Origin of the sequence: Rouxiella sp. Mn2063 (assembly GCF_049319665.1) — a bacterium.
Taxonomy (GTDB): domain Bacteria; phylum Pseudomonadota; class Gammaproteobacteria; order Enterobacterales; family Enterobacteriaceae; genus JBMOUD01.
This window is the reverse complement of the sequence record NZ_JBMOUD010000011.1, coordinates 1-115,343: the sequence shown is the minus strand read 5'-3', so window position 1 is coordinate 115,343 and position 115,343 is coordinate 1. Positions and strand designations below refer to the sequence as shown.

The 115,343-nt window shown below is 48.7% G+C and carries 108 protein-coding genes; 61 read left to right on the top strand and 47 right to left on the bottom strand.

The features are described 5' to 3' along the window. Positions 1 to 159 precede the first annotated feature (159 nt). From priA to rraA, 6 genes are all read left to right on the top strand, one after another. A complete protein-coding gene (gene priA, locus ACL9RG_RS16370) occupies positions 160 to 2,355 on the top strand; it encodes a primosomal protein N' (RefSeq protein ID WP_422793690.1) in 2,196 nt (731 codons plus the stop codon). A gap of 262 nt (positions 2,356 to 2,617) precedes the next feature. Then, on the top strand, positions 2,618 to 3,646 hold the full coding sequence (cytR, locus tag ACL9RG_RS16365; protein ID WP_422793689.1) for a DNA-binding transcriptional regulator CytR: 1,029 nt from the start codon (positions 2,618 to 2,620) through the stop codon (positions 3,644 to 3,646). A 127-nt stretch (positions 3,647 to 3,773) separates the two neighbouring features. After that, entirely contained in the window at positions 3,774 to 4,784 is a 1,011-nt protein-coding gene (ftsN, locus tag ACL9RG_RS16360) for a cell division protein FtsN (RefSeq protein WP_422793688.1), read from the top strand. Between the two features lie 111 nt (positions 4,785 to 4,895). Then, the gene (hslV, locus tag ACL9RG_RS16355; RefSeq protein WP_422793687.1) at positions 4,896 to 5,432 is read left to right on the top strand and encodes an ATP-dependent protease subunit HslV; all 537 of its coding nucleotides are present in this window, start codon (positions 4,896 to 4,898) and stop codon (positions 5,430 to 5,432) included. Positions 5,433 to 5,443: 11 nt separating this feature from the next. Then, on the top strand, positions 5,444 to 6,778 hold the full coding sequence (gene hslU, locus ACL9RG_RS16350) for an HslU--HslV peptidase ATPase subunit (protein ID WP_422793686.1): 1,335 nt from the start codon (positions 5,444 to 5,446) through the stop codon (positions 6,776 to 6,778). 189 nt (positions 6,779 to 6,967) lie between these two features. Continuing rightward, positions 6,968 to 7,453 (top strand): ribonuclease E activity regulator RraA, encoded by a 486-nt coding sequence (gene rraA, locus ACL9RG_RS16345; RefSeq protein ID WP_422793685.1) that lies wholly within the window; start codon positions 6,968 to 6,970, stop codon positions 7,451 to 7,453. A 713-nt stretch (positions 7,454 to 8,166) separates the two neighbouring features. Here the strand turns inward: rraA and zapB are convergent. After that, entirely contained in the window at positions 8,167 to 8,406 is a 240-nt protein-coding gene (zapB, locus tag ACL9RG_RS16340; protein ID WP_422793684.1) for a septal ring assembly protein ZapB, read from the bottom strand. A gap of 501 nt (positions 8,407 to 8,907) precedes the next feature. On the opposite strand from zapB, the gene ACL9RG_RS16335 reads away from it, so the two are divergent. The 6 genes from ACL9RG_RS16335 (at position 8,908) to tpiA (ending at position 15,126) form a co-directional block, all read left to right on the top strand. Next, a complete protein-coding gene (locus ACL9RG_RS16335) occupies positions 8,908 to 9,753 on the top strand; it encodes an MIP/aquaporin family protein (protein ID WP_422793683.1) in 846 nt (281 codons plus the stop codon). Between the two features lie 42 nt (positions 9,754 to 9,795). Then, complete coding sequence (gene glpK, locus ACL9RG_RS16330) at positions 9,796 to 11,319, top strand: glycerol kinase GlpK (protein WP_422793682.1); 1,524 nt, start codon at positions 9,796 to 9,798, stop codon at positions 11,317 to 11,319. A 140-nt stretch (positions 11,320 to 11,459) separates the two neighbouring features. Beyond that, the gene (gene glpX / locus ACL9RG_RS16325) at positions 11,460 to 12,470 is read left to right on the top strand and encodes a class II fructose-bisphosphatase (RefSeq protein ID WP_422793681.1); all 1,011 of its coding nucleotides are present in this window, start codon (positions 11,460 to 11,462) and stop codon (positions 12,468 to 12,470) included. A 273-nt stretch (positions 12,471 to 12,743) separates the two neighbouring features. Beyond that, a complete protein-coding gene (gene fpr, locus ACL9RG_RS16320; RefSeq protein WP_422793680.1) occupies positions 12,744 to 13,490 on the top strand; it encodes a ferredoxin--NADP(+) reductase in 747 nt (248 codons plus the stop codon). 111 nt (positions 13,491 to 13,601) lie between these two features. Beyond that, a complete protein-coding gene (locus tag ACL9RG_RS16315) occupies positions 13,602 to 14,201 on the top strand; it encodes a DUF1454 family protein (RefSeq protein ID WP_422793679.1) in 600 nt (199 codons plus the stop codon). A gap of 157 nt (positions 14,202 to 14,358) precedes the next feature. Continuing rightward, a complete protein-coding gene (gene tpiA / locus ACL9RG_RS16310; RefSeq protein WP_422793678.1) occupies positions 14,359 to 15,126 on the top strand; it encodes a triose-phosphate isomerase in 768 nt (255 codons plus the stop codon). 86 nt (positions 15,127 to 15,212) lie between these two features. Here tpiA and ACL9RG_RS16305 read toward each other — a convergent pair whose 3' ends face one another. Further along, positions 15,213 to 16,202, bottom strand: a complete 990-nt coding sequence (locus ACL9RG_RS16305) for a sulfate ABC transporter substrate-binding protein (RefSeq protein ID WP_422793677.1) — start codon at positions 16,200 to 16,202, stop codon at positions 15,213 to 15,215. Between the two features lie 195 nt (positions 16,203 to 16,397). Beyond that, positions 16,398 to 17,360, bottom strand: a complete 963-nt coding sequence (pfkA, locus tag ACL9RG_RS16300; RefSeq protein WP_422793676.1) for a 6-phosphofructokinase — start codon at positions 17,358 to 17,360, stop codon at positions 16,398 to 16,400. Between the two features lie 635 nt (positions 17,361 to 17,995). Here pfkA and ACL9RG_RS16295 point away from each other — a divergent pair. Further along, a complete protein-coding gene (locus ACL9RG_RS16295) occupies positions 17,996 to 18,907 on the top strand; it encodes an alpha/beta hydrolase (RefSeq protein WP_422793675.1) in 912 nt (303 codons plus the stop codon). A gap of 113 nt (positions 18,908 to 19,020) precedes the next feature. Here the strand turns inward: ACL9RG_RS16295 and cpxP are convergent, their stop codons facing one another. Beyond that, positions 19,021 to 19,518, bottom strand: coding sequence for a cell-envelope stress modulator CpxP (gene cpxP / locus ACL9RG_RS16290; RefSeq protein ID WP_422793714.1), 498 nt, complete (start codon positions 19,516 to 19,518; stop codon positions 19,021 to 19,023). Between the two features lie 152 nt (positions 19,519 to 19,670). Here cpxP and cpxR point away from each other — a divergent pair, with 152 nt between their 5' ends. The 4 genes from cpxR (at position 19,671) to ACL9RG_RS16270 (ending at position 23,040) form a co-directional block, all read left to right on the top strand. Next, positions 19,671 to 20,372 (top strand): envelope stress response regulator transcription factor CpxR, encoded by a 702-nt coding sequence (gene cpxR / locus ACL9RG_RS16285; protein WP_422793674.1) that lies wholly within the window; start codon positions 19,671 to 19,673, stop codon positions 20,370 to 20,372. Continuing rightward, positions 20,369 to 21,739 (top strand): envelope stress sensor histidine kinase CpxA, encoded by a 1,371-nt coding sequence (cpxA, locus tag ACL9RG_RS16280; RefSeq protein WP_422793673.1) that lies wholly within the window; start codon positions 20,369 to 20,371, stop codon positions 21,737 to 21,739. The genes cpxR and cpxA overlap by 4 nt, the downstream gene beginning before the upstream one ends. A gap of 48 nt (positions 21,740 to 21,787) precedes the next feature. Then, positions 21,788 to 22,261 carry a tRNA (uridine(34)/cytosine(34)/5-carboxymethylaminomethyluridine(34)-2'-O)-methyltransferase TrmL gene (gene trmL / locus ACL9RG_RS16275; protein WP_422793672.1) on the top strand — a complete coding sequence of 158 codons (474 nt, stop codon included), beginning with the start codon at positions 21,788 to 21,790 and terminating at the stop codon, positions 22,259 to 22,261. A 173-nt stretch (positions 22,262 to 22,434) separates the two neighbouring features. After that, positions 22,435 to 23,040, top strand: coding sequence for a hypothetical protein (locus ACL9RG_RS16270; RefSeq protein ID WP_422793671.1), 606 nt, complete (start codon positions 22,435 to 22,437; stop codon positions 23,038 to 23,040). A 134-nt stretch (positions 23,041 to 23,174) separates the two neighbouring features. Here ACL9RG_RS16270 and cysE read toward each other — a convergent pair whose 3' ends face one another. The 5 genes from cysE to ACL9RG_RS16245 form a co-directional block, all read right to left on the bottom strand. Beyond that, positions 23,175 to 23,996 carry a serine O-acetyltransferase gene (gene cysE, locus ACL9RG_RS16265; protein ID WP_422793670.1) on the bottom strand — a complete coding sequence of 274 codons (822 nt, stop codon included), beginning with the start codon at positions 23,994 to 23,996 and terminating at the stop codon, positions 23,175 to 23,177. 103 nt (positions 23,997 to 24,099) lie between these two features. Continuing rightward, positions 24,100 to 25,119 carry an NAD(P)H-dependent glycerol-3-phosphate dehydrogenase gene (gene gpsA, locus ACL9RG_RS16260; RefSeq protein ID WP_422793669.1) on the bottom strand — a complete coding sequence of 340 codons (1,020 nt, stop codon included), beginning with the start codon at positions 25,117 to 25,119 and terminating at the stop codon, positions 24,100 to 24,102. Then, the gene (secB, locus tag ACL9RG_RS16255; protein ID WP_422793668.1) at positions 25,119 to 25,589 is read right to left on the bottom strand and encodes a protein-export chaperone SecB; all 471 of its coding nucleotides are present in this window, start codon (positions 25,587 to 25,589) and stop codon (positions 25,119 to 25,121) included. The genes gpsA and secB overlap by 1 nt, the downstream gene beginning before the upstream one ends. Before the next feature lie 70 nt (positions 25,590 to 25,659). After that, positions 25,660 to 25,908: a glutaredoxin 3 gene (grxC, locus tag ACL9RG_RS16250; RefSeq protein ID WP_422793667.1), complete on the bottom strand. Its 249-nt coding sequence runs from the start codon at positions 25,906 to 25,908 to the stop codon at positions 25,660 to 25,662. A 47-nt stretch (positions 25,909 to 25,955) separates the two neighbouring features. Continuing rightward, the gene (locus ACL9RG_RS16245; RefSeq protein ID WP_422793666.1) at positions 25,956 to 26,387 is read right to left on the bottom strand and encodes a rhodanese-like domain-containing protein; all 432 of its coding nucleotides are present in this window, start codon (positions 26,385 to 26,387) and stop codon (positions 25,956 to 25,958) included. Between the two features lie 473 nt (positions 26,388 to 26,860). Here ACL9RG_RS16245 and envC point away from each other — a divergent pair, with 473 nt between their 5' ends. Both envC and ACL9RG_RS16235 read left to right on the top strand, forming a co-directional pair. Continuing rightward, entirely contained in the window at positions 26,861 to 28,096 is a 1,236-nt protein-coding gene (gene envC, locus ACL9RG_RS16240; RefSeq protein WP_422793713.1) for a murein hydrolase activator EnvC, read from the top strand. A 47-nt stretch (positions 28,097 to 28,143) separates the two neighbouring features. Then, the gene (locus tag ACL9RG_RS16235; protein ID WP_422793712.1) at positions 28,144 to 29,127 is read left to right on the top strand and encodes a divergent polysaccharide deacetylase family protein; all 984 of its coding nucleotides are present in this window, start codon (positions 28,144 to 28,146) and stop codon (positions 29,125 to 29,127) included. A 65-nt stretch (positions 29,128 to 29,192) separates the two neighbouring features. On the opposite strand, the gene tdh is transcribed toward ACL9RG_RS16235, so the two are convergent. Then, on the bottom strand, positions 29,193 to 30,218 hold the full coding sequence (gene tdh, locus ACL9RG_RS16230) for an L-threonine 3-dehydrogenase (RefSeq protein WP_422793665.1): 1,026 nt from the start codon (positions 30,216 to 30,218) through the stop codon (positions 29,193 to 29,195). A gap of 82 nt (positions 30,219 to 30,300) precedes the next feature. Continuing rightward, entirely contained in the window at positions 30,301 to 31,497 is a 1,197-nt protein-coding gene (locus tag ACL9RG_RS16225; RefSeq protein ID WP_422793664.1) for a glycine C-acetyltransferase, read from the bottom strand. Positions 31,498 to 31,844: 347 nt separating this feature from the next. Between ACL9RG_RS16225 and rfaD the strand changes: the two genes are divergently transcribed. Genes rfaD through ACL9RG_RS16195 form a run of 6 tightly spaced genes read left to right on the top strand, consistent with a single transcriptional unit; the run spans position 31,845 to position 38,235 of the window. Continuing rightward, complete coding sequence (rfaD, locus tag ACL9RG_RS16220) at positions 31,845 to 32,777, top strand: ADP-glyceromanno-heptose 6-epimerase (protein WP_422793663.1); 933 nt, start codon at positions 31,845 to 31,847, stop codon at positions 32,775 to 32,777. A gap of 30 nt (positions 32,778 to 32,807) precedes the next feature. After that, positions 32,808 to 33,872, top strand: coding sequence for an ADP-heptose--LPS heptosyltransferase RfaF (gene rfaF, locus ACL9RG_RS16215; protein ID WP_422793662.1), 1,065 nt, complete (start codon positions 32,808 to 32,810; stop codon positions 33,870 to 33,872). Next, positions 33,860 to 34,822 carry a lipopolysaccharide heptosyltransferase RfaC gene (gene rfaC / locus ACL9RG_RS16210; RefSeq protein ID WP_422793661.1) on the top strand — a complete coding sequence of 321 codons (963 nt, stop codon included), beginning with the start codon at positions 33,860 to 33,862 and terminating at the stop codon, positions 34,820 to 34,822. The genes rfaF and rfaC overlap by 13 nt, the downstream gene beginning before the upstream one ends. After that, positions 34,822 to 35,991, top strand: a complete 1,170-nt coding sequence (locus ACL9RG_RS16205; RefSeq protein ID WP_422793660.1) for a glycosyltransferase — start codon at positions 34,822 to 34,824, stop codon at positions 35,989 to 35,991. Before rfaC ends, ACL9RG_RS16205 begins: the two co-directional genes overlap by 1 nt. A 22-nt stretch (positions 35,992 to 36,013) precedes the next feature. Then, complete coding sequence (locus ACL9RG_RS16200; protein WP_422793659.1) at positions 36,014 to 37,246, top strand: O-antigen ligase family protein; 1,233 nt, start codon at positions 36,014 to 36,016, stop codon at positions 37,244 to 37,246. A 5-nt stretch (positions 37,247 to 37,251) separates the two neighbouring features. Next, a complete protein-coding gene (locus ACL9RG_RS16195) occupies positions 37,252 to 38,235 on the top strand; it encodes a glycosyltransferase family 2 protein (protein ID WP_422793658.1) in 984 nt (327 codons plus the stop codon). Between the two features lie 18 nt (positions 38,236 to 38,253). On the opposite strand, the gene ACL9RG_RS16190 is transcribed toward ACL9RG_RS16195, so the two are convergent. Both ACL9RG_RS16190 and ACL9RG_RS16185 read right to left on the bottom strand, forming a co-directional pair. Beyond that, positions 38,254 to 39,351, bottom strand: coding sequence for a glycosyltransferase family 9 protein (locus ACL9RG_RS16190; RefSeq protein WP_422793657.1), 1,098 nt, complete (start codon positions 39,349 to 39,351; stop codon positions 38,254 to 38,256). A 1-nt stretch (position 39,352) separates the two neighbouring features. After that, entirely contained in the window at positions 39,353 to 40,309 is a 957-nt protein-coding gene (locus ACL9RG_RS16185) for a polysaccharide deacetylase family protein (protein WP_422793656.1), read from the bottom strand. Positions 40,310 to 40,490: 181 nt separating this feature from the next. On the opposite strand from ACL9RG_RS16185, the gene rfaQ reads away from it, so the two are divergent. The 3 genes from rfaQ to ACL9RG_RS16170 are packed head-to-tail and all read left to right on the top strand — an operon-like array spanning position 40,491 to position 43,785. Then, positions 40,491 to 41,573 carry a putative lipopolysaccharide heptosyltransferase III gene (gene rfaQ / locus ACL9RG_RS16180; protein ID WP_422793655.1) on the top strand — a complete coding sequence of 361 codons (1,083 nt, stop codon included), beginning with the start codon at positions 40,491 to 40,493 and terminating at the stop codon, positions 41,571 to 41,573. Further along, a complete protein-coding gene (locus tag ACL9RG_RS16175; protein ID WP_422793654.1) occupies positions 41,570 to 42,697 on the top strand; it encodes a glycosyltransferase family 4 protein in 1,128 nt (375 codons plus the stop codon). Before rfaQ ends, ACL9RG_RS16175 begins: the two co-directional genes overlap by 4 nt. Further along, positions 42,697 to 43,785 carry a glycosyltransferase gene (locus tag ACL9RG_RS16170; RefSeq protein WP_422793653.1) on the top strand — a complete coding sequence of 363 codons (1,089 nt, stop codon included), beginning with the start codon at positions 42,697 to 42,699 and terminating at the stop codon, positions 43,783 to 43,785. Before ACL9RG_RS16175 ends, ACL9RG_RS16170 begins: the two co-directional genes overlap by 1 nt. A gap of 39 nt (positions 43,786 to 43,824) precedes the next feature. Here ACL9RG_RS16170 and ACL9RG_RS16165 read toward each other — a convergent pair whose 3' ends face one another. Further along, a complete protein-coding gene (locus tag ACL9RG_RS16165) occupies positions 43,825 to 44,838 on the bottom strand; it encodes a glycosyltransferase family 9 protein (protein ID WP_422793711.1) in 1,014 nt (337 codons plus the stop codon). Positions 44,839 to 44,960: 122 nt separating this feature from the next. Between ACL9RG_RS16165 and waaA the strand changes: the two genes are divergently transcribed. Genes waaA through coaD form a run of 3 tightly spaced genes read left to right on the top strand, consistent with a single transcriptional unit; the run spans position 44,961 to position 47,518 of the window. Continuing rightward, positions 44,961 to 46,238: a lipid IV(A) 3-deoxy-D-manno-octulosonic acid transferase gene (waaA, locus tag ACL9RG_RS16160; protein WP_422793652.1), complete on the top strand. Its 1,278-nt coding sequence runs from the start codon at positions 44,961 to 44,963 to the stop codon at positions 46,236 to 46,238. Continuing rightward, positions 46,238 to 47,026 (top strand): glycosyltransferase family 2 protein, encoded by a 789-nt coding sequence (locus ACL9RG_RS16155; RefSeq protein ID WP_422793651.1) that lies wholly within the window; start codon positions 46,238 to 46,240, stop codon positions 47,024 to 47,026. Before waaA ends, ACL9RG_RS16155 begins: the two co-directional genes overlap by 1 nt. Before the next feature lie 6 nt (positions 47,027 to 47,032). Beyond that, positions 47,033 to 47,518 (top strand): pantetheine-phosphate adenylyltransferase, encoded by a 486-nt coding sequence (gene coaD / locus ACL9RG_RS16150; RefSeq protein ID WP_422793650.1) that lies wholly within the window; start codon positions 47,033 to 47,035, stop codon positions 47,516 to 47,518. Positions 47,519 to 47,545: 27 nt separating this feature from the next. Here the strand turns inward: coaD and mutM are convergent, their stop codons facing one another. The 4 genes from mutM to radC all read right to left on the bottom strand — a co-directional run bounded on the left by mutM (position 47,546) and on the right by radC (position 49,852). Continuing rightward, positions 47,546 to 48,355, bottom strand: coding sequence for a bifunctional DNA-formamidopyrimidine glycosylase/DNA-(apurinic or apyrimidinic site) lyase (mutM, locus tag ACL9RG_RS16145; protein WP_422793649.1), 810 nt, complete (start codon positions 48,353 to 48,355; stop codon positions 47,546 to 47,548). A gap of 134 nt (positions 48,356 to 48,489) precedes the next feature. Further along, entirely contained in the window at positions 48,490 to 48,657 is a 168-nt protein-coding gene (gene rpmG, locus ACL9RG_RS16140; RefSeq protein ID WP_004392084.1) for a 50S ribosomal protein L33, read from the bottom strand. 11 nt (positions 48,658 to 48,668) lie between these two features. Next, on the bottom strand, positions 48,669 to 48,905 hold the full coding sequence (gene rpmB / locus ACL9RG_RS16135; protein ID WP_422793648.1) for a 50S ribosomal protein L28: 237 nt from the start codon (positions 48,903 to 48,905) through the stop codon (positions 48,669 to 48,671). A 263-nt stretch (positions 48,906 to 49,168) separates the two neighbouring features. Next, positions 49,169 to 49,852 carry a RadC family protein gene (gene radC / locus ACL9RG_RS16130; RefSeq protein WP_422793647.1) on the bottom strand — a complete coding sequence of 228 codons (684 nt, stop codon included), beginning with the start codon at positions 49,850 to 49,852 and terminating at the stop codon, positions 49,169 to 49,171. Between the two features lie 183 nt (positions 49,853 to 50,035). On the opposite strand from radC, the gene coaBC reads away from it, so the two are divergent. The 3 genes from coaBC (at position 50,036) to slmA (ending at position 52,542) form a co-directional block, all read left to right on the top strand. After that, the gene (gene coaBC / locus ACL9RG_RS16125) at positions 50,036 to 51,241 is read left to right on the top strand and encodes a bifunctional phosphopantothenoylcysteine decarboxylase/phosphopantothenate--cysteine ligase CoaBC (RefSeq protein WP_422793646.1); all 1,206 of its coding nucleotides are present in this window, start codon (positions 50,036 to 50,038) and stop codon (positions 51,239 to 51,241) included. Next, on the top strand, positions 51,228 to 51,683 hold the full coding sequence (dut, locus tag ACL9RG_RS16120) for a dUTP diphosphatase (RefSeq protein WP_422793645.1): 456 nt from the start codon (positions 51,228 to 51,230) through the stop codon (positions 51,681 to 51,683). The genes coaBC and dut overlap by 14 nt, the downstream gene beginning before the upstream one ends. A 262-nt stretch (positions 51,684 to 51,945) precedes the next feature. Continuing rightward, positions 51,946 to 52,542 carry a nucleoid occlusion factor SlmA gene (slmA, locus tag ACL9RG_RS16115; RefSeq protein ID WP_422793644.1) on the top strand — a complete coding sequence of 199 codons (597 nt, stop codon included), beginning with the start codon at positions 51,946 to 51,948 and terminating at the stop codon, positions 52,540 to 52,542. Positions 52,543 to 52,653: 111 nt separating this feature from the next. Here the strand turns inward: slmA and pyrE are convergent, their stop codons facing one another. Together pyrE and rph are read right to left on the bottom strand one after the other, a co-directional pair. Beyond that, entirely contained in the window at positions 52,654 to 53,295 is a 642-nt protein-coding gene (gene pyrE / locus ACL9RG_RS16110; RefSeq protein WP_422793643.1) for an orotate phosphoribosyltransferase, read from the bottom strand. 100 nt (positions 53,296 to 53,395) lie between these two features. Beyond that, positions 53,396 to 54,112, bottom strand: coding sequence for a ribonuclease PH (rph, locus tag ACL9RG_RS16105; protein ID WP_422793642.1), 717 nt, complete (start codon positions 54,110 to 54,112; stop codon positions 53,396 to 53,398). A gap of 127 nt (positions 54,113 to 54,239) precedes the next feature. On the opposite strand from rph, the gene ACL9RG_RS16100 reads away from it, so the two are divergent. From ACL9RG_RS16100 to ACL9RG_RS16085, 4 genes are all read left to right on the top strand, one after another. Next, positions 54,240 to 55,103: a YicC/YloC family endoribonuclease gene (locus ACL9RG_RS16100; RefSeq protein WP_422793641.1), complete on the top strand. Its 864-nt coding sequence runs from the start codon at positions 54,240 to 54,242 to the stop codon at positions 55,101 to 55,103. Positions 55,104 to 55,560: 457 nt separating this feature from the next. Beyond that, positions 55,561 to 56,406, top strand: a complete 846-nt coding sequence (locus tag ACL9RG_RS16095; protein ID WP_422793640.1) for a YPO3983 family protein — start codon at positions 55,561 to 55,563, stop codon at positions 56,404 to 56,406. Continuing rightward, a complete protein-coding gene (locus ACL9RG_RS16090) occupies positions 56,396 to 56,869 on the top strand; it encodes a DUF943 family protein (protein ID WP_422793639.1) in 474 nt (157 codons plus the stop codon). Before ACL9RG_RS16095 ends, ACL9RG_RS16090 begins: the two co-directional genes overlap by 11 nt. Positions 56,870 to 56,947: 78 nt before the next feature. Further along, entirely contained in the window at positions 56,948 to 57,406 is a 459-nt protein-coding gene (locus ACL9RG_RS16085) for a DUF943 family protein (protein ID WP_422793638.1), read from the top strand. Positions 57,407 to 57,621: 215 nt separating this feature from the next. On the opposite strand, the gene ACL9RG_RS16080 is transcribed toward ACL9RG_RS16085, so the two are convergent. Beyond that, on the bottom strand, positions 57,622 to 58,152 hold the full coding sequence (locus ACL9RG_RS16080; protein ID WP_422793710.1) for an NAD(P)H-dependent oxidoreductase: 531 nt from the start codon (positions 58,150 to 58,152) through the stop codon (positions 57,622 to 57,624). 122 nt (positions 58,153 to 58,274) lie between these two features. Between ACL9RG_RS16080 and ACL9RG_RS16075 the strand changes: the two genes are divergently transcribed. Next, positions 58,275 to 58,628, top strand: coding sequence for a winged helix-turn-helix transcriptional regulator (locus tag ACL9RG_RS16075; protein ID WP_422793637.1), 354 nt, complete (start codon positions 58,275 to 58,277; stop codon positions 58,626 to 58,628). Positions 58,629 to 58,861: 233 nt separating this feature from the next. Then, positions 58,862 to 60,922 (top strand): FUSC family protein, encoded by a 2,061-nt coding sequence (locus tag ACL9RG_RS16070; protein WP_422793636.1) that lies wholly within the window; start codon positions 58,862 to 58,864, stop codon positions 60,920 to 60,922. Between the two features lie 65 nt (positions 60,923 to 60,987). Here the strand turns inward: ACL9RG_RS16070 and ACL9RG_RS16065 are convergent, their stop codons facing one another. Continuing rightward, positions 60,988 to 61,869, bottom strand: coding sequence for a LysR family transcriptional regulator (locus ACL9RG_RS16065; RefSeq protein WP_422793635.1), 882 nt, complete (start codon positions 61,867 to 61,869; stop codon positions 60,988 to 60,990). A 100-nt stretch (positions 61,870 to 61,969) separates the two neighbouring features. Between ACL9RG_RS16065 and ACL9RG_RS16060 the strand changes: the two genes are divergently transcribed. Further along, positions 61,970 to 62,596: an NAD(P)H oxidoreductase gene (locus ACL9RG_RS16060; protein WP_422793634.1), complete on the top strand. Its 627-nt coding sequence runs from the start codon at positions 61,970 to 61,972 to the stop codon at positions 62,594 to 62,596. 121 nt (positions 62,597 to 62,717) lie between these two features. On the opposite strand, the gene ACL9RG_RS16055 is transcribed toward ACL9RG_RS16060, so the two are convergent. The 7 genes from ACL9RG_RS16055 to ACL9RG_RS16025 form a co-directional block, all read right to left on the bottom strand. Further along, the gene (locus ACL9RG_RS16055; protein ID WP_422793633.1) at positions 62,718 to 63,215 is read right to left on the bottom strand and encodes a GlcG/HbpS family heme-binding protein; all 498 of its coding nucleotides are present in this window, start codon (positions 63,213 to 63,215) and stop codon (positions 62,718 to 62,720) included. A gap of 19 nt (positions 63,216 to 63,234) precedes the next feature. After that, the gene (locus ACL9RG_RS16050) at positions 63,235 to 63,633 is read right to left on the bottom strand and encodes a DoxX family protein (protein WP_422793632.1); all 399 of its coding nucleotides are present in this window, start codon (positions 63,631 to 63,633) and stop codon (positions 63,235 to 63,237) included. A gap of 119 nt (positions 63,634 to 63,752) precedes the next feature. Continuing rightward, on the bottom strand, positions 63,753 to 64,649 hold the full coding sequence (locus ACL9RG_RS16045) for a LysR substrate-binding domain-containing protein (RefSeq protein ID WP_422793631.1): 897 nt from the start codon (positions 64,647 to 64,649) through the stop codon (positions 63,753 to 63,755). Between the two features lie 67 nt (positions 64,650 to 64,716). Further along, complete coding sequence (locus ACL9RG_RS16040) at positions 64,717 to 65,505, bottom strand: metal ABC transporter permease (RefSeq protein ID WP_422793630.1); 789 nt, start codon at positions 65,503 to 65,505, stop codon at positions 64,717 to 64,719. Positions 65,506 to 65,507: 2 nt separating this feature from the next. Further along, on the bottom strand, positions 65,508 to 66,371 hold the full coding sequence (locus ACL9RG_RS16035) for a metal ABC transporter permease (RefSeq protein ID WP_422793629.1): 864 nt from the start codon (positions 66,369 to 66,371) through the stop codon (positions 65,508 to 65,510). Between the two features lie 6 nt (positions 66,372 to 66,377). Further along, the gene (locus ACL9RG_RS16030; RefSeq protein WP_422793628.1) at positions 66,378 to 67,199 is read right to left on the bottom strand and encodes a metal ABC transporter ATP-binding protein; all 822 of its coding nucleotides are present in this window, start codon (positions 67,197 to 67,199) and stop codon (positions 66,378 to 66,380) included. 1 nt (position 67,200) lies between these two features. Continuing rightward, positions 67,201 to 68,121, bottom strand: a complete 921-nt coding sequence (locus ACL9RG_RS16025) for a metal ABC transporter solute-binding protein, Zn/Mn family (RefSeq protein ID WP_422793627.1) — start codon at positions 68,119 to 68,121, stop codon at positions 67,201 to 67,203. 281 nt (positions 68,122 to 68,402) lie between these two features. Here ACL9RG_RS16025 and ACL9RG_RS16020 point away from each other — a divergent pair, with 281 nt between their 5' ends. Next, the gene (locus ACL9RG_RS16020) at positions 68,403 to 69,299 is read left to right on the top strand and encodes a LysR family transcriptional regulator (RefSeq protein WP_422793626.1); all 897 of its coding nucleotides are present in this window, start codon (positions 68,403 to 68,405) and stop codon (positions 69,297 to 69,299) included. 37 nt (positions 69,300 to 69,336) lie between these two features. On the opposite strand, the gene ACL9RG_RS16015 is transcribed toward ACL9RG_RS16020, so the two are convergent. The 3 genes from ACL9RG_RS16015 to ACL9RG_RS16005 all read right to left on the bottom strand — a co-directional run bounded on the left by ACL9RG_RS16015 (position 69,337) and on the right by ACL9RG_RS16005 (position 73,520). Further along, the gene (locus tag ACL9RG_RS16015) at positions 69,337 to 70,494 is read right to left on the bottom strand and encodes an alpha-hydroxy acid oxidase (protein WP_422793625.1); all 1,158 of its coding nucleotides are present in this window, start codon (positions 70,492 to 70,494) and stop codon (positions 69,337 to 69,339) included. Between the two features lie 24 nt (positions 70,495 to 70,518). After that, entirely contained in the window at positions 70,519 to 72,213 is a 1,695-nt protein-coding gene (locus tag ACL9RG_RS16010; RefSeq protein ID WP_422793624.1) for a thiamine pyrophosphate-binding protein, read from the bottom strand. Positions 72,214 to 72,410: 197 nt separating this feature from the next. Continuing rightward, positions 72,411 to 73,520: an AI-2E family transporter gene (locus ACL9RG_RS16005; RefSeq protein ID WP_422793623.1), complete on the bottom strand. Its 1,110-nt coding sequence runs from the start codon at positions 73,518 to 73,520 to the stop codon at positions 72,411 to 72,413. Positions 73,521 to 73,733: 213 nt separating this feature from the next. Between ACL9RG_RS16005 and ACL9RG_RS16000 the strand changes: the two genes are divergently transcribed. The 3 genes from ACL9RG_RS16000 (at position 73,734) to lhgO (ending at position 76,669) form a co-directional block, all read left to right on the top strand. Continuing rightward, complete coding sequence (locus tag ACL9RG_RS16000; protein WP_422793622.1) at positions 73,734 to 74,207, top strand: GNAT family N-acetyltransferase; 474 nt, start codon at positions 73,734 to 73,736, stop codon at positions 74,205 to 74,207. A gap of 196 nt (positions 74,208 to 74,403) precedes the next feature. Continuing rightward, a complete protein-coding gene (glaH, locus tag ACL9RG_RS15995) occupies positions 74,404 to 75,381 on the top strand; it encodes a glutarate dioxygenase GlaH (protein WP_422793621.1) in 978 nt (325 codons plus the stop codon). Positions 75,382 to 75,451: 70 nt separating this feature from the next. Next, complete coding sequence (gene lhgO, locus ACL9RG_RS15990; protein WP_422793709.1) at positions 75,452 to 76,669, top strand: L-2-hydroxyglutarate oxidase; 1,218 nt, start codon at positions 75,452 to 75,454, stop codon at positions 76,667 to 76,669. On the opposite strand, the gene ACL9RG_RS15985 is transcribed toward lhgO, so the two are convergent. After that, positions 76,666 to 77,556 (bottom strand): LysR family transcriptional regulator, encoded by an 891-nt coding sequence (locus ACL9RG_RS15985; protein ID WP_422793620.1) that lies wholly within the window; start codon positions 77,554 to 77,556, stop codon positions 76,666 to 76,668. The two genes, lhgO and ACL9RG_RS15985, sit on opposite strands and share 4 nt — an antisense overlap. Before the next feature lie 286 nt (positions 77,557 to 77,842). Here ACL9RG_RS15985 and ACL9RG_RS15980 point away from each other — a divergent pair, with 286 nt between their 5' ends. Beyond that, positions 77,843 to 79,531: an acyl-CoA dehydrogenase family protein gene (locus ACL9RG_RS15980; RefSeq protein WP_422793619.1), complete on the top strand. Its 1,689-nt coding sequence runs from the start codon at positions 77,843 to 77,845 to the stop codon at positions 79,529 to 79,531. 26 nt (positions 79,532 to 79,557) lie between these two features. Next, positions 79,558 to 80,670, top strand: a complete 1,113-nt coding sequence (locus tag ACL9RG_RS15975) for a CaiB/BaiF CoA transferase family protein (RefSeq protein WP_422793618.1) — start codon at positions 79,558 to 79,560, stop codon at positions 80,668 to 80,670. A gap of 91 nt (positions 80,671 to 80,761) precedes the next feature. Here the strand turns inward: ACL9RG_RS15975 and fabF are convergent, their stop codons facing one another. Beyond that, on the bottom strand, positions 80,762 to 82,036 hold the full coding sequence (gene fabF / locus ACL9RG_RS15970) for a beta-ketoacyl-ACP synthase II (RefSeq protein WP_422793617.1): 1,275 nt from the start codon (positions 82,034 to 82,036) through the stop codon (positions 80,762 to 80,764). Between the two features lie 153 nt (positions 82,037 to 82,189). Further along, positions 82,190 to 82,810 carry a TetR/AcrR family transcriptional regulator gene (locus tag ACL9RG_RS15965; RefSeq protein WP_422793616.1) on the bottom strand — a complete coding sequence of 207 codons (621 nt, stop codon included), beginning with the start codon at positions 82,808 to 82,810 and terminating at the stop codon, positions 82,190 to 82,192. Between the two features lie 331 nt (positions 82,811 to 83,141). Here ACL9RG_RS15965 and ACL9RG_RS15960 point away from each other — a divergent pair, with 331 nt between their 5' ends. After that, the gene (locus tag ACL9RG_RS15960; RefSeq protein ID WP_422793615.1) at positions 83,142 to 83,759 is read left to right on the top strand and encodes a trimeric intracellular cation channel family protein; all 618 of its coding nucleotides are present in this window, start codon (positions 83,142 to 83,144) and stop codon (positions 83,757 to 83,759) included. 5 nt (positions 83,760 to 83,764) lie between these two features. On the opposite strand, the gene ligB is transcribed toward ACL9RG_RS15960, so the two are convergent. Then, complete coding sequence (gene ligB, locus ACL9RG_RS15955) at positions 83,765 to 85,474, bottom strand: NAD-dependent DNA ligase LigB (protein WP_422793614.1); 1,710 nt, start codon at positions 85,472 to 85,474, stop codon at positions 83,765 to 83,767. Between the two features lie 280 nt (positions 85,475 to 85,754). Here ligB and gmk point away from each other — a divergent pair, with 280 nt between their 5' ends. The 7 genes from gmk (at position 85,755) to ACL9RG_RS15920 (ending at position 95,042) form a co-directional block, all read left to right on the top strand. Further along, positions 85,755 to 86,378 carry a guanylate kinase gene (gene gmk, locus ACL9RG_RS15950; protein WP_422793613.1) on the top strand — a complete coding sequence of 208 codons (624 nt, stop codon included), beginning with the start codon at positions 85,755 to 85,757 and terminating at the stop codon, positions 86,376 to 86,378. A 54-nt stretch (positions 86,379 to 86,432) separates the two neighbouring features. Beyond that, positions 86,433 to 86,708 (top strand): DNA-directed RNA polymerase subunit omega, encoded by a 276-nt coding sequence (gene rpoZ, locus ACL9RG_RS15945; protein ID WP_422793612.1) that lies wholly within the window; start codon positions 86,433 to 86,435, stop codon positions 86,706 to 86,708. A gap of 19 nt (positions 86,709 to 86,727) precedes the next feature. Then, the gene (spoT, locus tag ACL9RG_RS15940) at positions 86,728 to 88,836 is read left to right on the top strand and encodes a bifunctional GTP diphosphokinase/guanosine-3',5'-bis pyrophosphate 3'-pyrophosphohydrolase (RefSeq protein ID WP_422793611.1); all 2,109 of its coding nucleotides are present in this window, start codon (positions 86,728 to 86,730) and stop codon (positions 88,834 to 88,836) included. Positions 88,837 to 88,840: 4 nt separating this feature from the next. Next, positions 88,841 to 89,536, top strand: a complete 696-nt coding sequence (gene trmH, locus ACL9RG_RS15935; protein WP_422793610.1) for a tRNA (guanosine(18)-2'-O)-methyltransferase TrmH — start codon at positions 88,841 to 88,843, stop codon at positions 89,534 to 89,536. Then, on the top strand, positions 89,533 to 91,614 hold the full coding sequence (gene recG / locus ACL9RG_RS15930; RefSeq protein ID WP_422793609.1) for an ATP-dependent DNA helicase RecG: 2,082 nt from the start codon (positions 89,533 to 89,535) through the stop codon (positions 91,612 to 91,614). Before trmH ends, recG begins: the two co-directional genes overlap by 4 nt. Before the next feature lie 125 nt (positions 91,615 to 91,739). Next, a complete protein-coding gene (locus ACL9RG_RS15925; protein WP_422793608.1) occupies positions 91,740 to 93,116 on the top strand; it encodes a nucleobase:cation symporter-2 family protein in 1,377 nt (458 codons plus the stop codon). A gap of 249 nt (positions 93,117 to 93,365) precedes the next feature. Then, positions 93,366 to 95,042, top strand: a complete 1,677-nt coding sequence (locus tag ACL9RG_RS15920) for an AsmA family protein (protein WP_422793607.1) — start codon at positions 93,366 to 93,368, stop codon at positions 95,040 to 95,042. Positions 95,043 to 95,106: 64 nt separating this feature from the next. Here the strand turns inward: ACL9RG_RS15920 and fabY are convergent, their stop codons facing one another. The 5 genes from fabY to typA all read right to left on the bottom strand — a co-directional run bounded on the left by fabY (position 95,107) and on the right by typA (position 100,216). After that, positions 95,107 to 96,039, bottom strand: coding sequence for a fatty acid biosynthesis protein FabY (fabY, locus tag ACL9RG_RS15915; RefSeq protein WP_422793606.1), 933 nt, complete (start codon positions 96,037 to 96,039; stop codon positions 95,107 to 95,109). A gap of 38 nt (positions 96,040 to 96,077) precedes the next feature. Then, a complete protein-coding gene (dtd, locus tag ACL9RG_RS15910) occupies positions 96,078 to 96,515 on the bottom strand; it encodes a D-aminoacyl-tRNA deacylase (protein ID WP_422793605.1) in 438 nt (145 codons plus the stop codon). A 6-nt stretch (positions 96,516 to 96,521) separates the two neighbouring features. Next, the gene (locus ACL9RG_RS15905; RefSeq protein ID WP_422793604.1) at positions 96,522 to 97,391 is read right to left on the bottom strand and encodes a virulence factor BrkB family protein; all 870 of its coding nucleotides are present in this window, start codon (positions 97,389 to 97,391) and stop codon (positions 96,522 to 96,524) included. Positions 97,392 to 97,502: 111 nt separating this feature from the next. Continuing rightward, positions 97,503 to 98,090 (bottom strand): glucose-1-phosphatase, encoded by a 588-nt coding sequence (gene yihX, locus ACL9RG_RS15900; protein ID WP_422793603.1) that lies wholly within the window; start codon positions 98,088 to 98,090, stop codon positions 97,503 to 97,505. A gap of 302 nt (positions 98,091 to 98,392) precedes the next feature. After that, positions 98,393 to 100,216: a ribosome-dependent GTPase TypA gene (typA, locus tag ACL9RG_RS15895; protein ID WP_422793602.1), complete on the bottom strand. Its 1,824-nt coding sequence runs from the start codon at positions 100,214 to 100,216 to the stop codon at positions 98,393 to 98,395. Positions 100,217 to 100,671: 455 nt separating this feature from the next. On the opposite strand from typA, the gene glnA reads away from it, so the two are divergent. The 3 genes from glnA (at position 100,672) to glnG (ending at position 104,812) form a co-directional block, all read left to right on the top strand. Beyond that, positions 100,672 to 102,081, top strand: a complete 1,410-nt coding sequence (gene glnA, locus ACL9RG_RS15890) for a glutamate--ammonia ligase (RefSeq protein WP_422793601.1) — start codon at positions 100,672 to 100,674, stop codon at positions 102,079 to 102,081. Positions 102,082 to 102,342: 261 nt separating this feature from the next. Beyond that, a complete protein-coding gene (gene glnL / locus ACL9RG_RS15885) occupies positions 102,343 to 103,392 on the top strand; it encodes a nitrogen regulation protein NR(II) (protein ID WP_422793600.1) in 1,050 nt (349 codons plus the stop codon). A gap of 7 nt (positions 103,393 to 103,399) precedes the next feature. Beyond that, entirely contained in the window at positions 103,400 to 104,812 is a 1,413-nt protein-coding gene (gene glnG, locus ACL9RG_RS15880; RefSeq protein ID WP_422793599.1) for a nitrogen regulation protein NR(I), read from the top strand. A gap of 75 nt (positions 104,813 to 104,887) precedes the next feature. On the opposite strand, the gene hemN is transcribed toward glnG, so the two are convergent. Together hemN and yihI are read right to left on the bottom strand one after the other, a co-directional pair. Beyond that, complete coding sequence (gene hemN / locus ACL9RG_RS15875) at positions 104,888 to 106,261, bottom strand: oxygen-independent coproporphyrinogen III oxidase (protein ID WP_422793598.1); 1,374 nt, start codon at positions 106,259 to 106,261, stop codon at positions 104,888 to 104,890. A gap of 197 nt (positions 106,262 to 106,458) precedes the next feature. Further along, positions 106,459 to 106,989, bottom strand: a complete 531-nt coding sequence (gene yihI / locus ACL9RG_RS15870; RefSeq protein ID WP_422793597.1) for a Der GTPase-activating protein YihI — start codon at positions 106,987 to 106,989, stop codon at positions 106,459 to 106,461. Positions 106,990 to 107,621: 632 nt separating this feature from the next. Here yihI and yihA point away from each other — a divergent pair. Further along, positions 107,622 to 108,266: a ribosome biogenesis GTP-binding protein YihA/YsxC gene (gene yihA / locus ACL9RG_RS15865; RefSeq protein ID WP_422793596.1), complete on the top strand. Its 645-nt coding sequence runs from the start codon at positions 107,622 to 107,624 to the stop codon at positions 108,264 to 108,266. A gap of 372 nt (positions 108,267 to 108,638) precedes the next feature. Here the strand turns inward: yihA and polA are convergent, their stop codons facing one another. The 4 genes from polA to ACL9RG_RS15845 form a co-directional block, all read right to left on the bottom strand. Continuing rightward, positions 108,639 to 111,437, bottom strand: a complete 2,799-nt coding sequence (gene polA / locus ACL9RG_RS15860) for a DNA polymerase I (protein WP_422793595.1) — start codon at positions 111,435 to 111,437, stop codon at positions 108,639 to 108,641. 444 nt (positions 111,438 to 111,881) lie between these two features. Then, entirely contained in the window at positions 111,882 to 112,535 is a 654-nt protein-coding gene (dsbA, locus tag ACL9RG_RS15855) for a thiol:disulfide interchange protein DsbA (RefSeq protein ID WP_422793594.1), read from the bottom strand. 52 nt (positions 112,536 to 112,587) lie between these two features. After that, positions 112,588 to 113,574 (bottom strand): serine/threonine protein kinase, encoded by a 987-nt coding sequence (locus ACL9RG_RS15850; protein ID WP_422793593.1) that lies wholly within the window; start codon positions 113,572 to 113,574, stop codon positions 112,588 to 112,590. A gap of 93 nt (positions 113,575 to 113,667) precedes the next feature. Then, entirely contained in the window at positions 113,668 to 113,937 is a 270-nt protein-coding gene (locus ACL9RG_RS15845) for a YihD family protein (RefSeq protein ID WP_422793592.1), read from the bottom strand. Between the two features lie 152 nt (positions 113,938 to 114,089). Here ACL9RG_RS15845 and mobA point away from each other — a divergent pair, with 152 nt between their 5' ends. Beyond that, positions 114,090 to 114,674, top strand: coding sequence for a molybdenum cofactor guanylyltransferase MobA (mobA, locus tag ACL9RG_RS15840; protein ID WP_422793591.1), 585 nt, complete (start codon positions 114,090 to 114,092; stop codon positions 114,672 to 114,674). Next, the gene (gene mobB, locus ACL9RG_RS15835; RefSeq protein WP_422793590.1) at positions 114,671 to 115,189 is read left to right on the top strand and encodes a molybdopterin-guanine dinucleotide biosynthesis protein MobB; all 519 of its coding nucleotides are present in this window, start codon (positions 114,671 to 114,673) and stop codon (positions 115,187 to 115,189) included. Before mobA ends, mobB begins: the two co-directional genes overlap by 4 nt. The last annotated feature ends 154 nt before the right edge of the window (positions 115,190 to 115,343 follow it).

The following is a 115,343-nucleotide window of genomic DNA, read 5'->3' as shown; positions in this document are numbered from 1 at the left end:
CCGTCAGACACCACGCGTAATGGAAAATTAAGCTCCGGTGCGAAATGCACCAAAGGCGGCGAATCATACAGAATATAAAATCGCCGTGCAATGATGTTCATACATTTCGACTGCCACAGTGTACACTATCTCGTCATTTTTTTATAGTTTGGACTCTTCATGCCTGTTGCTCACGTTGCGTTGCCCGTTCCTCTGCCCCGGACATTTGACTACCTTTTACCTGCTGGAATGCAGGTAAATAGTGGCTGCCGGGTCAGCGTACCTTTTGGCAAACGCAATGCTATCGGCATTGTGACTGGCATCAGCGACAGCAGTGAGTTTCCACTCGATAAGCTCAAATCCATCAGCGATGTCCTCGATAACGAAAGCCTGTTTAGTCCAGCGCTGTGGCGAATTTTACATTGGGCGGCGGACTATTATCACTTTCCATTAGGCGAGGTGCTATTCCACGCGCTGCCGGTATTATTACGTCAGGGAAAGCCTGCCGAATTAACGCCACTGTGGCAGTGGTTTGCTACCGAGCAAGGCCGCGCCACGCCGCTCGATAGTTTAAAACGTGCTCCCAAGCAGCAACAGGCGATGGCCGCGTTACTTCAGGGAAAAATCTATCGCCATCAGGTCAGTGATCTGGCGTTAGCTGAAACCGCGCTTCAAGCATTGCGTAGCAAAGGCCTGACGGATTTACAGAGCGTAGCGCCTACCGCACAGGATTGGCGCCAGAACTTTAGCGTGATTGGTGAACGGCTGCGGCTCAATACTGAGCAAGCCACCGCTGTAGGTGCGATACGCAGCGAAGACCAGCAATTCTCCGCCTGGCTGCTAGCTGGGGTAACAGGTTCAGGTAAAACAGAAGTCTATCTAAGCGTACTCGAGAATATCCTTGAGCAAGGCCGCCAGGCGCTGGTGATGGTGCCCGAAATCGGATTAACCCCGCAAACCATCGCCCGCTTCCGCGAGCGTTTCAGCGCGCCGGTAGACGTATTACACTCCGGGCTTAACGACAGCGAACGTCTGGCCGTGTGGTTACGTGCACGCAACGGTGAAGCCGGGATTGTCATCGGCACGCGTTCTTCATTGTTTACGCCGTTCGCCCGCCTCGGGGTGATTATCATTGATGAAGAGCACGACGCGTCTTATAAGCAGCAGGAAGGGTGGCGCTATCACGCCCGCGATTTGGCCGTGTTTCGCGCCCATGCGGAAAATATCCCGATTGTTATGGGTTCCGCCACGCCTGCACTAGAAACGCTGCACAATGTCCAACAGGGGAAATATCGCCAGTTAACGCTGACCAAACGTGCCGGCAATGCCAAACCGGCGGCTCAGCATCTCCTGGACCTAAAAGGCCTGCCACTAAAAGTCGGGCTATCGCAAGCGCTGATCCAACGGATGCATCACCATCTAAAAGCCGATAATCAGGTGATGCTGTTCCTCAACCGCCGTGGCTATGCGCCTGCGCTCCTGTGCCACGAATGTGGCTGGATAGCGGAATGCCAGCGCTGTGATCACTATTACACCTTGCACCAAAACCAGCGCCAGTTGCGCTGCCATCACTGTGATAGCCAACGCGCCGTGCCCCACCAGTGTCCACAGTGTGGGTCGACGCAGTTAGTCTCGGTCGGTGTCGGCACTGAACAGTTGGAAAACGAGCTGGCCCCGCTGTTCCCTGATACACCGATTACCCGTATCGACCGTGACACCACCAGCCGTAAAGGTTCGCTCGAGCAACATCTGGCTGAAGTACATCGCGGCGGCGCACGTATTTTGATTGGCACCCAAATGCTGGCTAAAGGCCATCACTTCCCGGATGTTACGCTGGTCTCGCTACTCGATGTCGATGGCGCGCTATTTTCGGCAGATTTCCGTTCTGCCGAGCGCTTTGCCCAACTCTATACTCAGGTTTCCGGACGCGCCGGGCGGGCTGGCAAACAAGGTGAAGTGGTATTACAAACCCATCACCCCGATCACCCTTTACTGCAAGTATTACTGCAGCACGGCTACGATGCGTTCGCCGAACAGACGCTGGCTGAGCGGAAAAGCGTCTTTTTGCCGCCCTTCACCAGCCATATCCTTATCCGCTGCGAAGATCACGATAACCAGCAGGCTCCCCTTTTCTTGCAACAATTGCGAAATTTGCTCGAAGCCAGCCCGCATAAAGATGACGCACTGTGGATACTCGGCCCCGTTCCGGCTTTACACGCCAAACGAGGTGGCCGCTTCCGCTGGCAATTGTTATTGCAACACCCTTCTCGCCGCGCCTTGCAACAGGTGATCAAAACCTCTCAGCCGCTGATCGCCAGTCTGCCACAGGCGAAAAAAGTGAAATGGACGCTAGATGTTGATCCCATCGATAGCTAAGCACTCAGATTACGTATTAGCGAGATAAGGTGTTTTACGTAGCAGATCGAAAAAAGTCACTAAGATCACAATTTTGATGCAAATTAGGTAACAAATCCTAATCACAAACTGTTTAGAATGTGATGTGCTATGCGCTCACCAGCGTAGCGTCCTATTAAGTAAAGAAAAGCTCTTAAAAAAATAAGAGTCTGTATGGACAGGCTACGGGAAAATAACTTTGTCACGCCATGTCGTTGTATCTAAGAGTGCAAGGAGAGATGCGTTGGATCACAAGAGAGAAATGGCCTCTGCAACGATGAAAGATGTTGCCGAAAGCGCGGGGGTATCGACCGCAACGGTATCGCGAGCGTTGATGAGTCCTGAAAAAGTATCGGCGCTTACCAGACAAAAAGTCGAGCAGGCGGTATTGGCCGTAGGTTATTCACCCCATGCACTTTCTCGTAATCTTAAGCGTAACGAGTCACGAACGATTCTGGTCGTTGTTCCTGATATTTGCGATCCCTTCTTTGCCGAAGTGATCCAAGGGATCGAACGTACTGCTGCACAACATGGTTATCTGGTGCTGTTAGGTGACTGCGCGCAACAAAACCAGCAGGAAAAAACCTTTATTAATCTGATTATTACCAAGCAGATTGATGGCATGTTGTTGTTAGGTTCAGATTTGCCTTTCGATGCCAGTAAAGAAGAGCAACACAATTTACCACCAATGGTAATGGCCAATGAGTTTGCACCGGAGCTTGAGCTACCTACCGTACATATTGATAATTTGACCGCCGCCTTCGAAGCCGTGAATTATCTGCTACGTTTAGGGCATAAACATATTGCCTGTATTACCGGCCCGGAAAATATGCCGCTGTGTCAGTACCGTCTGCAAGGCTATATTCAGGCGTTGCGCCGTAGCGGTATTAACGTTGATAGCCACGCCATTATCAGAGGGGATTTCGATTTCGAATCCGGTGCGCAAGCATTAGACCAATTGATGAATTTATCGACACCACCGACCGCCATTTTTTGCCATAACGATATAATGGCGATTGGCGCGATGTACCAAGCAAAGAAAATAGGGCTGCGCATTCCCCAAGATTTGTCTATTGTTGGTTTCGACGATATAAAAATCAGCCAATATTACGATCCGCCGCTGACTACGGTTGCGCAACCAAGATTCCAAATAGGTGAGCAAGCCATGTTATTATTATTAGAACAGCTTAATGGTAATAACGTACAGAGTGGTTCACGTTTGTTAGACAGTGAACTTATTGTGCGCGGCAGTACTGCAGCACCTAAGCGCTAGTCAATGTTTTAGTTTTCCGCTGGCAGGCACGCTATGTGACACGCCAAACTCCGGCCAACGGTCTGTAAAATTTAGGGTTCAGTAAAATGAAGCATTTCTTCCAACATAACGACACAGCGAAACGATAGTGGCACAAAGAGACTATGTGAGCCGTGGACGCTCAGGAGCAAAGCGGAAACCAACCCGCGGTAAGAAAAAAAGTTCTCCGAAAATACCTAAAACCTTGGTGGTCTTGGCCGTCGCGGTATTAGTCGTATTTATTGGTGGTTTGTATTTCATTTCTCACCATAAAGCTGAAGAAGCGCAGATTATGCCGACCCATGCGGTCAGGCCGGGCAATGGCTTACCGCCAAAACCTGAAGAGCGCTGGCGCTACATCAAGGAACTAGAAAATCGCCAATTGAATGTGCAAACGCCGACGGAGCCGACCTCCGGTGGTGATATAACCACTAAGACTCAGTTGACGCCAGAACAACGACAGTTGCTCGATCAGATGCAGGCCGACATGCGCCAGCAGCCGACGCAACTCTCTGAAGTACCTTACAACGACCCAACGCAATCGACTCGAAGTGCCAACACATCGCGTCAGATGAATAATTCATATCAGATGAACAATTCGTCGCAACAGGCGGTGCAGCCACAGGTACATCAGCCGGTCCGTGTTCCACAACAAACGCCACCACGTCAGGTGCAGCCGCGGCAGGAACAAGTTACCCGACAAGAACAGCCCGTGAGACAGGAACAGACGCGAACGGTACAGCCGAAGCCCGTGCAAAAAGCACCGGAAGAACGGCGTCAGCAAATGATCACTCAGGCCAAACCTGAAAGCCGGGTCGAAAAAGAAAAACCGAAACCTCAGGCGTTAGCTGAGAATAGTCCGGAAAAAGAACAACCGAAGCCACAAGAGAAAACGCAGCGTTTCTTAGTGCAATGTGGTTCTTTCCGTGGCGCAGAACAGGCTGAATCGGCTCGTGCCCGATTGGCATTTGAAGGCTTTGAAGGCCGCGTCAGCAGCGGCGGCGGTTGGAATCGCGTCGTTATTGGTCCATTCAATAGCCGTACGAGTGCCAATAATGTACTCGACCGACTAAAACAATCTGGTATTTCTGGCTGCATTCCCCTCGCTACCGGGGGTTGAAAAGTCGTTTTCCTCCCCAATCTATGATCTCAACCTGCCCTAAGCGCTTTGTGCCATAAGATGAGCACCAAGCGCTTAGGGACTTTTTCCGTCTGCAACGAGGAACCGCTCGTGACAACAATTGTAAGTGTACGCCGTAATGGCCAAGTAGTGATCGGGGGCGATGGCCAGGCCACGCTAGGTAATACCGTGATGAAAGGTAACGTCAAAAAAGTACGCCGCCTTTATAACGATAAAGTAATTGCCGGTTTTGCGGGCGGAACAGCTGATGCATTTACCCTTTTTGAGTTATTCGAGCGTAAACTGGAAATGCACCAAGGCCACCTGGTAAAAGCCGCTGTCGAACTGGCAAAAGATTGGCGAACCGATCGCATGCTACGTCGTCTGGAAGCACTGTTAGCGGTTGCAGATGAAAATGCATCCCTGATTATCAGCGGTAATGGTGACGTTATTCAGCCTGAAAATGACCTGATCGCTATTGGCTCTGGTGGCCCTTATGCACAGGCTGCAGCGACTGCCCTGCTGGAAAACAGCGACTTAAGCGCGCGTGAAATTGTAGAAAAATCCCTGAATATCGCTGGCGATATCTGCATTTACACCAACCACAATCAAACATTCCTGGAATTATCCAGCAATCCTAAAGCGTAAGGATCGAGAATATGTCTGAAATGACTCCACGCGAGATTGTCAGCGAATTAGACAGTTACATCATTGGCCAGGATAAAGCGAAACGCGCCGTGGCCATTGCCTTGCGTAACCGCTGGCGCCGGATGCAACTTGATGAAGCATTGCGCCACGAAGTAACGCCAAAGAACATTTTGATGATCGGCCCAACCGGCGTCGGTAAAACCGAGATCGCCCGTCGCCTGGCTAAACTGGCAAATGCGCCGTTTATCAAAGTAGAAGCGACTAAGTTCACCGAAGTCGGTTATGTCGGTAAAGAAGTCGACTCAATTATTCGTGACCTGACTGATTCTGCGGTGCAACTGGTACGCATGCAGTCTATCGAGAAAAACCGTCACCGCGCCGAAGAAATGGCTGAAGACCGTATTCTCGATGTGTTGATCCCACCGGCTAAAAACAACTGGGGACAACCAGAAGAGACGCAGGAACCTTCTTCTGCGCGTCAGGCTTTCCGTAAAAAACTACGTGAAGGTCAGCTCGACGATAAAGAGATTGAAATTAATCTAGCCGCGGCACCAATGGGCGTTGAAATCATGTCCCCTCCGGGCATGGAAGAGATGACCAATCAGTTGCAATCCATGTTCCAAAACATGGCGGGTCAAAAACAGAAAGCGCGTAAGCTGAAAATCAAAGAAGCCTTCAAGCTGTTGATTGAAGAAGAAGCGGCCAAACTGGTTAACCCAGAAGAGTTGAAAGAACAGGCTATCGAAGCTGTTGAGCAACACGGTATCGTGTTTATTGATGAGATCGACAAAATCTGTAAACGTGGCGGCCAAAGCTCAGGACCGGACGTGTCCCGCGAAGGTGTGCAGCGTGACCTGCTGCCATTGGTTGAAGGTTGCACCGTTTCGACCAAGCATGGCATGGTCAAAACCGACCACATTTTGTTTATCGCATCAGGCGCTTTCCAAACTGCTAACCCTTCAGATTTGATCCCAGAACTGCAAGGTCGTCTGCCGATTCGTGTGGAACTGCAAGCACTGTCGACAGAAGATTTCGAACGCATTCTGACTGAACCTAGCGCTTCGCTAACCCATCAGTACAAAGCGTTGATGCAAACCGAAGGTGTCACCATCAACTTTACTACTGACGGTATTCGCCGTATTGCAGAAGCGGCCTGGCAGGTAAACGAAACGACCGAAAACATCGGTGCTCGTCGTTTACACACCGTGTTAGAACGCTTGATGGAAGATATCTCTTATGATGCCAGCGAAAGCCCAGGCACAACCGTTGAGATTGATGCTGATTATGTTCGCGGCCACTTAGATGAACTGGTTGCTGACGAAGATCTAAGCCGCTTTATCCTGTAATTATCGGATGCGGTTCAGTAAATGATCCCATAGGGAGGCGCAAGCCTCCCTATGTCATTGTGAAGGCAGAAAACGTCACTGCGGCGAAAAATGGTTAACTTTCCTACAAATTTAACAATTGATGATTTTGCCAACAGTAGGCAGAAAGGGATATAATGGCCGCCCATGCAGCAACCAGAATAAAATCCTATGAAATACGATACTTCAGAACTATGCGACATCTATCATGAAGAAGTGAATGTCGTTGAACCGCTGTTCTCCAACTTTGGTGGACGTACTTCATTTGGCGGGCAAATCACTACGGTGAAATGCTTTGAAGATAATGGCTTGCTATATGACCTGCTCGAAGAAAATGGTCGTGGCCGCGTGCTGTTAATAGACGGCGGTGGCTCAGTACGCCGTGCGCTACTAGACGCCGGATTAGCACGCCTTGCCCAGCAAAACGAATGGGAAGGTATCGTCATTTACGGCGCAGTGCGTCAGGTTGATGATTTGGTCGAACTGGACCTCGGTATCCAGGCAATGGCCGCCATCCCTGCCGGTGCAGCGAGTGAAGGCATTGGCGAAAGCGACATTCGCGTAAACTTCGGCGGTGTCACCTTCTTCTCTGGCGATCACCTGTATGCGGATAATACCGGGATTGTCTTGTCGGAAGATCCGCTCGACATAGAGTAAGAGGAGCCTGACCGGGCTTGAAGCGGTTTTGTAAAACCGGAGCCGTGTAGTTTTCGGCTCCTTAAGTGCTGTATCTAATTCGGCTCTGCAGCCGAAGCCGACCAAAGAGGAAAATGGGCTTTCCTCTTTGGAATCTCCAGCCCTTTCAATACATTAGCCTCCAATCCACTGGAAGCCATGTTTCAGCGGCTTCCGTTATCGCGCAAATTTCATCCCATCCGGGATGCCCGGCTGCGGGATTCGAGCCAATGATAAAACTATTGTCTCTCACCACTTGGCGGTGAAATTTTGAGTGCGCTTAGCGGCTTTTAAGGTCAAATTCAAAGGCGAAATAAAACAGTTTTCGTTTTTGGCTTTAAAAAAGCCTGCAGGGCGCACTCGAAATGGCGTTGAAGGAGCGGTGAGATATCGCGAAGTGTTTATTGAGCGAGTCCGAATCCCGACGGAAGGGACTGCGGAGCAGCGACATTTGCGCCTGTCGCAGTGGTACCTGAAACATGGCTTAATTGGAATCCGATATAACAGCATGAAAAGGCGCGGGATTCTAAAGGGCCGCGCCTCGGCCCTTTAGGCGGCTTAGGCTGCAATGCCAAATTGGACACTGCATTTGATAAGCCGAAAACTTCACTGTTCTGCTAACAGTGTTCTAAAGTGTGCAGCTCGTTAAACCAAGCCTTTCTGGCTTAAAGAAACCGCACAAAGTCCGGTCAGACTTAAACCTCTTCCATTTTACCGAGCAAAGCGCGCAGACGATCCTGCCACACATGTTGCTCTTCTTTCAGCTGAGTGTTTTCACGCACCAAAGACTCTTGGTTGCCAGCCGCTTGCTGAACTTGCTGGGACAGGCTGTTGTTCTTCTCTTTTAACTCTTCGATTTCCATCTGCAATAAAGTAATGGTATCAATCGCTTGCTGAACTTTAGATTCTAATTTCTCAAAAACTTCAAATGACATGGTGGTTCCCCTTATTTTGTTCGCAAGGCGTATATCTTTCATCGTGTCGCCGCGTCGTCCGGACGTGGCGCAAGAATTCGCTTATTGGCAATGCATCCGTTATAAAACGCGCAAAGGCCAGCTTGTGGAGTGAATCTACGCGAATGTCGCGCCCCACTCTCTATGGATTGTATGTAGCCAGTCTTGCCCTGTCTAGCAACAACCCGGCGTTGCACGCAGTCTGTTGCAATTTTAGCATCAAGACTATCAGTAAAAACTGAAAAAAGTGCCCATTCCTTGCTTTAGAAGCGTTTCTGACTAGTCCAAAACACTCATGATCGCTCATTTTCATGACGCAGCACACAGAATTTAAGTTCGCTATTTCTCGTTTATGTTCGTTAACGCTAAATTCACATGACGGACTCATTTTAGACGAAACGCATCAACTTATTAACATAGCTAGAATGATTGCCGATAACTATAACGTCCCTATTTTTCACTATCCTTATATAGGATCAGACTATGAGCCAAACCAACAGTCCTACATTAAAAGGCCAATGTATCGCGGAATTCCTCGGAACCGGGCTAATCATCTTCTTTGGCGCAGGTTGTGTTGCCGCGTTGAAACTGGCTGGAGCAACCTTCGGTCTTTGGGAAATCTGTATCATTTGGGGCCTGGGCGTTTCCATGGCCATTTATCTCACAGCTGCTATTTCTGGCGCTCACCTCAACCCTGCGGTGACCGTTGCCTTATGTTTGTTTGCCAACTTTGATGGACGCAAAGTTGTTCCCTATATTATCTCGCAAGTCGCCGGGGCGTTTTGTGCCGCTGCGCTGGTTTACGGCCTTTACTACAATCTGTTCTTCGATTACGAACAAGCGCACAACATGGTGCGAGGCAGTGTAGAAAGCCTGGATCTGGCAAGTATCTTCTCCACTTACCCTAATCCGCATATCAGCGTTCCGCAGGCGTTCTTGGTTGAAGTAGTGATTACTGCTGTTCTGATGGCCGTGATCTTGGCTCTGACTGACGATGGCAATGGCATCCCACGTGGCCCATTGGCACCATTCTTAATTGGCCTGTTAGTTGCGGTTATCGGTGGCTCAATGGGTCCACTGACCGGGTTTGCTCTTAACCCTGCTCGTGACTTCGGTCCTAAACTGTTCGCCTTCTTTGCAGGATGGGGCAAAGTTGCCTTCACCGGCGGACGTGATATCCCATATTTCTTGGTTCCAATCTTCGGGCCATTGGTTGGCGCATGTTTAGGGGCATTTGGCTATAAGACTTTGATTAGTCAGTACCTTCCTAAAGAGATTCATATTCAGGAAGAAGAAACGACCAAGCAATCCGCTCGTCGTAAAGCCTAATACGCTACACTATTCATTGCTCAATTTTGCAGGACGGAAATTATGTCAAACGATAAGACTCACGAAAAAAAATACATCGTTGCTCTCGACCAGGGCACAACCAGTTCACGCGCAGTCGTGTTGGACCATGATGCTAATATCGTTAGCATCTCTCAGCGTGAATTTACCCAAATCTATCCTAAATCAGGTTGGGTTGAGCACGACCCAATGGAAATTTGGGCATCACAAAGCTCAGTGCTTGTTGAAGTGCTGGCCAAAGCCGACATTAACTCAGACCAAATTGCCGGTATTGGTATCACCAACCAACGTGAAACCACTATCGTCTGGGAAAAAGACACCGGTAAGCCAATTTATAATGCCATCGTCTGGCAATGCCGCCGTACTGCAGAGATTTGTGAAAAGCTGAAGAAAGACGGATTAGAAGACTATATCCGCGAAAATACCGGCTTAGTTGTCGACCCGTATTTCTCCGGTACTAAAGTAAAATGGATCCTTGACCACGTTGAAGGTTCCCGTGAGCGTGCAAAACGCGGTGAGCTATTATTTGGTACCGTTGATACCTGGCTGGTATGGAAAATGACCCAAGGCCGCGTCCACGTTACTGATTACACCAATGCTTCACGTACCATGCTGTTCAACATTCACACTCTCAAGTGGGATGAACGCATGTTAGAAGCTTTGGATATCCCGAGTGAAATGCTGCCAGAAGTGCGCGCCTCTTCAGAAGTTTACGGCCAAACCAACATCGGTGGTAAAGGCGGTACACGTATTCCAATCGCCGGGATCGCCGGTGACCAACAGGCGGCGCTTTATGGCCAACTGTGCGTACAAAAAGGTATGGCTAAAAATACCTACGGAACAGGCTGCTTCCTGTTGATGAATACCGGAACTGAAGCAGTAGCATCAAAAAATGGTCTGTTGACCACTATTGCTTGTGGACCGAAAGGTGAAGTGAACTACGCACTGGAAGGTGCAGTGTTCGTTGGCGGTGCCTCTATTCAATGGCTACGTGACCAGATGAAGCTCATCAACGATGCCGCCGACTCCGAATATTTCGCCAATAAAGTGAAAGATACTAACGGTGTGTATGTTGTTCCTGCCTTTACCGGCTTGGGTGCACCTTACTGGGACCCATATGCACGCGGCGCTATCTTCGGTTTAAGCCGTGGTGCTAACAGCAACCACATCATCCGCGCTACGCTGGAGTCTATTGCTTATCAGACCCGTGACGTATTGGATGCGATGCAAGCTGACTCAGGCGCACGTCTGCAGGCTCTGCGTGTCGATGGTGGCGCTGTCGCCAACAACTTCCTGATGCAGTTCCAGTCTGACATTTTAGGCACCCGTGTTGAACGTCCAGAGGTGTTGGAAGTCACTGCATTGGGCGCCGCCTATCTGGCGGGTCTGGCTGTAGGCTTCTGGAACGATCTCGACGAAGTTCGTGCTAAAGCGACTATCGAAAGAGAATTCCGCCCAAGCATTGAAACCACTGAGCGTAATGTACGTTACAAAGGTTGGCAGAAAGCGGTATCTCGCGTACGTTCGTGGGAAGATCACGACGAATAATCGCAACATTGAGCCCGTTTAAATCGCTATCCAAAACTCCCCTAAATGGGGAGTTTTTTTATGCCGCCTCATCCCTCCCGACGCTGTGATAGTATTCCGTTTATACAATCTCCCATTACTCCCTCAATATGGACTGAGTCATGAAACGTGAATTAGCTATCGAATTCTCCCGTGTTACTGAAGCTGCTGCCCTTGCTGGTTATAAATGGCTTGGCCGTGGGGACAAAAACCTGGCTGATAATGCTGCCGTGCAAGCGATGCGCATTATGCTTAACAAGGTGGATATCGAGGGCAAAATTGTTATTGGCGAAGGTGAAATCGATGAAGCGCCAATGTTGTATATCGGCGAAGCCGTAGGTACCGGCAAGGGCGATGCGGTAGATATCGCCGTAGACCCGATCGAAGGCACCAGAATGACTGCCATGGGGCAAGCTAACGCGCTGACGGTACTAGCCGTCGGGGATAAAGGATCATTTCTTAATGCACCTGACATGTATATGGAGAAACTGGTAGTTGGCCCAGGAGCGAAAGGCAGTATCAACTTATCGCTACCGCTGGCTGATAATCTGCGTACGATTGCCAAGAGCCTGAACAAACCGCTGAGCGAATTGACAGTATCTATTCTAGCCAAACCACGCCATGACGATATTATTCGCGAGATGCAGCAACTGGGCGTGCGAGTATTTGCCTTCCCAGACGGCGATGTAGCCGCCACCATTCTCACTTGTATGCCAGAGAGCGAAGTAGACGTAATGTACGGCATTGGCGGCGCACCCGAAGGGGTAATTTCTGCTGCGGTTATTCGTGCACTGGATGGTGATATGCAAGGTCGCTTATTAGCACGCCATCATGTTAAAGGTGATAGCGCTGAAAACCGCCGTATTGGTGAAGAAGAGCTAGCACGTTGCCAGCAGATGGGCATTGAAGCGGGCAAAGTTCTTGCTCTGGATGAGATGGCCCGCAACGACAATGTGATTTTTTCTGCCACCGGGATCACAACAGGTGACTTGCTGCAAGGTATCAGCCGCCAGGGCAATATGGCGACAACAGAGACACTGTTGATCCGCGGTAAATCTCGCACCATCCGCCGTATCCGCTCAACCCATTATCTCGACCGTAAAGACGCCGCGCTACACGAACTGATTATCTAGTTCTCACCCGCAGCTTTTGATACTGGCTGCGGGGATTTTCTATTCATACGCCCAATGCGATGACATTTAATCGATAATCCTTTGTACAAAATATGAAATAGAATCGCGGCATTAATCATCAGATATACCCAAAATAATTGGTGTTGTATCAAGGCGGTAAGGAAGCGCATCCCGATGATGCTTACACAAGTAAGTGAGTCGGGTAAGTGACCGTAGCCAACACAGATGCAACATCAAGCATGCAAGGTATACATCAAAGCGGAAGCACACCCTATGGCCGAATGGATGTCTGGAAAAGTGACTAAAGTTGAGCACTGGACCGAAAATTTATTCAGTATCACTGTTAATGCCCCCGTCGATAGTTTCACCGCCGGGCAATATGCCAAGTTATCAATGGACATTGAAGGTACACGCGTTCAACGCGCTTACTCCTACGTCAATGCACCAAGCAATAACAATCTTGAGTTTTATCTGGTTAATGTGCCAGATGGAAAACTCAGCCCAAAGCTTAAGGTGATGCAACCTGGTGACGAGATTTTAGTCACCAAAGAGGCCGCCGGATTCTTTGTGATTGAAGAAGTACCGGAATGTGACACGCTGTGGATGATCGCTACAGGTACCGCTATCGGCCCGTTCTTGTCTATTTTACAAGAAGGGATTGGCCTGGAGCGCTTTAAGAATATTGTCTTAGTTCATGCCGCCCGTTTATCTCAGGATCTAAGCTATTTGCCGCTCATGCAGCAATTGCAACAACGTTATAACGGCAAGCTGCGTATTCAGACCGTAGTCAGCCGTGAAGAAGCAGTAGGTTCGTTAACAGGCCGCGTACCTGCATTAATCGACGATGGCTCATTAGAAGCCGCCGTTGGCTTAAAAATGGATGCCGAAGATAGCCATATTATGGTCTGCGGTAATCCACAAATGGTAAAAGACACTCAGCAATTACTGAAAGATCAACGGGGAATGCGTAAACATTTACGCCGTAAACCGGGGCATATTACTAGCGAGAATTACTGGTAATATTATCACGCAGGTGGGTAATACCACCTGCGTGATAATAACTTCGCCTTTGACAAACAAGGCCTCTCCCCGCTTTAATCAGACTATCGTCGATATAAAAGAACCCGCCATATGCTAACTCTCTTTATTCGCCACGCTCTCCCCGCTTTGTTGCTCGTGAGTAGTACAGCCGTTATGGCAGCGCCTCCAGCAGAACAACATGCCAATGATGACGCGCCAAAAGCCCCTTATTTGATGGCAGGTGCACCAACGTTTGAAATTTCGATTGCGGATTTTCGTCTGAAGTACAACCTTGCGAATCCAACGCAGCAAATCGATGAGTTTCATGCGATACAAGATGCTCCCGGCAATAATGTGCTGACTCGGGCTGCCAGCAAAATTAACGAAGACTTGTTTGCCTCGACCGCACTCGAAAAAGGCACGGGTAAAGTTAAAACTCTGCAAATTACCTATCTGCCCATCCAAGGGCCAGAAGCCAAAGCGGCACGCACCACCGCTATCGCTTATATGGCCAATGTGATGCGCCAGTTTGACCCAACCCTGAACGTGGCACAGAGCGTAACCAAAGTGACGTCATTGCTGGATAAAGGTAAAGGCTCACCATTTTATCAACAACAGGTTGGCGCTATCCGTTATGTCGTTTCCGATAACGGAGAAAAGGGGCTGACCTTTGCCGTCGAACCGGTAAAGCTGGCATTGAGCGAGCCATAATTGCTTGTACAGCGCCTAAATAGGTGGCGAGATGCTGGTGATTAATGACAAAAAGCAAAGCCTTTGCCGCCAATGATCTTTATACTGTTGCGCAGGTAATCTGCTTGTTCGGCAGAAATTTTAATCGAAACTCGCGTCCCCCTTTGGAGGAAGAAACATGCGCCATCCATTAGTTATGGGTAACTGGAAGTTGAATGGTAGTACTCATATGGTTAACGAGCTGATTGCTGCATTGCGCAATGAGCTAAGCACCGTTGAAGGCTGTGGTGTTGCCATCGCGCCACCGGAGCTTTATCTGTCTCAGGCTAAACACGCTTTAGCTGGCAGCCGTATTGTTTTGGGTGCACAAAACGTTGATACCAATCTGTCTGGCGCATTTACCGGTGAAACTTCTGCCGACATGCTTAAAGATATTGGCGCAAAATACATCATTATCGGCCACTCTGAACGTCGTACTTACCACAAAGAAAGCGACGAATTCATTGCCAAGAAATTCGGTGTGTTGAAAGAAGCGGGTTTAACTCCAGTACTGTGTATTGGTGAAACCGAAGCAGAAAACGAAGCGGGTCAAACTGAAGCCGTTTGTGCTAAACAACTGGACGCAGTACTAAACACACTGGGTGCACAGGCTTTCGCTGGCGCAGTTATCGCCTACGAACCCGTTTGGGCAATCGGTACCGGTAAATCAGCCACCCCTGCGCAAGCGCAAGCGGTGCATAAATTCATCCGTGACCACGTTGCTAAGCAAGATGCTGATATCGCTAAACAAGTGATCATCCAGTACGGCGGTTCTGTGAATGCTGCTAACGCCGCTGAGCTCTTTACTCAGCCGGATATCGACGGAGCATTGGTTGGCGGCGCATCGCTGAAAGCCGATGCCTTTGCAGTTATCGTTAAAGCGGCTGCTGAAGCTAAAAAAGCTTAATTGCTGCAATTCTCGTGAATCAATCACGCTAATGCAGACAATAAAAAACCCCGAATTTTCGGGGTTTTTTGTCTCTGACGGTGGGATTAGCGCTTGCTAATCTGGTCGAAAATACCGCCGTTAGAGAAATGATCTTTTTGGGCCTGAGTCCAGCCACCCGCGACCTGATCAACGGTGAACAATTTAATTGGCGGGAACTGCGCAGTAAATTTCTTCGCAACTTCAGGATCACGCGGACGGTAGAAATTCTCTGCCGCAATAGTCTGGCCTTCTGGGGAGTAGAGATACTTCAGATAAGCCGTCGCAACATCACGCGTACCACGTTTATCGACCACTTTATCTACCACAGAAACCGTCGGCTCAGCCAAAATTGACTCGCTTGGGTTAATAATTTCAAACTGACCTTTACCTAAGTCTTTGCTGGCCAGTATTGCGTCGTTTTCCCATGAAATCAGCACATCACCAATGCCACGCTCAACAAAAGTATTGGTCGCACCACGCGCCCCTGAATCCTGGACTTCGACATTTTTGTATAACGCACGCAGGAAATCTTCGGCTTTGGCTTTGTCATTATTGTTGTGATGCAGTGCATAACCCCACGCCGCCAGATAGTTCCAGCGCGCACCACCAGAGGTCTTAGGGTTTGGTGAGATAACGGACACACCAGGTTTAATCAAATCATTCCAGTCATGGATGCCTTTTGGATTACCCTTGCGCACCAAGAAAACGATGGTCGAGGTATAAGGCGCAGAGTTATCCGGCAGGCGAGTTTGCCAATCTTTGTTAATACGGCCACGCTCAGCTATTGCATCAACATCTGACTGCAAAGCCAATGTCACCACATCCGCTTCAATACCGTTAATGACCGACGTTGCCTGTTTGCCAGAACCACCGTGTGACTGACGAATCGTCACATTATCACCGGTTTTCTCCAGCCAGTATTTGCTAAAAGCTTTATTATAATTTTCATAAAGCTCACGAGTTGGGTCGTATGACACATTAAGCAACTGAATATCTTTCGCTAACGCCCCTGCTGTCACCAACATCAGCGCCAAACCTACGCCCAATCTACGCATTATGCTTTCTCCAGAAGTCAGTCTTGATAAAAAGTAATCAAACAAATCAGATAACTTCAGCCTGCCAGAGAAAAAGGAATGTAATAAAGATTAAAAGGTTTTTTTCTATACCTTTTTGGCATATGGGAGAGGTAGGAACTAAAAAGCCTCCGAAAAAGGAGGCTTTAGAAACAGGTAAGTTTATCTACACACGACTTAGTAAAGCTTCTTAGCCGTTTCCCACAGATCGGCTTTGAACGGGCGCTTCATGTTCTCAATTGCGTCGATAATATCGTGATGAACCAGTTTCTCGTTTTGTACGCCGACACAACGGCCGCCGTAACCTTTGAGCAGCAACTCGATGGAGTAAGCGCCCATACGTGATGCCAGAATACGGTCATAAGCGACGGGTGAGCCACCGCGTTGAATATGACCTAACACGGTTGCGCGCGTTTCACGACGAGTTTCAGTTTCGATATGGCGCGCTAAATCACCGATGTCACAGATATGCTCGGTGATAGCGACGATAGCGTGTTTTTTTCCTTTGGCGATACCGGCTTTGATTTCAGCAACCAGGTCGTCACGTTTGAATTCTACTTCAGGGATGACGATAAACTCACAACCACCGGCAATAGCCGCAGCCATGGTCAAATCACCACAGTAGCGCCCCATCACTTCAACAATTGAAATACGTTGGTGAGAAGACGAGGTGTCACGCAGACGGTCAATAGCTTCAACAACGGTACTTAACGCGGTGAAATAACCGATGGTGTAGTCAGTACCGGCAACGTCGTTATCGATAGTGCCAGGAAGGCCGATACAAGGGAAACCCATTTCCGTCAGGCGTTTTGCCCCCATGTAAGAACCGTCACCGCCAATAACGACTAACGCATCGATGCCGCGTCTTTTCATGTTCTCAATAGCTTTGCCACGAATTTCATCATCGCGAAACTCTGGGAAACGCGCCGAACCGAGGAAAGTACCACCGCGATTAATCACATCAGATACGCTGTAGCGATCCAACTTATCCATGCGATCTTCATACAAGCCGAGGTAGCCGTCGTAAATGCCGAAAACTTCAAGGTTTTCGGTCAATGCCGCTCGCACAACGCCACGTATTGCAGCATTCATACCCGGGGCATCGCCGCCGCTTGTCAGTACACCAATTTTTTTGATCATGACTACCTCTGAACTTGTAGATTCAATTTCTTAAATATTCTTGAACACACTGGGTCTCGTCGAACGACCAAGAGCCATTACTGGCTATCAATGCTCATATCATATATCAAAACACCCAATGCTGAATTGATTCAGGTCAGCCCTACTTACTCTTATTTAGTACTCGTTTAACGAGCTGCCCTGCGTCTTTAGTTACTCAAACATCGTCATGGCAATTTACTTGCTGCTACTGAATTTACAAGCAGTTATGCCAGAAATAACACACAACACTGCATGAGGATCACGGTTCAAAACAGTAAGCTGCTCTTATGGTTACTGCCCTGACAGAGTAGACATAAGATTATGACATTAAGAATAGCATTCTTCGACGATACATCTGACTGATAATGCGACAAGTTGGCTCAAAAATATGTTTCTTTTCACGAAAAACGCCCACGAAGAAAGCAACAACCTGTTCTATGATTACTTACCATTGCCAAAAAGCAGTGCTGGCTAAGCTTTCTGTCCGAGTCAAAGTCATGCAGGCGGATCATACAAAATGATGCTTACTTACTAATCATCATAATTTTTTTGTTATATATTCAAATTGTTATGATTTTATTACCTCCTCGTTAACTATCTAAAGCAAGGTAATCATGAATCGTCGTCAATTTATCGTAGGTTCAACCGCAGCAATCGTGGCTCTGCGAGCGGGCACTGCGCTTGCTAAAAGCAAAATGCTAGCGGGGGAAAATACTGAAATAGCGTTATGGAAAGGCGTTCCGCCAGGCGGTGGTGGCCCAACGGGGGATGAAGAGTTATCAGCCAAAGGTGCCTTGAGTAACATCACTCGCCCTTCATTGAAGGTTTATCGCCCAGACAACCCAAATGGACAAGCCGTTCTTGTCGCTGCTGGTGGTGGCTATAAGCGAATGGAGATGGGGCAAGAGGCTTGGCCAGCGGCCGAATGGTTGAAGAACTTAGGTTATACCGCTTACGTGCTAACTTATCGCCTGCCAGATGAAGGCTGGAACGATGGCAATCTAGTGTCATTACAGGATGCACAACGCGCATTACGCATTGTTCGCAGCCGTGAAAAGCATGTCAGCGTGCTAGGCTTCTCCGCTGGCGGGCATTTATTAGGTATGGCTGCTGTTCGTTCTGATTTTCAATCTTATCCAGAGCAGGATGCTTTAGATAGAACTCGAGCTTACGCCGATCGTGCCGCTCTCATTTATCCGGTAATCACTCTCGAAAAACCTTATACCCATACTTCAACACACAAAATTCTCGTCGGCCCTCATGCATCGGATGCTGAGAATGCGCAGTGGTCAGTGCAGAATTTCGTGACGCCAAAAACGCCGTCCATGTTCTTAGTACAAGCCGAGGATGACCCGATTTCCAATCCGCAGAATACCTTGATTATGGCCGCGGCCTGCGAGCGGGAACATGTGCCGGTTGATATGCATCGTTACTCCAGCGGCGGGCACGGTTTTGGTATGGGCAAACCAGGCACACCAACGGTGGAATGGCCTCATCGCTATAAGGAGTGGCTAGGTTCAGTGTAAATCCAACCTTCTGGACGACAGCCAAAAAAACCCCACCTTTCGGTGGGGAAGACAGGGTGGTGTCTATGGCAAGGAAAATAGGGAGACAGGGATTAACATTTAAAACAAAAGATTTACTGGTTAAGGAAACCACCGGTACTCGGCACAGGGGCAGCTTGGTAAGACATCAGTTGCTGCTTTAACGCTTGCATACGCTGTTCATGTCTCTGCTGTAGAACTTCTTTCTGTTCTGGCGTCAGCGTGTTGTACATCATGTTACGAATGCGGGCCATTTCGACCTGGCGATTGACCTGCTCCTGGGCCATTTTTTCCGCTTCGGCTCTGACCTCTGCAGAGTCAAAGTTAGAAGCGGTAACCAGTTTATGCATCGTTTCAATCTGTGCCAGATTAACGCCGGGTAATTCACGACGGGCTTGATGCATAAGATCACGCATTCGTTGACGCTGTTGTTCAGTTAAATTAACACCGTCAAACATTGTGTTACGTTTGTATAACGTATCGGCATCATGAGCTAAAGTATCTGCTGGCATCACATTAGCTGTCTCAGCGAAAGCGACACCAGAGCCGAGTGTCAGCATTGATGCCATCACTATTGCAGCTACCTTAGACATCATGAACTCCTATATTCTTTGTCGCTCAAAAGCGAGTCATTGAGAAGCAGTCTATCGGTGTCGCTGCAAACTAGCGTCAGTGCATGTAAAAGTACGTAAAGTCATGGAATAGCGGCAATTGATGACGTATTTTGCGTCTAGAGGTAAATACAATGAACAAACTTTTGTTGGTTGATGACGATCGCGAGCTAACTTCACTGTTGAAAGAATTGCTCGAGATGGAAGGCTTTAATGTCGTGGTCGCTTATGATGGCGAACAAGCATTAGAGAAACTAGATAACAGCATTGATTTGCTGCTGCTTGATATCATGATGCCGAAGAAAAACGGCATTGAAACACTAAAAGAACTCCGTCAACGCCATCAAACGCCGGTGATCATGCTAACCGCTCGTGGTAGTGATCTAGACCGTGTATTGGGTCTGGAACTGGGTGCAGATGACTATTTACCTAAGCCGTTTAACGACCGCGAACTCGTGGCACGTATACGCGCTATGTTACGCCGCTCGAATTGGAGCGAACAGCAGCAAACCGGTACGGAAAATAGCTCACCAACGTTGGAAGTCGATAAACTGCAGCTTAACCCTGGTCGCCAGGAAGCAAGTTTCGATGGCACCGCGCTGGATTTAACCGGTACAGAATTCACATTGCTGTATCTTTTGGCAAAACATCTCGGCCAAGTTGTGTCGCGTGAACACTTGAGTCAAGAAGTGCTCGGCAAACGACTGACGCCGTTCGACCGCGCCATTGATATGCATATTTCCAACCTTCGTCGGAAATTACCGGATCGTCAGGACGGCCATCCTTGGTTTAAAACCTTGCGAGGTCGCGGATATCTGATGGTTTCTGCCACATGATAAACAGCCTTACCGCTCGAATTTTTGCCATCTTCTGGTTCACCCTGGCATTAGTACTGATGGTTGTGCTGATGCTACCCAAACTCGATTCTCGCCAATTGACCCCGCTGCTCGATAATGAGCAGCGGCAAGGCCTGATGATTGAACAACACGTCGAGGCGGAGCTCGCAGGAGATCCAGCTAACGACCTGATGTGGTGGCGTCGCTTATACCGCGCGATTGATAAATGGGCACCGCCGGGCCAGCGCTTGCTGCTAGTCACCAGTGAAGGCCGCGTTATTGGCGTGCAGCGCAATGAAATGCAAATCGTGCGTAATTTTATCGGCCAGTCGGATAACTCAGACCGCCCGAAAAAGAAAAAATATGGCCGCATTGAAATGGTCGGTCCCTTTGCCGTGCGCGATGGCGAGGATAACTACCAGCTCTACTTAATGCGTCCAGCCAGCAGCCCGCAATCTGATTTCATTAACCTGATGTTCGACCGGCCACTGTTGCTGCTGATCGTCACCATGTTAATCAGTTCACCGTTACTACTTTGGCTATCCTGGAGCCTGGCGAAACCTGCGCGCAAGCTCAAAAACGCTGCGGATGATGTTGCCAGAGGCAACTTGAAGCAGCATCCAGAACTGGAAGCAGGTCCGCAAGAATTCTTAGCCACCGGGGCAAGTTTTAACCAGATGGTCAGCGCGCTTGAACGAATGGTGACTGCTCAACAGCGGTTGATATCTGATATCTCCCACGAGTTACGTACACCATTAACCCGACTGCAGTTGGCAACGGCACTAATGCGCCGCCGTCACGGGGAAGGCAAAGAGTTACAACGCATTGAGACTGAAGCCCAGCGTCTGGACGGTATGATCAACGACCTGCTGGTGTTATCACGCAGTCAGCACAATAACGAACTGGCACGAGAACCATTAAAAGCCAATGAGTTATGGGCCGATGTGATTGATAACGCACAGTTTGAAGCCGAGCAAATGGGCAAAACACTGGAAGTGACTTCACCGCCGGGCCCATGGAAACTGATCGGTAATCCTGCGGCACTAGACAGCGCCTTGGAAAATATTGTGCGTAATGCACTGCGCTACTCACATCATCACATTGCCTTAAACTTTGCTGCCGATAGCGAAGGGATCACTATCTTGGTTGATGATGATGGCCCTGGTGTCAGTGAAGCAGACCGCGAACAGATATTCCGGCCATTCTATCGTACGGATGAAGCCCGTGACCGAGAATCCGGTGGTACTGGATTAGGATTAGCCATTGTTGATACCGCAGTGCAGCAGCATCGCGGCTGGGCAAAAGCTGAAGACAGTCCACTCGGCGGGTTGCGTTTGATTATTTGGCTACCGCTGCAGCAACGCTAAGTTTCTGCTATTCTGCGTCCCTCAGATACCAGGAGGGACGCAGGCCCCATGCTTAACATCGTATTATTTGAACCAGAAATCCCGCCTAATACCGGCAATATCATTCGCCTATGCGCCAATACCGGCTGCCAGTTACATCTTATTGAACCCCTTGGGTTTGCCTGGGACGATAAACGCCTGCGCCGCGCCGGGCTGGATTATCACGAATTCACTAATATCAAACATCACGCCGATTATGCCGCCTTTCTGGCAAGTGAAGTTCCTGAGCGTCTGTTTGCTCTCACCACCAAAGGAACGCCTGCCCATAGCGCGGTAGCTTATCAGGATAATGACTTCTTGCTGTTTGGCCCAGAAACTCGTGGCTTACCCGCATCGATTTTAGATAACTTGCCGCCTGAGCAAAAAATCAGGATCCCGATGCAACCCGACAGCCGCAGTATGAATTTATCTAATGCTGTATCCGTCGTTGTCTACGAAGCCTGGCGTCAACTAGGCTATCCGGGCGCACTGATTAAAAGCTAAAAAGACAACAGGCATATTGCGAGTGCCTGTTATCTTCGGAGAAGACAGATTCTATAAACAGAGAAATAGGGATCATATTCCCACAGCACTCATATTGATAAAGCATCATTTGCACTGTATTAGTGAAATGTAGTTATTACAATGCAAAACTTTCCATTCCAAAATATCAATATATGAAAATATTTTATAAATATATTATTATTGCTGTACTAATGTGCATTCCTTATCTATTAGTGCTGGCTGATCTTCGCCTTTTAGATAATGGCGTCAATAAATTTTCTCTTACCGGCGTATCACACTCTGTTTTTCTATTAATAAATCTCTATTTGATTTTCCGATTAGGGAAATCAAAACCTGAGTTACGCAATGGCATTTATCTTATCTTCGGTCTTTTTCTTTGCATGTTAATCAGAGAGAACCGAGAGATGATTCGCACCATTACAGATAAACAGCTTCACTGGGCATGGCTTGCCTGGCCTGCAGCTATCATCTTCTGTGTCGCTGGTTTTAGAAAACCAGGCAAGGCGTGGAGCGATCTTAAAGCACTCACCTATATTCCTGATTATAATTTCTTTATTGCTGGCGTACTGATTATTCTTGTTTGGTCAAGGCTTATTGGCAACCGTTTCTTATGGATGTTTGCAGCGGGTGATAACTACATGGGGGTATTAAAAAATACAGCGGAAGAACCAACTCAAAGTGCTGGATATTTACTTTGCATCTCCGGGTTAATCTTCATGACATATCGATATTTCCAGCAAGATAAGAAGAGTGAATAAATCTCTTCCATCCTCAAGAAATCATTAACATCAATAAGGAATTATCTTAAATATATTAACTCTTATGTATTACTCATTTATAGTTAATATAAAAGCACTAATCGTTAATATAAAAGCATCAATTGATGACGGAATTAAATTCCGTCGCCAAATTCAAATCCCTGTTTAATACCATTAAAATGTTGATCCATATCCATTGATGGCCTTTCGCTCTCAGGACGGCCAACAATACGGGCAGGAACACCTGCGGCCGTTGTATGGGCGGGGATCGATTGCAGTACTACTGAGCCCGCGCCAATCTTGGCGCCAACACCGACTTCAATATTACCGAGAATCTTCGCTCCGGCACCAATCATCACCCCTTCACGGATTTTAGGGTGGCGATCGCCGCAGGTTTTCCCGGTACCACCAAGCGTCACAGACTGCAAAATAGAGACATCATTCTCTACCACAGCCGTTTCACCAATGACGATGCCGGTAGCATGGTCAAGCATGATGCCGCAGCCGATGCGCGCTGCAGGGTGAATATCAACGCCGAACGATACAGAGATTTGATTCTGGAAATAGATAGCCAGTGCTTTACGATCTTGCCGCCAGAGCCAATTGCCGATGCGATACGCCTGCAAAGCATGAAAGCCTTTCAGATACAGTAAAGGTGTCGAGTATTGATCGACAGCCGCATCACGTTGATGTACGGCCAGAATGTCACGTGCAGCGGATAGCGTCATTTGTTCATCGTGACGATATGCCTCTTCCACCACTTCACGAATAGCGATAGCAGGCATAATTGGGCTGCCCAATTTATTCGCCAGAATATAGCTCAGCGCACTCCCGAGGTTTTCGTGCTTGAGCAATGTCGCATGGAAAAAGCTGGCCAGCATAGGTTCGCTCTCAGCCAGCGCACGCGCCTCTGATTTTATGCTGCTCCAGACAAGTTCTAGTTCTTCTAACGACATTGGTATACCTCATTGCTCGAAAAATTCTACTCAAGGTCAAACAAGGTAAAAGCAAAGCACCTCGAGCGCAATGCTCAAGGTGCTAAGGGAACCTGAAAAAAATTCACAGACTGGTTTTTTCGTCTTTGCTGGCACGTCCCAACAGGCTGACGGCCGCTTCACGCGCTTCTTTTCCGCAGTACAGCACCTGATAGATTTGCTCAGTAATTGGCATTTCGACGTTGTAGCGCTGCGCCAACGCCCGCACCTCTTTGGTATTGCGGTAGCCTTCGACAACCTGACCAATCTTATCCTGCGATGTCTGCACATCCATTCCCTGACCGAGCATAATACCAAAGCGCCGGTTACGAGATTGGTTATCCGTACAGGTCAGGACTAAATCCCCCAAGCCGGCCATGCCCATAAACGTTGAAGGATCGGCACCGAGCGCTAAGCCCAAACGACTCATTTCGGCAAGCCCGCGGGTGATCAAAGCCGTACGCGCATTGGCACCAAAACCAATACCGTCAGAAATACCGGCACCGATGGCGATAACGTTCTTTACCGCACCACCAAGCTGCACACCGATAAAATCAGGATTACTATAAACACGGAAGCTTTTGCCACAATGCAGCAACTGTTGCAGGTCTTCGGTAAATTCTTTATCGGTTGCCGCCAGCGCGATTGCCGTCGGCATACCCGCAGCTAATTCTTTGGCAAACGTCGGTCCAGACACCACGGCAAGTGGGATGGTATCCCCCAAGATTTCGCGCGCGACATCTTGTAATAAGCGTCCGGTTTCGGCTTCAAGCCCTTTAGTTGCCCAAACGATACGCGCATCAGCCCGAAGATAAGGCTTAATTTGCTGCAGCACATCACCAAACACATGGCTAGGCACCACGACCAGAACATCGCGGCTAGCGCCTATGGCAGTAGCTAAATCGGTTTCGAGAATTAACGAGTCTGGGAAGGGGACATCGGGGAGAAAGTTTTGGTTACAGCGGGCTTGCTGTAACGCTTGAATATGCGAGGCGTTATGGCCCCACAGCACCACAGAATGACCATTTCTGGCTAATGTGATGGCTAGAGCGGTGCCGTACGAGCCGGCACCGATCACAGTCATTGAAGCATTGACGTTTTTCATCAGGCATCCTGATGTGGTTCAGCACCTTCGCCTTCAGCCTGCTGTTGCAAATAATTCATGAACAGCGCATCAAAGTTCACTGGTGCCAAGTTCAACTGCGGGAAAGTACCGCGAGAAACCAGGCTAGTAATACACTCACGCGCATACGGGAACAGAATGTTCGGGCAGTAAGCGCCGAGGCAATGTGCCAGTTGATTCCCATCGATACCAGAAATAGTAAAGATACCGCCTTGCTGAACTTCGCAAAGGAATGCCGTTTCTTCGCCTAATGAAGAGGTCACTGTCACACGCAGTACCACTTCATAAACATCATCAGCCAATTTGTTCGAGGCAGTATCAAGATCCAGTTTAACTTCTGGTTGCCAGTCTTGCTGGAAAACCTGTGGCGCATTTGGTGCTTCAAAAGAAATATCTTTGGTGTAAATGCGTTGGATCTGGAAAGACATCTCGGTGTTGTTTTGTTCTGACATGTGAGTAATACCCTTAGTTAATAATCCTTTAAGACACTTGTTGCTGATGACACGTTACCCCGACCCAAGCTTATAGCAATGGATCCAGGCCACCGCGGGCATCAAGTGCGTGTAAATCGTCACAGCCGCCAATGTGCTGTCCGTCGATAAATATTTGTGGCACGGTCGAACGGCCGCTGCGAGCGATCATCCCTTCACGTTTATCCGCATCACCATCAATCGCAATTTCATCAAAGGTCGCGCCTTTGCTGGCTAGCAACGCTTTGGCACGATGGCAATAAGGACAGGTTGCCTTAGTGTAGATCTCAATTTTCGCCATACTCAATTATCTCGTCGTCTTAATGTGATGCGATTAAAGAAAAGGTATTATTTGCCGCGAGCTAAAGGCAGATTCTCTCCGCTCCAGCCGGCAATCCCTTCCTTCAAGGTGAAAACTTGCTCAAAGCCAGCAGCGCTCAGGCCTTCGGCAGAAGCACGGGCAGATTGACCATTGGCACAAACCACAATAACTGGCAGCGCTTTGCTTTTGCTCAACTCACCCAAATTATTCGCTTTAATATCAGCTGGCAACAGGTTCACTGAAGTTGAAATATGGCCCTTACGGAATTCTTCACGTGTACGCACATCAACGACAACCGCATCTTCTTTATTGATCAGACGCGTAGCTTCGCCACGGGTGATCTCTTTAACTTTGGAAAAGCGGGATTTGAAGGTCGTGACAATCACTGCAGCGAGCAGAGCAACCCACGCCAGGCTCAATACAGGGTGTGCGCTCACAAATGGCATAATTTCTTGCATGGGGTGTAACAACTCCCGTCAGTTAGGGGAAAATTCAAGGCTCCAGAGTATACCTTGCAGATTGCGCAATTACAGCCCGTTCACATCGTCTAAAACGACAAACTACGACACATATTAGAAAAACAACCGCCAAATTCATCGAAAAATGGCCTTACAGCTTACGAAGACTTTTATGGTCCTTGAACTGATTCCAATCAATTACGCACCAGAAATGTCCGAAAGAACGCCAGTTTTCATCTAAAATCAATCAATAGAGCCTTACCAGAACTTGTGTGGTTAAGGGCAGAGTTGAGCGCCTTATGCGAAGATAAGTGTAGGAAAATACCTCAACCAAAGCCGCATAAACCGGGATTTTTTGTTTGTGCATCAGGTGGTTGATTAGTGTTACGATAAAGCCAAGGATAGCGAAATTGTCTATCATCCAAGGTCGACAAGCGGAAAAAAGTTTGCGTAAATCCATTTATTTCAGATTGATGAGAGAAGTCTTTCCCTCTACAGCCCTTTTGGTCTGCGGGGCTTTGTGCTTTGTGCCATTTGCCAGCCACGCCGACGATAGCAAAGACCAGTTGAAGAATATTCAGCAAAATATCGCCGCGAAAGAGAAAAGCGTCAAAGCGCAAAAGCAGCAACGTGGCTCTCTGCTGGACCAGTTACAAGCCCAGGAAAAAAGTATTGCCGCAGCCAGCCGCAAACTGCATGACACGCAATCCACCTTATCTAGCTTGAACAACGAAATAAGCAAACTTAACGCCTCGATAGACAAACTGCAAAAACAACAAGCTAGTCAAGAGGATCTGCTATCCAAACAGCTTGATGCTGCTTTTAGATTAGGTAAACAGACCGGCTTACAATTAATTCTTAGTGGCGAAGAAAGTCAGCGTAGTGAACGTATTTTGGCTTACTTTGGCTATTTCAACCAAGAACGCCAACAAACCATTGAGAACCTGAAAGAAACGCGCGCCTCACTCGCCGCACAACGTACCTCGTTGCAGTCCAAAATGGAGCAACAAAAAGCGCTATTAGCCGAGCAACAAATCCAGCAACAAAAGCTCGAACAGGCACAATCTGCACGTAAACAAACGCTATCCTCTTTAGAGTCCTCACTCCAAAAAGACGAGCAAACGCTGGCTGAATTACGGGCCAATGAATCCAAGCTACAAAATAAAATTGCCGCAGCAGAACGTGCTGCGCGGGCGCGAGCAGAAAAAGAAGCGCGTGAGGCCGCTGCCGTTCGCGCCAAAGAACAACAGGCGAAGAAACAAGGTTCGACCTACAAACCAACGCAAAGTGAGCAATCGCTGATCTCGCGCACCGGTGGTCTGGGGCGCGCTGGCGGGCAAAATATCTGGCCGGTTAAAGGCTCGATACTGCATCGCTTCGGCGAAACCTTGCAAGGTGAGCTACGCTGGAAGGGTATGGTCATCTCTGCACGAGAAGGCAGTGATGTCCGTGCGATAGCCGATGGCCGCGTATTACTGGCTGATTGGCTACAAGGCTATGGATTAGTGGTCGTTATCGATCACGGTAAAGGCGATATGAGCCTCTATGGCTATAATCAGAGCGCACTGGTGAACGTTGGCCAACAGGTTAAAGCTGGTCAGCCTATTGCATTAGTGGGCAACAGTGGCGGACAAGGCCAACCCGCTCTCTATTTTGAAATTCGACGTCAAGGTCAGGCCGTTAACCCACAACCGTGGTTGGGAAGATAGCTGTGCGATTTACCAATATTAAGTTCAGTAGTATCGAAGCGACCAAGATTAAGCTTATTACGAAAAGACAACTCGTAGGCATATGCGCCACGCTGCTGCTAGCCTTTAATGTACAGGCTGCCAAACTTGCGATTCTGATCGATGATTTTGGTTATCGCTTACAGAATGAAAACCAAGTCTTGAAAATGCCGCTTGCTGTTTCAGTGGCAATTTTCCCAGCGGCACCAGACTCTCATACCATGATGATGAAAGCTCACCAGCAAGGACGAGAGATCTTAATCCATTTACCAATGGAGCCTATTAGCAAGCAACCACTGGAAAAAAACACCTTAATGCCATCGATGAGCAGCGGTGAAATAAAACGCATCGTCGATCAGGCGATTGCTAATATTCCTTATGCCGTGGGGATCAACAATCACCAAGGCAGCAAAATGACCTCCAGCCTGTCCGGAATGCAAAGCGTTATGCAGGCAATGAGCCCACATAATATGTTTTTCCTCGACAGCATGACGATTGGTAACACCAAATCGGTACAAGCGGCGCAGGGGACTAACGTTAAAGTCATTAAGCGCAATGTCTTTTTAGACGATGTGCAAAACGATGCGGAGATCCGCCACCAGTTTGAGCGAGCGATTGCGTTAGCCAGACGTAATGGATACGCCATTGCAATAGGCCACCCGCATCCAGCGACTATTCGTGTTTTGCAACAGATGCTGCCAAATCTGCCCTCTGATATTGTGTTGGTTCGCCCGAGTGACTTGCTCAATGAACCGACCCGCAGCGTATCGGCAGGGAAAATTCCGCCGCTGCCTACGGTGAAAAAAGTCAGCAAAACCAGCAAAGGTTTGGGTCAGTGCGTCAATAAGCAGCCTATTCAACCCGTCTATGCTGACGCCATGTTTAAAGTTATAGGTGAAAGCATTGCGACTTCACCCGTGGTGACTTTCTTCGAGCGCCAATTCGAGAATTGGGGCAAAGCACCGGCTGCTCCGGCAGAACAGCCTGCGGCTTCCGCCGCCCCAAAAAGCTAAATTATCAGCAAAGAATCACGGTCCTTTACTGCCTTCCCTTATTGAATAAGGGAAGGCGTAATACATCACTCCCAGTTAAGAATCACCTTCCCTGATTGTCCCGAACGCATCGCATCAAAACCTTGTTGGAATTGATCAATCGGGAAGTGATGGGTGATAAGTGGCGTTAAATCTAAACCAGACTGAATCAACGCCGCCATTTTGTACCACGTCTCAAACATTTCTCGGCCATAGATCCCTTTGATAAATAGCCCTTTGAAAATCACCTGATTCCAATCAATTGACATATCGGACGGTGGAATACCCAGCATCGCAATACGTCCTCCGTGATTCATTGCATTGAGCATCGAACGGAATCCGGCCGGCGCACCTGACATTTCCAAACCAACGTCAAAGCCCTCGGTCATACCGAGACTTGCCATCACCTCTTCCAGACGCTCTTCCTTCACGTTCACCGCGCGAGTCACGCCCATTTTACGTGCCAATGCCAAGCGATATTCATTCATATCGGTGATCACGACATGTCGTGCACCGACGTGTTTGCAAATTGCCGCGGCCATAATACCAATAGGCCCAGCACCGCAAATCAGCACATCCTCGCCGACCAGGTCAAAAGACAGCGCGGTATGTACCGCGTTGCCTAATGGGTCAAAAATGGCGGCTAAATCATCAGAAATATTGTCAGGAATTTTGAAAGCATTGAACGCAGGCAATACCAGATACTCGGCAAACGCGCCTGGGCGGTTTACCCCTACGCCTTGGGTATTACGGCAAAGATGCGTGCGGCCACCGCGGCAGTTGCGACAATGCCCGCAGGTAATATGCCCCTCTCCAGAAACACGGTCGCCAATAGCAAAGCCCTTCACCTCTTGGCCTATCCCGACCACTTCACCGACATATTCATGCCCCACAACCATGGGGACAGGAATCGTTTTTTGTGACCAGTCGTCCCAGTTATAAATGTGAACATCGGTACCGCAGATCGCCGTTTTGCGTATTTTAATCAGTAAATCGTTATGGCCCGGCTCAGGCTGTGGTGCATCGGTCATCCAGATGCCCTGCTCACGATGTAATTTGGCTAATGCTTTCATTCTTTGCTCCTCAGACGTTGACACCTTCAGGCACTAATCATCAAACATTGGTCTTCAAACATGGGGCTTCAGAAAGTGAGCTTCAGGCAATCACACCCAGCTCTTTACCTACTGCCACGAACGCAGCGACCGCCTGCTCAATCTGCTCACGACTATGAGCCGCAGAGATTTGGGTGCGGATTCGAGCCTGATCTTTCGGGACAACCGGATAGAAGAACCCAGTGACATAAATGCCTTTTTGCTGCAAACGGCTGGCAAACTGTTGCGCCAATTTAGCGTCACCCAGCATCACTGGAATAATGGCGTGATCGGCCCCCGCCAAGGTAAAACCAGCATCATTCATTAACTGACGGAACAGGCGGGCGTTCTCCCACAGTCGGTCGCGCAAGGCATCGCCCTGCTCCAACAGGTCCAATACCGCTAATGAGGCGGCAACAATCGAAGGGGCCAACGAATTAGAGAATAAATAGGGACGAGAGCGCTGGCGCAACCACTCCACCACTTCTTTACGCGCCGCGGTATAACCGCCAGAAGCGCCGCCAAGCGCTTTACCAAGCGTGCCGGTAATAATGTCTACTCTACCCATCACATCGCAATATTCGTGAGTACCACGTCCTTGCTGGCCAACAAAACCGACAGCGTGAGAATCATCGACCATCACCAACGCATCATACTCGTCGGCCAAATCGCAAACCCCGCGCAGATTGGCAATCACGCCATCCATAGAGAACACGCCATCGGTGGCAATCAATATGTGCCGGGCACCCGCGGCTTTGGCCTGTTGCAGGCAATTTTTAAGTTCCACCATATCGTTATTGGCATAGCGATAGCGCTGCGCTTTACATAGGCGAACACCGTCGATAATCGAAGCGTGGTTTAACGCGTCTGAAATAATGGCATCCTCTGGGCCAAGTAAGGTTTCAAACAATCCACCGTTGGCATCAAAACAAGAGGAATAAAGAATGGCATCATCCATCCCGAGAAAATCGGCCAGCCGCTGTTCAAGCTGCTTATGGCTATCTTGTGTGCCACAAATAAAACGTACCGATGCCATACCAAAGCCGTGAGAATCCAGTCCCGCTTTGGCGGCATTAATTAACTGAGGATGGTTTGCCAACCCGAGATAGTTATTGGCACAAAAGTTGATGACTTTACTGCCATCGGCAACCGCAATCTCCGCTTGTTGAGCAGAAATCAGTACACGTTCTTCTTTAAACAATCCTTCAGTTCGGGCGCGATCCAATTCTTGCTCTAACTGGCGGTAGAATGATGCAGGCATGACGTTATCTCCTGATAGTGGCCTATTCACCAGATAGACTACTAATCAAAAAGAGGAATAACGATAAAGCACGCGGGAAAATCTCATAAATGCAGCATATGTCACGACTTAGAAACTATCCCAGTACACGTTATTATTACAGACATGTTGGGCACGGATTTCGAGCACAACCCAGGTTCAACATGGCAAATTAAATAGCCCTAATGGGATAGGCTCTTAGCGTGGGAAGTTTGCGGATCAACCTAATCGGATAGCTTCCCCATGTTCGTAAAACCATGAAGTGCTATGATATGACCATTCAGTAGGCTGGCATGGTGCCAAGCTCTCCACAATTTAAGGTATTTATCATGATTATCGTTACTGGCGGCGCTGGTTTTATTGGCAGCAACATCATCAAATCACTCAACGATATCGGTTATCGCGATATTTTAGTGGTCGATAATCTGAAAGATGGCACTAAGTTCGCCAATCTGGTCGACCTTGATATCGCTGATTACGCCGATAAAGAAGACTTTATCGCCAGCATTATCGCCGGTGATGATTTGGGTGATATCGACGCCATCTTCCATGAAGGCGCGTGTTCATCAACTACCGAGTGGGATGGCAAGTACATGATGGATAACAACTATCAGTACTCGAAAGACCTGCTGCATTACTGCCTGGATCGCAGCATTCCGTTCCTGTATGCCTCATCTGCCGCCACTTACGGCAGCCAGAACCTGAGTTTTGTTGAAGACCGCAAATACGAACAGCCGCTGAATGTTTACGGTTACTCTAAATTCCTCTTCGACCAGTACGTGCGCGAGATCCTACCGCACGCGGAGTCTCAGATTTGTGGTTTCCGCTACTTCAATGTTTATGGGCCGCGTGAAGCCCATAAGGGCAGCATGGCGAGCGTTGCTTTCCATCTGAATAACCAAATCAATGCCGGTGAGAATCCAAAACTGTTCGCCGGTAGCGAAGCGTTCAAACGCGATTTCATCTATGTAGGTGACGTCGCTGCGGTTAACCTGTGGTTCTGGCAAAACGGTAAATCCGGTATTTTCAACTGCGGTACCGGCCGGGCTGAATCCTTCCAGGCTGTCGCAGACGCTGTCGTGGCCTATCATCAGACCGGCACTATCGAAACCATCCCATTCCCAGAAAAACTCAAAGGCCGTTATCAGGCATTTACTCAGGCGGATACCACTGCACTGCGTAAAGCCGGTTATGACAAGCCGTTTAAAACCGTCGCCGAAGGCGTGACAGAGTACATGAGCTGGCTCAACCGCTCAGCGTAATCTTTAACGCCGCGAGGACGTATTAACGGTATGAAAATGCTGGTCATTGGCCCTTCTTGGGTTGGCGACATGATGATGTCGCAAAGTCTCTACCGCACCATTAAGGCGAATAATCCCGCCGCGGTAATTGATGTGATGGCACCCGCTTGGTGCCGTCCATTGCTCGATAGAATGCCGGAAGTCAGACAAGCGCTGCCGATGCCCCTCGGGCACGGCGCGTTGCAACTTGGAGAGCGCCGTCGCTTAGGTATCGCATTACGTGCTGAGCATTATCAGCACGCTTTTGTGTTACCCAATTCGTTTAAATCAGCGCTGGTGCCTTTTTTTGCCAACGTGCCAACGCGCACTGGCTGGAAAGGCGAAATGCGTTACGGCCTGTTAAACGATATACGTAAGCTGGACAAAAGCGCCTTCCCGTTAATGGTGCAACGTTATGCGGCGCTAGGTTACGATGCGGCTCAAATCCGTTCCGCCGCCGACCTTCCCCAGCCGCTGCTATGGCCTCAGTTGCAAGTTAATGACGCAGAAAAGGTTGATGTTGCTCAGGCATTTTCGCTAACTGCGGAACGTCCGTTGATCGGTTTTTGCCCCGGTGCGGAATTCGGCCCAGCCAAACGTTGGCCACATTACCACTACGCAACATTGGCGGAAAAACTGATTGCTGAAGGCTATCAAGTGGTGCTATTTGGCTCAGCCAAGGACCACGCTGCCGGGGAAGATATCCGCGGTAAACTGACCGCCGATGCGCAACATTTCTGCCTCAATATTGCGGGTAAAACTTCGCTGGATCAGGCTGTGGTATTAATCGCCAGTTGCCAGGCAATCGTGACCAATGATTCAGGTTTGATGCATGTTGCAGCTGCGCTCAACAAGCCGTTAGTGGCGCTGTACGGGCCGAGCAGCCCGGATTTCACCCCACCGCTGAGCCATCATGCCAAAGTTATTCGTCTGATCACCGGCTATCATAAAATCCGTAAAGGTGATGCGGAACAAGGCTACCACCAAAGTCTGATTGATATTCAACCTGAACAGGTTTACCACGAACTGGAACAGCTGCTGCTGGCCGTTAACAAGGAGCAGCAATGCGGGTTCTAATCGTCAAAACATCATCGATGGGTGATGTGCTTCACACCCTCCCCGCGCTCACCGATGCGATGCAGGCTATCCCAGATATCAAATTTGATTGGGTGGTCGAAGAAGGCTTTGCACAGATCCCTAGTTGGCACCCGGCCGTCGATCGCGTGATCCCGGTAGCTATCCGCCGTTGGCGTAAAAATTGGTTTAGTCCCGAGATTCGCCAGCAGCGCTACGATTTCAAAAACGAGTTACAGCGCCATACCTACGATATCGTCATCGATGCCCAAGGGTTGATGAAAAGCGCTCTATTAGTGACTCGCGCGGCCAAAGGTCCCAAACATGGCATGGACTCAAAAAGCGCGCGAGAACCTTTCGCTCGCTGGTTTTATCACCAAAAACATAGTGTAAGCTGGGAGCTACACGCGGTAGAGCGCATACGCCTGCTCTTTGCCAAAAGTCTCGGTTATACAAAGCCAGAGACGCAAGGTGATTATGCTATTGCCTCACGTTTTCTGGCACACCCTCCGGCCGATGCTGGTCGATATCTGGTGTTCTTGCACGCCACAACGCGTGACGATAAACACTGGCCGGAAAGCCACTGGCGAGAATTGATTGGGTTACTGGCAAAAGATAATATTCGCATCAAATTGCCGTGGGGAGCAGAGCACGAACATCAGCGTGCCTTACGTCTTGCTGCAGATTTTGACTACGTGGAGGTGCTACCCAAGCTAAGCTTGCAACAGGTAGCAGAGGTGTTAGTTGGTGCTAAAGCCGTGGTATCAGTAGATACCGGTCTGAGCCATTTAACCGCCGCTCTCGACCGCCCTAACATTACTTTATACGGCCCGACAGACCCAGGGTTGATTGGCGGATATGGGTTAAACCAGCACTCAATCATTGCACCAGACAAGAAAATGGCGTCTATAGATGCCAAATTCGTGTTGTCTACATTTCACAAGGTTATGTGATGAAGAAACTGCATATTATCAATCTGGGAAAAATGGGCGGCGTTGAACGCCTATTTTTGCAGTACATCAACGATACAACCGATGGCAGCAATGAGGTGATTTGTGTTAGCAGTGAAGTTGGCGAAGAAATTAGTAAACAAATATCCCACCAAAAAATCACTTTCGCTAACCGACTCTTTAGTGCCCTGCCTTTACGCTGCCCACAGTTTCTAAGAAAGTATTGGCTAAAAAGAAAAATAGAAAAAGCGAACGCTGATGTGATCATCGTCTGGGACTTAATACCAGGCCTGTCAGCTAAACCTAAGCGTGGGAAATTACTCTATTATGATCATGGCTGTTCCTGGCGCTACGCTAAAAATCATAAAACGTTAGACTTCTTTGCCATGTTAGATGGATGCATTTCTGCATCTTATGCCTCTAAACGCGTCATGGAACTGCGTTTTAACTTACCTATTACTCCGCAGGTAGTGATAAATCGTATCCAAACGCCGGAGGGTATCAACCCTCAGCCCAAATCGTTGGGTCAACCGATAAGAATAGGTAGCGCCTCGCGCTTGGTAACGCTAAAAGGTATTAGCGTCACGCTGCTAATGATGAAAGAGCTACTGCAACGCGGCCATAACGTCACACTAGAGATTGCAGGTAAAGGTCCTGACAAAGAAAAGTTTGAAGAGTTGGCAAATAAACTACAAATTAACGACCGCGTGACCTTTTCTGGTTTTCAGGATAATGTAGCGAACTTCTTTAACCGTATTGACGTTTATATGAGCACGCCCATCACTGAGCCCTTCGGGCTTTCATGTATGGAGTCGCTCTATTATGGCGTCCCGGTTATTTTCCCGCAGGTTGATGGCCAGCCGGAAGCAATTAAAGATGGGCACTGTGGTATTGGGCTCATTCCTAACGTGACAATTGAACAACACGAGCGTTTAAGCGGTATCAAAGTTGATTTCCCGCACGACGTTTATAGCCCAATCACCAATAGCCTGGTCAAACCACAACTGTTATCACACATAGATTGTGCTGATGCATTTGAAAAATTGATTGTGCCTGAAGTTTATAAAAACATGAGTCAAAATGCGCGTCATTACCCGGTTGAAAACTTTAATTACGCTTTGTTTAAGAAAGAATTCGACAATGTATTAAATTCCTACACAACCACCCCTTAATTAGAGCCATAAGCAGAGAATTATGTCGACAGAAAGAACTCCACACCCGGCTTTCAGTTATCTGATCTATCTAGGATGCGCCATCGCGTTTTGTACCATACCCTTTGGCTTATCGGCCGGACGTAACCTTTTTTTTGTTTCCAGTTACATCGCGTTTATTGCGGTTTGTCTAAATTTAAAGTTCTACGTTAAAAATAAGCAGAATTTAGTTCTGCCAATTTTATTCTTTACTGTTGGAATGGCGACGATTCTTTGGCGTACTTACTTCAAGCAGCCCGATGAATACATCGATATCTATCGAGCCTATATGGGGACGGGAAAATTACAGATCGCCACAGCGTTTATCTTATTAATTGCGCTAAATGAGCGCCTGAACATGAAACACTGGTTTATTGCACTAGCGTTGATGATTGGCCTCTCTGTTAATTTCTACGGTTTGTATCAAGGCCTATTTCTACATATCGAACGTGTTGAACTGAACTTTGACCGTGCAACCGGGGCTTCTTATCTGATGACAGCGATTAGCCTGGCTATGATGCACGCCATCTTGTTGCTACGGACAAAATATCGCCTTCCACTTTATATCGTTGGCTTTATCTTCACTTTCTCGACAATTATTATGACAGGAACTCGAGCCGCAATGCTCGTTTATCCGGTTGCTGTCGCACTATCGATATTACTGACAAAAGATCTCATTTCCAAAAAGCATAAAGCTATCTTAGCCATTGCAGCACCTTTTGTACTCGCTGCCTGCGGGTTCTTATTCAAATCAGAAATAGAATACCGTATTGCAGATTTTGAAACGAACCTGAAGATGGCCGATCAGCCTCAAATTGATAACTCAATCATGTCCAGAGTTTCAATGCAAAGAGTGGCTATCCAAGCAGGGAACGCGGCACCTCTCGGGCAATCAGCGGAACAACGAGGCAATGAAATCAAAGCCATCGTCGCTAAAGACCCTAACCTAGTTGGTGTAATGCCTTATATCACGGTGCATATGCACAATGAACTGCTAGAAACCTATTCAATTAAAGGCGTATGGGGAGTAGCGTTTTTACTGGCACTTTATATAGGCCTATTCATCTCTTCACTCAGACCTTATCGTAACCCATTGTTGCTCGGCACCACCGTCAGCTTATTTGCTTATGGGCTTAGCGACGTTGTTTTCTTCAGCATTGAAGCAACCGCTATATTTTGCCTGGTCATTATTTTTAGCGTGCTATCAGTCGCTAATAGAAACAAGCAGCAGGATTAATCAGTATGAGCTCATCCCCCTACTTAATCAGTTTTATTGTGCCTTTCTATAATAATGAAGATTATATAGTTGCGGCCCTGAGCTCATTATTAAATCAAGTTACACCAGATGTTGAAATCGTGATTATCGACGATGGTTCAACGGACAGCTCAGGCACGCTGGTCAAAGAGTATTTAGCAACGCTTAACCTGCCACAAGTCACCTTTATCTCACAGAAAAACGGCGGCGTTGCTCATGCCAGAAACGTAGGGCTAGCGCACGTCACCGGGCGCTACACCGCTTTTCTTGATGGGGATGATTTGCTGAGTCCTGACTTCTTGAACACGCTTCGTCCGATACTTATCGACGAAGCGTACGATATTGTAGAGTTCAACTATCAAAAATTCGACCAACATCCTCCTCTACCAAGCTCTCAAAAGCAGGTGAAACTCGTAGAGTATGACTTTAGTAAATCGGGGCTAGACTGCCTAACGCCCGTGTTTACCAAGTCATTGTGGCACCTGCCAACCCGAGTCTATAAGCACACCCTATTAGCGGGAGAATCCTTCCCAATAGGGCGCCGCTATGAAGATGTTATCTTCACTCCATTTATCTATTTTAAGAGCAGAAAGATTGCTCATCTGGATCAGATTTTTTATTTTTACCGGGATAATAGCCAAAGTATTACACGTAATATCAAACCTAAAGATATTGACGACTTACTTTTTGCTATCGATAAGATGGTGAGCTTTGCAATATCTCATCAAAATGATCAGCAAATACGAAATCTTGCCGCCTTAATGATCATTAACTGTCTCGCAAACGTGAAAAGTATGACCAAAGCGCTTTATGGCTATTATCGTTACGATGGCCATACTTTGAAGACTTTCCGCAGCGCTGCTGCTATTTGCCAAGGAACAAGTATCCCTACAAAGAAAGTTTGGCAATTACGCTACCCACAAGTGGATACCTGGCTATCAAAAATACGCTGGCAGCTCAAGAAACGCTAGCTGCCAGCATTATTGGCATTACTTGTTCAAGCCAAGATGGTCAACCACTTCATCGTAGATGCGCTGTGGCTGAATCACCCCCATCGGGCTTTCTTTTTCTAAGTCCATAGTATAACCCGTACGCGAAACCTGAATGATTCGGTGCAGCTCGTTATCCTGTATTGGCCCGGTTGACCGGGAATCAGCAGTCACGAACAGGCTAATGGTTTTAACTTGCAATGCTACGGCGACATGCAATGGCCCGGTATCTCCAGTGACCAATACATGGAAGCTATCAATCAAGGTAATCAATGCCTGCAGCCCAGTTTTGCCAACCTGATTATCTACACATGCAGCGGTAGACGGGTCAATTTGTTGTAAAAATTGCGCGGCTTTCTCAACTTCAGAAGATCCGCCACCAATCAGCACAATACGCACTTGAGGATATTGCGCTACCAGCATATTGGCTAACTTAGCATAATGAGAAACTGGCCAGCAGCGCGACTCGCTCGAGGCACCAAGCTGGAAGCCAACGCTAATATGCTCAGTGCTTTTAATACCGGGTTGATAAGGAACTGGGACTTCCATTCTTGGGTCATCGCTGCGGCAGCCAAGGATAGAAATTAACTCCAGCTTACGGCGCACGAAGTGGCCGTAATAATGGAAAATATAGTTAGTCAGCCAGGCTTCAAGCCCGCTGATACCAGAACTATAATTATCACGGATAATATATTTTGCCCCCGCCATAACGGCGCTGATAATGTCATAAGGCAAATGCGAATGCAGAATCAACGCTAAATCAGGCTGATGTTGGCGTAGCGATTTGACTAACTCGCCCATAGTTTTGACTTTACTGTTCCAATAAACCACTCGGTCATAATAGCGACCGTTTTCCACCAGCTCTTGATTCTTCTTATGCACAACCAGCGTAATATGAGCATCAGGATAACGTTCACGTACTGCGCGCAACGCTGGGGTGTTAAACATAAAGTCCCCCAATGCCGTAGTGGAATAGATGACAATATTGTCAAAATGCATATTGCCGTCAAACGTTGATTTATCTTGAAGGCGACCGAATCTCGCCGTATAGCGTCTTAAAAACCAATCAGTAAGCTTAATCTTCCACTTTTTCGACATCTTATTTTACTTTCCGTTGATAATATTCGGCCAACGTTAGACCTTGAGTACGCTCACTTAACCAGCTAAACAGACCATCCAAATCGCGATAAAGCTGCTCAATATCCTGTTCCGTTTTAAATGTTGGGCTGCCGCCAGGCATAAACTCGGAAGAGTGCAGCATAAATTCCACATAATCATGCCCTTGCTCCAGACAACGCAAGGCAACTTTTTTCATGTTTTCCAGATTACCGCCAGATGGACGTAGCCACAGCGCAGAAGGCGAGCGTTTTTTGCCGCGCAGCGCATCGTACCCCTGTTTAAACGCATTCATCATTGCCGAATGCTTAAGCTGGATACTCATCGGCACTTCCAGCAACGAAGAGTGGCCAGCACGAGCAATGTTGCTCGGATCGATAAAATAGGCCTGCGCAGGGAAATGGCGATAATCCGTTCCCCCCTGCCCTTGCGGGTCACCCGGCGAGAAAGCCCAGTTGACGTTTGGTGTGACAGAGCAATCCACCTGATAGCCGTATTCCAGCAGTAACTCAGCGTAGTATTCATTAAACGCCCAGCGTCCGGCACGATGGCTTAGCATTTTGGTCTGGAAGGCATCTTCCAGCAATTTAGTCATGTGATCGACTTTGGCGCGCACCAGATCTCGTGGATACTCGATTAAATACGGCTTATGACGCCAATCATCATCGGTCAATGCCTGCAACGGCGGGCTGTTCCATGCATGCAGATGCATCCCGACCTCACCCGTTCCCCGGGCAATAACATCACGGGCAAATTCAACATACTCGGCATCAACGGCCATTTCGTAGTTGGTCAGATAAACAGGCTTGAAGCCATATTTCTCACACAACGCCTGAAAACGCGGCAAATAGCGCGTATTTTCGGTCGAAATACTCTGGTGATTTTGCCAAAGATTATCGCCTTCGGTATCAATCGTGATAAGAAAAGCCGGTTTTGTCATAGAAATGCCTGTAAAGAGAACATCTGTTTAATACGCTAAATCCCGTGATATGACCGCGTGAGACTTAATTAGTTGTCTATTCTTTGACATTTTCCCCTCCAACGCAAGAAAGGCCTCGAAGAGTAGCCACATCCATCGGCGTCAATTAGAATCGGGGTCTGAATTTCTTTGATAGTGATAAATGATGACGACTGTTTCGGCTAAGCAAATGAGTAGACCTGTTCGACGTATTCTTATTATTAAGCTACGCCATCATGGTGATATGTTGCTGACAACCCCGGTCATCAATACGCTATCTCAACATTATCCAGATGCTGAAATCGATATGCTGATGTATCTGGAAACCCGCGATATGCTGGCCAGCCATCCTTCATTGCACCAACTGTTTACCATTGACCGCCAATGGAAAAAACAGGGAGCTCGCGCGCATATGGGCCACGAAATCAAGTTAGTCAGGCAATTGATGCAACGCCAATATGACGTGGTCATCAATCTGGCGGACCAATGGCGCAGCGCTATTGTAACTAAACTCAGTGGAGCACCAATTCGTTTAGGCTTTGATTTCCCTAAACGTCGGGGCAAGATTTGGCCATTTTGTCATACGCAGCTAGTGTCGACTGAAAATCACAATGCTTTGCACACAGTTGAACAAAACCTCTCGATTTTGACGCCGCTAAATCTTACGCCGCTCAACTCACAAGCAACCATGAGTTTTAGTCCAGAAGACAAGCAAGCCGTCGCAAGCCTGCTCACTCAACGTGGCGTGCAAGGCAAATACATCGTGATTCAACCGACTTCACGCTGGTTCTTCAAATGCTGGACTGAAGAAAAAATGGCGCAAACACTCACTGCGTTGCATCAGCAAGGCTATGCGCTGGTTGTCACCTCGGGGCCAGACTCGCGTGAGCTACAAATGGTTGAACGTATTACCGCGCTATGCCCACAAGCTAATGTCACTTCATTGGCAGGACAATTAACATTACGAAAGTTGGCTGCACTGATAGACGGAGCGGCGTTATTTATTGGCGTCGACTCCGTGCCAATGCACATGGCGGCTGCATTAAAGACGCCATTAGTTGCACTTTTCGGACCATCCAAACTGACGTTCTGGCGGCCGTGGCAAGCCAAAGGCGAAGTTATCTGGGCAGGTGATTTTGGCCCGTTACCGGACCCCGATGATATCGATACTCACACTGACGAACGCTATCTTGATGCAATCCCTGCACAAGCGGTTATTGATGCGGCGCTAAGGCAATTATCATGAAACATTTCCGACTGGCTTTAGTCCGTCAAAAATACCGCCCAGATGGCGGTGCTGAACGTTTTGTCTCCCGTGCGCTAGAAGCATTAGAAGACCAAAATCTTGAACTTAACGTTATCACCCGCCAATGGCAGGGTGAAATTAAGCCCGACTGGAAAGTTCATATTTGTGATCCATGGAAGTTAGGCCGTATCAGCCGCGAACGTGGTTTTGCTAACGCCGCCCGGGCTTTATGGCAACGCGAAAACTTCGATTTAGTCCAAAGCCATGAACGAATTCCCGGCTGTGACCTGTTTCGTGCTGGCGATGGTGTCCATCGTCGTTGGCTGGAACAGCGCGCTCGTATTTTACCCAACTGGAAAGCCAAACATCTGTTTAAAGACCGTTATCACCGCTATGTCATGCAAGCAGAACAAGAGATGTATTCCGCCCCTGAATTAAAAGCGGTAATTTGCAATGCCGACATGGTAAAACAAGAAATTATTCAGCAATTTGGCGTACCCGCTGACAAGATTCGAGTTATTTATAACGCCATTGATAATCAGAAATTCTATCCCGTCAGCGAAGAGCAACGAATAGAGTTACGCCACCAACACTCGATTCCCGCACGCGCAACCTGCATGATTTATGTGGGTTCTGGCTTTGAGCGCAAGGGATTGGATGCCGCCATCAAGGCTATCGCACCAACCGTTCGCCATTTATTAGTGGTGGGAAAAGATAAAGATGAGAAACGTTATCGTGACCTGAGCCAAACGTTAGGCTGCCGCGATCGTGTGCATTTTCTCGGTATGCAGCCAAATACCTTACCATTTTATCAAATGGCAGATGGATTGCTGTTACCAACCTTGTATGACCCGTTCCCTAATGTCATTTTGGAGGCGATGGCCTGTGGTCTGCCAGTGATCACCACCCCAACCTGCGGCGGCGCAGAATTTATCACCCAAGGTGTTAACGGTTTTGTTTGCGATGCTCTCGATATCAACGCCTTACAGCAAGCCGTGATGGCCTTACCTGACAACGCAGTGGGTTCAAATGCAGGCCTAAAAGCCCGAGAAAAAATTCTCGATTGCACACCACAACGCTTGTCATCACAACTCATCTCACTTTATCAGGAGTTAGTCGGCTAATGCGCATCTTACTGATTATTGATGGTTTACCCGGTGGTGGAGCAGAGAAAGTCGTCCTAACTCTGGCGGAAGGATTTTTGCGCCAAGGCGCGCAGGTTTCGCTATTTTCACTGCGCGATGTTTGCCATTACGACTTACCTGCGGGTTTGAATTATCAGGTTATTAGCGATAACGATCGCTCTCCTTGGCGAAAAATTACCGAACTATCGCGCCGGGCCAAACAATTAGACCGTGCAGTGCGTGCTGCCGGTGAGTTTGACCTCATTTTATCTAACTTGCATAAGACCGACCGCATTGTCTCCCTGAGCAAAGTATTGCCGAAAGAAAAAGTCTGGTTCTGTCTGCACGGTATGTTTTCCAGTTCTTATCTTGGACACCGCACCGGCTTTAGCCGCTGGCTAAAACAGCGCAAAATCAAAAAGGTCTACAACAAACGCAATATCGTCGCCGTCTCTGAAGCAGTAGCAAAAGATATCACCGAGCAGTTCGCCCTCAAGCCAGCGAATTACCGTGTTATCTACAACCCTTTTGATATCGAAGCGATTCTTGATGCGGCAAACGCGCCCTGCGATCTCGCTGGGCACGCTTACATAGTCCACGTTGGACGACTGCATGAAACCAAACGTCATGACCGCCTGATTGAAGCCTATGCACAGAGCCAAATTAATGCGCCGCTCGTTTTGCTTGGCCAAGGCAAAGAAGCCCTGACTGAAAAGCTAAAAGCGTTGGCCCAAAAATTGGGCGTAGAGGACAAAGTCATATTTAAGGGCTTTCAAGCCAACCCTTATCCCTATATTAAGCATGCATCGCTGTTGGTACTCAGTTCAGATAGCGAGGGCTTCGGCAATGTATTGGTTGAGTCCTTAATTTGCGGCACGCCAATAGTCAGCACCGCGTGTCCTGGCGGACCGGTAGAAATATTGCAAAAAATGGGGATGGAAAACGCGCTGGCAGAGCTCGATAGCCACTCACTTGGCCAGAAGATGGCAGAAGTGTATCAACATCCGCCTATCGTCAATAAAGAGCGGTTAGGCATCTATCAGTTAGATTATATCTGCAAGAAATATATCGCGTTAATCGACGCCTGAAGCAAGCCGGGATAATCCCGGCTTACACCAATTGTGGGTCTACAACATCGTACTGATAGCTTCCCAGGCTTCATCAACACTAATATCCGAACTCTCGCCGGTTGCCGGTTTCAAGATATGAGTATTCCCGGACCAAGGACGCCAGGCGGCAGGATCCGTTTCACCAAAGAACACCACCGTATCTTTTTCCAAGGCAGAAGCCAGATGCATCTGCCCACCATCGCTGCATAGAATCATCCGGCAAAGGCTAAACCCACCGATAAGCTCACGCACTGACGCCGTAGGATAAAGGGCAACCTGGTGACCACCACACAACTCGGATATTTTTTCTGCCAACACCTGATCGCCCACATCATCAGGCGCTAAGGTTCCTTGAGGAGACCAGAAAACAAAAACACCTTTATTGCTGTCTTTGGTGATTCGTTTGATAACTTCAGCATAATATTCAATAGGCCAACGACTTTTTGGACGTCGGTTACTAATATGCACGCCATATATTTCACTGCAGTTGGGTAATAAACGTTCTTTCTGCTGACGAGCAAACAATAACTCTTCTGCATCGGGATAAACTTTAATCCCAGGAATCGGAATCGGCAGTGGTGAAATAGCCTTCAAGTAGCTAAATGTTCTCTCAACTTGATGCTCCCCAGAAAAATCCGAATCCTTAAAGGCATAATTCAGCCCTTTTATATCTAACTCCGCACCAATAATGTTTTTCACTCCCGCCATCTTGGCAAGGCGTAAGCTGTACTTACAAGGAACGGGATTAGCAAGAATCGCAGCATCAAACCTAATTTGTCTGAGCTTGAGGAAAATGCCGATGCGCTCAAGATAAACACTCAATGCAGATTGGTTTTTCGCACGATGTTTCGCTTTTTTATAAACGAATGTCTTTTCTATATGGGGATTGTTCTTAACGACGTCTTTACTGACCGAATTAATCAATAAATAAACCTTGGCGTCAGGAAAGGCATTTTTAACACCTTCAATCAACGGCATGGTACAAACGAGATCGCCTATATTATCCCGCCGAATAATCAGTATATTTTTCATTCTAGCCTTATCAGAGATATCTTCTACCGCTCTCGCCAGCACCCTGACCCCAGCAAGATTAGCGCCTTTCACCTTGAGGTATGATACTATTCGTCCAACCCCATATAAATGAATTCTAAAGCATGTTACTGCGTTTATATCAGGTATTACTTTACCTTATTCAGCCCTTGATCTGGCTCCGTCTGTGGATACGTGGCCGCAAAGCGCCGCTTTACCGCAAACGATGGGCCGAACGTTACGGCTTTTGTAAAGGCAAAGTGGAAGCGGATGGCATTATGCTGCATTCGGTTTCCGTCGGCGAGACCTTGGCCGCGATCCCTTTGGTACGCGCACTGCGCCATCGCTACCCTTCTTTACCCATTACTGTGACCACAATGACCCCGACAGGTTCCGAGCGGGCGGTTTCGGCATTCGGTAAAGATGTGCACCATGTTTATCTGCCTTATGACCTCCCTGGCTCGGTTAATCGTTTCCTCAATGAAGTTCGCCCTAAGCTGGTGATTATTATGGAAACAGAGTTATGGCCAAATCTGATCAATGCCTTACACAAACGTGATATACCGCTGGTGATTGCCAACGCCCGTCTTTCCGCGCGTTCAGCCAAAGGTTATAGCAAGCTCGGCGGTTTTGTTCGCAAAATCATGAGAAAAATTACGCTGATTGCCGCGCAAAATAGCGAAGATGGTGAACGTTTCGTTGAGTTGGGACTAAAACGCTCTCATTTGGCGGTAACAGGAAGCTTGAAATTCGATATCTCAGTGACCCCTAAATTAGCGGCTCGCGCGCTGACGCTACGAAGCCAATGGGCCTCGCGTCGGCAGGTATGGATTGCGACCAGTACTCACGATGGGGAGGAAGCCTTGCTGCTTGCCGCCCACCGCGAATTATTAAAAACGTTCCCGACGCTGCTGCTGATTCTGGTTCCACGCCATCCTGAACGTTTCCCGGTGGCCTGCGAACTGACCCGCAAAGTCGGGCTGAGTTATATCCAGCGTAGCAGCGGTGAAGTACCGTCAGCACAAACTCAAGTAGTGATTGGCGATACGATGGGTGAATTGATGCTGCTATACGGCATTGCTGATTTGGCCTTCGTCGGTGGCAGTTTGGTTGAACGTGGTGGACATAATCCATTAGAAGCCGCTGCACACGCCATTCCTGTCTTGATGGGACCACATACTTTCAATTTCAAAGATATTTGTGCCAAGCTGGCGCAAGCGGATGGATTAATCACTGTTACGGACAGCGCTTCTTTGGTGAAAGAGATCTCAACGCTGCTGACCGATGAAGATTATCGCCTCTACTATGGCCGCCATGCCGTTGAAGTCCTGCGTCAAAACCAAGGCGCATTGCATCGGTTATTGGAACTGATGGAGCCTTATCTGCCGCCACGGAGTCATTGATGTCCGCCAAAAAACGCCTGTCGGTTGTATTGATCGCTAAAAATGAAGCTGCGCTGCTCGAAGAGTGTCTCAAGTCAGTGGGTTTCGCTGATGAGATAATCTTATTAGATTCTGGCAGTAGTGACGGTACACAAGACCTTGCCCGTAAACTCGGTGCCAAAGTGTTTGAAAACACCGATTGGCAAGGCTTCGGTAAGCAGCGCCAACTGGCACAAAGCTATGCCAGCGGCGAGATGATTTTGATGATCGATGCCGACGAACGAGTCTCTCCAGAGCTACGTCAGTCAATAGAAGCCTGTCTGACTCATAGCGATGAAAACGTGGTTTATAGCTGCGGCCGTTTGAATTTATTCCTCGGACGTTTTATGCGTCACAGCGGCTGGTATCCCGATCGCGTTAATCGTCTCTATCATGCCAAAAAATTTCGCTACAACGATGACCTGGTCCACGAATCCCTGAATACTGGTGAAGCCAAAATTGTCCCGCTCAGCGGCGACTTGCTACATCTCACCTGTCGTGATTTCTTCGAATTCCAGCGTAAACAGCTCGGCTATGCTCAAGCGTGGGCAGAACAGCGGCACCGACAAGGGAAAAGCTGTAGTTTCTTCTCTATTCTCAGCCATACCCTTGGCGCATTCTTTAAAACCTGGATATTACGTGCCGGTTTTCTAGATGGTAAACAAGGTTTAGTTTTGGCGGGTGTCAATGCGCAGTATACTTTTAACAAATACGCCGCCTTGTGGGCCTTCAGCCATTCATTGCAGAACCCTGCATTACCGAAAAAGTGAGCAGCCATGAGCACCAACGCTATCTATCCTGGTACTTTCGATCCGCTAACTAATGGTCATCTGGATATCGTGACCCGTGCCGCAGTGATGTTTGATCGGGTGATATTGGCTATTGCTGCCAGCCCGAGCAAAAAACCGATGTTTAACTTAGATGAGCGGGTGCAGCTTGCCAAAGAGGCGACCTCGCATTTGAGCAACGTCGAGGTAATGGGTTTTAGCAGCTTGATGGCAAATTTCGCCCAACAGCAAAACGCTAACGTCTTAGTTCGCGGCTTGCGCGCAGTCTCTGATTTTGAGTATGAGATGCAATTGGCCAACATGAATCGACATCTGATGCCAACGCTGGAAAGCGTTTTTATGATGCCTTCTAAAGAGTGGTCATTTATTTCATCAACGCTGGTGAAAGAAGTGGCGCGCCACGGTGGCGACATCACTCCTTTCCTTCCAGCCAACGTGACAAAATCACTGCTGGAAAAAATCGCCCAGGCTTAAGCCTGTTAGATAAGCGTAGCTGTCACCTTAGCGCTGGCAGCTGCGACAGAAAAAGGTGCTTCTCTGAGCGTGCTTGCTGCTTTCAATCAGCGTGCCACAGGCTCGGCATGGCTCACCGGCCCGGCCATAAACCTGCAACTCCTGCGCAAAATATCCCGGCTTACCGTCCGACTGTAAAAAATCACGCAGCGTAGTACCGCCTTGTTCTATCGAACGCAACAACACGGCTTTAATGGTTTTGGTCAGCAGTTGATACTCTTCGGAGCTTAACGAGTTAGCCGGCCGGTCCGGCAGAATACCCGCCACAAACAAAGATTCACTGGCATAGATATTCCCCACGCCAACCACCAACTTGTTATCCATCAACCAGGGCTTAATCGGTGATTTTTTATTGCGTGATTTCTCCATCAAATACTCAGCAGAAAAATCGTCGCTGAGTGGCTCTGGACCAAGATGAGATAACACATTACTGGCAGCTAAATCAGCACACCACAGCCAGGCGCCAAAGCGACGAGGGTCGGTATAACGCAGCACATAGCCGGTATCCATCACCAAATCGACGTGGTCGTGTTTTGCCGGTTCGGTTTCGTGCTGCAACACGCGTAAACTACCCGACATCCCGAGATGAATGATGATCCAACCCGTTTTCAGCTCAATCAGTAAATATTTGGCCCGGCGTTGAACACTAAGCACCACCTGGTCACTGAGCGCCATAATCTCTTCTGAGACCGGCCAGCGCAGACGAGAATTGCGCACTACGGCATGTACAATCTGGTGCCCAACCAAATAAGGCTCAATGCCACGGCGGCTGGTTTCTACCTCTGGTAACTCTGGCATTAACGCCTCCTGCAAAACAAATATGTCATGGTCGCTAGCCTGACATTCTCTACCTAGCGGGTCGAATTGCAACTTTCCTGTCTGACAGGCAATAAAAAACCCGGCCGGAGCCGGGTTTTTTCAATCCACTAAAATTATTTAATTTTAGCTTCTTTGTAGATCACGTGTTGACGGACAACTGGATCGAATTTCTTCAATTCCAATTTTTCCGGCTTAGTACGCTTGTTCTTCGTAGTGGTATAGAAGTGACCAGTACCAGCAGAAGAAACCAGCTTGATCTTCTCGCGAACACCTTTAGCCATGATTCAGTTCCTTAATACTTCTCACCACGGGCACGAATTTCGGCCAAGACCGTTTCGATACCCTTCTTATCAATAACACGCATACCTTTAGCAGATACACGCAGAGTTACAAAGCGCTTCTCACCTTCAACCCAAAAACGGTGTGAGTGCAGGTTTGGCAGAAAACGGCGTTTGGTCGCGTTCAGTGCGTGGGAACGGTTGTTACCGCTCACCGGGCGCTTGCCAGTAACTTGGCAGACTCGGGACATTTTATTCTCCAAAAATCAAATCAGCTCGAGCTTCGTATAGGGTATGGCCGCCTCGTCAGGCTTTTAGAGCCCATCTCAGCAAACTCCACTGAGAACCGACTCTCTGTCGTCGGGTAAAAACCTTATCACCAGGTTGAAACCTGCTGAGATAGGCTCTTAACGCCAAACCCAAGATTCTCAAAGGTGGCGTAGTATACGCTTTAGAGCGAAGGTGCTCAAGTCCCGAACAGCTAAAGATCCTCAAGGATCGTCAAAAAAGCCACTTAAATCCAACCGCGTTCGGCAAAAGACACCATTTCTCCATGCCCAACCACTAAATGGTCGAGTACACGAATCTCCAACAGTTGGCAGACTTTTATTATCTGTTCGGTCACCCTTCTGTCTGCAGAACTAGGTTCAGCCCTGCCCGACGGGTGATTATGCGCCAGAATTAGCGCTGTCGCATTAATCTTCATCGCTGCGCGAACAATTTCTCGCGGATGGATTTCGACGCTGCTAATGGTACCAGCAAATAACTCCTCATGGCGAATAACCCGATGTTGATTGTCGAGAAAAAGTACCAAAAAGACTTCTCTCTCCCGATTTGCCAGCAAATTTTGCAAATATCGCTTGGTACTTTCAGGGGTAAGCAGAGGATTCTCGCGCATCAGCTGTCCTGCATAGCTGCGTTTGGACAACTCAAAAATCGCAGACAACTGGGTAAACTTTGCTACCCCAATCCCATTAATGGCTGTCATCTGCTGAAAATCTGCCGAGATTAATTGATGTAACGACCCAAAAGTTCGCATCAACTCCTCCGCCAGCTGTATCACATTCACACCACGAGCACCGGTGCGCAGGAATAGAGCAAGTAGCTCACAATCGCTTAATGATGAAGTGCCTAAGTGAAGCAACTTTTCTCTAGGTCCTTTTTGATTTTTCTTCCACACATCTTTTAAATCGCTCATCAGGCCTCCTTGTCCATGTTCGATTATCCCACAGCCCCGGTGCATAAGGCTTACCCAAGATCCCTGATTGCGAGATATCTCGCAGAACTCTTTTATCCTGAGCAACTGTCGCAGCAGATAGCTGTCATAAATTCGCATTATGCTAAAATGTCGCTTCTTTAAGCTTTCAATCGGACAATGATGATGACGGGACTCTCCGGCAAACGTATCGTGCTCGGCGTAAGCGGCGGCATTGCTGCCTATAAAGCTCCTGAGTTGGTCAGGCGTTTACGCGACACTGGCGCAGAAGTGCGAGTAGTAATGACAGAAGCAGCCAAAGCCTTCATTACGCCACTCAGCTTACAAGCAGTTTCTGGCTACCCAGTGTCCGATTCCTTGCTTGACCCAGCGGCCGAAGCCGCAATGGGCCATATTGAATTAGGTAAATGGGCTGAGCTGGTCATCATTGCCCCGGCAACCGCAGATTTGCTGGCACGCATTAATGCCGGCATGGCTAATGATCTGCTGACTACCCTCTGTTTGGCGACATCCGCACCGGTGGCGGTGGTACCCGCAATGAATCAGCAAATGTATCGGGCGAAGATCACCCAAGAAAACTTACAGGCGCTTAGTGCACGTGGCACCTTAATCTGGGGACCGGATGAAGGTAGCCAGGCCTGTGGTGATATTGGTCCGGGACGAATGCTGGACCCAATGGTGATTGTTGGTATGGCGGCTGAGCATTTCTCACCACGCCTCGATCTGCAACACCTGAATATTATGGTTACCGCCGGGCCAACCCGCGAGCTATTAGACCCCGTTCGTTACATCAGCAACCATAGCTCAGGAAAAATGGGCTTTGCCATTGCGCAGGCGGCTGCAGCGCGTGGTGCTAAGGTTACGCTGGTTGCCGGACCGGTCAATCTGGCAACCCCTGCTCACGTTCATCGAATTGACGTCACTACCGCGCAAGAGATGCAAAGTGCGGTAATGGGTCTGGCAGGTCTACAACAAATTTTCATCTCTTGCGCTGCCGTCGCGGACTATCGCGCCGCCGAAATCGCCGAAACAAAAATAAAAAAACAGGGTGAAGAAATCACCATCAAGATGATAAAAAACCCTGATATTGTGGCGGAGGTTGCCGCGATGAAAGAACAGCGGCCTTATGTCGTCGGGTTTGCTGCCGAAACCCAGAATGTGGAAGAATACGCGCAGCAAAAACGAGCACGTAAGAATCTTGACCTGATTTGCGCGAATGATGTGTCAGGGCCGGAACAAGGTTTTAACAGTGATAACAATGCCTTGCATCTTTACTGGCAAGGTGGCGATAAAGCGCTCCCGCTTAGTGATAAGACACTTTTGGGTCAACGTTTATTAGATGAGATAGTCAGCCTTTATGAAAAAAATTGACATTAAAATCCTCGACCCGCGTATCGGTTCGACATTCCCTTTGCCTGCCTACGCCACGCCGGGTTCTGCAGGCCTTGATTTACGTGCATGCTTAGATGCTGCCGTTGAATTAAAACCAGGTGAAACGACGTTATTACCTACAGGCTTAGCTATCCATATCGGTGATGCCAATCTGGCGGCAGTTATCCTGCCACGCTCAGGATTGGGCCATAAACATGGCGTAGTATTAGGTAATTTGGTGGGACTTATCGATTCCGATTACCAAGGCCAGTTAATGGTGTCGGTCTGGAATCGTGGACAACAAACCTTCATGATCGAACCAGGCGAACGCATCGCACAGATGGTATTTGTGCCTGTGGTGCAGGCCGAATTCAATCTGGTTGAATCCTTCGAGAACAGCGAACGTGGCGAAGGTGGATTTGGTCACTCAGGACGCCAATAAGAACCTGTTCAACATCGCGAATTAATAAAGATGCCCAGGTGACGCCAAGGTGCAGACAGGCAGCAATTGAACACCGCCTCCTGTCACTCGCAGCACGATGGGTATAAATCATAATTTTGCAGGGGATTATGACGCGATATTGAACAGATCCTTAAGTATATCGCACCGCGACAGCAGGGTTTCATATAAGCCGCAATCTACGGGTGGTTATTGTCCGGTGTGTTGATGATTTAAGTCGTTTTTAGCAAGGGTCTATTCAGACATGGCAGAAAAAGAAAATACCAAAAGGAACCGGCGCGAGGAGATTTTGCAGGCATTAGCGCAAATGCTCCAATCCAGCGATGGCAGCCAACGTATTACGACGGCTAAACTCGCGGCCAATGTTGGCGTATCTGAAGCTGCACTTTACCGGCACTTTCCCAGTAAAACGCGGATGTTCGACAGCCTGATCGAGTTTATCGAAGATAGCCTCATCACCCGTATCAATCTGATTTTGCAGGACGAAAAGGAAACGCTAAATAGGCTTCGTCTCATTCTGCTGTTAATTTTAGGGTTCGCAGAACGCAATCCTGGATTAACCCGCATCATGACCGGGCACGCACTGATGTTTGAACAAGACCGCTTGCAAGGTCGTATTAACCAATTGTTTGAACGAATCGAAGTTCAGCTCAAGCAGGTGCTGCGTGAGAAAAAGATGCGTGAAGGCAGCGGTTACAGCGCGGACGAAACGCTGTTGGCAAGCCAGCTGCTGGCCTACTGTGAAGGAATGTTGTCGCGTTTTGTACGTTCAGAATTTAAATACCGACCAACGCAAGATTTCGATGCACGTTGGCCACTGATCGCCGCACAATTGCAGTAACTACCGCAAATCAGTCGGTAATTTCATGTCTGAAAGGGCCTTACGGCCCTTTTCTATTTTCAGGGCGCAAAAAATTTGCCCTGGGCATCCAGCAAACCCGTCAATAGGATATTAGACGCCGTATTCTTTCTGGTAAGCGCGAACCGCTGCCAAATGATCGGCCATCTCGGTTTTCTCTTCCAGATAAGCAATTAAATCCGCCAGCGTAATAATAGCGATCACATTGCAGTGATAATCACGCTCGACTTCCTGAATTGCCGAAATATCCGCACGCCCACGTTCTTGACGGTCAAGGGAGATTAATACGCCAGCCAGCGTGGCGTTGTTGGCATTAATAATTTCCATCGACTCACGGATTGCCGTCCCGGCGGTGATGACATCATCAACCAACATCACTTTGCCTTGCAGCGGGCTACCGACCAGCGTACCGCCTTCGCCGTGATCTTTCGCTTCTTTGCGATTAAAGCAATAAGGCACATCGCGATCGTGATGTTCCGCCAAGGCCACCGCCGTAGTGGTCGCAATAGGAATCCCTTTATAAGCCGGGCCAAACAGCAGATCAAAATCAATTTTAGAATCTACCAACGCTTCTGCATAGAAACGGCCCAATAATGCCAAATCACGCCCGGTATTAAACAGGCCAGCATTAAAGAAATAAGGGCTGATACGGCCAGATTTCAACGTAAACTCGCCGAACTTCAATACCTGCTTGTTCAGGGCGAACTCGATAAACTGGCGCTGGTAGGCTTTCATTGGGACATCTCCTCGTTGTGCTTTGTTCATTAAATCTGTCTGCCTGATATTGCAGACTTCAGGACATAAAAAAGGCGACTCATTGAGTCGCCTTAAAAAGTTATTCCGCCAGGACCGCTTTCTGCGCCTGGAAGATAGTGTCGATTCCCCCTCGAGCGAGGGCGAGTAGACTGAGTAATTCGTCGTGGCTGAACGGCTCGCCTTCAGCGGTGCCTTGCACCTCAATCATGCGGCCATCTTCCATCATCACCACATTCATATCGGTTTCAGCGGCGGAGTCTTCTACATACTCCAAATCGCACAGCGCTTCGCCATTGACGATACCCACAGAGACTGCGGCAACCAAGCCTTTCATCGGGTTGGCTTTCAGTTTGCCTGCGGCAACCAAGGCATTGAGCGCATCGGCCAGTGCCACACAAGCACCGGAGATAGACGCGGTACGGGTGCCACCATCGGCCTGCAACACGTCGCAGTCGAGGGTAATGGTAAACTCACCGAGCTTTTTCAAGTCAACCGCAGCACGCAAAGAACGTGCGATCAGGCGTTGGATCTCCAGAGTACGACCGCCCTGTTTGCCTTTAGCGGCTTCACGCGCGTTACGACTGTGAGTAGCGCGTGGCAACATGCCATATTCGGCAGTGATCCAGCCTTGGCCCTGACCTTTCAGAAAACGCGGAACCCCTTCTTCAACGGTGGCGGTGCAAAGCACTTTGGTATCACCAAATTCAACCAGGACGGAACCTTCAGCGTGTTTCGTGTAATTTCTGGTGAAAGTCAGTGGACGAACTTGTTGTGCATTTCTACCTGCTGGGCGCATAGGATGGTTCTCCGGCTCGCAATTCATGATTGGCTGCGCATTCTACAGACTTCGTGAGGTAATGCCTATCATGACAGGTTGCCCACGGCTATAATCTCTCCATCTTTACATTAACAGGTACGCAGACATGATCCGTAGTATGACCGCTTATGCACGACGCGAAATCAAAGGTAACTGGGGTAGCGCAGCGTGGGAACTCCGCTCCGTTAACCAACGTTATCTCGAAACCTATATTCGTCTGCCAGAGCAGTTCCGTAGCCTGGAGCCCGTGATCCGCGAGCGCATTCGCGCCCGTCTGACCCGCGGCAAAGTAGAATGTAACCTGCGTTTCGAGCTCGACCCAAGCGCACAAGGCACCCTGCAACTTAACGAAAAACTGGCTAAGCAGCTGGTTGAATCGGCTAAATGGGTCAAGATGCAAAGCGACGAAGGCGAGATCAATCCGCTGGACGTCCTACGCTGGCCGGGCGTGATGGTTGCCGAAGAGCAAGATTTAGATGCGATTAGCACCGAACTGCTGCAAGCATTAGAAACCGCCTTAGATGATTTCATCAGCGCTCGCGAAAGCGAAGGTGCCGCGTTAAAAACGCTGATCGAACAGCGTTTAGAAGGCGTCAGCGCCGAAGTCATCAAAGTGCGGGCGCAAATGCCTAACATCCTGCTGTGGCAGCGCGAACGTCTGGTCAGCAAGTTAGAAGACGCACAAGTTCAGCTCGAAAACAACCGTCTGGAGCAAGAGCTAGTATTAATGGCCCAGCGCGTTGACGTCGCCGAAGAGCTGGACCGTCTGGAAGCGCACGTTAAAGAAACGCATAAAATCATGAAAAAGGACGAAGCCGTTGGCCGCCGTCTGGACTTTATGATGCAAGAGTTCAACCGCGAATCAAACACCCTCGCCTCCAAATCCATCAATGCCGACGTCACTACGTCTGCCATTGAGTTGAAGGTGTTGATCGAGCAGATGCGCGAGCAGATTCAGAATATCGAGTAATTAATTACGCTCATAAACACAGAAGCCCGCGCTGCGGGCTTCTTCTTCATACCCAATGCTCAAAATATCATTACCCATCACTAGATTTATTAATTCCGGTCTTGATATAAAATGTAACCCTTGTGTTACGTTCTAGAACGAACACATGGCTATATTTTTATTAACAATTGCGTGAGCTATTTTTTCAGATAAACGCCCAATAATACCAACTAATGCCATTTAGTGTTTATCATGTTCTACCTATTATTTATTGAAATAATTAACCTTATTCTATAAATAGAGAGAAAAAACTTATTACAAGAACCTGGCAATAAACTCGTCATTCACAACTCACTGCTAACGCCATCTATTTGACAGGGTTTACCGGGAGGCCGATGATATCCTCGCTAAAGGTGGCGCATTGGAGTGCTGCCATAATAAAACCTCTAACGGACAACGGCACAAGGAATGTATCACGATGTCAGCACTACAGTTCCCTTGCACGATATTCAAAACAAAAAGATGGATGGATGATCATGGCGCGGATGATATGCACTGCGGTGATTTGTCTGAAACTCAATTAAAAACGCAATTTAATCTCTTTGATGTCTCCAACAGAGCGAATCCTTATACGCTGACTAAAATCACGCCGTTTAACCAACCACAATCTGCCTTCTACGACTCTCGCGAAGAAGGACAAAAAATTACCCGCCAACAATGCGCCAATATCTTGTTTGATGAATTTCGGCATCTTTCACAAACATTCGCGGTTTATAGCCCATATAAACACCTTATTGGCGAGATGATCACCCATATGCAGAATAGTAAAGGCTCAGATTTTTTCAGTCTTCAGCTGAATGCTGCACTGAGAGAGCAAATTCTGAATGACTGTTCGGTAGAAAATAGTACACGAATGCTTTTAAAAGGAGCCTTAGATAAATATATAGACTGGGAAAATAGTATTTATCCAGCCAAAGAGTCTGTCAGGTTAACTAAAGCTGTATTGGGCGGAAAACTACCAAAGTTCGACAGGTTTCAGGATAATTTTAACGGGATGGGCATCACTGTTCACGATACCTGGGCGACACATATCACGATAAAATCACTACAGATTGATGGGAACCGCTATCGTGCAGTAGTACATTACAAAGTACAAGATCACTTTGGTCTGGACGATGGTGATATCTCAAAGTTTAAATTTAACTCGTTCCGTTTTTTCCGTATATGGTTTTTACTCCAACGATACGATCAGTTTGGTTTCAATCCCTTTATGACCAATATAGAAACCACAATAGAAATTATAGGAGGAGTGAGTGAAAGATAAAAATAAAAAATCCATCATAATAATATTGGTATTATTCTGTTCTTCTATTAGTTTTTTAATTTTGTTTTTTCAGTTACCTGTTGAAATCATCGATGTTCATAATGATGGTAACTACAGTTCTGTTTTAGTGAAAAATTTTCCGCTCACTGATAAGGGAAAGATAAAATGGTGGCTAAAAAATCAAGATAGCCTAAAAAGGCGCTACAGCATCCCCAAACCTGCTTCCTATGGGAGTTTTACTATTATTTTTTGGGATTTCAGCAACGGATATAAAGAAGATAACAAGTATGACATGTTCTGTTTTGAAGATATGAACACTAAGAAAAACTGCATTGAGAAAAAAACTTTATTTAAAGTCACACGGAATAAATTCGACGAGAAAAGCATATTATTTATCACCTATGAAGGTCGGTATAAATTGAAGGATAACGGCGACATAGTTAAAGTAAAACGCGAGGAATAAAGTTAACTCATTCTGAATTTCCTTTTTACAACAATACAACCATATGGAAACATATAGTAGAAATTACTGAGAGACGTAATGAAAATTAAAAGTAAAAAAATCCCCTCAGCACTTTATCTGGTTAGCTTTCTTCTATTCATTTATCTATCATGGTTATCACTACGCCCAGTAGAAATTGTTGCCGTTCATCAAGATGGTGAATTTAGTGATGTTTTAGTAAAAAACTTCCCATTCACTAATCGAGGAAAAATTAACTGGTGGCTAAAAAATCAAGATATCTTGAAAGAAAAGTATCATATCCCTAATCCTGGAGACAATGGTTTTTTTTCTGTCACATTCTGGCTATTTGGCGATGGTTACAAAAAAGAAGGCAAGTATGATAGGCGATGCTTCGAAGATATGAACACTCCGATAAACTGCATTGATAAAAATAAAGTTTTCTCTATAGATAAAAGCAGAAATATGGGGATTTCATTTTCTACTGGCGATCAGACATACCGTATGAAGGAAAATGGCAAGATTGTTAAATATAATTAGTTCTGCTATATAGCCTGGTGTGTAGACATTATCTAGCTTAAATATTAATGATTAAAGATATTTAATTTATTACCCCATAATAAAAAAGCCACAATACTCCGTGGCTTTCACATTATCAACATTGTCTAAAAATAGAATGGCAAAGCATATGAGCGATCGTTAGTTCGATTGCACACTCACAGAAATAATTGATGTATTTTATAAAAAATTACTGACTAAAAGGATTGCAGATAATCAATATATCCTTTAGCGCTACGCTCTAATTCTTCTTCAGACACTTCAAACTCAGCGCCGTATAAAGAATAGAATGGCAAATAATTTGCACCTACATACTTCATCGTTACCTCGAAAGGCAGAAGTATTTCTTGTAGCGTGTGATGGTAACGTCCATCGCGGGTGAAGTCTTCTTCCTTAATACCCGCGCTTACGGCTAATCCAATTTTACGATCTTTAAGCTTATATCCACTGTTAGAGCCGTATGCCCAGCCATAGGTAAACACATCATCCAGCCATTTCTTGAGCAATGGAGGACAGTTGAACCAATATAGAGGGAATTGCAAAATAATACTGTCATGTTGCTCAATTAGCTTCTGTTCTTTCTCTACATCAATAACACCATCGATATAAGTCTGGTGAAGATAATGAACAGTGTACAAATCCGGGTGTTTTTCCACTTCATTAACCCAACGTTTATTCACGACTGAGTCATTCAAGTTTGGATGAATCACAATAATGAGCGTCTTCAAATAATATCTCCATTTATTAGACTGAACCATTCAGCGTCTCTTTGATGTTTGCATCATAGGCAGCTTTATTTTAAAGTACAATACTGTCATTTTTGATACATACTATAATAAAGGATAGTGTAATGAGCTTAGAAACGGTTGAAGTCCCCTGCGAGCTTATGGCAGAAACGGGGTTTGCCTATACGCTTTCGCTGGTCAGCGGAAAATATAAAATGATTATTCTCTATTCATTGTCAGGAGCCAGACCCATCCTGAGGTTCAATGAGCTCAAACGCCATATCGAGACTATTTCATTTAGAACGCTGAGCCTGACGCTCAAAGAGCTGGAAAGCGACGGTTTAATTATCAGAAACGAGTACCCACAAATCCCACCAAAGGTGGAATATAGTCTCTCGAAGAGAGGGCAGTCGCTGATCCCGGTTTTAGATATGATGTGCGAATGGGGCAACGTTCATCGTGATGATGAATCCAGGTAGCAAAACACAGCACATAAAATCTGTCCGTAGAAATCAAAGCTGCACACTATAAAATAGTAAAAATAAATAAAATCAAATAGTTAATTATTAATTTAATTACAAAATTCTCCGGCATCACGCAATTACTTAGCGCGGTAATAAATTGTATAAAATTTAAAATGCTGGCTTTATTGGCTTCAGATATCATGGAGGGATAACGATAAAATGCAGTACTTATGAGTTAGCTTCCACGTATGAAATGGTTATCAAAAAGCGCCGTGTTGTTTTCGGTGAAAACCTGTTTTGCCGCATTTATTGCACTATACATTGCGTTGGCTCTAAATTTAGATAAGCCCGCTTGGTCAATAACCTCCGTTTTTATTGCCTCTCAGTTATATTCTGCTTCCACACTCTCTAAATCGGTGTTCCGTTTACTCGGTACGATGTTGGGTGGGCTGTTTATTCTGCTGATTTATCCCGCGACTGTGCAGCACCCGTTGTTGTTCAGCCTATGTGTCTCTGCCTGGGTTGCGGTGTGTTTATACCTTTCGCTGCACGACCGCACACCAAAAAGCTATGTCTTTATGCTGGCCGGTTACAGCGCCGCAATTATGGGATTCCCCGACGTAACCTCACCGCTTTCTATCACTTATACGGTGTTATCACGTATTGAGGAGATTGGTGTGGCGATTGTTTGTAGCAGCATAGTGCACAGCCTGATTTTGCCGGTTTCCATGAGTAATATCCTGGAAAAAAGCATCACCAATTGGTACGACAGCGCCAAGAAACTCTGTAACGCGCTGCTCACCGCTCCGACGCCGGATAAGTCACCCGATCACGAAAATATTCTCATTCAGATGGCAGGGTATCCCGTCAGTGTCGAAGTACTGATCACCCACTGTATTTTTGAAGGTAATGCTGCACGTAAGCTGATTCGCCTGGTCACGGTGCAATATCAGCATTTGTCTTATCTAATCCCCACGCTCACCTCAATTGAGATGCGCCTGAATATGTTGGCGGAGCGGCAAATCGCGTTCCCGGAAAACGTACAGGAAACCTTCCGTCGTTTTTTACTTTGGCTCAATGACAGCGATAAAGGCGACGATACCAGCGCGATCCAACAAGATATCGCCCAGACACAAACCGAGCTACAGCAGGCTTATCAGAACAACGAGATGAATGTGGAAGATAGTTTGCTGCTCAATGGCCTGCTGGATAGATTGGGGGATTTTGTCAGAATTGCCGATGCGCACTTTAGCGTGGGCAAACACGTCGATAACTTTGAAGAAAGCAAAGCTAAGCGCTCCACGGCTCATTGGCATATCGATAAAGGCATGCTGCTGCTCTCGTCATTTACCGCGTTTTTGGTGACGTTCCTCTGCTGCTTATTCTGGATTGGGTCCGGCTGGAAAGACGGAGCAACCGCGCCGATGATGGCTGCAATACTCTGTTCTTTCTTTGCGGCAATGGACAACCCAATGGCACCGATGAAGGTGTTTTTAAAAGGCGTGGTGGTCGCCACTGCGATCAGTATCCTTTATGCCTCCATGCTCATACCGCTTACTACCACATTTGAAGCTCTGCTAATTTGCCTCTTCCCCGGCTTATTTGCACTAGGCATAGTTATCGCCAATCCGGCGACCAATTTGCTTGGTTTAATCATTGCGACTCAAATACCGGGTTTGATCGGCCTAAGCCATGACTTTAGACCCGATCCGCTGGCAACGTTAAACGGCGCTATCTCCAGCATGGTCGGCGTAGTGATTGGCGTGGTGGTGACAGCGATTATTCGCAGCAAGCGCCCGTCATGGACCGCGAAACGTGCGTTGCTTAAGGGGATAAAAGAGCTGATTCAATTCCTGGCTGAAATCAAACTGCATAGCGCCTCTCTCAACTCGCGCCAACGATTTGTGGCGAGAATGCTCGATAAGGTTAATGTGATTTTACCAAGGAAAAAACTCGACCCAACGGCAGAATTGACCTCAGGCGGAGATTTGATCACCGAAGTGTGGCTTGGCGCGAACTATTACGATTTTCATATGAAGAATCAGGAATTACTGGCCGGGCACATTACCGCCACTGACCGCATATTCTATGAATTAAAGCGCTATCTGAAAGCACGCTTAAAATCGTTGCAAGCCTCGCCTCACCCGAAACTACTGAGCGAAATAGACCACTTGCTGATCACGCTTGAAACGCTCTCGACAAAAGACGCCCGGTATTACGCACCGATGTTATCACTGTTCAATATTCGTCTGGTGCTGTTCTCGCGCTCGCACTGGCCGAGTTTGATTCGCGTTGAGACGGATATGTAAGTTTGCACGCCCGAAGTATCACCAGCCCTGTCGAGAGTATCCTCGGCGGGGCTGAGCTGCCTCAATCACTGCCTAATAAACGCTAAAAACGATTTCAATCCATAAGGCATATATTGCCGGTTCGGGTAGTACAAATGAAATCCCGGTCTTTCCGGTAGCCAGGCGTCCAAAACAGAAATCAGCCGCCCTTCTTTGATATGCTGCTCAACCTGTTCATAGATCAAATAGCCTATTCCCGCACCTTGCAATACTGCATCTAATTCTAAATCGAGGTCATCTACGGTGATATTACCGTCTGTTGACACTTCCAGCTTGTTGCCATCACGCTCAAATTCCCAGTGATAGGCTCTTCCGCTAGGAAAGCGAAATACCACGCATTGATGATCGACCAGCTCATTAGGGTGGTCAGGCAGTGCATATTTCTCAAAATATGCTGGGGTTGCCACCACGGCAAAACGCACCGGTGGGCCAATCGGCGTGGCAATCATGTCCTTTTCGACAATATCTTTTAATCGGATGCCGGCATCAAAACCATGTTTAACGATATCGGTTAGCCTGTCGTCGGTGGTGATCTCCACTTTGATATCGGGATAGCAGCGAATAAATTCAGTCACCAAAGGCATGAGAAATAAACGTGCCGCCTGCTGTGCAGCATTAATCCGCAATGTGCCAACCGGCAAATCACGAAAACGATTAAGGTCATCAATAGTCAGAGAGATATTTTCAAACGCCGGACTTAACCTGTCATACAAACTTTGTCCGGCTTCGGTCAGCGATACGCTGCGAGTCGTTCTATTCAATAAGCGTATTTTTAGCCGCTGTTCGAGTTGTTTCATTGAGTGGCTGACCGCCGAAGGGGAAACGCCTAACGCATCGCCTGCCGCCCGAAACCCTTGATGCTTAGCAACGGCCACAAAGGTCGCAAAGTCAGAAAAATTTAGCTTCATTAGTGAATATTACTCATCAACCCATCCCATTATTGTGCGTTTATAACACAATCCCGCTTGGGTAAAGTACCGTCATCATCAATACCCAACGGGATAAAGCATGAAAAGTAACCTAACCGATACAGCAAAAACATCCGGAAAAACCTACATCATCTGGGCGCATCCGCGCGCCGATTCATTAACTGCACAAGTGGTTGATGCCCTGAAAAAACAAGCAGCCAGTCAAAAAATGGACGTCGCCGAACTCGACTTATACCGTACCGGATTTGATCCTTCATTAGGCACAGAGGATGAACCGGACTGGCAGAATCCAAATAAAATCTACAGTGAAGAAGTGAGAACGCTGTTTGCAGAACTGGCGGACGTAGACAACATCATCGTCGTGTTCCCACTGTGGTGGTATTCAATGCCAGCCATCTTGAAGGGGTATTTTGATCGAGTGTGGAATTACGGCCTCGCGTATGGCAGAGGGCAACGTATCCCTGCGCGTTCAATACGTTGGATTTCACTAGTTGGCGGTGCGCAGGACAAGTTTGAGACACAATCTAAAGATGCATACATGAATGATTTATTAACAAGTATGGCTTTATACGGCGGTATAGAAGACTCCAAGGTTGAATATCTCTACAACACTATTGGCGTTGAAGAGGATATTCAAAACCCAGGCGAACACCATAAGCAGTTAATAGAACAAGCTAAAAAAGTAGTTGTTTCTTTAGCTCAGTAATAGTTTCAGTAAAGCAGCCGCAGGCTTAAACCGTAATAAAAAATCCCCAGTGACTCGCATAAACATCATTGGGGCTCAACACTTAACATGCGAGTGAGTTACCAAGTCGACCAACGTTCCACTATCTAACCGCTGCGTTTAGCGCAGCAGTCAATGCCGTTGCACCAGCCTGTGCGGCGGCCTCGTCAATATCGGATGCTGACCCGGCAACCCCCAACGCGCCAATGATATGCCCTTGCAACACAATGGGTATGCCGCCTTCAATGGGCACCGCCTTTGGCAAACTAAGATAGGAAACCCGCCCACTCGTGACCTGCTGTTCAATAAGCTGGGTCGCGATACCATAACGCGCAGCAGTCTGCGCTTTACCAATAGCAGCATCCATCATTCCCGGTGCCACGCCTTCAGGCCGCTCGGCATAAAGCAAGTTGCCGCCATCATCAACTACGCTGACGGCAAACTGATGCCCCTGTAGTTTCCCTTTTGTATTCACTGACGCGACGGAGTTTTTCACGATATCTAATGGCAGTACCGGTTTATTCGCGAGCGACGCCGCAAAAGCATTCGTTACCACTCCTGTGCTCAATATAAAAAGTGAGCAGGCAAAAATAGATTTCATCTTTATTCCTCTTTATATTTTAGCGACAGGTTTTCACGGCAAATATTTCTTTATCACTTAATGCCAGTACTAATAAGCCAATAATCCATAATGCAGGGAACTCCCAACCGCCATTAGGGTTGTTAAAGAAAAAACCAGCGGGGCCGTGCACATTAATAATTGTGCCTAACAGATCGGGGATCATCAGTAGTGCAATAGGTCTGGCCCAAACACCGAGCAACAGCGCAACGGCACCGACGATTTCCCAGGCAATAACCACATAGGCGAGATCGCCGGGCAGTCCGAGACTGGTGAAATATTTCACCGTTCCTTCCGGAGTAAAAACAAATAATTTTTCGCCCATATGGATAAGAAATAATAAGCCCATTGTTAAGCGTAAAATTAATGTCGCATACGGCGTAGTATCATATTTCAACATAATATATCCCCATCAAGTTTCAGTGAGGATTACCATAAATGATTTATAGCGAAATGATTACCCAGCCAAATTGCATATAATTCTTACCAAAATGGTAAAAATAACGCCGAGCTGAACGGCTATTCCCGATAGGGGTGTTCTTGATAATGTTGGACCAGAAAATCGATCAGCGTACGTACCTTACCCGCCAACGCTCGTGCTGGCGGATAGACAATATAAATCCCCACGGTCGAGATTTCTGTAGGTAACACGGTGATCAGCTCTCCTTTATACAGCTCCTCTTGTGCGATAAAACTCGGAATCCTGGTGATCCCAAGTCCCGCTTTCGCTGCCGTCAGACAGGCTCCCGCGTCAGAAAAGCTAAGATAACCGGCGATAGTTACCGTTTCCTGTTTGCCTGTGCTGTTAAATACCCAGTTAAACGGGTCGCGGAAATTGGTATCCACAATACAGCGATGCGCCAGCAAATCTTGTGGCGTTTCAGGCGTGCCTTGTGCGGCTAAATAAGTGGGAGTTGCCAGACATAGAATGCGAGATTGACACAGTTTGCGAGCAATCATACTGCTATCGGGTAAATTGCCAATGCGCACCGCCAAATCGTAGCCTTCATCAACCAACTGCACCATACGGTCAGAAAAGTTAACATCCAGATGAATGTCTGGGTATTGATGGGCGAATTGAGTTAACAGAGGAGTAAGTTGCGTTGCCCCAAAAGAGATCGGTGCAGACAGGCGCACACGGCCAGAAGGTGTCATCGCACTATCACGGATGGCAACATCCAGCGAATCAAGTTCTTCGAGCACTAACTTAATTCTTTCGTAATAAGCCTTTCCCACATCAGTTGGAAAGAGCGCGCGAGTCGTGCGTTTGAAAAGCTGCGCGTTGAGATAGCTTTCCAGCCGGCTTATCAACCGCGAAGCCTGAGCTGGGCTGGTTTCTCGCCGCTCTGCTGCCTTGGCAAAACTGCCAAGCTCATAAACCGCAACAAACATGCGGTCGTACTCCAAACGCTCCATTTTGACTCCGGCTATCGTTCAGCACACAAACTATGATTACTCTAGCACAGAGCCTCCGGTGATTTTTCTAGCGTGTGATAAAACGACGTCGTAATCGCTCAGTACCGTAAAACAGTGCGCCAAATCCACCAACAAAGAAGCCAACCGGCCAGTTGGTTTCATAAGACAAGGCGATGGCGAGCCACACGGTAATTAACGAGATAGCCACCGATAACAGCACCGCGGGAACAGGACGTGAAGTGAGCGAACGCGCGACCGCCGCTGGGCCAACCATTAAGCTAAACACCAACAATGCCCCGACAATCGGCAATGAAATAGCGGTGGCTAGCGCCAAAATCGCCAGAAACCACACTTCCATTTTGCGAGCAGAGATACCTTTAACTTCGGCCAACTCCGGCGAAACCGAACTGATTAACAGCGGTGAGAAGAGCTTAATAGTCACAGCAATCACCACAATACCAATCGCGCCAATTAGCCAGACATCCGTCGAGCTTACGCCCAAGACTTCCCCGAAAAGTAATGCGTATACCTGCTGGGAATATTGACTGCTCATGCTTAAAAAGAGCGTGCCCAGACTTAATAGCATCACCAGACATAGCGCGGTAGCCACCGCGTGGCGGCCATTTTTCGATAGTTGGCTAATGCCAAATACGCCAATCCCGGCAAAAGCTATCAGGCCAATAAAGGAATTGAAGCCCAACAAACTGGCGAGCGCCGCACCGGGAAAAGTACCGAGCGGCAACGCGTGTGCGGCGAAAGACGCGCCGCGCAATACGATGAAAAACCCGACAAACCCGGCAATGATGGCAACCAACGTCACTACAATCCAGGTATTGGTCATAAAACTGGAAAACATGGTTAATTCGCCTTAACGGTTTTAAGGTGCGTGCTCAGCAGGTAGCCAATGAAAATCAGCCCGACAATAAAGAAGCTCACCGGCCAGCCGTGCCCCGGCGTCCAGTAATAGCTGTCATAAGCCAGTAGAATGCCGCCCCAGGTCGCCACCAGCCCAATAATCACCGCCAACAAAATGGCCATCGCCGGGCGTTTAACCAGTCGCAATGCCGTGGCGGCCGGACCAATCAGCAAGGCGGTAGATAACACCGCACCGACGGTCATCGATGACAGCGCCACCGACAACCCCAGCACCACCAGATAGAGCAGGCCAACGGCTCGGGTATTAACTCCGCGGATTTGCGCCAGCTCCACGTCGAGAGAGCTGAGTAACAAAGGACGATAAAGAATGGCGGTAGCGACCAGCGCGCCTAATCCCACCAGCAACGCCAGCGGAATAATCGAAGCCGGGATAGCGAACATCGAGCCAAACATCACCGTAATGGCCGCGCCGGTAGTGCTGTGCGTCGTGACGTCAAAATATAAAAACAGCGCCGACAGGCCAAGCCCCGCGCCTAACACTATCCCCGTGACCAGATCACGCTCACGGGCGCGACGCATATCCACCAGCTCCATCCCCACTGACGCCAGTAACGCCATGCCAAGTAAACCTATCAGTGGGTTAATACCCAGGAGAAAAGCGAGCGCACTACCCGCACTACTGACATCTGCCAATGCATGACCGGCAAATGCCTGACCACGGATCACGGTGAATACACCAACAACGCCGGAGACAATGGCCGCGCCACCGCCAATAATCAATGCGGTTTGTACCGGCTGGCTGGAGAAAAAACCCGGCTCAAAAATAGCGGTAAGGAGAGAGTTCATCAGGATTTATACATTTGCAGAGTTTTCTACACAGTAGTGTGTGGTTGGCAACGCGCTGTTTGCCGCAATCACCAAGACGCGATCCAGTACGTGAACCACTTCAATATGATGACCGTATAATTCGCTGAGCACGTCGCTGCGCACTACATCGCTGGTCTGGCCGCTGGCCGCTCGCCCGTTGGCTAAATAAACAATGCTGTCCATCGACGACAGCAGCGGGTTCATATCGTGGGCAGAAAGCAGGATCGATACCTGATGCGAGACACAAAGGTGGCGCAACAGCGCCACAATTTCCGACACGCTGCGCATGTCCAGATTAGCCAACGGCTCATCAAGCAATAACAAGCGAGGACGACGAATCAACGCGTGCGCGATTAGCACTCGCTGCTGCTGACCGCCGGAAAGATCGCCGAGTCGTTGATCGGCAAAGCTTTCCGCGCCCACTTCTTTGAGCATCTCATCGACCTGTTGTTTGACTTTCTTCGAGGTAAAGCCAAACCCCAGACGATGACCATTTAGCCCCAAAGTCACCAGATCTCTGGCGCGCAGCGGCATCTCTGCATCAAACAAGATTTTCTGCGGCACATAGCCAACCGAGCCTAAGCCGCACTTGCCGGTCAGCCCGGCAATGCTCACGCTACCTTGGCTGGCGCTTTGAAAACCGAGAATAGTCCGTAATAGCGTGGTTTTACCTGAGCCGTTAGAGCCAATTAGCCCGCAGAACTCTCCGGGCTTGAGGCTAAAACTTACCTGTTGCAGCACCTGTTTGGCGGCAAAAGAAACGCTAACGTTATTAACGGCTAAGACATCGTCGTACTCACTTGCCATCTTATTTACTTGCCAGCAGGGTTTCAGTCGAGACTTTGTCCGCCACTGCGCGGCTCAAGGCTTGAGTTTCCGCCAGCATCCACGACTGATAGGTGTAACCCGGCATTGGCATAGTTTCATATACGCCAACCACCGGAATATTATTTTTCTTCGCTAACGCCAGGAAGGATTGAGTCAGTGGATCGGTCACTTGCTGGTTATAAACGAACACTTTGATCTTATGCTCGGAAAGCAGCGCATTTTGTGCGGTCACATCCTGCGGAGCGGGATCGGTGCCGTTCATGATGGCAGTTTCCAGCGTCCAAGGCGTCGCAATATGCATGCCCGCGGCCTGTAGCAAATAATCGCCCACCGGTTCAGTGACACCCACTTCAGTCCCGTTATATTTCGCCTTGAAAGCGGCAACGGCAGCCTGCCACGGCTTCAGGGATTCATCGAATTTTTTAACATTCGCCTCAAAATAGGCTTTTTGCGCTGGAAGCGCGGCGCTAAGTTCGGCAGCAATTTGCTTTGCTACAACCGGCATAGTGGTTGGCTTGTACCACAGGTGTGGATTTGGTGTGTTATCCGGCAGCCCCAATAGGTGCTGTACATCAATGACACGGCGCTCTTTTTTAGCCGTCGCAGAAAGGAATTTATCGGTCCAGGCGTCATAGCCCACGCCGTTCTTCACCACTAAATCTGCATTAGCAATGTCGGCAGCAATCTGTGGGCTGGCTTCAAAAGTATGCGGGTCCGTATTTGGGTCGGTTTCAATCGCCGTCACATGAACGAACTTACCGCCAATCTGTGAAATCACATCGGCGTATTCATTTTCTACGCCAATAGCATTCAATACCGGTGCAGGGGCGGCCAACGCGGCTCCCGCATGAAGAGATGCCAACACTACCGCTGCTACTGCTGCAAGACGCTTGCCTGTCATGTGAACCCCTGGTCGAAGAATTAACAACATCAATAGATTGAAATAGGACTTAACTTAAATGTTATAACGTAACATATTGATGGTTTGGATTTTGGGCAAGGTAAGAGTCGTAAGCAGTTGTTTAAAAATTAGCGTTCAGGAAACAATTGGCGTCGATGTTGCGGCTATTATTGCTGAGAGCGTCAACATGGCTTTTGCATAAAACGTCAATATAGTGATAGCTCTAGCCATGTTGGTGGCAGGATAATGCTTACCATCAAGATCAGATAACAGGGTGTCAAATGCTACCGACCTTTAATCAACTTGTGCACTTTTGTACCTTGGCTGAAATCGGTCACGTCGGGCGTGCGGCAGAAAAACTCAACATGTCTCAGCCACCGTTAAGCCGACAGATTGCGTTGCTGGAAAGTACCGTCGGTGTCACTTTGTTTGAGCGCGGCGCCAAAGGCGTCTCTCTGACGCTGGCTGGCGAGCAGTTTTTGCAAGATGCGCGCGAGATTATCAATCTAATGCATCAGGCCAATAAGAATGCGCAGGCTATTGCGGCAGGTCAACGCGGAGTGCTTAAGCTTGGCTCAACGATGTATGCCTCTTATAGCGTCGTACCACATATTGCCCGGCGGCATAAAATTGCCCAGCCAGGGATAGAGTTGCGGCTACAAGAGATGGTTCCGGCAGAGTTAAAGAAGGCGCTACTTGATGGCACCCTTGACGCCGCGATAAGTTTTGCCGATATGGCAACGCCAACGCTCGATGCTATTACCCTCCTCGAAGAGCCGTTGCTCGCTGCGTTGCCTAAGCATCATCCGTGTGCCGAACTTGAACGTTTATCTTTAGCGCAGCTGGCACACGATGATTTTATTATGGTGCCCAGAGAAATGGCGCCGACGCTGCACGATAGCATTGTCACTAAGTGCAAACAGGCAGGATTTAGCCCCAAAATCGGGCTGGAAGTCTTTGTGCAGCAGAGCGTGGTTAACTTTGTGGCCCACGATTTTGGCGTCGCACTGGTTCCCGCCTCAATGCAACATGCGCCAGTCAATGGCGTTATCTACAAACCGCTGGAAGATGCGCCGCATATTAAAAATGTCTTAATGTGGTCCACTAAGAATAAAAACGCCTGTTTAGAGAGTTTTCTGGCGCTGTGCAAGGATTTCAGCAACGGGGAAATGAAATAAGCCACGCTTGGCAGCGTGGCTTGGTAAAAGGCAAATATTAAAATAAGCGTGGAATCGTGCTTTCAATTAACGTCGAGCGACCTATCTGATCCACTTTGGTATGGCCGCAGAATGCCATGCTCAAATCCAATTCTTTATAAATAATATCTAGCGCCTTGGTCACGCCCTGCTCCCCCTGTGCCGCCAAGCCCCACAGGAAAGCACGACCAATCATGGTGCCACGTGCACCTAATGCCAGCGCTTTAAGCACATCCTGACCGGAACGAATGCCACTATCGAGCCAAACTTCAGTATTGGCACCTACCGCATCAATAATCGGTGGCAACGCCGCAATCGATGAAGGCGCGCCATCTAACTGACGGCCCCCGTGGTTACTGACGATAATGGCATCAACCCCCGCCTGTTGTGCGCGACGCGCATCTTCGGCATCCAGAATGCCTTTGATAATCAGCTTGCCGCCCCATTGTGCTTTAATCCATTCCACATCATCCCAGCTCAAGCTCGGGTCAAACTGTGAGGCAATCCATGATGATAACGACGTCATGTTATCGACATTTTTCGCATGTCCCATAATGTTGCCAAGATTACGCCGCGATGTACCGACCATGCCCATACACCACGCCGGCTTGCTCATCATGTTGAGGATATTTTTCAACGTCATCTTCGGCGGCGTCGATAAACCATTACGCGCATCTTTATGTCGGTCACCGATCACCTGTAAATCCAGTGTTAGTACCAAGGCGTCACAACCGGCCTCTTTTGCCCGGTTAATCAGTGACAACATAAAGTTCTTGTCACGCATGACATAGAGTTGAAACCAGAAAGGCGCGCGAGTATGTGCGGCAATATCTTCCAGAGAACAAATACTCATTGTCGATAACGTATAACGAACGCCAAATGCCGCCGCTGCTTTTGCCGCATGCATTTCGCCATCGGCACGCAGCATGCCCTGCAAACCAACCGGCGAAAGCGCGACCGGCATCGCCATATCGATGCCCAACATCGGGCTTTTCAACGAGCGCTGGCTGAGATCACGACCTACGCGCTGGCGGAGTAAGATATTTTTGAAATCCGCCTCATTGGCGCGATAAGTCGATTCCGTCCAAGACCCCGAATCGGCAAACTCATAAAACATTTTTGGCACTCGACGCTGGGCCAGCGTGCGCAAGTCTTCAATATTGCTAATAACATTCATGTTGGCTCTCCTCTATCCTTAGGTTTAATTCGCACTGATCACAATCTCAATCAGGTTCGGCAATCCGCTGGCAATCGCGGCTTCAATCGCAGGCGCAATATCCGCTGCCCGGCGAATCTGACGAGCCGGTATACCCATTGACGCCGCCAGTGCTTGATAGTCAACCGCCGGGTCGACCAAGTCCATGGCAATAAAAGTATTAGTTTTAGCCGACGAGTAATCTTCCTGAGAACGCATGAAGTTTTTCAGTACGTTATATTCCCGGTTGTTCATGACAATAAAGGTGATCGGTAATTTTTGATGTGCTGCGGTCCACAGCGCCTGTGGCGAGTACATTGCTGCACCATCACCTACGAGACAAACCACTGGCGCTTTGTCCAAACCGAGCGAAAAACCAATCGAGGCTGGCATCCCCCATCCTAAGCCACCACCTCGTAAAAAGGCGTACTGATCGGCCCGGTTGCTGGACAGGAATTTACGCACGCTCGATGAGGTGGCAATAGCTTCATCCACAATGGCAACATCTGGCCCAATGGCGCGCGTCGCTTCAAATGCGGCAACCAGCGGGGTGATATCTGACAAAGCATGCTGCTCTTGAGCAAGGTTCTGCCAATACAACCGCCCCGTTGCATAATCCTGCTGCGCCTGCGCCAGACGCTGCTGATAGGCCTCGCGCCGGGGTTGGGTTGCTTTGTTTAGCTCGGGTAACAACGCGTCTAACGAGGCTTTGATATCCCCCATTACCGACAGGCCACTGCTGTAGGTGCGGCCCAAATCATTCACATCAGCCGAGAGCTGGTACAACTGGCAACCCGCGGGGATCGCGCTCCCTTCGGTATAAAGAATAGTGATCAGCGATTTGCCACCAAGGGCAAAAATTGCCTCGTACTGGCTTAATACCTTGGCGATATCCGACGCTTTAGTCGGTAAATTGCCGCGCCACAGCGCGTGGGATGTCGGGTAAGGAATACGTGACGGCCATGAGGAGCCGTAAACATCCGCGCCTAGCAACTCGGCTACCGCAACCGTGTCGGCAGCGGCTTTGCTCGGATGGATCTCGTCACCAGCTATAATCGCCAGTTTCCCCGGTGTGATTGCCGCCAGTTTACTTGCCAGTAGCGGTAAAGAACCCGCCACCGCCCGCTTGTCGATATAAGAAGGGGCGTCAATGCCGATGTTGCTCATCTCTTCCATCACATCCATCGGTAAAGACAAAAATACCGGGCCTCGCGGCGCAGCATCAGCATCATGAAACGCACGGCGTATCAGGATAGGCAGTTGCGTAGGACTGGTGACTTCCTTCGCCCATTTAACTGCCGGGGAAGCAATACTGACTAAATCGCCATACAGTAGCGGATCGGTGATGCTATGGCGTGAATCCTGCTGGCCTGCCGTCACTACCAGCGGCGTTTGCGAGACGCTGGCATTAAGCAGGTTGCCCATCCCATGTCCCAACCCACCTGCGGTGTGTAAGTTAAGGAAGCCCGGCTTACCTGCCGCCTGTGCATAACCGTCGGCCATTGCCACCGCACTGGCTTCCTGCAACGCTAAAATATACTCGATCTGCGGCTTACGCAGCAGTGCATCCATCAACGGCAATTCTGTCGTCCCTGGGTTACCGAAGATATACTTCACTCCTTCGCTTTCCAGCACTTCCAACAATACATCGGCACCGCGTCTTGCATTGGTGTCTGCAACATTAACAATAGAATTAGCCAAGATGGTCTACTCCAACGGATAAGTCGTTACTGGAAGCCAAGTCCAGCGCCCTTTGCTAAGAAAATACTAGCAACGCCTTATCGCCTGCATCCAATGCTAAATTTGGCGTTCTTGATACCCTTTAAGGTATGAGGTGTGGGATGTCTATGATAAGAAAGGATCAGCCCTCGTTATATCGAGGGCTGATAAGGGGGCACTTATTGCTCGGAAGCGTTTTTACCCTCTTCGATAAAACTCTGATCAATTTCTTCGATATTTTCCTGGTTATCTCGACCAGAAACGATATTCCAGCAGGCAATGAAAAGCGCCGCAATTAATGGGCCAATCACAAAGCCATTAATGCCATAAACTTCCATGCCGCCTAATGTGGCGATCAGGATCAGATAATCTGGCATCTTGGTGTCTTTCCCCACCAATAGTGGTCGCAAGATATTATCAACCAGCCCAATCACGACCACGAAGAAGACCACCAGGAATATCCCCTGCCATAACATGCTTGAGGCAAAGAAATAGATGGCAGCAGGCACCCAGATAATCGCCGACCCCACCGCCGGTATTAGCGACAGGAAGGCCATCAGTGCGCCCCACAACAGCACGCCATCTATCCCGGTGATGTAGAACGCCAGCCCACCTAGTGCGCCTTGCACGACAGCAACCACCACCGTTCCCTTTACCGTCGCCCTTGATACCGCCGCGAATTTCACAAACAGATGGTGCTTGATATGTGTTGATAGCGGCAGCGCTTCAAGGATTAACGACACCAGATAGGGACCATCTTTGAGCAGGAAAAACAGCAGATACAACATGATGCCGAAGCCAACGACAAAGCTGAACGTCCCTTTACCGATCAAGAACACGCTGCCCGCCAGATATTGGCTACCGCGCAGCGCAACTTCCGAGAGTTTTTGCTGAATATCAGCCGCATTATCCAGATGATGTTCCGTCAGATAGCTCTGCGCCCATTGCGGCAAATGCTGCATAGTTTGCGCGAGAATAGCCGGCAATTGCGTATTGTTGTGCTGCAATTTGTTGTAAATCACATTGAACTCAATCGCGAGTGAAGAGGCGATTGTGGCCAGCGGCGTAAAGACGATGAGGCAGATCACGGCAAGCGTCAGTAACGAAGCAATACCGTTTTTGTCGCCTAACCACTTCCTTAATTTAGATTTCATCGGATGAAAAATGATAGCCAGGATGGCAGCCCATAACACGGCAGAGTAATAGGGCTGTAACACATCAAAAAACGCAAACGAGACAGCAAAAAGAATCAGGATAAAAAATCCCTTAGAAATACCCTCTACCTTCATAACAATCCCCTGAAAGTCTATTTAAATCAAAAAGCTATATTGAGTAAATTTATCACGCAGCACCGATTCCAACCTCGTGGGTAGCGTCTGCGAAAAACATTTTTAATGTTCTTAGATTCAGCCAACATACTGCATCGTTCTTTTCAGAACTCGCGATCAAGTGTAGTACAGTGGCCTAAATGCGACTGCGTAATACCAAAGGAAGGAGAAACCATGAGTGTCAGACTCGCCTCACCGGATGAAGCAGAAAGATTGTGGGTGATAAGAAATCAAGCCATCAGGCACGGCTGCAAAAATAGCTATGATGAAAAGACGCTGATTGCCTGGACGCCAGAAGTGATGCCGGAAGGACACCGACGAGCTATCGCCAATAATCCCTTTTTTGTGATTGATGACCCGCAAAGTGGCTCCCCAGTTGCAACAGGGTTTCTCGACCTAACGCAAGGCAGTGTAGAAGCCATATTTACCCTGCCAGAATTTACCGGCAAAGGGCTTGCCACATTAATATTGCAGGCAATTAAATCCGAGGCTAAGCGCCGTAACTTCACGTTGCTAACGCTATCAGCCACGCCAAACGCTTGTGATTTTTATAAAAAGCACGGCTTTACCCTCATCAAAGAGAGCCTTCATTACTCCAAAATGGCAGGGGCAAGCCTGCGTTGTATGGAGATGAGCTGTCTGCTGTAAATAATCTGTCGCACCATAAAAAGCGGTTAATGCATTGCAAATACCAAAATGTAATCCAGTTAACAAAAATGCAATAATTAGCCTGCTTCTTATTTACTTGTACAAAATGTCGCCATAGTTTGGTTTGGCGACGACGTCAGTAGCCGTTGTGTTTCATGAACAGGAGCCGTAACTCATTTTTTAAAGGGAGTTCACCATGAATACACTCACTACAGTTAACTCGAATGATGCAAAAAAAACCAAACCCGCCCAAGGCTTTACTTTAGAATACTCCGCCATTTCACCACGAATATTGCAGCTAAAATTTCACGCTAACACCGTCAAAGAGTTCTTAAACCAACTAAGCGATTGGCCGATACAGGCATTGGAATATAAATCGTTCCTGCGTTTTCGGGTCGCCAAAATACTCGATGACCTTTGCCACAACCAACTCCAACCACTACTGCTGGAAACCTTGTTATCACGCGCGAAAGGCGCGCTGGTTATCAGCGCCGAAGGCATCGATAACGTTGCCCAAGCGGAAGACATGGTGAAGTTGGCAACGGCAGTGGCACACCTGGTTGGCCGATCTAACTTTGATGCCATGAGCGGGCAATATTACGCACGATTTGTGGTGAAAAATGTCGACGAATCAGACAGCTACTTAAGGCAGCCGCACCGCGTTCTCGAGCTACATAACGATGGCACTTATGTAGATGAAATCACCGACTATGTACTGATGATGAAAATAGATGAGCAAAATATGCAGGGAGGGAACTCTCTGCTGCTGCATCTTGATGACTGGGCAGAACTCGATACCTATTTCCGCCATCCTCTGGCCCGGCTCCCCATGCGTTGGTCATCACCACCGAGTAAAAATACCCGCAACGACGTCTTCCATCCGGTATTCGACGTTGATCATCAAGGTCGTCCGACCATGCGTTATATCGACCAGTTCGTGCAGCCAAAAGATTTTGCCGAGGGCGTGTGGCTGAGCGAAATGTCAGATTCCTTGGAAAACAGCCCGCATAAGCTCTCGTTAGCCGTACCGGTTGGCAGTTTGCTGCTGATTAACAATCTGTTCTGGCTGCACGGGCGCGACAGCTTTACCCCGCATCCAGAACTGCGTCGGGAGCTGATGCGCCAGCGAGGTTATTTCAGCTTCACCTCCACGCAATACCAAATGGGACAGTAACACCTTCTTTATCTTCCTTATTTTATCCCAGATAAACATAAAGATGCTGAGGATAGGAGCAATGCCCCTTATGTATGATTTTGTGATTATTGGCGGTGGGATTGTCGGTTTATCAACCGCAATGCAATTAATCGAGGCTTATCCTGCTGCCCAAATTGTGTTGTTAGAAAAAGAATCCGGGCCTGCGCAGCACCAAACCGGCCACAATAGCGGCGTAATCCACGCCGGGGTTTACTACACTCCCGGCAGCCTGAAAGCGCGCTTTTGTCTACAAGGAAACCTCGCGACCAAGGCCTTTTGCCAGCAAAAAAATATCGCCTATCAAACCTGTGGGAAAATGTTGGTCGCCACTTCTGAGATTGAAATGACGCGCATGCAAGCCTTGTGGGAACGAACGGCGGCCAATGGCCTGCAGCGTGAATGGCTTAATGGCGAAGCATTACGCCAGCGTGAACCTAATATCGTCGGGTTAGGTGGTATATTTTTTCCCAGGAGCGGCATCGTTGATTATAAAAAAGTGGCTGCCGCCATGGCAGAAAGCTTTGTGCAGGCTGGCGGTAAAATTGTCTATCACAACGAAGTGATGGCGCTGCATGAAGAAGCAAATTGCGTCACGGTGGGTACCAAGCACGCTGAATATTGCGGACGCTTTATAGTGGCTTGCGCCGGGTTGATGGCCGATCGTATCGTTAAACTGCTAGGGATAAAGCCCGGCTTTACCATTTGCCCTTTTAGGGGCGAGTATTTTCGGCTAACGGCTAAAAACAACGCGATTGTTAATCATCTCATTTATCCGATCCCTGACCCTTCTGTGCCCTTTCTCGGTGTACATCTGACCAAAACCATCGATGGCGGTGTGACGATTGGGCCGAATGCGGTGCTGGCATTTAAGCGCGAGGGATACCGAAAACAAGACATTTCCTTACGAGATACGCTGGAAATGTTTAGCAACCACGGTATTCGACAGGTGCTGCGACAAAACTGGAATACCGGTTGGCAGGAGATGAAAAACTCGTGGTCAAAGCGTGGCTACCTGAAGTTGGTACAAAAATATTGCCCATCACTTACCCTGGAAGACCTGCAATATTACCCCGCCGGCGTCCGTGCGCAGGCGGTGTCCACAGAAGGAAAACTAATAGACGATTTCCTGTTTGTCACGACCCCACGCACCTTCCACGTGTGTAACGCTCCCTCTCCCGCCGCAACATCGGCCATCCCAATTGGCAGCCATATTGTTGCCCAGCTAAAAACCTTAGTCGCGCAGCGCTCCGCCAGCGGCAGTCGTTAGCCTCGTGCAGCGATATCCTGACGCACGCTGTCCAAAAAAGCGGATAATAGCGGGCGGTTATCGCCTTCACGCCACACACAATAGGTTTGAGATGTCATGATAACCCCTGCCAGCGGCGCGAATTTCACGCCATTTAGCGGCGCATTACCCAAGCTCGCAGGCACCAACGCCACGCCTAATCCTTGTGCCACCAGCGCGACCACACTTAACCAATGCCTCGATTCATAATGTACATCTGGGTAGATACCCGCCTCAAAACAGACGGCCTGAATATGGTCGTAGTAATCAGGGGAGAGCTCGCGAGAAAAGACAATCACGTTGTCGGCTTGCAACTCATGCAGACTCAATCGTGCCCGTTCAGCCAAATGATGCTGCGACGGCAGACAAACCACAAACGGATCGCTAGAAAACAGCAAAGAGGAGATACCATCCGGCAGACGTGCGCTATGTACAAACCCCACATCCAAATTGCCATGCGTCAACTCAGCCAATTGGTCACGAGTATTACGTTCTAGCAACTGTAATTGCAGTTGCGCCCGCTGACGCTGAAATCTGTCCACTAGCGTGGATAACCCCTGAAGCACCAGCGCCCCGACAAAACCAATACGCAAATGCCCGATAACGCCTCTTTCCACGTCACGGATATGCTTAACGATCATTTGCATGCGCTCAATCATCCCTTGCGCCGCAGGGACTAACGCTTCTCCGGCCGCCGTCAGCTTAATACCCTGCGAATGCCGTTCAAACAACTGCACGCCCAGCGAGGCCTCGAGCTGGCGAATGCTAACGCTCAGAGGTGGTTGCGATATCGCCAGCCGGTTAGCCGCGCGCCCAAAATGCAGTTCATCAGCCAAGGCTAAAAAGTAACGTAAATGACGCATATCCATTGTACTTCAATCCTTTCGCGGCCCGTTGCTGCTATCAGCAGCCCACAGAAACTTTAGCAATCAACCACGATAAAAAATCCCTGTTACGCCACAGAAAAACCGGTCTCTGGCGAAAAAGCACGCATCGACCAGCAAGGTAACGGCCTCAATTCATTAGCTAAAAATAATGCCGCATTGTTTCTGCTATCGGCCAATAGGCAAAGGGTATTAGACAGCGCGGCCATGTCGAACAAAAAATGAACGCACCCACAACAAAAAAACAACATAGAGACACCAGAGGATTGCTATGGATATTTCTACTCATCAGCCAGACAACATGCCCGATCAGGCTGGGGCTAATCTCTATCTCACCGATCCCGTGCTTGAATCTCTGCTAAGCGCTTATCTTCCCGATGAGCTACTCAACCATCTGCGTCCTTACCTGAGAAGGCTCGGCACATTGGTCGGCGGCAGATTAAACGAGCTCGCTTCCCTTGCTGATAAAAACCCACCGCAGCTACAGGTTCGTACTCGTACCGGCAAAGATGAGGAGCGCATCTTGAAACATCCCGCCTATATCGAGATGGAAAACCACGCGTTCAGTGATTTTGCTTTAGCAGCCATCTCCCATCGCCAGGATGTGTTGGGATGGAAAGGCCAACTTCCACCGATGGTGAAATACCTGCTGACTTATCTATTTACCCAGGCTGAATTTAGCCTGATGTGCCCAGTTTCGATGACCGATTCGCTGAGTCGTACGCTAAAGAAATATGCCCCCTCAGAACTGATAGAAAGCTACTTACCGCAGTTGACCTCGGTAGAACCCGATCGGCGCATGCAAGGCGCAATGTTTATGACTGAGCAGGGCGCAGGTTCTGATATTGGTGCGACCACCACGCTGGCGATCCCCACAGGAGAAACCTACAAAATCTACGGCGACAAGTGGTTCTGCTCTAATCCAGATGCCGGTGCCGTGATGCTGTTGGCCCGTATTGAGGGCGCAATAGAAGGTATCAAAGGCGTATCGCTATTTTTCATGCCGCGAATATTGCCGGACGGCACGCCGAACGCCTATCGGATCATCCGCCTGAAAGACAAACTCGGTACCCGTGCAATGGCCAGCGGCGAAATACACCTGGAAGGAGCGACGGCCTGGTTAATGGGCGAACCCGGCCGGGGCTTTGCGCAAATGGCAGATATGGTCAATAACTCCCGCCTGTCCAACGGGGTGCGCGCCGCAGGTCTAATGCGCCGTGCCGTCAGCGAGGCCTTTTATATTGCTCGTCATCGTCAGGCGTTTGGTAAAACGCTCATTGAATTGCCGCTCATGCGCCGCCAGCTGCTGAAAATTCTGCTGCCCAGTGAACAGGCGCGCAGCATGATCTTCCAGACCGCAGAAGTGCTAAAACGCTCGGATAAAGGCGATGCCAATGCCTATTCGCTACTGCGCATACTGACGCCGTTGATCAAATTCCGCGCATGCCGCGATGCCCGCACCGTGACCGCCGATGCCATGGAAGTCAGAGGAGGATGTGGTTACATCGAGGAGTGGGATGATGCACGCCGGGTTCGTGAATCAATGCTCGGATCCATTTGGGAAGGAACCAGCAATATCGTGGCGTTGGACGTACGCCGGGCAATCATCCGCGAACACTCTCTCGACGCACTACAAACCTATCTTGATGGACTCATGACGCAAACTACCATGAGCGATAGCCTGCGTAATCAGTTCATCACCGTGCAACAGCGAGTGTTTGCACTGGCGCGTCACGCCGCTGAAAAAGAAGGGGAATATCTGACCCGGCAGGCGGCGAGCGGCCTCTACAATCTGGTCAGTGCCACCGCTATCGCTTGGGAAGCCAGCCGAATCAATATGCCAACTCGCCTGCATCTGGCCGAATTAATCCTCACGCATCGCTTATTAGCCGTCGACCCGCTGGATAAAAATCTTGGCCTGTCTGCCGCGACCGAAGCCCTGCTATTAGCCGCAGGTTAATAGCAAAGACCAGCAAAAAAGGACGGATGATGACAATAACAACAACGGGTGCATTGGCCGGCATTAAGGTCATTGATCTATCACGCGTATTAGGCGGACCTTATTGTGGGCAAATATTAGGCGATCACGGCGCAGATGTGCTGAAAATCGAACCTCCACAAGGCGATGAAACCCGCGCCTGGGGGCCGCCATTCCAACAACAGACCGCGGCTTACTATATTGGCCTTAATCGTAATAAACGCGGCATGCGTCTTGATTTCAGCCAAGATAACGCCCGCCACACCCTGCTTGCACAGCTGGAAAACGCCGATGTGCTGATCGAGAACTTTAAAACCGGCACCATGGAAAAATGGGGCCTCGGCTACGATATTCTGTCACAACGTTTCCCAAGCTTAATCCACTGCCGCATTAGTGGTTTTGGTGCCGATGGACCATTAGGTGGATTAGTTGGTTATGACGCGGCCTTGCAGGCACAAACCGGTGTGATGAGCATTAATGGTGAGCCGGGAGGCGAACCTTTGCGCGTAGGCGTGCCTGTAGTTGATCAGGTGACCGGCATGAATGCCGCACTCGGCATTTTAATGGCACTACAGGAGCGAACTCGCAGCGGATTGGGACAGTTTATTGATATCAGCCTGTTCGATACCGGGCTGTCATTACTGCATCCTTATTCCTCTAGCTGGTTTGCCGACCCAAGCCGGGTGCCACAACGTTCAGGCAATGCGCATCCCAATATCTATCCCTATGATGTTTTCCCCACCAAGAGCATCGCTATTTTTCTCGGGGTAGGAAATGACAAACAGTTCCGCAAGCTGTGCCAGCTATTAAATACTCCCAGTCTGGAGCAGGATCAGCGTTTTGCCAGCACCGCTTTACGCACGGTGAATCGTGTAGCACTGCGCAAAGAACTGATTCTCCTGCTGGCTACACATCAGGGAGAAGAGATCGCCGAAACTCTGCTACGCGGCGGGGTGCCCAGTGCGCCGATACTTAATATTGATGCGGCATTGCAGCAGCCACATGCTAAGCATCGAGCGATGATCGTTCATATTGGTGAGCATTACACCGGTGTGGCTTCGCCAATAAAACTCAGCCGCACGCCCGCCAGCTATCGCCTTCCACCACCGGTTGACGCGTAGTGCAGATAAAAAAATGGCCCGCCAAGCGAGCCATTTTCTCTTTGCTTTAACTGGTATAGGAAAAATTAAATTAATCTTTCCAACGAGTTAATTAGCCTTCCCAGCGTTTTAACAGTACGCAGGCATTAACGCCACCGAAGCCGAAGCCGTTAGACAGTGCGTAGGTGATCTCACAAGGCTGCGCGGTGTTACCCACGATATTCAGGCCTTCAGCTGCCGGATCTTTATTTTCCAGGTTCAGCGTTGGCGGTACGATTTGGTCGCGAATTGCCAACAGTGTGAAGATGGTTTCCAAACCGCCAGCCGCACCCAACAGGTGACCGGTTGCAGATTTAGTGGAGGTCACCGCCAATTTACCATCGGCACCAAACAGGTTTTTAATGGCGTTAATCTCGCCAAGGTCACCGACCGGCGTTGAGGTAGCGTGCGCATTAAGATGCTGAACTTCGCTCGGCTGGATGCCAGCTTGACGCAGTGCCTGACGCATCGCGCGGCCTGCACCTTCGCCATCTTCAGCGCCGGATGTCATATGGTAAGCGTCACCGCTGGTACCGTAGCCGACGATCTCTGCCAAAGGTTTAGCACCACGCGCCAGCGCATGCTCCAATTCTTCGATAATCAGCATGCCTGCGCCTTCACCCATCACGAAACCATCGCGTGCGCTATCGAAAGGACGAGAAGCGGTATGAGGCTGGTCGTTAAAACCGGTAGACATAGCTTTCGCCGCGGCAAAACCACCGAGGCTCACTGTATCAATTGCCGCTTCAGCACCGCCGCACAGCGCGATATCTGCTTCATCGTTACGAATCAAACGCACCGCATCGCCGATAGCCTGAACGCCCGCCGCACATGCGGTGACTGGCGCGCCGATTGGGCCTTTGAAATGGTGCTTGATAGAAACCTGTCCTGCCGCCAGATTGACCAGGAAGGATGGGATAGTGAACGGAGACAAACGCTTAGCACCGCGAGAATCATTGGTGCGTACCGCGTGAGCAATCGCCGGGAAGCCACCAATACCAGAACCGACCACAGTCGCGGTTCTTTCTTGCTGCTCAGCGCTCTCTGCCTGCCAGCCAGCGTGAGCAATCGCTTGATCCGCCGCGGCCATTGCGAACTGAATAAAGCGGTCCATCTTCTTCTGATCTTTCGGCAATACGGCAAGGTCTGGGTCAAAGCCAGATTGAGGGTCTTGTTCAAGAGTCGGTACCTGACCGCCAATCTTCACCGATAATGTGGCGGCAATCTCTTCAGGTAAGGTGCGGATCCCTGACTCACCGGCTAACAGGCGTTGCCAAATAGTTTCAATATCACAACCAAGCGGGCTGACAGCCCCGATACCGGTAATCACTACACGACGCTGAGACATAAGATATTCCTCTATAATTCGACGCTATCCTGTGAAAATGCCGGTGATGATGACCGATCATTCGCTTGGCAGGAGAGTAGACATTCTTAGTATTGCCGCTGATAGTAAGTGACGGGTTACGATTTTGTAAACCCGTCACTGATAATTTTTTAGTTAAATTGCGAGGCTGCGTAAAACTAAATTGGTGATCACCACCACGCGCTCTGCCAGTTGTTCTGGGGTTTTCTGCTCTAGCATCAAAGGGTGGGAAAAAGGCGTCATTACGCTGGCAATCGCCATACACACCTCATCGATCGGTGTTTTGCGTTCAAACTCGCCCAATTGGCGACCATCAGCGATCACTTTTTTAATAATGCTATATAACGCGGCACGATGATTATTGGTGGAATTCCAGCGGTTAGCGCTGGCAATAGCCGCAATATCGTGCAGCTTCCTCTCTTCAAAAAACAGCTCCAGGCTTTTTTCCATCAAAGATTGGAATATTTCTCGCAGGCGAGCGGTGGCGCTCTGATCGCTATTGGCAATCTCCATTAATGAACGGTCAATCTGTCCCAATGAGTGGGTGCAAACAGCTTCACCAATCGCCTGTTTTGATTCAAAAAATTTATAGATGTAGGCGCTGGAAACGCCAATCGCTTTTGCCAGGTCGGCAACGGATGTTTTGGCATAACCGTAATGGCGGAAGTGGTCTAAGGCTGCGCGGATAATCTGTTCACGGCGCTCGTGTTCAGCGGGCCCACGCTGCGGCAAAGCCACCGGAAGTTCTGGATTCATTGGGTTCCTCCGGGGGAATGTATACCGTTCATAACGCGTCAGAGGTAACGAATATACACAATCGTAACCTCTTTAAGTAGCTTAATCGTTTCTGGTGAACCTTCGAAGGATAGAGCAGGGGGGAGAATAGCAGCGATATAACAGACGATTTTATAATGCGATAAATAGATAACCTCGCCAGAATTAGCTAAAACCAGGCATTTAGAAAACCACCAGCATTAGATTTAATAATCCGAATGGCGATCGGTAAGAAAATCTCAGTCGAGATAAATAACAAAGCTCAGTACGCTAGGCTAAGAAAATTCTATCCATGTTAACCCCGGCAAATACTATGTTACTTGAAGTCCTTTATATTATCGGCATCACCGCCGAGGCGATGACCGGCGCATTAGCCGCTGGTAGAAGAAAAATGGATATGTTCGGAGTGATTATTATCGCCTCTGCAACCGCCATCGGTGGAGGATCGGTACGAGATATGCTGCTGGGCCATTATCCGCTTGGCTGGGTACAACATCCGCAATATATCGTCATTGTCGCCGCTGCCGCTATCGTGACAACCTGGCTGGCGCCACTGATGCAACATCTGCGTCGCCTGTTTCTGGTGCTGGATGCGTTGGGGCTGGTCGTGTTTTCAATTATAGGTACCCAAATAGCGCTCAATACCGGGCACGGTCCGCTGATAGCCTCAATCGCCGCGGTTATCACCGGCGTATTCGGTGGCGTACTACGTGATATGCTGTGCAACCAAATCCCGTTAGTGTTCCAAAAAGAGATTTACGCAGGTATCTCCTTCGCCTCCGCTTGGGTCTATATCGGTTTACAAACCCTCAGCGTGCCGCAAAATCTGGTGGTGATTATTACGCTGCTGGCAGGTTTTATTGCCCGCCTTATCGCGCTGCGTTTTCGCCTTGGTTTACCGGTGTTTAACTACCCGCACTCCGATCACTAATCTCATTATTGGCGAGCTGCCGGTGATATAAACGCTGGCAGTTGCTGTTCAACAAGTTTCTGAGTTATCGCCCGAACATGCTTATCGTGTAGAAAGGCTTGGATTTGCTCGGCAGCATGCGCACCTACGCCCTCAATGCCGCGCCACTGTTGAGCTTCGCTACCCGCAATGCTCTGCCAGCTCATCTTATTAACCTGTTTTACACCCTGAGCGGGAAAACCCAGCGCCGATAACCAACGATACAAAGGTCGCTCTTTTGCCAGTTGCAGCTGGGCTAGCATTTTCTGCGCCTGTTTTAGGGTTACGTTGCCAGAGGAGGTCAGTGACTCAACGGTGAGATCTAACCAATCGACCAGTGAATTGACTAACTGAGCATCAATAAGTTTCTGCCATGTTGCCCCGCCCCAGCCTTTCATTTTTAGCCCTTGCGGACCGCTGAGCCAAATCATCCTGGCGAGAAACTGCTGCTGGCACGGCGGTTCGGGTGAGAAGCACGACAAAAAATGATGATCCTGCGGATGAGGAAATGAGAGTTCTGGGCGCAACGCCACCCGCCATACCACCTCATCTAAGCGAGGGATACCCTGCCCGGCAAGGCTGATTGCCACACGATCGCCAACCGCAATATCCCACTGACGAAAACGAGACACAGAACCGATATTGACCCGTGCCACCCGCTTATCATCGAGTTTTATCCCTTGCAGGCGCAACACGACATTTATTTTACCGCTGCGCCCCACTGTCGTTTCCACACCGGTGACTTCTGTTAGTTGCCTTATCAATGGAAACTTCCAGGCAATGGCCCAGCTCGGCGTTTTATTGGTCCAATAGCGTCCCGGCGGTTCCTGGCTTTGGCGAATCACAATACCATCGGTGGCAAAAGGCAAAGGCCGCTGATAAATCTTGTCACGCCATGCGGTGATTTCAGCAGCGGATTTTACTGGGTAGGTAAACTGTTCGGTAAAGGGAAACCCCATTGCAGTAAGCTGCTGAAGCCGCGGCAACATGGTGTCAGGTCCATCGGGCCATGACCAGATGAAAATACCCAGCGGTGGCAGCGCCGCTGTGTTTGCCTGCCGCATCATGGCACCCGCTACTTTGCTACGTGCATTCATACCGCCGTCACGCTGCTGACGATGATGATCTAGCAGCAGGAACAGTTCCCCCTGTAAAACAACCTGCGCATCCCTATTGGGGATAGTCACAGGAATGGCGGCAATATTTTTCGCTTTCGCCGTCCAATCCTGCCCGTATAAACCATCGCCACGGCTCAACAAGGCGCTGAACTGGCCGTGACGATAAATCAGGCTAACGGCAACACCGTCTATTTTAGGCTGTAGCCATAAGTCTTCTTTGCCTTTTATCCAGCGCTTAACGGCCGCTTCATCCGGCAGCTTTTTTAGCCCGGTGTGAGCAATAGGATGAGCAGACTGCCCAGCACCGCGCGGTGGATTGGGTTCACTGACCGGCTTGTTGATACAACTCAGCCAAAGCTGCTGCTTTTGCAGCAGATCGTCATAAACCTCATCATCAACCAGACTTTTCCCCTGCTGGTGATAAGCCATCTCCCACTGTTTTAGCTGCTGCGTAAGGGGTTTTACCTCCGCCGCAATTCGCTCATCTGGCCAATCGGGGCACATCGCAGCGTAGCCGGATAACATCGAGAATAATAAAATGGGGGACAACAATAGAGCGAAAATAAATCCTTTGCGCATGGCGATTCTCCTTAATCCTGCCGAGTAAAACCTAGCTTGGTCAGGCACGCCATCGGTCAAATATAATATTGCGAAACGGGTTCCCCGTTTTCGTGTTCATTGCAGAGAATAAGAAGTTCTTTGTAAGAAGCCTCGCAAAACAGCGCTTTTTCGCTATTTTGTCGTCGAAATTTACGATGAAATGTGTCGGAACGCTGCACCAGAAGCGGTGAGCGTGTATACTGTGTCGAAGATCACTCTTCTATTTTTCATATCAACCCAATTCAGCTGAAACATCATCATGGTCCAAGGCACGCTATATATTGTCTCCGCCCCAAGTGGAGCAGGTAAATCAAGCTTGATTCAGGCTTACTTGAAGACTCAACCGCTCTACGATACGCAGGTGTCTATTTCTCATACCACCCGCTCCGTTCGCCCAGGCGAATTACACGGTGAGCATTACTACTTCGTTTCTAAAGAAGAGTTTTGCCAGATGATTGAACGCGATGCGTTTCTGGAACATGCAGAAGTCTTCGGCAATCATTACGGCACCTCACGTGAAGCAATTGAGCGTGTTTTAGCATCGGGTGTTGATGTGTTTTTGGATATTGATTGGCAAGGCGCGCAGCAAATTCGTCAAAAAATGCCGCACGCACGCAGTATTTTTGTATTGCCGCCGTCAAAAGATGAGCTTGACCGTCGCCTGCGTGGCCGCGGCCAGGATAGCGAAGAAGTTATTGCCAAACGCATGGCGCAGGCCGTAGCGGAAATGACCCACTTTGCTGAATACGATTATTTAATTGTGAATGATGATTTCGATTTGGCGTTATCGGATCTGAAAACCATTATTCGCGCTGAACGTCTGCATATGAGCCGTCAACGGCTTCGTCATGACGGATTAATCACCAAACTATTGGCAGACTGAAGTCACTTTCAGTATTATGCCCAGTCTTTCGTCACCCTGTGGAGTAGCACAAATATGGCACGCGTAACTGTTCAAGACGCTGTAGAGAAAATTGGTAACCGTTTTGACTTGGTGTTGGTGGCTGCTCGTCGCGCACGCCAGCTGCAATCTGGTGGTAAAGATCCACTGGTCGCTGAAGAAAACGACAAGTACACCGTTATTGCCCTGCGTGAAATCGAGGAAGGTTTGATCACTAACCAAATCCTTGATGTTCGCGATCATCAGGAGCAACAAGAGCAAGAAGCCGCAGAGATTCAAGCGGTGACCGCTATCGCCGAAGGCCGTCGTTAATTAATCCAGCGGGTCAATCTTGTACATCTTTGAAAGCCTAAATCAGCTGATTCAAAAATACCTGCCAGAGGAGCAAATTAAGCGCCTCGTGCAGGCTTACCTTGTTGCGCGGGATGCGCACGAGGGTCAGACACGCTCCAGCGGTGAGCCTTATATTACCCACCCTGTTGCCGTGGCCTGCATTTTAGCTGAAATGAGACTGGACCACGAAACTCTGATGGCCGCGCTATTGCACGACGTCATCGAGGACACGCCAGCGACTTATCAAGACATGGAGCAGTTATTTGGTAAAAGCGTGGCCGAACTGGTCGAAGGTGTATCCAAGCTCGACAAGCTGAAATTCCGCGACAAAAAAGAAGCCCAGGCGGAGAACTTCCGCAAGATGATCATGGCAATGGTGCAAGATATCCGCGTCATTTTGATCAAACTGGCTGACCGTACCCACAATATGCGCACCTTGGGCTCTTTGCGCCCAGACAAGCGGCGCCGTATTGCTCGCGAAACGCTAGAGATTTATAGTCCTCTGGCGCACCGCTTGGGTATTCACCACCTGAAGACCGAGCTCGAAGAGCTAGGCTTCGAAGCGCTCTACCCTAACCGTTACCGCGTGATTAAAGAAGTGGTGAAAGCCGCGCGCGGCAACCGCAAAGAGATGATCCAAAAAATCCTTTCTGAGATTGAAGGGCGTTTAACCGAAGCTGGCATCCAATGCCGGGTCAGCGGGCGTGAGAAACATCTGTATTCGATCTACTGCAAGATGCATCTGAAAGAGCAGCGTTTCCATTCGATTATGGATATCTATGCTTTTAGGGTCATCGTTAAAGAACTCGATACCTGTTATCGCGTATTAGGCCAGGTGCATAGCCTGTACAAACCGCGTCCGGGCCGGGTTAAAGATCATATCGCTATTCCTAAAGCCAACGGCTATCAATCCCTACATACTTCGCTGATTGGCCCGCACGGCGTGCCGGTTGAAGTCCAGATCCGTACCGAGGATATGGACCAAATGGCAGAGATGGGGGTTGCGGCACATTGGGCTTATAAAGAAAACGGCGAGAGCAACAGTACTACTGCGCAGATCCGCGCTCAGCGCTGGCTGCAAAGCCTGCTCGAGTTGCAACAAAGCGCCGGTAACTCATTTGAATTTATTGAAAGCGTAAAATCCGATCTGTTCCCAGATGAAATTTACGTTTTCACCCCAGAAGGCCGTATTGTTGAGCTGCCTGCCGGCGCAACACCGGTTGACTTCGCTTATGCGGTGCATACCGATATCGGTCATGCCTGCGTTGGCGCACGCGTTGATCGCCAGCCGCACCCACTTTCTCAGCCGCTGTCTAGCGGACAGACTATTGAGATCATCACTGCACCGGGCGCTCGGCCAAATGCAGCATGGCTCAACTTTGTCGTCAGTTCGCGCGCACGCGCCAAGATTCGCCAGATGCTGAAAAATCTTAAGCGTGATGACTCAGTTTCATTGGGCCGTCGCCTGCTTAATCATGCGCTGGGAAGCAGCCGCAAGCTGGCAGATCTGCCGCCAGAAAACATCAAGAAAGAGCTTGAGCGTATGAAGCTCAATGCAATTGATGACCTGTTGGCGGAAATCGGTCTGGGTAATGCCATGAGTCTGGTTGTCGCCAAAAACTTAATGGGCGACCAATCCTCAATGGCCAGCTCAAGCGCCCGTAATCTGCCAATTAAAGGTGCAGACGGCGTGTTGATTACCTTTGCCAAATGCTGCCGTCCAATCCCAGGCGACCCGATTATTGCTCACGTCAGTCCGGGCAAGGGATTAGTGGTGCACCATGAATCCTGTCGTAACATTCGTGGCTACCAGAAAGAGCCAGAGAAGTTTATGGCCGTGGAATGGGATGACAAAGAAACCGAACAAGAATTTATCGCCGAAATCAAAGTCGATATGTTCAACCATCAGGGTGGCTTAGCCAACCTGACTGCGGCGATAAACGCCGCACAATCGAATATCCAAAGCTTGAGCAGCGAAGAGAAGGACGGCCGCGTGTACAGCGCCTTTATCCGTCTGACAACTCGTGATCGCGTCCATCTGGCTAATATCATGCGTAAAATTCGTATCATGCCGGATGTGATTAAAGTCACCCGTAACCGAAACTAGCCTTATGACTCCAGAACGTTATGCACGCATTCAAGAAATGCTGGCGGCCAGACAACCCGATTTAACGGTGTGTATGGAGCAGGTTCACAAACCCCATAACGTTTCGGCAGTGATTCGCACCGCCGATGCCGTCGGCGTGCATGAAGTTCACGCCGTCTGGCCAACCACCCGCATGAGAACCCAAGGTTCTTTTGCCGCAGGCAGTAATAGCTGGGTGCAAGTTAAAACGCATAAAACCATTCAAGACGCCGTAGCGAAAATGAAATCGCTGGGCATGCAGGTTTTAGCGACCAATCTTTCTGAGAAAGCCGTAGATTTTCGCGACATCGATTACACCCGCCCGACCTGTATTCTGCTCGGTCAGGAAAAAACCGGTATTACGCCTGAGGCATTGGCGCTGGCCGATAGTGATATCATTATTCCCATGGTTGGCATGGTGCAGTCGCTTAACGTTTCTGTCGCCTCAGCGCTTATCTTGTATGAAGCGCAGCGCCAACGTCAAAATGCCGGAATGTACCAGCGCAAGACCAGCCTACTGAAAGAGAAAGAGCAGCAGCGTTTGTTGTTTGAAGGTGGTTATCCGGTGCTGGCGAACGTCGCTCTGCGCAAAAAACTCCCTCGCCCATTGATTGATGACACGGGCAATATTGTGGCCGACGATGCATGGTGGGCCGCGATGCAAATGACGGTTACTAGATGAAAGGCCGCCTGTTAGACGCCATTCCGCTTACCTCGCTTAGTGGCGTCGGGGCCAGCCAAGCCGAAAAACTTGCCAAAATTGGCCTTGAAACCATTCAAGACCTGCTGCTACATCTGCCTTCGCGCTACGAAGACCGCACCCAACTTTACGCCATCAACGATCTGCTACCGGGTATCTTTGCCACCATCGAGGGTGAAGTGCTGCGTAGCGATATCAGCTTTGGCCGTCGCCGGATGATGACCTGCCAGATTAGCGATGGCACCGGTATGGTCACGCTGCGTTTCTTCAACTTTAATGCCGCGATGAAGAATAGCCTGGCCGCCGGCCGGCGCGTTACGGCATATGGTGAGATTAAACGTGGCACTCATGGTGCAGAGATCATTCACCCGGAATACCGTATTCAGGGCGAAAACAGCGAAGTGGTGTTGCAAGAATCCTTGACTCCGGTTTATCCGACCACTGAAGGTATTCGTCAGGCCACGCTACGTAAATTGACCGACCAAGCACTAGAATTGCTCGATACTGTGCCGATTAGCGAACTGCTGCCAGAAGAGCTCAGCCGCTCGCTGATCCCTTTACCGAAAGCACTGCATCTATTGCACCGCCCACCGCCGGATATCCAGTTAAGCGACCTCGAAAAAGGCCAGCACCCGGCACAGCGACGACTGATTATGGAAGAGTTGTTGGCGCATAACTTGAGTATGTTAGCAGTACGCGCTGGCACCCAAAGTTATAAAGCGTTGCCGCTGCTAAAAGACGACCGCCTGAAGGATCAATTTTTGGCGTCTTTGCCGTTCAAACCGACCGGCGCACAGCAGCGCGTAGTCGCCGATATCGAGCAGGATTTAGCAAAGAATTTCCCAATGATGCGCTTAGTGCAAGGTGATGTCGGCTCCGGCAAAACACTAGTGGCAGCACTCGCCGCCTTATGTGCCATTGCGCAAGGCAAACAGGTTGGGTTGATGGCGCCGACCGAGTTATTAGCCGAACAGCACGCCAATAATTTCCGCCAATGGTTTGAGCCGCTGGGGATCCAAGTTGGCTGGCTGGCCGGTAAACAAAAAGGCAAAGCGCGACTTGCTCAGCAAGAAGCCATCGCCAGCGGACAGGTTTCTATGGTCGTGGGCACCCACGCGATTTTCCAGGAACAGATCCAATTCTCAGCGCTAGCGCTGGTGATTATCGATGAACAGCATCGCTTTGGCGTCCACCAGCGGCTGGCGTTGTGGGAGAAAGGTAAACAGCAAGGCTTCCATCCCCATCAGTTGATCATGACCGCCACGCCTATTCCACGCACCCTGGCGATGACCGCTTACGCCGATCTCGATACTTCGGTAATTGATGAACTGCCGCCGGGAAGAACGCCGGTTACCACAGTGGCCATTCCTGACAGTCGCCGCAGCGATATCATTCAGCGCGTGAAAAGCGCCTGTGAGCAAGAAAATCGCCAAGCTTACTGGGTTTGTACGCTGATTGAAGAGTCAGAAATGCTGGAAGCCCAGGCCGCAGAGGCCACCTGGGAAGGCTTAAAACTGGCGCTGCCCGATTTGAATGTTGGCTTGGTGCATGGCCGGATGAAAGCGCAAGAAAAACAGGCGGTGATGCAGGCGTTTAAACTCGGCGAAATTCAGCTATTGGTTGCGACAACGGTTATCGAAGTTGGCGTGGATGTGCCTAATGCCAGCCTGATGATTATCGAGAACCCGGAACGGCTTGGCTTGGCGCAGTTGCACCAGTTGCGTGGACGCGTTGGCCGCGGCGCAGTGGCATCACATTGCGTATTGCTTTATAAAACACCGCTGAGCAAAACGGCACAAAAGCGTCTACAGGTGCTGCGCGATAGCAACGATGGCTTCGTTATTGCACAACAAGATTTGGAAATTCGCGGCCCCGGCGAGCTGCTCGGCACCCGACAAACCGGCAGTGCGGAGTTCAAAGTCGCCGATCTGCTGCGTGACCAAGCGATGATCCCAGAGGTGCAGCGCGTCGCCCGCCATTTACATCAATACTTCCCAGAGCACGCCCGCGCGTTGATTGAACGCTGGTTGCCGGAGCGCGTGCGTTATACCAACGCTTAATTTTTCTTAGCTCGAGATTCACACGATAAAATTTGCTGTCACTTGCCATGGCAAACGATTGCTTTTGCCTGCGAGATCATGAAAAATGCCCGCTTTATCGCACCCGCTTCCTGGAATGACAAATCATGAGCACGCCCTCCGCCGAACGTTCAACCGATGCAGCTCAACACAGCGAGCTAATTTACCGTCTGGAGGATCGCCCTCCTCTGCCACAAACCATTTTTGCCGCTTGTCAGCATCTGTTAGCCATGTTTGTCGCGGTAATCACTCCGGCACTGCTAATTTGCCAGGCGCTCGGCTTACCGGCGCAAGATACGCAGCACATTATCAGCATGTCGCTGTTTGCTTCTGGATTGGCGTCCATTCTGCAAATTAAGACCTGGGGTCCGATTGGCTCTGGGTTGCTGTCTATCCAAGGTACCAGCTTTAACTTTGTCGCCCCATTGATTATGGGCGGTACAGCGTTAAAGACCGGCGGTGCTGATGTACCGACTATGATGGCCGCGCTATTTGGTACGCTGATGGTCGCCTCGTGCACGGAAATCATCCTTTCCCGCGTATTGCATCTGGCCCAGCGTATTATTACGCCGCTGGTTTCTGGCATTGTAGTGATGATTATCGGCTTATCGCTGATCCAGGTTGGCCTGACTTCCATTGGTGGCGGCTACGCGGCGATGGGCGATCACACCTTTGGTGCACCGAAAAACTTGCTGCTCGCAGCGGTCGTGTTGGTGGTAATTATTCTACTCAACCGCCAGCGTAATCCGTACCTGCGGGTCGCCTCACTGGTGATTGCGATGGCGGTCGGTTATGTGACGGCATGGGCAATGGGTATGTTACCGGCTAGCACTGCGGCAACATCTGATAAATTAATCACGCTGCCAACTCCGCTATATTACGGCTTAGGTTTTGACTGGAACCTGCTGATCCCACTGATGCTGATCTTTATGGTCACGTCGCTGGAAACTATCGGCGATATCACCGCCACCTCGGATGTGTCAGAACAACCGGTGAGTGGCCCGGTTTATATGAAACGCATCAAAGGCGGCGTGCTGGCAAATGGCCTGAACTCCATGCTCTCAGCGGTGTTCAATACCTTCCCTAACTCCTGCTTCGGCCAAAACAATGGCGTGATTCAGTTGACCGGTGTTGCCAGTCGCTACGTAGGTTTTGTGGTGGCATTGATGCTGATTTTGCTGGGGCTGTTCCCAGCGGTAGCAGGTCTGGTGCAACATATTCCCGAGCCGGTGCTTGGTGGCGCAACCATCGTGATGTTCGGTACCATTGCCGCATCCGGCGTGCGTATCGTCTCTCGTGAGCGTCTTAATCGTCGCGCGATTATGATCATGGCTCTCTCGCTGGCGGTCGGCATGGGCGTATCTCAGCAGCCATTGATTCTGCAATTCGCACCGGACTGGCTGAAAACGCTGCTCTCTTCCGGCATCGCCGCCGGGGGTATCACCGCCATCGTGTTGAATCTGATCTTCCCGAAAGAGAAGTAACTGAGTTTAATGGCAACGTTGTCTTGAATATCGAGATGCCCGGGCATAGTTTGCCTAGGTGCACTCTTCCTAATAACTCAGGTTGTCAGTTGTCTGAATGCTAAGCTGGCAGTAAACATCGAACGGCGGGGATTTATTTCCCCGCCGTTTTATTTTCTGTAACCAGTTGGCTTAAGATAAGGGTATTTAATCAGCTGTAAAACAGGCTATGCTCAGCTTACTTCCCCAACGGAGATGGATGTCAAAACGATGAAAATTATTGGTAAAACGCTGACCACCCTCGTTCTGCTCGTAGTGCTGGCCATTGTGCTGCTTTATGTCGCGCTACAAACGCGCTGGGCAGCAAGCTGGATAAGCAATTGGGTAAACGAAAATAGCCAATATCGCCTCTCCGTTAATGCCATTAACTATAACTGGTCGACACCAAACCAAATTGGCTTGGTCGGCGTCAAACTGGCGCAGAAGAACCAGCCAGATCTGCTCAATGCTGATGAGGTCGATTTTCATCTCGGTTGGCGTCAACTTACTGACCCGACCTATTTTGACCGCATCGTTCTGATGCAAGGCAATCTTAATCTGCAATCCGTCTCTCAAGCTTTACCAGTTCAAGCTGACACGCTGCAACTGTATAAGATGACGCTGAAAGGCAATGCCGACGGCTGGAATATTGCCGGGGATAATATCAATGCAGGCATTACACCTTGGCTGCCGACGAAGACGCAGGTACTTGGCGACAATGCCCAACTCCAGCTTAGCGCCGATAATTTGACTATCGATGATATTGCAGCAAGCAATGTGCTGATCCAAGGGAAGGTTAATAAGCAGCAGCTGACACTGACTAATTTTGGTGCCGATTTAGCTCGTGGGGAGTTAACCGGTCAGGCCAGCCGCGCTGCTGACGGAAGCTGGACGCTGGATAATGTGCGTTTGAGTAATATCCGTATGCAGAGCGCACAGACTCTTGAAGGCTTCCTGGATAGTTTTAAACAGATCCCAAAGATTGACATCAAGAGCCTGGAGCTTGCCGACGCGCGCCTGCAAGGGCAAAACTGGGCGTTTAGCGATGTGAATCTGTCGGTGAAAGACATCACCTACAGCCAAGGCGATTGGCAAAGCAACGGCGGTAATATTACGTTCAATGCCACCGATATGATTGCCAATAACCTACATTTCATCAACCCAGCGGCAAATTTAGATTTCAGCCCGCAAGGTATCGCCATCAAACAAATCAGCACCCGCTGGGAAGGCAGCCAGGTGAGCACCAGCGGTAACTGGCAGCGCGACAGCCAGCGCTTGCAGCTCGACCAGTTGAGTATTGCAGCTTTGGAATACACACTGCCAGAAAACTGGCGCGACTTGTGGTTACAAACACTGCCAAGCTGGCTCTCAGAGGTATCGGTAACTAAATTCACCGGAACTCATAATCTGGTGATTGATATCTCTCCAGACTTCCCATTCCAACTGACAGCACTTGATGGCTCGGGAGAAAACCTGTTGCTGGCACGTAATCATCAGTGGGGAATCTGGTCAGGTAAGTTAAACCTTACCGCCAGCGATGCCACCTTTAATAAAAACGATCTGCGCCGTCTATCACTAGTACTGGATGCCAATAGCGACAGCGTCAATATCAGCCAGCTCAATGCCTATACCAAAGAAGGGTTACTGGAAGCCACCGCGACTATCAGCCAACAGCCACGGCGCGATTTCTCGGTGAAACTGACCGGCAAAGCGGTGCCTGCTAATGAGTTGCAAAACTGGGGCTGGCCACCGCTACCGCTGGAAGGAAATGCCAATCTGCAAGTCGATCTAAAAGGTCAGATGCCAGCAAATGTTGATTTCAAACCGACGCTGAACGGCAACCTGCACGCCATTGTGAATGGTGGCAAACAGGTACAACAAGAGATGGTAAGAGGGGCGGTTAAATAACCTTCACCTAAGTATCAATAACCTAGCACGCCGCTCAATGGCGTGCCAGGCTGTCATCACTTTCTTAATTAATTTCTGGCTCCAGCGGCGCATCTGGCGAAGCGGGCAGTACCAGATAAGTACCTTCGAAGATCGCCCCTTCCTGCTCATCTCCACAGAGTTTCACATCAAGCTGTACTCGCGCTTTACGGCCTTTGGCTAAGCGATCGAGATCACCGCTGATAGAGCTAAGATCGGCAATCGCCCTTGGCCTACCGGTGACCGGGGCGCTGTAACGGATATGCGCGTCAGCCAGGATAATGGTGCCGCCAAGATGGCGTTCACGCAGCAGCAGCCAGATCAATCCCCAGCCGGTCAATGTTGCCAGTGAAAACAAACTCCCGGCGAATAACGTGTGGTGCGGATTCTGATTACCCGCTTCTGGCATGGTGGTGACAAAACGCTGGCCGGTGTATTGGCTGATACGCACCCCCATCTTTTCACTCAGCGGAATGTGATCGTACCAGGCTTGTTGCAGCTGGCCGCACCAATCGGGGCGATGCAGAATATCGTCTAATGTCGCCATCGGCTTGATCATCAGAAAATGTCGCACTGGCGTGGTTTGCGGTGTAGTGATCTCACCTTGATTCTCAAAACCGAGTTTGGCAAAGAACGCCACTGCATCTTCACGCGCGCTACAGACCACGCGCTTAACCCCCTCTTGTCGCGCAACAGACTCCAGCGCCATGGCCACCAGCGTTCCTAATCCTTTGGCCTGTACTGTAGGCTCAACGGCTAAAAAACGGATAGCCGCTTCGTTATCGGCATTGATATACAAACGACCAATCGCCACCGGATTGCCATTTTCATCCACCACCATCTGATGATGCGCCATCGCATCATAAGCATCACGTTCTGACCCTTCTGGCTGGCGCAGAGGTTTGCGCAGCATTTCCCAGCGAAATTTATAATAAGCGGCCAATTCGGCTTCAGTAACGGGGACTCGAAGATGATACATAAGACCTTTCTCTCTCAGGCGTACATTGCGCCGTTATCTCAGACCTGCAACCAAAACGTCACTGGCCCGTCATTCACTAGAGCCACTTTCATATCGGCGGCGAAGCGCCCCGTTTGTGTATGGATACCCTTTTCACGGCACTGTCCGCAAAAGTATTGGTATAAGCGATCGGCTTCCTGCGGGGCTGCACCACCGGAAAAACTGGGTCTCATCCCTTTTTGGGTATCAGCCGCCAGCGTAAATTGCGATACCACCAGCACACTGCCGCCAACCTGTTCTAAACTCAGATTCATTTTATCGTTAGCGTCAGAAAAAATACGGTAGCCAAGGGTTTTATCACACAAGCGTTTGGCTTTTTGCTCGTCATCACCCTGTTCGACACCTAACAATACCAGCAATCCTGGACCAATTTCGCCACAGACTTCTCCCTCAACGGTAACACTAGCGCTGAGAACCCGTTGTATTAACGCGATCATTAAAAATCATTTCTCCTGTGGAATTGAAGGGTTGGCGGCTTGTTCACGCGCAGCTCGAAACTCACCTAACGTGACGGTAATTTCGGCCCCTAATAAAACAATGCACCAACTAACATATACCCAAAGGAACAAAATTGGGATCACCGCTAACACACCGTAAATCAGTTGATAGGTCGGGAACAAGGTAATATAAAGAGCGAAGCCCTTCTTGCCTAATTCAAACAATAATCCCGCAATCAGTGCGCCGAGTAATGCATCTTTAGTTGGCACACTCACCGTCGGCACCACGCTGTACAACAACCAGAATGATACCCAAGAAATCAGCAGTGGCAGCAAGCGTAACAAGCGATCGATAAAAGAGTAAATGCCGCTGACATCAATCCAATTCAACGATAATAAGTAGGAACTGATAGCCACACTCGCCACCAGTAAAATAGGCCCCAGCGTCAGAACCATCCAATAGACGGCGAATGAAAATACAATTGGCCGTTTTACGTGACTACTCCAAATCTTATTGAGCACGCTATCAACAGAAGCAATCAGCAATAACGAGGTCACAATTAAACCGCAAGTACCCACAGCGGTCATACGGCTGGAATTGGCGACAAATTTTTCGATATAGCCTTGAATAATATCGCCAGTCTCAGGCAAAAAGTTAGAAAAAATGAAGCTTTTAAGCTGCGCGCTAATATCTGCAAATACCGGAAATAGTGCAAATAAAGAGAAGACTACCGTCACCAGAGGCACCAAGGAGAGTAGTGAAACGTAGGCCAAATGGCCGGCAAGCAAAGTCACTCCGTCGCTATCTACGCGCTTAAACAACATATGGCCAAAACGAGCAGTAGATTTAATTACAGACGGAATAAGCCTTGTCATAACAATATCCTTATGGCGCAGGTGAGATGTTTTGAATGTCCCCAAAATAACGGAGTGAATGCAGGTCAGTGGCTATATAAGGCCCAACGATTAATCAGGCCCTTTGGGGATTTAAGAGAAGAATTCAGGTATGGTTTTATGGTCTTTAACCACCACACCTTTAATACCCAGAACCTCGGCGGCAGCGATATTCTCGGCAATATCATCAAAAAACACCGCTTGATCGGCAGTAAAACCTTCTTTCTCCAGCACGCGATGGAAAATATCCGCTTCAGGCTTTCTCACGCCCATCTCTTGAGAGAGGTAAACCGTATCAGCACTTTGTGCCACTTCAGGGTAATGCGTCGGCCAGTGATCGAGATGCAAATTATTGGTATTCGACAGCACGACCACGCGATGGCCCTGCTCGCGTAAAGATTGCATAACCGCTATCGTATCAGGGCGAAGCGCCACAAATACTGACTGCCAACCAGCGCTAAATTGCTCAAAGCTCAGAGCAATGCCTAGTTCATCACAGGTACGCTGCGCAAACTCCTCGTCGCTTATCTCGCCACGCTCATGCTGCTTGAATGCTTCGCCCATCGAGAAACGTTCAGTTAACACTGCCAGCGGCGTACCGCTCAGATTGCTCCAAACGCCAAGTACACGTTTAAAATCAATATCAATAATCACATTACCCATATCAAAAATGTACAGCATGGCAGGCTCCCCGAATAAATAAGTTGTGCAGTTTTACTGTTGTAGCGAATCTCTTGCTGTCGTCATCTTAGCGTTTGCTGTTGTAATAAATATTTCACTGTCGCGATAAGTCTCATATTAATGAGATAAATATTCTTCTATAGCAAAAGTCGACTGCAATAGAAGTGGATAATTTACTGTAGCGGCAAAAATGAGATCAGACTATCGGAAGAGGCAGATTTGCGATAAAGAAGTGTGTAAAAAAAAACAGGACGCCTTGGGAGGCATCCTGTTCTAAATAAATCTGCTAGTGGGAAAGAAGATTAACCTTCTTTAGGACCACGGCTAGCACGTTTACGATCGTTTTCGGTCAGGTGACGTTTACGAATACGTACAGAGGTCGGCGTTACTTCTACCAGTTCGTCATCATCGATGAATTCCAGAGCTTGCTCCAGAGACATTTTGATAGCAGGAACCAGGGTAGTTGCTTCGTCGGTACCAGATGCACGCATGTTGGTCAGCTTCTTACCGGTCAAGCAGTTCACAGTCAGGTCGTTAGAACGTGAGTGAATACCGATGATCTGGCCTTCATACACTTCTGCACCGTGACCCAGGAACAGCTTACCGCGGTCTTGCAGACCGAACAGAGCAAACGCAACCGCTTTACCTTGACCGTTAGAGATCAGCACGCCGTTCTGACGTTGGCCGATTTCGCCTGGACGAACGTCGTCGTAGTGGCTGAAGGTAGAGTACAGCAGACCGGTACCAGAAGTCATAGTCATGAATTCAGTACGGAAGCCAATCAGGCCACGCGCTGGGATCAGGTAATCGAGACGGATACGACCTTTCCCATCAGGGATCATGTCTTTAACGTCGCCTTTACGCTCACCCATTGCTTGCATCACAGAACCCTGATGCTGCTCTTCGATGTCTAAAGTTACGTTTTCGAACGGCTCTTGCATGCGGCCATCGATTTTACGGTTGATAACTTTAGGACGGGAAACCGCCAGCTCGAAACCTTCACGACGCATGTTTTCGATCAGAACCGACAGGTGAAGTTCACCACGGCCTGACACGCGGAATGCATCAGCATCTTCGGTTTCGTCAACGCGCAATGCAACGTTGTGCACCAGCTCTTTGTTCAAGCGGTCGAGGATCTGACGTGAAGTCACGTACTTACCTTCTTTACCACAGAATGGAGAGGTGTTGACGTTGAAGTACATGGTTACCGTTGGTTCATCAACGCTCAGCGCTGGCAGCGCTTCCACATTCTGTGGATCACAGATAGTGTCGGAGATGTTCAGCTCGCCCAGACCGGTGATAGCGATAATGTCGCCAGCTTCAGCCAAGGTTGCTTCGATACGCTCAAGACCCATGTGAGTCAGAACTTTACCGACTTTACCGTTGCGAGTGTTGCCTTCGCTGTCGATAACAGTGATCTGCTGGTTAGGCTTAACAACACCACGTTTGATACGGCCGATGCCGATAACACCTACGTAGTTGTTGTAGTCCAACTGGGAGATTTGCATCTGGAACGGTGCTTCGATCTCTACTTTTGGTGGAGATACGTGGTCAACGATTGCCTGATACAGCGGGGTCATGTCTTCGGCCATATCGGTATGGTCGGTACCCGCGATACCCATCAATGCAGAAGCATAGATGATAGGGAAATCGAGTTGCTCGTCGGTCGCATCAAGGTTAACGAACAGGTCAAATACCTGATCCACAACCCAGTCAGGACGCGCGCCAGGACGGTCAACTTTGTTAATAACCACAATTGGTTTCAGGCCATTAGCAAATGCTTTTTTGGTCACGAAACGGGTTTGCGGCATCGGGCCATCCATTGCGTCGACAACCAGCAGTACCGAGTCAACCATAGACATTACGCGCTCTACCTCGCCGCCGAAGTCGGCGTGTCCCGGGGTATCAACGATGTTGATGCGGTAGTCTTTCCAATTAATGGCGGTGTTTTTAGCGAGGATGGTAATCCCACGCTCTTTCTCCAAATCGTTGGAGTCCATTACACGCTCAGTTGCTTCTTGACGCTCTCCGAAGGTACCGGATTGTTGTAGCAACTTATCAACCAGGGTAGTTTTCCCATGGTCAACGTGCGCAATAATGGCGATGTTACGCAAATTTTCGATCACAGCTTTGCCTCAGGCATTTTAGAAATATAGAAATAGCGCGGTATTGTACACGTATTAGCCGCGGTACTAAACAAGTTCACAAGAATCTATGCAAAACAACTTTTGAATGGCTACTTTGTGATCCCTTTCGCGGTGCAAATCGGTCGTTGAACCATCTTGGTGCACCAAATTGGTGCCTCGGTGCAAAGTATAAGCACACATTTGGTGCAAGATTTCTGTTATGGTGCATACTTACTACCCTACTTAACCCTTCTGTGCATAGGTTGTCGTGATTTTTACAAAGTTGGCACAGTTTTCGCTACTAGATTGCCAGGGTGAAAAGCGACTTATCACAGAGATGAAAAACTGTTTAAGCCACACGCCATTTTAACTAGGGCTTTTATTCACTAATAAGTCTGTTATTAACTAAATGCTTATTCGTTCCACGACGATAATGAGAAATTTGGAGAGCTAGTATGTCTGCTGAACACGTTTTGACGATGATCCAGGAACATGAAGTTAAGTTTATTGACTTACGCTTCACTGATACCAAAGGTAAAGAGCAGCACGTTACCATCCCTTCCCACCAGGTAAATGCCGACTTCTTCGAAGAAGGTAAAATGTTCGATGGTTCTTCTATCGGCGGTTGGAAAGGTATTAACGAATCAGACATGGTTCTGATGCCTGATGCGAGCACTGCAGTTCTGGACCCGTTCTACGAAGAGACTACCCTGATCGTTCGTTGTGACATCCTTGAGCCAACCACGCTGCAAGGTTACGACCGTGACCCGCGCTCAACGGCAAAACGTGCAGAAGATTTCCTGCGCTCTTCAGGCATCGCAGACACCGTTCTGTTCGGGCCAGAGCCAGAGTTCTTCCTGTTTGACGACATTCGTTTCGGCAGCAGCATCTCCGGTTCTCATGTTGCTATCGATGATATCGAAGGTGCGTGGAACTCCAGCACCAAATACGAAGGCGGCAACAAAGGCCATCGTCCAGCAGTGAAAGGCGGTTACTTCCCAGTACCACCAGTTGACTCCTCTCAGGACCTGCGTTCTACCATGTGTCTGACCATGGAAGAGATGGGCCTGGTTGTTGAAGCTCACCACCACGAAGTGGCAACTGCTGGCCAGAACGAAGTGGCAACCCGCTTCAACACCCTGACCAAAAAAGCTGACGAAATCCAAATCTACAAATACGTGGTGCACAACGTGGCTCACGCATTTGGTAAAACTGCGACCTTTATGCCAAAACCAATGTTTGGCGATAACGGTTCAGGCATGCACTGCCACATGTCTCTGTCCAAAGACGGTACTAACCTGTTCTCTGGCGACAAATACGGCAACCTGTCTGAAATGGCGCTGTTCTACATCGGCGGTATCATCAAACACGCTAAAGCTATCAACGCCTACGCTAACCCAACCACCAACTCTTACAAGCGTTTGGTCCCAGGTTACGAAGCGCCTGTTATGTTGGCTTACTCTGCACGTAACCGTTCTGCGTCTATCCGTATTCCACACGTATCTAGCCCTAAAGCTGTACGTATCGAAGCACGTTTCCCAGACCCAGCGGCTAACCCATACCTGGCGTTCGCAGCTCTGCTGATGGCTGGCCTTGATGGTGTTATCAACAAGATCCACCCTGGCGATGCAATGGACAAAGACTTGTACCACTTGCCACCAGAAGAAGATGCAGAGATTCCAAAAGTTGCAGGTTCACTGGAAGAAGCATTGAACGCATTGGATCAAGACCGTGAGTTCCTGACTCGTGGTGGCGTATTCACTGACGATGCAATCAACGCTTACATCGCGCTGCGCAAAGAAGAGATGGACCGCGTACGCATGACTCCACACCCAGTTGAGTTCGAACTGTACTACAGCGTTTAATAACGTACAGCTGCGTTTAATAACGCACGACAGCGCAGCGTGGCGGGCTTAAATATCACGCTGCGTGCATTATCCGATGAGCGACAAAATAAGGTGGCTCATCAAAACTACGTGAGTAGTTTATTGTTGCCGTGGAAATGTTAAAGCCCATCTCAATGATGGGCTTTTTTTACCGCGCATCTAATTATCAACGCCTCTGGTCCGTGAGTTTTCCGGAATAACGCTATTACATTGCATCGATGAGATGCGGGAGACTGCTGTATGGCAACAGGCAAGCTGCCCGATGCTGGGCAGATCCTCAATTCTTTAATCAACAGCGTTCTGCTGTTGGACAACGAATTGGCCGTCCATTATGCCAATCCGGCTGCTCAACAATTATTAGCGCAAAGCTCGCGTAAGTTATTTGGCACTCCTCTGCCAGAGCTGATTGGTTATTTTTCGCTTAATATTGAGCTGATGCGGGAAAGCATCGAATTAGGACAGGGTTTTACTGATAGTGAAGTGACGCTAGTCGTCGATGGCCGGGCACATATTATGTCGCTAACGGCTCAGGCATTACCTGAAGGGTATATTTTGATTGAACTCGCGCCAATGGATAATCAGCGTCGCCTCAGTCAAGAACAGTTGCAACATGCACAACAAGTTGCTGCTCGCGATTTAATTCGCGGATTAGCACATGAAATTAAAAACCCGCTGGGTGGATTACGCGGTGCGGCACAACTTTTATCTAAAGCTTTGCCTGACCCTTCCCTGCTGGAATATACCAAAGTCATTATTGAACAAGCTGACCGATTGCGGAATCTTGTCGATCGCTTACTTGGACCACAACGGCCAAGCCAGCATATAACACAAAGCATTCATCAGGTTGCCGAGCGAGTCTGCCAATTGGTTTCGATGGAGAAACCCGACAATGTGACGCTGGTACGTGACTATGATCCGAGTCTGCCGGAACTGATGCACGATCCGGATCAAATTGAGCAAATTCTGCTTAATATTACCCGAAATGCTTTGCAGGCACTGGGAGAGGAAGGTGGCACCATCACCTTACGAACTCGTACTGCTTTTCAAATTACGCTGCACGGCGTTCGCTACCGCTTGGCGGCTCGCATCGATATTGAAGATGACGGCCCCGGTGTACCGGCCCATTTGCAGGATACGCTTTTTTACCCCATGGTCAGCGGCCGTGAAGGTGGCACAGGTTTAGGCCTGTCTATCGCACGCAGTTTAATTGATCAGCATTCGGGTAAAGTTGAATTTAACAGTTGGCCAGGTCATACCGAATTCTCGGTCTACCTGCCTATTCGCCAGTGAGGTTCTTATGCAACGAGGGATAGTTTGGATCGTCGATGACGATAGTTCCATCCGCTGGGTACTTGAACGAGCGCTTACAGGAGCGGGTCTGACTTGTACTGCCTTCGACAGTGGCAACGACGTATTAGAAGCCATTGCGACGCAAACCCCTGACGTACTGCTGTCAGATATTCGTATGCCTGGCATGGATGGTTTGGCGCTATTAAAACAGATCAAACAACGTCACCCGATGCTTCCGGTCATCATAATGACCGCGCATTCTGATTTGGACGCCGCAGTCAGCGCTTATCAGCAAGGGGCGTTCGATTATCTGCCTAAACCTTTTGATATTGATGAAGCGGTTGCACTGGTTGAACGTGCCATTAGTCACTATCAAGAACAACAACAGCCACCGCGTTCTCAACCTGCGAGTGGCCCAACGGCGGATATTATCGGCGAAGCGCCGGCGATGCAGGATGTGTTCCGTATTATCGGCCGTCTGTCACGCTCATCGATTAGCGTATTAATCAATGGCGAATCGGGTACCGGTAAAGAACTGGTTGCCCATGCTTTGCACCGCCACAGTCCGCGTGCTAAAGCACCTTTTATCGCGCTGAATATGGCTGCTATTCCCAAAGACCTGATTGAGTCAGAACTTTTTGGTCATGAGAAAGGGGCGTTTACCGGCGCGAATCAAATTCGCCAAGGCCGCTTTGAGCAAGCAGATAACGGCACGCTGTTCTTAGACGAAATTGGCGATATGCCAATGGATGTGCAAACCCGGTTGCTGCGCGTGTTGGCCGATGGTCAGTTCTATCGCGTCGGCGGCTATGCGCCGGTGAAGGTGGATGTGCGTATTATTGCTGCTACGCACCAAAATCTGGAATTACGAGTGCAGGAAGGCAAGTTCCGTGAGGACTTGTTCCATCGCCTGAACGTTATTCGAGTCCATTTACCACCGCTACGCGAGCGCCGCGAAGATATCCCTCGTTTAGCACGTTACTTCTTGCAAGTAGCGGCGAAAGAGTTGGGTGTTGAAGCGAAAAACCTGCACCCAGAAACAGAAACCGCACTGACTCGCCTGCCTTGGCCGGGTAACGTGCGTCAGTTGGAAAACACCTGCCGCTGGTTAACCGTAATGGCCGCGGGCCAGGAAGTGCTGATTCAGGACTTACCCGGTGAGTTGTTCGAAAACAGCGCGCCGGAAAGTAATGGACAAAGCCTGCCGGACAGTTGGGCAACACTGTTGGCACAATGGGCGGATCGCGCATTACGTTCCGGTCATCAAAATCTATTGTCAGAAGCACAACCAGAAATGGAACGTACCTTACTGACCACTGCTTTGCGCCATACTCAAGGCCATAAACAGGAAGCAGCTCGTTTACTCGGATGGGGACGAAATACTCTGACGCGTAAACTCAAAGAGTTGGGAATGGAGTAACCTTCTGGTTTGACAGGCCCACATGAAATAGCCGCTGAATTCAGCGGCTATTTTTTTGTGAGATTGCAGCGCTATTTAAATTACACGGGAAAATCGCTGCTGGCTGGCTTGCTGACGCAGATAGATATCAAAGCACATGCAGATATTACGAATCAACAAACGGCCTCGTGCCGTCACCTGAATATGTTGCTCGCTAACTTCCACCAGCCCATCGGCGGCTAAGGGTGCCAATAGCGCTAAATCCTCTGCAAAGTAATCCGCAAAGTCGATGCCGTGACGCTGTTCTATCTGCGCAAAATCGAGTTCAAAATGACAAATCAATGACTTGATCACATCACGGCGCAGACAATCATCTTCGGTCATCGCCAGACCACGCCACAATGCATGGCCTTGTTCGGCAACCTGCGCGTAGTAAGTTTTCAGCTCTTTCTCGTTTTGTGCGTAAGTATCACCGATCATACTAATCGCTGACACACCCAGCCCTAACAAATCGCTGTCGCCTTGTGTGGTATAGCCCTGGAAGTTGCGGTGCAATTTGCCTTGTTGCTGCGCCACGGCCAACTCATCATCAGGGCGCGCAAAATGGTCCATGCCGATAAAGCGATAACCCGATTGCGTTAGCGAGGCGATGGTTTGCTGCAAAATATTGAGCTTCGCTTCGGCTCCAGGTAGATCACTCTCTTTGATCTTGCGCTGCGCGGCAAACATCGCAGGCATATGCGCATAGTTGAACACACTTAAGCGATCGGGATTAAGCTCGGCCACCCGCTGTAAGGTATAAGCGAAGCTTTCTGCCGTTTGTTTTGGCAGGCCATAGATCAAATCGATATTGGTCGAGCGAAAGCCCAGTGCTTTGGCACGTGCCAGCAGTTGGAAAATAATCTCTTCATCCTGCTCGCGGTTAACCAGCATTTGAACTTCTTTATTGAAATCCTGAACTCCCATGCTCAGCCGATTGAATCCCTCTTGGCGTAAATGATCCAATACATCGAGTTCTATCTCGCGGGGATCCAATTCAAGAGAGATTTCCGCATCAGGCTGAAAATCAAAATGCTCACGTAGCACGCTCATCAGTTGGCTGATTTGCGCTTTATCGAGATAAGTCGGCGTACCGCCCCCCCAGTGCAACTGACTGACCTTACGGCCTTTAAATAAGGGGGCTCGTTGGATGATTTCTTGTGCCAGCACCTTGAGGTATTGCTCTGCTTTGTGTTTCTGGCGAGTAACCAGTTTATTACAGCCGCAGAAGTAGCAAAGTTTATGGCAGAAAGGGATATGCACGTACAGTGAAAGATAACGCTCGGGATAGCGTTCTACCGCCTGTTTAAATGCGGCGTCATCATAACCTTGATGAAATGCCAGTGCGGTGGGATAAGAGGTGTAACGCGGCCCGGAATAGTTATATTTTTGAATCAGGGCCAGATCCCATTCTATCGTCTGCGTGGACATGCTTTCTCCTGCGATGAAGTCTGGCAGACTGCATCGTTAAGGGACGCACTCTGGCGAGGGTAAGGCTACGCAGCCGTGATTTACGCCGCGAGATGCGCCATAGTTTACCCAACAACCAGAGTTGAAAACATGCAACAATTAGGACGATTATTATCACAAGTCAATGCTTTGATAAGTAATGAGTCGGCCCCTTATGACTAATCCTTTCCCTTCAGCAAGCGGTACATATTCTCACCCGCTTCTTCGTCTTCATCATCTTCGTCGCCCAATTCAATGCCCAGCATCTCCATCAGAACGTCGATGCGGTCCAATGTCTGATCGACATAAGATTGATCGTCGGCACTCAGCGTTTTGCCATCGTCGAGCAGATCCAACAGGGAATCGAGGCGTTCGTCGTTTTCCAGCAGCGTTAACTCTTCTTCTGGTGTCAGAACCGGTTTGGCTTCTTTCTTAGGCTTAGGCGTTTTTGCTTTAGGCGCGTTGTTTAGAACGGTTTCGACCATCAGCGGTACGGCTTTTTTACTGCCGATACGTGGATCGGCTTTTTTTGCAGCATTACCGGTCTGATTTTTATCAGCATCAGGGTTAGCACGTGAGCCTGGTTTATGGCCACGACGCTTGTTATCACGCTTGCGTTCGCGCGCTTCAATATCAAGCTCAACACGACTTTTCTTCTTCGTTTTAGCGGTCGCGGTTTTGGCGCGCGGGGCTTTCGATGGCTGGTTCATAGCATCTACTCTTAGGTGTGTACGTTTATATCTGTTGACCCAAAATGCAAGCTTGTTAGCGGCATCTCGACGTTGTTTGGATATAGTATAGAATTGCGGCGGAATCTAGCAGAAAGCGCGCAAAGAAAAAAGGCAACAAGTTACCTTGTTGCCTTTTTCTTTCCTTCGGTCGAAGGATATTTAGTACATCACCTTCCGTGTGAGGCGATAACGTCCCGGTCTTTCCTTTGCTTTGTCGGCCCCCCTGGCCTATTTCCCTAGTGCGCGATTGTTCCTAACATCCTTGAATGCGGTATCTTCCCTGCTCCGTGCTTTGCATTCATCGCGTAGGAAGTACTTTACCCGATCTGGTTAAAGGCTCAAGATAACCCGTCGGTGATCGATAACCATAAATAGAGAGAAAAACACTATCGCATTGTTTTTAATTGATTATTTTCATTCAAAGTATGAAAACAAGCGAAATAACCCTCATTTTTAATGGCAAATGTCTTACACAGCAGTGGCATTTTACCCACTCTCTAGCCATCGGTAATAGCTTTCATCACCATCTAGATGCAAAACAGAATCCCATCTCAGCGCGGTTGCCGCTATAATCGCCAGCCAGATATTAATGCCTCACGGAGACGCACATTTTGACTAAGCAAACTTATAACTATCATATGACCCACTTTGTCATCAGTGCGCCTGATATTCGCCACCTGCCGAGTGATGAAGGCATTGAAGTCGCTTTTGCCGGTCGTTCCAATGCTGGCAAATCCAGCGCGCTGAATACGCTAACTCAACAAAAAAGTCTGGCGCGTACCAGTAAAACGCCTGGACGTACTCAGCTTATCAACCTGTTTGAAGTCGAGCCTGGCGTTCGCTTGGTGGACTTACCTGGTTACGGTTATGCCGAAGTACCAGAAGAAATGAAACGTAAATGGCAGCGCGCGCTGGGTGAATACCTGCAGATGCGTAATTGCTTGAAAGGGTTAGTAGTGCTGATGGATATCCGCCATCCGCTGAAAGACCTCGATCAGCAAATGATTCAATGGGCCGTCGATGTCGGTACGCCGGTTCTGGTACTGCTAACTAAGGCAGACAAGCTGGCTTCTGGCGCACGTAAAGCACAACTGACTCAAGTGCGTAATGCTGTCGAAGACTTTATGGGGGACATCCAGGTTGAAGCCTTCTCCTCTTTGAAGAAGATTGGCGTTGATAAGCTTAGTGATAAGCTCAACAACTGGTTCAGCCAGATCCCACCGGAAGTGTTGGAAGACGCATTAGGCGGGGAATAACGCGATAGCGTTGTAAACTAAATGATGTAGGGAAGGCGATCTGCGGGTCGCCTTTTTATTTATCTCTAGGAATCGTTTATTACTCAAAACAAGCAATGATTCTCGGCAAAAGCCCAATAAAAAACGCCCCAGACATAAATGCCTGGGGCGGCTAAAATATTCAGCCAAATCCGATTACGTGAAGTAAAAGGTCTGAAAGATAGAACATCTTACCTCTGTACCCTACATCGCCCACTTTACCTCATTTGTTTGTGAGGAAAAAGTACTTTTTGTAGTTTACTTACACAAAAAGTGAGAGTTATGCGACCATACTCTAACTATGTGCACGATAAGTCGTAGTTTTATTACATAAACTGCTTAAACACCCATCACTTAGTGAGCTTGATCCCAGTTTTCACCGGTTCCCACATCAACTTTCAGTGGAACGGCCAATGTCATGCTTTGCTCCATCAAATCACGAATCTTCTCTTTAGCAACATCAAGATCATCTTTGTGGATCTCAAAGACCAATTCATCGTGTACTTGCATGATGATGCGTGCACGCGGTGCATCTTTTTGCGCCAACCATGCAGCCACGCGAATCATCGCGCGTTTGATGATATCTGCTGCGGTACCTTGCATTGGTGCGTTGATCGCCGCACGTTCCGCGGCTTTACGGCGCATAGCATTGCTTGATTTGATATCTGGCAGATAAAGACGACGGCCATCCAAAGTTTCGACATAGCCTTTTTCTGCTGCCTGATTGCGAGTACGTTCCATGTAATCCAGCACACCAGGATAACGCTCAAAATAGAGATCCATATAGCGCTGCGATTCTTTGCGCGGGATATTCAATTGGCGCGACAGCCCAAATGCACTCATGCCGTAAATCAAACCAAAGTTAATCGCCTTAGCACTACGACGTTGTTCGCCTGTAACGCTCTCCAACGGCGTACCAAAGACCTCTGATGCCGTTGCCCGGTGAATGTCCTCCCCAGCAGCAAACGCGGTCAGAAGCCCTTTATCTTGCGATAAATGCGCCATGATACGCAGTTCAATTTGCGAGTAGTCGGCAGCAACAATGCAGTAATCCTTCGGCGCAATAAATGCCTGACGAATGCGTCGTCCTTCATCATTACGTACCGGGATGTTTTGCAGGTTAGGGTCACTGGATGACAGACGTCCGGTTGCCGTCACCGCTTGATGATAAGAAGTATGCACGCGGCCAGATTGCGGATTAATCATCAGCGGCAGTTTATCGGTATAGGTAGATTTGAGCTTGGCCAGCCCACGATATTCGAGGATCACTTTCGGCAGCGGATAATCCAACGCCAGCTCAGCTAAAACTTCTTCATTGGTTGATGGCGCTCCACCCGGCGTTTTCTTCAACACTGGCAATTTCTGTTTTTCATACAAAATCGCCTGCAATTGCTTGGTTGAAGCCAGATTAAAAGGCTCTTCCGCCAGCTCATGCGCTTGATTTTCCAGCTCAGTGAGACGCACAGCCAGCTCTTTAGAGTGCGCTGCCAGAATAGCCTGATCGATCAAGACACCCGTTCGCTCAATGTGCGACAAAATTGGCACCAGCGGCATATCAATGTCATTAAATACGCGAGTCAGTTCAGCGCTAGCTTCAATTTTCGGCCACAACGTTTGGTGCAGTTGCAGCGTGACATCGGCATCTTCCGCAGCGTAAGGCGCGGCTTGTTCCAGGGCGATCTGGTTAAAAGTTAACTGATTCTTGCCTTTACCTGCGATCTCTTCAAAAGAGACGGTTTTATGTCCGAGATAGCGATCTGCCAGGCTGTCCATATCATGACGGCCTGAAACACTATCCAACACGTAGGACTCAATCATCGTATCGAAGGCGATACCGCGTAATTCGATGCCATATTGCAGCAAAATACCGCGATCAAACTTAAGGTTCTGCCCCACTTTCAGCTGATTTGCATCTTCGAGCAGCGGCTTTAATTGCTTAAGCACGTCATCACGATCGAGTTGAACCGGAGAATCCAGATAATCATGCGCAACTGGCAGATAAGCAGCCTTGCCAGCTTCAACGGCAAACGACAAGCCAATCAGATTAGCGCTCAGTGTATCCAGTCCATCGGTCTCTGTATCAAAGGCAAATACTTTCGACGCTTTGAGATAGTCTATCCATTGATCCAACGTGTCCTGATCGAGGATGGTGACATAACCTTCTTGCGAGAGCTGTGCACGTTCTACCGGCTCATTCGTTTCAGTCGTTGTCTCATTGCTTGCTTTCGCTTTTGTCGCGACTGCGGGACCTTTTTTATTGCTTAACCAGGTACCGCCATCGATATCAGCCAGCCAGCGTTTAAACTCATAACGATCAAACAGCGTCCGCAGTTGTTCATCATCAGGTTGTGCAACGTTAAGCTGGTCACAGGTCACATCGAGTTCAACGTCGGTTTTAATGGTCGCCAGCTTATAAGAGAGATAAGCCACCTCTTTATTTTGCTCTAGCTTGCCGGCCATGGTTTTTGCACCGCGGAAGCTCAAGGTGGCAATTTTATCCAAATCCCCATACAACGCATCTAAGCCGCCGATGCCCTGTAATAATGCTTGTGCTGTTTTCTCTCCCACACCCGGAACGCCAGGAATGTTGTCGGAAGAGTCGCCCATTAATGCCAGAAAATCGATGATAAGCTCAGGCGGCACACCAAATTTTTCGACGACTTCGTCTGGTCCAAGAATGGCGTTATTCATGGTGTTGATTAACGTGACACCCGGTGTCACCAATTGCGCCATATCTTTATCGCCGGTGCTGATGAGCACGGCATGCCCCGCTTTTTCAGCTTGCAACGCCAGCGTACCAATCACGTCATCAGCCTCAACGCCAGACACCGCCAGCAGCGGCAATCCCATTGCTTTTACCATCTGGTGCAAAGGCTCTATTTGCGCACGCAAATCATCCGGCATCGGTGGGCGATGAGATTTATATTCAGCAAACAGTTCATCGCGGAAGGTTTTACCTTTGGCGTCAAATACCACGGCAACGTGGCTCGGCTGATATTGCAATAATAGGCTGCGCAGCATGTTCAACACGCCATACATCGCCCCCGTAGGTTCACCAGCTGCATTGGTCAGAGGAGGGAACGCATGGTAGGCGCGATACAGGTAAGACGAACCGTCTACCAGGATAAGTGGATTTTCTGCTATCTGGGCCATAGTTCTTCTTTGTACGTTAAAGGTCTATGCCTAAGCATGCCATAGCTGGAGCTAAAGGCGAACCTTGGGAGCAGAATTGATGACGATCTTGCGAGATCCAGCGCAAGATCTATCCTGTGGATAAGTTTGTGAGTAAAAGTACATATAAAAAATAGAACCACAATAAATGTTATCGCTATTTTTGATATATACCTTTCTTTCATCTACTTAGCGATAGAAATGGCTTAAAAGTCGTGTCATAAAAATTTAAACGTCAATGTGGATATTAATTATTGAGATGGCTGCTAATCACCAAATATGACCTTATATTTTATCGGCAATAATGTTGTTAAAAATATAAGAGGGGCTGTGCGCTAGTTTATCTCTAATGGATAACAGCATTAGCTTAATAACGTAGAATCATTTAAACGCCAGCTAATCGCTGGCGTTTAAAGTACGGAAAGATTATTTCTGCTGTGACAGGAAATTCACCACATCAGAGAACTGCTTAACGTATGCATCCATTGAGCTGGTATCAAGTCCGTCATTTTTAATCAGGTATTTACCATTAACGTAAACCGATGGCACGCCTTGGATATTAAAATCAGCTGCGGCTTTTTCCTGCTGCACAACCAGCGATTTCACCACAAAGCTATTCCAAGCTGCGTCATATTGCTCACCAGTTACACCCGCTTGAATAAATACGTCACGAACATCAGCAGGCGTTTTTACAGTCTGGGTTTTCTGAATCGCATCAAACATCAGCGGGCTTACTTTATCTTCAACGCCCAACGCCATGGCAACAGCCCAGGCTTGCGTCAAAGTTTTGCCCATTGGCCCACCGAGGAACTCAACGTGATATTTCACATACTTCACGTCTTTTGGCAGATTTTTACGAACAGTATCAGATACATGCCAAACATGCTCAAACTGGAAACAGTGTGGACAATAGAACGAGAAGAACTCAAGCACTTGAGGAGCGCTAGTAACAGGTTTATCTAATGTAGTGTACTGCGCACCATTAGAAAATTGTTCTGCCGATGCGACTGATGCACTAAACGCTAATACCATACCAACCAATGCCAGAATAATCTTCCTGGCTGAAAACAGATTTTTCATAACAAGCAGTTCTCCATTTAAATTTAATTAAAACCGTTAACTCACTATTTAATTAGTACATTGGCATCAACTGCAAAGGTGGTGCCTGTAAATTCTTAATTTGCTCAGAAAATGCAGCTGATTGTTTCAGCCAGAAGTCTTCATCCTTCATCCACGGAAAACTTCTTGGGAATGCAGGGTCTTGCCAGCGGCGCGTTATCCACGCTAAATAGTAGACCATTCGCATTGCCCGTAACGGTTCTATTAGCGCTAATTGCTTAGTATCAAAATCAGAAAATTCCCCATAGGCTTCAAGAAGAATATCTAATTGGATCAGTTGCTCGCTGCGTTCGCCATGCAATAGCATCCATAAATCCTGCACCGCAGGGCCATTACGCGCATCATCCAAATCCACAAATAGCGGACCATCACGCCAGAGGATATTGCCGGGATGGCAATCACCATGTAAACGCAACGGCTGCCAATCAGTATGCCAATACTCTTTTACTGTACTGATAAGGCTATCGGTCACCCGTAGAAAAGCATCTTTTTGATTTACTGGGAGTAGTTCGCTATTGGCTAGAACAGTACGTGGCTCGGTCAGATACTCATCGATGCTGATTGTCGGACGTTCAATAAAGAGGTTTTCACTACCAACTTGATGAATGCGGCCAAGGAAACGTCCAACCCATTCGAGTTGATCCATGTTATCCATTTCGTATTGGCGACCGCCAATACTTGGAAAAACAGTGAACATGTATCCTTGATAGTGATGTAGCGTATTACCTTGGATATTGAGCGGAGCAACCGCAGGAATGTCAGAAGCGGAGAGATCGTACGAAAACTTGTGCTCTTCGTTTATCTGCAAAGCGCCCCATCGCTCTGGGCGGTAGAACTTAACAACATAACGTTTACGCTGCTCATCCAAAAATTGATAAACACGGTTTTCGTAGCTATTAAGCGCCGTTAGCCCTGAGTCGACTATTAGCCCGAGATCCTCTAAGGCATCCAGGATCAAGTCTGGAGACAACACCTGGAAATTAAATGCAGAATTATTCATAACGTCATTCAGAAAGGCCGCAGAGCAAAAATAACAGTGAGAAATAGTATCACCAAATTTTAGACCTGCGCATGAAGTTCACATAAGTTTACATCAATCCTTGATGACACCTCTGGCGCGCAAAATTGCGGTTTTGAAATCATCTTCGTAGTCTTTTTTAAGACCCGGAATTTCGGCCAAGCTATCGCTGCCGCGCATTTTAAGATGATAAATCAACGTATCATCACTTAATGCTTCTAACGGCCCTTGGTAGCCACTCTCTTGCGCTAATTTTTGTAAAAACTGCAGTAAGTTAAGATCAACGTCCTCTTTCCAGGCAGCATGCAGTAATTCAATCAGTTCATTAACTCGATGATCTTTCATTATGATTGTCCTTATATATTTAATAGTGGTACACGCTAACAGGGTTAATGAATCGAAGAAAGCAGAGGAGAAAAATGAAAAAGTAAAAACTGATCCATAACAAGATTCAGCGTTACAATCGTCGAAACATAGGCAGTATAGGGATAGTCACCGTGGAAAAACCTGACATTACCGGCGTAATTTTAGCCGGTGGACGCTCATCCAGGATGGGGCAGGATAAAGGATTGGTAAAGGTTAATGGCCAGCCGTTATTTGAACATATTGCTGCAAGATTAGCCCCGCAAGTCAGTCATATATTGATTAGCGCTAATCAGAATCAACATATCTATGCCGAGAATTATCCGGTTATTGGCGATGTGACTTCTGATTATGCAGGTCCGTTAGCGGGAATGTTAGCTGCATTGCAGGCTAGTCCTAGCGAATGGACAGCTTTTGTACCCTGCGATGTTCCCGCTTTCCCCGACAATCTGCTCGATCGTTTATGGAATGAAAAAGGCACTGCCGCTATAGCCTATGCAGAGGATGAATACCGGGCACATCCTACGCTTTGTTTGCTGCACAGGCGCGTAATAACCCCGCTTAGCGACTATCTCAATGCTGGCGAGAGAAAACTAATGCTGTTTTTTGAACAGCAGCTCGCGCGGAAAGTACGGTTCGAAAACTCCTCAGCCTTTGCCAATCTTAATACACCCGAAAATGTCAGCCATTGGCAGCAATTAACGCGAGGTTCCAAATGAAATCTGCTGTTCCGTTGCTTGGTATTGTTGCTTTCAGTGGTACCGGCAAGACCACACTATTAAAACAGCTGATACCTTTTTTACGTCAACAAGGTATTCGCGTTGGTCTTATTAAGCACTCTCACCATTCGGTAGATGTTGATACTCCAGGAAAGGACAGCTTCGAGCTAAGAAAAGCAGGGGCCAATCAGACAATGGTGGCAAGTAGCAGCCGTTGGGCACTCATGACCGAAACACCTGAACAGAAAGAACTCGATTTGCGGTATCTGGCGAGTCGTTTTGATAGTCAGTTTCTGGATTTAATACTGGTTGAAGGCTTTAAACATGAGCCGATCGCCAAAATAGCGCTTCATCGTCATGGTACTGGAAAATCTTTGGCTGAGTTAATAGACGATCATGTCTTGGCAATTGCGAGCGATATCCCGTTGGATAGCCAGATCAGGTCGCTTGATTTGAATAATGTGCCGGAAATCGGCGGGTTTATCGTTGAATGGTTAGCAAGATCGCGCAAATAATATGAATTATTAGGCTTTCGATGAGAGATCACTACGAAATATTTTTATTTCCCCCAATAGAAAAAGCCCTTCACTTTCGTGAAGGGCTTCGTCTTTGTTTGATGCCTGGCAGTTCCCTACTCTCACATGGGGAGACCCCACACTACCATCGGCG

Coding starts and splice junctions, on each gene's coding strand:
- priA (WP_422793690.1), top strand. CDS start 160: ATGCCTGTTGCTCACGTTGCGTTGCCCGTTCCTCTGCCCCGGACATTT.
- hslU (WP_422793686.1), top strand. CDS start 5,444: ATGTCTGAAATGACTCCACGCGAGATTGTCAGCGAATTAGACAGTTAC.
- rraA (WP_422793685.1), top strand. CDS start 6,968: ATGAAATACGATACTTCAGAACTATGCGACATCTATCATGAAGAAGTG.
- zapB (WP_422793684.1), bottom strand. CDS start 8,406: ATGTCATTTGAAGTTTTTGAGAAATTAGAATCTAAAGTTCAGCAAGCG.
- ACL9RG_RS16335 (WP_422793683.1), top strand. CDS start 8,908: ATGAGCCAAACCAACAGTCCTACATTAAAAGGCCAATGTATCGCGGAA.
- glpK (WP_422793682.1), top strand. CDS start 9,796: ATGTCAAACGATAAGACTCACGAAAAAAAATACATCGTTGCTCTCGAC.
- glpX (WP_422793681.1), top strand. CDS start 11,460: ATGAAACGTGAATTAGCTATCGAATTCTCCCGTGTTACTGAAGCTGCT.
- fpr (WP_422793680.1), top strand. CDS start 12,744: ATGGCCGAATGGATGTCTGGAAAAGTGACTAAAGTTGAGCACTGGACC.
- ACL9RG_RS16315 (WP_422793679.1), top strand. CDS start 13,602: ATGCTAACTCTCTTTATTCGCCACGCTCTCCCCGCTTTGTTGCTCGTG.
- tpiA (WP_422793678.1), top strand. CDS start 14,359: ATGCGCCATCCATTAGTTATGGGTAACTGGAAGTTGAATGGTAGTACT.
- ACL9RG_RS16305 (WP_422793677.1), bottom strand. CDS start 16,202: ATGCGTAGATTGGGCGTAGGTTTGGCGCTGATGTTGGTGACAGCAGGG.
- pfkA (WP_422793676.1), bottom strand. CDS start 17,360: ATGATCAAAAAAATTGGTGTACTGACAAGCGGCGGCGATGCCCCGGGT.
- ACL9RG_RS16295 (WP_422793675.1), top strand. CDS start 17,996: ATGAATCGTCGTCAATTTATCGTAGGTTCAACCGCAGCAATCGTGGCT.
- cpxP (WP_422793714.1), bottom strand. CDS start 19,518: ATGTCTAAGGTAGCTGCAATAGTGATGGCATCAATGCTGACACTCGGC.
- cpxR (WP_422793674.1), top strand. CDS start 19,671: ATGAACAAACTTTTGTTGGTTGATGACGATCGCGAGCTAACTTCACTG.
- cpxA (WP_422793673.1), top strand. CDS start 20,369: ATGATAAACAGCCTTACCGCTCGAATTTTTGCCATCTTCTGGTTCACC.
- trmL (WP_422793672.1), top strand. CDS start 21,788: ATGCTTAACATCGTATTATTTGAACCAGAAATCCCGCCTAATACCGGC.
- ACL9RG_RS16270 (WP_422793671.1), top strand. CDS start 22,435: ATGAAAATATTTTATAAATATATTATTATTGCTGTACTAATGTGCATT.
- cysE (WP_422793670.1), bottom strand. CDS start 23,996: ATGTCGTTAGAAGAACTAGAACTTGTCTGGAGCAGCATAAAATCAGAG.
- gpsA (WP_422793669.1), bottom strand. CDS start 25,119: ATGAAAAACGTCAATGCTTCAATGACTGTGATCGGTGCCGGCTCGTAC.
- secB (WP_422793668.1), bottom strand. CDS start 25,589: ATGTCAGAACAAAACAACACCGAGATGTCTTTCCAGATCCAACGCATT.
- grxC (WP_422793667.1), bottom strand. CDS start 25,908: ATGGCGAAAATTGAGATCTACACTAAGGCAACCTGTCCTTATTGCCAT.
- ACL9RG_RS16245 (WP_422793666.1), bottom strand. CDS start 26,387: ATGCAAGAAATTATGCCATTTGTGAGCGCACACCCTGTATTGAGCCTG.
- envC (WP_422793713.1), top strand. CDS start 26,861: ATGAGAGAAGTCTTTCCCTCTACAGCCCTTTTGGTCTGCGGGGCTTTG.
- tdh (WP_422793665.1), bottom strand. CDS start 30,218: ATGAAAGCATTAGCCAAATTACATCGTGAGCAGGGCATCTGGATGACC.
- ACL9RG_RS16225 (WP_422793664.1), bottom strand. CDS start 31,497: ATGCCTGCATCATTCTACCGCCAGTTAGAGCAAGAATTGGATCGCGCC.
- rfaD (WP_422793663.1), top strand. CDS start 31,845: ATGATTATCGTTACTGGCGGCGCTGGTTTTATTGGCAGCAACATCATC.
- rfaF (WP_422793662.1), top strand. CDS start 32,808: ATGAAAATGCTGGTCATTGGCCCTTCTTGGGTTGGCGACATGATGATG.
- rfaC (WP_422793661.1), top strand. CDS start 33,860: ATGCGGGTTCTAATCGTCAAAACATCATCGATGGGTGATGTGCTTCAC.
- ACL9RG_RS16205 (WP_422793660.1), top strand. CDS start 34,822: ATGAAGAAACTGCATATTATCAATCTGGGAAAAATGGGCGGCGTTGAA.
- ACL9RG_RS16200 (WP_422793659.1), top strand. CDS start 36,014: ATGTCGACAGAAAGAACTCCACACCCGGCTTTCAGTTATCTGATCTAT.
- ACL9RG_RS16195 (WP_422793658.1), top strand. CDS start 37,252: ATGAGCTCATCCCCCTACTTAATCAGTTTTATTGTGCCTTTCTATAAT.
- ACL9RG_RS16190 (WP_422793657.1), bottom strand. CDS start 39,351: ATGTCGAAAAAGTGGAAGATTAAGCTTACTGATTGGTTTTTAAGACGC.
- ACL9RG_RS16185 (WP_422793656.1), bottom strand. CDS start 40,309: ATGACAAAACCGGCTTTTCTTATCACGATTGATACCGAAGGCGATAAT.
- rfaQ (WP_422793655.1), top strand. CDS start 40,491: ATGATGACGACTGTTTCGGCTAAGCAAATGAGTAGACCTGTTCGACGT.
- ACL9RG_RS16175 (WP_422793654.1), top strand. CDS start 41,570: ATGAAACATTTCCGACTGGCTTTAGTCCGTCAAAAATACCGCCCAGAT.
- ACL9RG_RS16170 (WP_422793653.1), top strand. CDS start 42,697: ATGCGCATCTTACTGATTATTGATGGTTTACCCGGTGGTGGAGCAGAG.
- ACL9RG_RS16165 (WP_422793711.1), bottom strand. CDS start 44,838: ATGAAAAATATACTGATTATTCGGCGGGATAATATAGGCGATCTCGTT.
- waaA (WP_422793652.1), top strand. CDS start 44,961: ATGTTACTGCGTTTATATCAGGTATTACTTTACCTTATTCAGCCCTTG.
- ACL9RG_RS16155 (WP_422793651.1), top strand. CDS start 46,238: ATGTCCGCCAAAAAACGCCTGTCGGTTGTATTGATCGCTAAAAATGAA.
- coaD (WP_422793650.1), top strand. CDS start 47,033: ATGAGCACCAACGCTATCTATCCTGGTACTTTCGATCCGCTAACTAAT.
- mutM (WP_422793649.1), bottom strand. CDS start 48,355: ATGCCAGAGTTACCAGAGGTAGAAACCAGCCGCCGTGGCATTGAGCCT.
- rpmG (WP_004392084.1), bottom strand. CDS start 48,657: ATGGCTAAAGGTGTTCGCGAGAAGATCAAGCTGGTTTCTTCTGCTGGT.
- rpmB (WP_422793648.1), bottom strand. CDS start 48,905: ATGTCCCGAGTCTGCCAAGTTACTGGCAAGCGCCCGGTGAGCGGTAAC.
- radC (WP_422793647.1), bottom strand. CDS start 49,852: ATGAGCGATTTAAAAGATGTGTGGAAGAAAAATCAAAAAGGACCTAGA.
- coaBC (WP_422793646.1), top strand. CDS start 50,036: ATGACGGGACTCTCCGGCAAACGTATCGTGCTCGGCGTAAGCGGCGGC.
- dut (WP_422793645.1), top strand. CDS start 51,228: ATGAAAAAAATTGACATTAAAATCCTCGACCCGCGTATCGGTTCGACA.
- slmA (WP_422793644.1), top strand. CDS start 51,946: ATGGCAGAAAAAGAAAATACCAAAAGGAACCGGCGCGAGGAGATTTTG.
- pyrE (WP_422793643.1), bottom strand. CDS start 53,295: ATGAAAGCCTACCAGCGCCAGTTTATCGAGTTCGCCCTGAACAAGCAG.
- rph (WP_422793642.1), bottom strand. CDS start 54,112: ATGCGCCCAGCAGGTAGAAATGCACAACAAGTTCGTCCACTGACTTTC.
- ACL9RG_RS16100 (WP_422793641.1), top strand. CDS start 54,240: ATGATCCGTAGTATGACCGCTTATGCACGACGCGAAATCAAAGGTAAC.
- ACL9RG_RS16095 (WP_422793640.1), top strand. CDS start 55,561: ATGTCAGCACTACAGTTCCCTTGCACGATATTCAAAACAAAAAGATGG.
- ACL9RG_RS16085 (WP_422793638.1), top strand. CDS start 56,948: ATGAAAATTAAAAGTAAAAAAATCCCCTCAGCACTTTATCTGGTTAGC.
- ACL9RG_RS16075 (WP_422793637.1), top strand. CDS start 58,275: ATGAGCTTAGAAACGGTTGAAGTCCCCTGCGAGCTTATGGCAGAAACG.
- ACL9RG_RS16070 (WP_422793636.1), top strand. CDS start 58,862: ATGAAATGGTTATCAAAAAGCGCCGTGTTGTTTTCGGTGAAAACCTGT.
- ACL9RG_RS16065 (WP_422793635.1), bottom strand. CDS start 61,869: ATGAAGCTAAATTTTTCTGACTTTGCGACCTTTGTGGCCGTTGCTAAG.
- ACL9RG_RS16060 (WP_422793634.1), top strand. CDS start 61,970: ATGAAAAGTAACCTAACCGATACAGCAAAAACATCCGGAAAAACCTAC.
- ACL9RG_RS16055 (WP_422793633.1), bottom strand. CDS start 63,215: ATGAAATCTATTTTTGCCTGCTCACTTTTTATATTGAGCACAGGAGTG.
- ACL9RG_RS16050 (WP_422793632.1), bottom strand. CDS start 63,633: ATGTTGAAATATGATACTACGCCGTATGCGACATTAATTTTACGCTTA.
- ACL9RG_RS16045 (WP_422793631.1), bottom strand. CDS start 64,649: ATGGAGCGTTTGGAGTACGACCGCATGTTTGTTGCGGTTTATGAGCTT.
- ACL9RG_RS16040 (WP_422793630.1), bottom strand. CDS start 65,505: ATGTTTTCCAGTTTTATGACCAATACCTGGATTGTAGTGACGTTGGTT.
- ACL9RG_RS16035 (WP_422793629.1), bottom strand. CDS start 66,371: ATGAACTCTCTCCTTACCGCTATTTTTGAGCCGGGTTTTTTCTCCAGC.
- ACL9RG_RS16030 (WP_422793628.1), bottom strand. CDS start 67,199: ATGGCAAGTGAGTACGACGATGTCTTAGCCGTTAATAACGTTAGCGTT.
- ACL9RG_RS16025 (WP_422793627.1), bottom strand. CDS start 68,121: ATGACAGGCAAGCGTCTTGCAGCAGTAGCAGCGGTAGTGTTGGCATCT.
- ACL9RG_RS16020 (WP_422793626.1), top strand. CDS start 68,403: ATGCTACCGACCTTTAATCAACTTGTGCACTTTTGTACCTTGGCTGAA.
- ACL9RG_RS16015 (WP_422793625.1), bottom strand. CDS start 70,494: ATGAATGTTATTAGCAATATTGAAGACTTGCGCACGCTGGCCCAGCGT.
- ACL9RG_RS16005 (WP_422793623.1), bottom strand. CDS start 73,520: ATGAAGGTAGAGGGTATTTCTAAGGGATTTTTTATCCTGATTCTTTTT.
- ACL9RG_RS16000 (WP_422793622.1), top strand. CDS start 73,734: ATGAGTGTCAGACTCGCCTCACCGGATGAAGCAGAAAGATTGTGGGTG.
- glaH (WP_422793621.1), top strand. CDS start 74,404: ATGAATACACTCACTACAGTTAACTCGAATGATGCAAAAAAAACCAAA.
- lhgO (WP_422793709.1), top strand. CDS start 75,452: ATGTATGATTTTGTGATTATTGGCGGTGGGATTGTCGGTTTATCAACC.
- ACL9RG_RS15985 (WP_422793620.1), bottom strand. CDS start 77,556: ATGGATATGCGTCATTTACGTTACTTTTTAGCCTTGGCTGATGAACTG.
- ACL9RG_RS15980 (WP_422793619.1), top strand. CDS start 77,843: ATGGATATTTCTACTCATCAGCCAGACAACATGCCCGATCAGGCTGGG.
- ACL9RG_RS15975 (WP_422793618.1), top strand. CDS start 79,558: ATGATGACAATAACAACAACGGGTGCATTGGCCGGCATTAAGGTCATT.
- fabF (WP_422793617.1), bottom strand. CDS start 82,036: ATGTCTCAGCGTCGTGTAGTGATTACCGGTATCGGGGCTGTCAGCCCG.
- ACL9RG_RS15965 (WP_422793616.1), bottom strand. CDS start 82,810: ATGAATCCAGAACTTCCGGTGGCTTTGCCGCAGCGTGGGCCCGCTGAA.
- ACL9RG_RS15960 (WP_422793615.1), top strand. CDS start 83,142: ATGTTACTTGAAGTCCTTTATATTATCGGCATCACCGCCGAGGCGATG.
- ligB (WP_422793614.1), bottom strand. CDS start 85,474: ATGCGCAAAGGATTTATTTTCGCTCTATTGTTGTCCCCCATTTTATTA.
- gmk (WP_422793613.1), top strand. CDS start 85,755: ATGGTCCAAGGCACGCTATATATTGTCTCCGCCCCAAGTGGAGCAGGT.
- rpoZ (WP_422793612.1), top strand. CDS start 86,433: ATGGCACGCGTAACTGTTCAAGACGCTGTAGAGAAAATTGGTAACCGT.
- trmH (WP_422793610.1), top strand. CDS start 88,841: ATGACTCCAGAACGTTATGCACGCATTCAAGAAATGCTGGCGGCCAGA.
- recG (WP_422793609.1), top strand. CDS start 89,533: ATGAAAGGCCGCCTGTTAGACGCCATTCCGCTTACCTCGCTTAGTGGC.
- ACL9RG_RS15925 (WP_422793608.1), top strand. CDS start 91,740: ATGAGCACGCCCTCCGCCGAACGTTCAACCGATGCAGCTCAACACAGC.
- ACL9RG_RS15920 (WP_422793607.1), top strand. CDS start 93,366: ATGAAAATTATTGGTAAAACGCTGACCACCCTCGTTCTGCTCGTAGTG.
- fabY (WP_422793606.1), bottom strand. CDS start 96,039: ATGTATCATCTTCGAGTCCCCGTTACTGAAGCCGAATTGGCCGCTTAT.
- dtd (WP_422793605.1), bottom strand. CDS start 96,515: ATGATCGCGTTAATACAACGGGTTCTCAGCGCTAGTGTTACCGTTGAG.
- ACL9RG_RS15905 (WP_422793604.1), bottom strand. CDS start 97,391: ATGACAAGGCTTATTCCGTCTGTAATTAAATCTACTGCTCGTTTTGGC.
- yihX (WP_422793603.1), bottom strand. CDS start 98,090: ATGCTGTACATTTTTGATATGGGTAATGTGATTATTGATATTGATTTT.
- glnA (WP_422793601.1), top strand. CDS start 100,672: ATGTCTGCTGAACACGTTTTGACGATGATCCAGGAACATGAAGTTAAG.
- glnL (WP_422793600.1), top strand. CDS start 102,343: ATGGCAACAGGCAAGCTGCCCGATGCTGGGCAGATCCTCAATTCTTTA.
- glnG (WP_422793599.1), top strand. CDS start 103,400: ATGCAACGAGGGATAGTTTGGATCGTCGATGACGATAGTTCCATCCGC.
- hemN (WP_422793598.1), bottom strand. CDS start 106,261: ATGTCCACGCAGACGATAGAATGGGATCTGGCCCTGATTCAAAAATAT.
- yihI (WP_422793597.1), bottom strand. CDS start 106,989: ATGAACCAGCCATCGAAAGCCCCGCGCGCCAAAACCGCGACCGCTAAA.
- polA (WP_422793595.1), bottom strand. CDS start 111,437: ATGGCCCAGATAGCAGAAAATCCACTTATCCTGGTAGACGGTTCGTCT.
- dsbA (WP_422793594.1), bottom strand. CDS start 112,535: ATGAAAAATCTGTTTTCAGCCAGGAAGATTATTCTGGCATTGGTTGGT.
- ACL9RG_RS15850 (WP_422793593.1), bottom strand. CDS start 113,574: ATGAATAATTCTGCATTTAATTTCCAGGTGTTGTCTCCAGACTTGATC.
- ACL9RG_RS15845 (WP_422793592.1), bottom strand. CDS start 113,937: ATGAAAGATCATCGAGTTAATGAACTGATTGAATTACTGCATGCTGCC.
- mobB (WP_422793590.1), top strand. CDS start 114,671: ATGAAATCTGCTGTTCCGTTGCTTGGTATTGTTGCTTTCAGTGGTACC.